The organism is Demequina sp. NBRC 110052, assembly GCF_002090075.1.
In the GTDB taxonomy this organism is placed as follows: domain Bacteria; phylum Actinomycetota; class Actinomycetes; order Actinomycetales; family Demequinaceae; genus Demequina.
The window spans coordinates 1017925-1130096 of sequence record NZ_BBRI01000002.1; the positions used below are offsets into that span (position 1 = coordinate 1017925).

The window sequence follows — 112172 nt, forward strand, 5'->3', positions numbered from 1 at the left end:
AGCACCTGCTGGGCGACGCGCGGCCGTCTCTCGCGCGAGTCGCAGCTCAAGGTCGACACCGCGCTCGCGATGTTCGAGGCGCACATCGACGCCGATGAGCTCACGCGCCTGCTCGACCTGGCGAAGACCGACGTCATCACCCCGCTCATGTTCGAGTACGGCCTGCTGGACCGCGCGCGACAGGACCTCAAGCACATCGTGCTTCCCGAGGGCTCGGACGACCGCATCCTGCGCGCCGCCTCGACCCTGCTGCGCCGCAACGTCGTGGAGATCACGATCCTCGGCGACGAGGCGGCGATCCGTGCGCGAGGCGCCGAGCTGGGCCTCGACCTCGACAAGGCGCGGATCGTCTCGCCCCACGACGAGGAGTACGTATCGCGCTTCGCGCAGACCTACTACGAGCTCCGCAAGCACAAGGGCGCCACCATGGACGTCGCGCGCGACCGCGTGCAGGACGTCAGCTACTTCGGCACGATGATGGTCCAGGAGGGGCTTGCCGACGGCATGGTCTCCGGCGCCGCGCACACGACCGCGCACACCATCACGCCGTCGTTCCAGATCATCAAGACCGTGCCCGGCACGTCCATCGTGTCCTCGGTCTTCCTCATGTGCCTCGCCGATCGCGTGCTCGTCTACGGCGACTGCGCCGTGAACCCCGACCCGACCGCAGAAGAGCTCGCGGACATCGCAATCTCATCCGCCGAGACGGCACTGCAGTTCGGCATCGACCCCAAGGTCGCGATGCTGTCCTACTCCACCGGAGAGTCCGGACGCGGGTCCGACGTGGACAAGGTGCGCGAGGCGACCCGCCTGGTGCGCGAGCGCCGCCCCGATCTCGCCGTCGACGGCCCGATGCAGTACGACGCCGCCGTCGAGCCGTCCGTCGCCGCCTCGAAGGCCCCGGACTCGCCCGTCGCGGGCCAGGCGACCGTGCTGGTCTTCCCCGACCTGAACACCGGGAACAATACGTACAAGGCGGTGCAGCGCTCCGCGGGCGCCGTCGCGATCGGCCCGGTGCTCCAGGGCCTTCGCAAGCCCGTCAACGACCTGTCCAGGGGCGCCCTGGTGCAGGACATCGTCAACACGGTGGCCATCACAGCCATCCAGGCACAGCAGATCGACTAGGAAAGGCTGCGTATTCAGCGTGTCCGTCAACTATGAGGGGATCGCCCTGGTCCTCAACTGCGGGTCCAGCTCGGTGAAGTACCAGGTGGTCGACACCACGAAGGACGAGCCCCTCGCGTCCGGCATCGTGGAGCGCGTCACCGACCACGCGCTGGCCATCGGCGAGGTCATCGAGACCCTTTCGCAGCCCGGCTCCGGCGTGGACCTCGCGGATTTGACCGTCGTGGGCCACCGTGTAGTGCAGGGAGGCGACGAGTTCTCCGCCCCCACGCTGATCGACGACGCGGTAGAGCGCGCGATCGCGAAGCTCTCGGTCCTCGCGCCTCTGCACAACCCCGGGCATGTCGCCGGCATCTCCGCCGCCCGCGCCGCCTTCCCGCAGCTGCCGCACGTCGCCGTCTTCGACACGGCGTTCCACCAGACTCTGCCCGAGGCCGCCTACACGTACGCGCTCGACCTCCAGGTGGCGCGTGAGCACGGCATCCGCAAGTACGGATTCCACGGCACCTCGCACGGCTACGTGTCGCGCGAAGTCGCCTCGCTCATGGGCCGCGACCCGAAGGACATCAACGTCATCACCCTGCACCTGGGCAACGGCGCGTCGGCCGACGCCGTGCAGGCCGGGCACGCGGTGGACACGTCGATGGGACTCACCCCGCTCGACGGCCTCGTCATGGGCTCGCGCACCGGCACCATCGACCCCGCGGTCGTATTCCACCTGCACCGCGCAGCAGGCATGTCGATCGATGAGATCGACACGCTGTTCAACAAGCAGTCCGGCATGCTCGGCCTCACCGGGTACTCGGACTTGCGCGACGTGCACAAGGCCATCGCGGACGGTAGCCACGAGGCCCGGCTCGCACTCGACATCTACACGCGCCGCATCAAGTCGTACGTGGGCCAGTACCTGGCGCTCATGGGCTCGGTCGACGTCATCGTCTTCACCGCGGGCGTGGGCGAGAACGACGACATCGTGCGCCTCGAGTCGATGCAGGGCCTCGAGGGCCTGGGCATCGTCATCGACCCCGCGCGCAACGAGGGCCGCAAGAAGCAGTCGACGCTCATCTCCACGGACGACTCGCCGGTGCAGATCTGGGTCGTGCCCACGAACGAGGAGCACGAGATCGCCGTGCAGTCGGTGGCCGCGGTCTCCGCGTAGCGACTCGCACTGCCTGACGGGGCCCGGTCCACATGGATCGGGCCCCGTTCTTCATTTCGCGGTACATCACCGTCCACCAGGACACATGCGACCGCTGAGAACGTCACTGACTGTCCACGAGCGGACCAGCTCGCATGCCAGTCCGCACCGATCCTCCCCGTGGACCGTCAGTGACGGTTTCGCCCCGTCGCTGCATCACAGTGGACATCCCTGTACCACCTGGGCTGTGCGATGCCGCCCCGGGACCTCACACCCACTCCCAAGGGAGATGCCGGACATAGGCTGACACCATGCTCGCCGCCTACGCCGCCCGTTTCAGCCCCGACGACCCTGCCTCCGCGCTCGAAGTGGGTGAGCGTCCCGCACCGCAAGCGCGCGAGAACTGGACCACGGTCAGCGTCCGCGCCGCCTCCATCAACCACCACGACGTGTGGAGCCTCAAGGGCGTCGGGCTCTCCGAGCGCCAGCTGCCGATGATCCTCGGGTGCGACGCCGCCGGGGTCACACCGGAGGGCGAGAACGTCGTGGTGCACGGAGTGATCGGCGCCGACGGCCACGGCGTAGGCCCGCGCGAGCCGCGCAGCATCCTGTCCGAGCGCTACGACGGCACCCTGGCCGAGCAGGTCGCCGTGCCCACCGCCAATCTCATCCCGATGCCTGCCGCGCTCACCTTCGAGGAGGCCGCGTGCCTCCCGACCGCGTGGCTCACGGCCTACCGGATGCTGTTCCACGGCGCGGCGCTCACTCCAGGGCAGTCGGTCCTGGTCCAGGGCGTCGGAGGCGGCGTGGCGAGCGCCGCTATCGCCCTCGGTGCGGCGGCGGGCCTGGAGGTCTACGCCACGTCGCGCAGCGAGTCCAAGCGCGAGGCCGCGCTGCGCATGGGGGCCGTCGGGGCCGTCGAACCCGGCGACCGCCTGCCGACTCGGGTGGACGCGGTCATCGAGACCGTCGGGCGAGCGACGTGGAAGCACTCGATCGCTTCGGTGAAGAATGGCGGCACGATCGCCATCGCGGGCCACACCACAGGCGACCCCGAGCCAGCGCTCCTGACACGAGTGTTCTTCCACGAGCTGCGCATCCAGGGCGTGACCATGGGCACGCGCGACGACCTCGCTGACCTGATGTCCTTCCTGGTGCGCACGGGGCTGAGGCCCACGATCGACTCGACGTTCCCGCTCGCCGAGGCACGCGCGGCCGTGGACAGGGTCGCATCGGGCGAGCACCTCGGCAAGGTGGTCGTGACGCCCTCCTGACGCGAAGCGACGCAACGCTGGGCTACAGCGCGCGCAACCAGTCGCGGATCATGCGGATCCCCGCCATCGTGGCGGCATCGCCGTGCTCGCGCGCCTGGCGTCGTAGGTCCGACGCGGGCACGCCCCACGCGCGCAGGTCTCCGGTGTGCCCGATCACCCACCGCTCGATCGCCTCGGGATCGGCCTCGGGATGGAACTGGACCGCCAGCCATCGCCCGAGCGAGAACGCCTGGTGCGCGTTCGCGGCGTTGCCCGCGAGTAGCGTCGCGCCAGACGGCAGCGTGAACGTGTCGGCATGCCAGTGGAGCACCGGGGTGCCAGCAAGGGGGCCCAGCGCCGAGTCGTGGCCCGCGTCGGTCAGGTCCACCGTGTCGAAGCCGACCTCACGAGTGCCCGGACCGACGATCGCTCCCGCCGCGAGCGCCATGAGCTGCGCGCCCAGGCACACGCCAAGCGTGGGCCGGTCGCGCCGCGCCTCGAGCATGGAGCGGACGTCCGCGAGCACGGGATAGTTCGTGGTGTCCGGCGCGTCGATGGGTGCGCCGAGGACGATCGTGACGTCGGCCCCGGCCGCCTGAACCACGTCGTCCACGCCGACGTCGAGGTATCGCACCTCGTAGCCGTGCGCGCGAATCTCGGCCTCCCACACGCCCAGATCCTCGAACGCCACGAAGCGGATCACATCGCACCTCACGGCTTGAGACCCTTGCGCGTGGCGATGTAGCCGGAGACGACGCGCCATCCGACGAGGAACGCGGCGAGGAAGAGCGCGGCGACGATCACGAACGAGACCTGCACGCCCTGAACGCTCGCGACGCGGAGCAGCATGCCGCCCACCAGGGTCGACGCCCAGACGACCGCTCCGGTGCGCCTCCAGTCGCACGGCCGCCTCCACCCGCGCGAGAGCGCCCAGCCGATGCCTGCTCCCGCGAGGAACGGCCATGCTGTGGTCGCGAGCCCGAGCCCCGCCTCGCCGAGCACGCCCTCCTCGTGGCTCGCGCGCCCGATCGCCGAGAACACGACGATCGCGCCTGCGTCGAGCGCCACCGCGCCGATCGCGGCCTGTCTCAGATTCACGCGGTTCCCTCTTCCTGACGCTCGTCCAGCCTCGACACCACCCGCGCGATGCGCCTCGCCCTGGTCTCCGGCGTCGCTGCGGTCATGATCGGGTGCAGCACGGAGAAGCGCTCGGCACGCGTCAGTGCGGAGAACCGTGCCGACGCAGAGGGCACATCCGCGAGGGCCGCAGCGAGGTCGTCAGGAACCTCCATGTCCGCGGAGCCGGCATACGCGCGATCCCACCGGCCGTCGGCCTTGGCCTCTGCGACCTGCGCACGCCCGGCCTCGCGCATCCGCCCCTCGGACTCGAGCCGCGCAATATGCTCGACGTTGCGCGCGGACCACATCGACCGTCGCCGACGCGGCGTGAAGCGCTGCAGGAACGTCGCCTCGTCGCGCGACCGCTTCTGACCGTCGATCCAGCCGCTGCACAGCGCCTCGTCGAGTGCCTCGGCGTAGGTCAACGACGTGGGGTCCACGGTGCCCTTCTTGGCTAGCACGAGCCACACGCCGTCCGACGACGTCTCGTGGGCGTCGAGCCATGCGCGCCATGCCGTCGCGTCTGCCACGACGAGCAGCTCGGAGGGGTCGGGGACGGCCATGGCGCCAGTGTAGGAGGGGAGCCTGACACGACTCCCCCCTAGCCGTTGGCCCATGTGCTCGGCTCGGACCTCATCCAGGCCGTCGGTGCGTCGGGATTGGACGAGGTCAAGGAACCGAGGCCTCAGCGAGCAGTGGCTGGACGACGCCATCCTTGATGAGCCACTCGTCACCGACACGGAGTGAGCCGGCGGCCGCACCGGCCAGCCCGCGCAGGTCCTTGACGATGTCCCAGTGGATCGCAGACTCATTGATCCCGCCGCACTCCGGATACGCGCGCCCGAGCGCGATGTGGGCGGTGCCCAGGATCTTCTCGTCGATCAGCAGGTCGCCCGTCAGGTCGACGATCGCCGCGTTGGTGCCGATGCCGAACTCGCCCACGCGGCGCGCCCCTTCGTCGGTGGCGAGCATGCCCTGCACGAAGGCGCGCCCTTCTGCCGCACGCTCCGCGACGACGAGTCCCTGGTCGAAGACCAATTCGAGGTCTCGCACCATCACGCCGCCGAACGCGAACCGCCCCGGGAATCGAACGACGCCCTCAAGGTCGGTCTCGACGGGAGCGGTCGCGATCTCTCCGTCCGGCCAGTTGGCGTTGCCGGAGAACGGGATCCAGCTACGGCCGGCAGTCCCAATCTCGAGCACGCCGTGATCGTCCGAGATCACTGCACGCGAGGACTCGGCGAGTAGATCGCACAGTCGCTGCATGCGGGCACGGCCCCCGGACCAGTCCGCATCGAAAGAGTCGGCCCACTGCGTGAGCATTGCCTCGGCATCGAGGCCCATGACGTCAGCCCACACGGGCGTAGGAACGCGCACAAGCGCCCACCGGGTGTGCTGCCACCTCAATGTCGAGACAATGCCGCGTCCACGCCGCAGCGACGCAATTCTCGCGGGTTCTGCGTCGAGAACGGGATCCACCATCGCACGGAACGACACGTGCACGTCCGACCATTCCATCGCCGCTGCCTCAAGTGGCGGAGCCGCCGACAGCGCCGACGGATCCGACCACTGCAGAGCGGCGCGGTCGAAGCGCTCGTCTGTCGCGAGCACCTGCGGCACTGCGCCGCGGCGGTAGCACTCCTCCACGAAGGACTCGACAGCGGGCATCGCCAGCGGGTCTGTCATGAACACCGATACCTTGTCGCCCTTCGACAGATCGACGCCATCCGCCACGAGCCCCGCGATGCGCGTCCAGTCGGTCTCAGACATCTGCTACCTCCAAGAAGCGGTGGGCTCTCCGTGCGGCCAGCGGGGCTAAGGCGCGATAGAGCGCGACGAAGTCCTGATGGTCGGAACGCAACTGCTCGAAAGAGCGAGGGTCTGGCGCCACGACGCGAGTTGCCTCGCCCCACCCCTTGGCATCCGCCCGGTGGGGGATCTCGCCGATGCCGTGAGCCGCCAGGAAGGCGTCGCCGTACGACGCACCGGGCGAGCCGACCACGTGCTGCGGACTGCCGGTGACAGTAGCAACGGTCGCCATGATGATGTCGTTGCGGGTCGCGCCGCCGACTGCGACCACACGACTGAGCTGCACATTCGCGCGCGCGAAGGTGAGCAGCGCCTCGGCGGCCGAATGGCCGATCCCTTCGAGCATCGCACGCGCGAGATCCGCTCTGGTGTGCTGGAGTCCGAGGCCTACGAAGGCCGCCCTGCTCTGTGGATCCTGGAACGGCGTCCGCTCGCCGGCGAGATGCGGCAGAGCCATCACGCCCCGTGCACCCGGCAGAGACTCGTGCGCGAGGTCAAGCAGGCGCGCGAACGTGACGTCGTCGTCGGGATCGGTGATCCCGAGCAAGTCCGATATCCAGCGCGTGCCGGTCCCGGTGGTGGACGTGCCGGCAGCCAGAACGTACGAGCGGTCGAACACGTAGGGCGCGGCCCAGAGTTCGCGGTGCGTGATCGGCTCGTCGCCGACTCGGATGAAGTAGCCGCTGGATCCATACATCGCCATGACATCGCCCTCGTCGACGACGCCGGAGCCAACCGCCTCCGCGGGAGAGTCCGTGGTGCCGATGATCACAGGAACTCCGACGGGGATGCCTGTCGCCTCAGCTGCCCGTCGCGTGACGGTGCCGGCGACCTCGCTCGCCCACCCGAGTCTCGGCAACTGGCCGACCTCGACGAAGTCCTCGCAACCCGTCACGTCCCATGCGCCCGCGTCGAAGTCGTAGAGGGGATGGAAGTAGCCGGCAGTGCCATGGTCGATCGTGACCTCGCCGGTCAGTCGCGCCACGAGCCAGGACTGACTGGTCATGAACCAGCGCGCTCTGCGCCAGACCTCCGGCTCCTCGTCCCTCAACCACGCGATCTTCGGCCCCGCGGACTGGCTGGTCAACGAGTTGCCGCTCCTGCGGAGGATCTCGGCCTCGCCAAGCGCAGCGTTGAGAGTCCTGATCTGAGCCGAAGCCCTCGTGTCGACGCCGTAGAGGATGGCTGCACGCAGTGGAGCCAGCTCCTCGTCGACCGCGACGATGCAAGGTCCGATCGCACTGACGCCGACCGCTCCGAGGCGGGAGCCCTGCGCCGCGTGCATCAGCTCTGCACTGATCTCGCACAGACCGGCCCACCAGTCCTGCTCGGGGTCATGCTCCACGCAGCCAGGGCGCGGCGTCGACAACCCATGTCGACGCCGCGCCCGTGCCACGATCTCGCCCTCGGCGTCGACGAGGACTCCCTTGGTCTCGAAGGTGCCTACATCGATGCCGAGGAACAGCATCAGCGCAGCTCCCGCACCACGTCCATCAGTTCAACCACCCTCGCGACCTCAACATCATTCTCGAAGATGCCATCCTTCTTGAACGAGGTGCCAACGATCGCCGCGTCTGCGAACTGCATGCTCTCCGTCACGGTGCCCGGGCGCACTCCGGTGTTGACGAACACGGGCACGTGACCGGCGTTCTCCTTCACGATCTTGAGCGTCGATGTGTCTGTCGCCGCTCCTGCCGTGAGACCCGAGACGCACAGTCCGTCCGGCGCTCCGTTGAAGACGGTCGACCTGGTCATCTGGGCCAGATCCCGGTCGGCGACATACTGGGCCGCCTCAGGAACGATGTTGTACAGCAGCTTCACGTCCGGTGCGGAGAGGCGGGCGCGGTGGCGCGCCGTCGCCCCGACATCCGTGTTCCACATCCCGAAGTCCGACGCGTACACCCCTGTGAAGACCTCGCGGACGAAGGCGGCGCCAGTGGCGACCGCGAGGTCGATCGAGGCAGTGCCGTCCCACAGCACGTTGACGCCGAAGGGGACCGTGAGCTCCTCCAGCAGTTCTCCGACCACCCTCGCCATCGCGACAGACGTGATCGGCTCGGTGTCCGTGAGGTAGGGAAGACTGAACTCGTTCGAGATCAGGATCCCGTCCACCCCTCCCTGCTGGAGCGCGGCGATCTCCCGCCTCCCGTGCTCGACGATCCGTGCCATTCCGGTGTCGGCGTCGTAGCCGGGGTCTCCCGGCAAGGGCGGCAGGTGACACATGCCGATCACAGGCTTGCGCACGTCAAAGATGTCATCGAGCCAAGTGCTCATGGGTGATGGTGCTCCGTTCTTCGTTGAAACTGAGGTTGCTGAGGCGGCGACTCCCGCCGCAGATCTAGCGCGCGGAGTCCGACTCGACCTTCTTCCACGCCTCCGCAAGACGCTGGAAGGCCGTCGCGCCAGGATCGGCGAGCCCGATGCTGCGCTCCTGGAGCCATGAGGCCCGGCCGCGTCGGGACTGCAGATCCTTCGTGTCGACAACCGCCTTGGCGGCCGCTGCGACCACCGCAGAGCTGGCCTCGGTGGTGCTCGAGGCGTCGCGCAGGGCATCAGCAGCGGCGGCGATGCCGTCGAGGATCGTCTTGTCGCCCACCTGGGTCTTGCCTCGCGTGGCGATGCTGTCAGCCGCGGCCGAGACGAAGGCCGCCGCCTCCGCCACGCCGATGTCCGACTTGCCGTCCCACGTTCGCGAGCCCGCGAGCAGCGCACCTGCGACAAGCGCCGCCATCGTGGATGGATTGGCGTTGGCGAATGCCTTCGCACAGGTTCGTGCGATGTCGGTGGGCGTCGCATCGTCGTCGAGTTCGAGCAGCGCGGTGATCACCGCGTGAGAGCCAGCGGTGATGGTGATGCCGAGGTCCCCATCGCCGAGCGCCTGATCGAGGTCGCGTAGCTCGTCCGCGGACTCGACGAGGACAGCCAGGCTCTCGCGGATGTGTGCGTTCAGTTGCTTGCTCTGCACGGTGATTCAGCCTTCCTGGAAGAATGGGGACTGCGCCGGCGCACGAAGCAGCTCCAGACGGTCGTCGTTGAGTTCGAGAACCGAGATCGAAGCACCCGCCATCTCCAGCGAGGTGGCGTACTCGCCGATGTACTTCTCGACGATCTCGATGCCTCGCTCCTCCAGGTAGCGATAGACCCGGCGATACAGCACGTAGAGTTCCTCGAGCGGGGTCGCGCCAAGGCCGTTCACGAGCACCGCTACGCGGGACCCCTCGGCGAGGCCGAGGTCGGCGACAAGCGCCGACGTCAGGTGCTCGGCGATCTCGTCAGCAGTCTCGAGCGATCCGCGGTGGATGCCAGGCTCGCCATGGATCCCGATGCCGATCTCCATCTCGCCGTCCGGCAGCTCGAAGCTCGGCTTCCCGGTCGTCGGCAGGATCGTCGGCGCGAGACCGATGCCCATGGTCGCGCAGCGCTCGACCGCGTCCTCTGCGACGGCCGCCACGTCGGAAAGGCTGTCACCCCGCTCAGCGGCAGCGCCCGCGAGCTTGTAGGCGAAGAAGATGCCCGCGACCCCACGTCGGTCGTGCTTGCGTTCGTTCGGCTGGCTCGCCACATCGTCGCGACCGAGCACGGTCTTGGTCTCGATGCCCTCGAGCTCGGCGAGATCGACCGCGAGATCGAAGTTGAACACGTCGCCGCCGTAGTTGCCGTACAGGTAGAGCACGCCCGCGCCGCCGTCGACGGCCTTCGTGGCCTGGAGAATCTGGTCCGAGCTCGGAGAGCTGAAGACGTTGCCGATCGCGACGCCTGAGCAGAGACCCTTCCCCACGTAGCCCTTGAACAGCGGTAGATGCCCGGAGCCGCCGCCCGTGACGATTCCCACCTTCCCCTGCTGAGGTGCGTCCGCACGCACCATCACGCGGATGTCGTCGCCGGGAGTCTTCACCAGGTCGGGGTGGGCGAGCAGGATGCCCTCGACGAACTCGTCGACGAACGCCGCGGGATCGTTGATGATCTTCTTCATGTTCTCGTTCCAATCAGAGAGAGTTCGACTGGACCACGGCGGTGTGGTCCTCTGTGGGATTCGGGGACTTGGTGCGCCGTCGACGCGTGAACTTGACCTGGTCGAGCACCATGACGCCGACGAGGATCACGCCTTGGGCGATCGCGTACTCGTATGCGGAGAGACGCATGGCGGTGAAGCCGCTCGAGAGCACCTGGAGCGTCAGCGTCGCGAGCACGACGCCCATGACGGTGGCGAACCCCCCGTTCGGGTTGGTGCCGCCCAACACGGCGATCACGATGACCAGCAGCACGTAGCTTGAACCGTAGTCAGCGCTCGCGGACGGGTTGCGGCTGAGGAAGAGGAGCCCTGCGATCGCCGCAAGCAGGCCGGACATCAGGTACGTCACCATCAGCGTGGCCCTCGCAGAGATACCGGAAAACCTGCTGGCGACCGGATTCGCGCCCTGCAGTTGGATCTTGCGGCCGATGGGCGTTCGGTTGATGACCAGCGCCACGACGGCGGCAGCGACGATCAGGATGATCATGAGTACAGGGATCCCCGCGATCGCGGTGTCACCCATCGCCGTCAGGGCAGAGGGTGCACCGGAGATCGTCACCCCGCCGGTCCACACGAGCGCGAGGCCGTTGAAGACCTGCATGGTCCCGAGCGTCGCCAGAATCGGCGTGATGCCCACGATGCTGATCAGCACGCCGTTGATCGCGCCGAGCGCCGCTCCGACGAGGATGCCCGCGAAGATGATCACCGGCGTCATAGCCTCCGCTTGGGCCTCGCCCTGAGCGGCAGCAATCGCGGTGTAGAGGCTCGAGACCGTGACTGCAGTGCCGTTGGCAATCGCAACCACGGACAGGTCGATGCCACCCGTGAGCATGGCGAGCATTACAGCGAGCGAGAGCAGACCGATCTCGGGCGCGGCGACTGCGATGTTCGTGAGGTTCACGGGGTTGAGGAAGACGCTGGGCTTAAGGATCGCGAAGAACGCGAAGGTGGCGATCAGCAGGAACGCCATTCGCCCCACGCCGCGCTGCACATGGATCCGTTCGAGCAGCGAGGTCCATGCCGCACCTACTCGCCCGTTCATCTCAGCGAGTCCATTGCGGTTCTCGTTGTTCATGCCGACACCTCCTTCGCGAGCGCGACAGGTCGCCGCCTTGCACGCATCGCACCCAACGCCTGGACCGTCACACCGAAGATCAGGAGCAGGCCGACGGCGGCGCGCTGCCACGTGCTCGGGATGCCCACGAGGACAAGGTTGTTGTTGATGAGTTGGACGAGCACCACTCCGAGTACCGTGCCCATCACCGAGCCGCGACCGCCGAAGATGGACGCGCCTCCCAGCACGACTGCGGCGATGATGTCGAGCTCGGTACCCACCAGGCTTTGGGGATTGGCGTTCTTGCCGAGCACCACGTAGATGATCCCGCCGAACGCTGCGAGGGCGCCCACGAGGACGTAGAGCCAGACCTGCGTGCGCACGACCTTGATGCCCACGCGCCGGGCCGCCTCGGTGTCGCCCCCTATCGCGAAGATCGAGCGCCCGAACACCGTGTACTTGAGCATCCACGCGATCAGGAGCGCCACCAGCAGGACCGGGATGATCATGAAGTGCAGGTATCCGCCGCCGGCGATGTCCACGAGATGCACATCGGCACCGGTGATGGAGGCCGGCAGGTCCGACGCCGAGATGTACACCGACCCCACGTACGTGAGCAGGATTCCCTTATAGATGGTCTGCGTTCCGAGCGTCACTATCAGCGTCGGGAGCCTGAACCTTGCTATCACCACGCCATTGAGGAGTCCGAGGAGTCCGCCGACGACCATCGCGACGACGAAGATCACCACGAGACCGGGATCGAAACTTGCGTCCATGGACCACTTCACGGTCGTGTACGCCGCGAAGATCGCGATCGCCGGAAAGGACACGTCGATCCCGCCGGAGATCATCACGAGGAGAACGCCGAGCGCGAAGATGAGCGGCACCATCGAGCTCCGTACCAGCGCGAAGAACGTGTTGGCCGTGAAGAAGGCCGGGCTGGCGAGCGACATCGCGACCACGACGATCAGGATCACGGCGACGAGCAGCCCCTCGTTGTTGGCGCCCCGTAGGCGCCACATCAGCTCTCTCATGCCGCCATCCTCAGCTGGATCTTCTCGGCATCGATCTCGTCTCCGATGAGCTCGGAGACGACGCGCCCTTCGTGAACGATCAGTATTCGGTGGCAGCTGGAGACCAGCTCCGGGATGTCATCGGAGATGACGATGACCCCGATCCCCTCGGCCGCCTGCTCCCTCAGGATCGCCAGGATCTCCTCCTTGGAGCCGATGTCGACGCCCACGGTGGGTCCGTTCAGGATGAGGATGTGGGGACGGCGGTCGAGCCACTTCGCGAGAACGACGCGCTGCGCGTTCCCACCTGAGAGGCTTCGCACCATGGCCGCCACGTTGGGTGCAGCGATGCGCAGCCGGGCGAAGAGCTCAGCGATCGAGGTGCGGATCCGACCGCGGTCTAGGAGCCCAGTGCGCGACCGGTACGAGTCGAGCGAAGCGGCCACCATGTTGTCCGCGATCGACTGGTCGAGAAAGAGACCTTGAGTGAGCCGGTCCTCGGGCACGTATCCGATTCCCGCCTTGACCGCGTCGCGAATCGATCCGATGCGGTGCACCTCGCCATCGACCGCGATGGTGCCGCTTTGAGCGGGGTTGATGCCGAAGATCGCCTCGGCGATCTCTGATCGGCCGGAGCCGAGGAGTCCCGTGATCCCGAGGATCTCTCCGGATCGGAGCTCGAACGAGACACGATCGAATCCTCCTTCGCGCGTCAGCTCTGAGACCTTGAGCAGCACGGGAGCGTCCTCGGGAACCGCGTCGACGAGGCGCGCGTCGTTCACCTCCCGACCGGTCATCGCCTTGGCGATCGACCTGCCCGTGTAGTCCGAAGCGACGCCTGACTCGATCACCTCGCCGTTGCGCAGGACCGTCAGGCGCTGCGATATCTGGAGCACCTCGTCGAGCTTGTGACTCACGAACATCACGGCGACTCCGCGCTCCTGGAGGCGGCGCACGATGATGAAGAGCCTGTCGACCTCGGTGTGGGTGAGCGCGGTGGTGGGCTCGTCCATGATCAGCACCTTCGCCTCGCCGACGAGCGCTCGGCAGATCGCGATGAGCTGTCGATCGGCGACGGAGAGCGTCGCGACGTCCGCGTCAAGGTCGATCGACAGGCCCAAGTCCTCGACGATGCGGCGCGCGACCTCGCGAATCCGCGTGCGCGACGAGAGCTTGCGACGTTCCGCCAGTTCGCTCAGCATCGCGATGTTCTCGGCTGCGGAGAGGTTGGGGAACAGCGAGAAGTCCTGGTAGATCACCTGGACTCCACTCACGATCGCCTCCGAAGGCGTGAGGTGGGTCCGCTCCTGGTCGGAGATCGATATCTTGCCGGAGTCGGGCTTCTCCACACCGCTGATGATCTTGATCAACGTTGATTTCCCACTGCCGTTCTCGCCTGCGAGGCAATGCACCTCGCCTGGCAGGAGTGACAGGGAGACCCCGTTGAGCGCGTGAACTCCCCCGTAGGTCTTGACGATGTCGCGGACCTCGAGGACCGGTTGTGCCACCTGAGCCATGTACCTGGACCTTCGTGCGGCCGCACTGGGCGGGCTGAGCGACGCGTTCGTCACCAGCCCGCCCAGCAGCGGGATTGGACCGTTGCTAGAAGTCGTAGTCGGCGACGTTCGACAGGTCGACGGCGACGCCTGCGTTACCTGCGTACACGTTGTCGTAGCCGTCGAGCTGCACGAGCGACTCGTAGCCGGGGACACCGAGGTCGGTGCCCTCAGAGATCGTTCCGCCGTCCGCAAGGATCCTCGCGATCGCGAGCTGGGCCTTGCCTGCGAGGGCCGGGTCCCAGAAGAAGATCTTGTCGATGGCCCCGGAGTCGAGGTAGGAGCCGGCAACCGAGGGGATGGAGGTTCCCATCACGCAGACCGAGTCGGCCTTGCCCGCTTCCTCAACCGCGCGCGCGATACCGACGACGTCGGTGCCTGCCGAGCCTTGGAAGCCCTTGATGTCCGGGTACTTGGCGAGGATCTCCTTGGCCTTGTTGTAGGCGACCTCCTCGTTCTCCTCCGACTCGATCGGATCCTCCACCCGAGTCATGCCCGGGTAGTCCGCCGTCTGAAGATCGTGCGCACCCGAGACCCACTCGGAGTGCGAGCCGTTGGTGAGACGGCCCACGAACTGGACGTACTCACCTTCCTCAGCCATGCACTGCGCGAGGTTCTCCATGATCTGGGCACCGTAAGCGGTGTTCTCGAACGCCTCGATGTCGATGTCGGCGTTCTCGATGCCAGCGGCCTCGTGGGTGACGACGATGATGCCGGCGTCACGCGCCTGCTGCAGCACGCTCTCGAGCCCGGCGAGGTCGTTCGGGACGACCGAGATGGCGACGGGGCTCTGCGCGATGAGGTCCTGAATGATGGAAACCTGTCCTTCGTTGGTCGCCTCCGCCGGTCCCTCCTGGCGTGCGTCGATGGACATCTCAGACGCCCACTCGTCGACGCCGACCTCCATGCGGTCGAACCAGCCGATTCCGGTGGCCTTCACGACGACAACGTAGGCGCCATCGTCACCGGCGGAGCCGCTGCCCGCATCCGAGGTGGCAGGGTCTCCTTCGCTGACCGACGAGCATCCGACGAGCGCCATGGTCAGGGCGCTGGCGACAAGTCCACCGGCGAGTCTCTTGTGCTTCATGTGTTCACTCCCTTGTGATCGAGCACCCTGTGCCTCGCTTCTCCGTCGAAGCAGCAGTGGTATTGGGACCATAGGCCCGGGTCCGCACATCTGTCAATCGTTATCGCGCAGCGGATGCGCGCACTTTGACAGATAGTGCGCACAAACGCGCGCTTCGTTTGCGCATGTCGGGCTACACTGATTCGCATAGGGGAGGTGATGCCGCAATGTCGCGACAGGCACAGATCGTCGAGCTGCTGCTCGACCGGGGTTTCCAGTCGGTATCTGACCTCGCGCGCCACTTCGGCGTGACGGAGTCGACCATCCGGCGCAACCTCATCGAACTCGAGGAGCGCGAGCTCGTCCAGCGCACGCACGGTGGCGCGCTGCCGATTGGCCAGGCAGATGCCCCTTTCGACCTCAAGCAGACGCTACACAGAGCCGAGAAGGAGGCGATCGGCAAGGCGATGGCGCACCGCATCCTGGATCACCAGACGGTGCTGCTCGACTCGGGCTCCACGACCCTCGAGGTCGCCAAGCACCTGACCGCCCGGCAGCTCACCGTGGTCACGAACGACCTCCTGATCGGCGCGACGATCGCCGAGCGACAGAACGCGCACCTCGTCTTCATCGGCGGAGAATTGTTACCGAACGTATACACGATGTGGGGACCGACCTCGGTTCAGCAGCTGCAGAACCTTCGGGTCAACGTTGCGGTGTTCGGCGCGGACAGCGTCTCCGAGAGCGGAATCTTCAACACCTCGAGCTACGAACTCGAGGTCAAGCGGGTGATGCGGAGCATCGCAGACGAAGCGTTCTTCGTTGCCGACAGTTCGAAGTTCGGCCGCGAGGCTCTGTTCAGGGTCTTCGACTGCGACGCCTTCAGCGCCGGCATCACCGACCTCTACCTCGATCCGATCCGGGCCGCCCAATTCCCAGTTCCGATCATCCGCACCAGCTGAGAACCGCCCATCGGCGCCGGCTGGCGCAGTCAGCGCAGAGTTTGAGCAGGCCTACTCCACCGCACCAGGGTTGAAGAGCACCGCGCGCGAACGCAGATCTCCTGCGGCGAGGCGTGCGAGCGCGGTAGTCGCATCCTGCATCGGGAACCTCTCGACCACGGTCCGGATGCGGCCCTCAGCCGCCATTGCAAGTACGGCGTTCATCTGCTCTCGATTGCCCAGAATCGACCCCTTGATCGTCTGCTGCTTGTTGAAGTGAAACTCCTCGACGTTGAGGGGCACCGCGCTCACCAGAGTTCCGCCCCACTTGAGGGTGCTCATCGCCTGCCTCGTCACCTCGTCCGATCCTGCAAAGGTGAGCACCACGTCCGCAGAGTCCTCGATCGCCGCGAGTTCCGCTGCATCGGTCGAGTCGACGACCTTCGCCGCCCCGAGCTCGAGCGCGACGTCCAGGTGAGCGCGCGTGCGTCCGACGGCGATCACCTCAGCGCCGGTCGCGACGGCCATCTGGAGCGCCATATGTCCCACGCCGCCGAGCCCGAAGATCGCGACGACCTGCCCTGGGCCCAGGTCGATCTTGTCGATGACTCCATACGACGTGATTCCAGGGCAGAACAGCGGAGCAGCATCCACGAGATCGAGGGCCACGGGGACATGGAACGTGTAGTCAGCCCACGAGAGCATGAACTCGCCGTAGCCTCCGTCCACGTGCTCGCCCGTAATGACGCGCTGGTGACACAACTGCTCGCGATCCGAAGCGCAGAACTCGCAGTCGCCGCACGCCCAGTACAGCGGCTGGACACCCACGGGGTCGCCGATGGCGAATCCCTGCACTCCGTCGCCCACCGCGGCGACCCGCCCGGTGACCTCATGTCCAGGGACGATAGGACTGATCGCGGGCACGCCGCCATCGACCCAGTCCCCCTCGATCATGTGAAGGTTCGAGCGACACACGCCGCAAGCGACCACCTCGATGAGGAGCTGCCCCGGCCCGGCCTCCGGCCGCTCCTTCTCGGTCCATGTGAGTGGGTCTGATCCGATCGGACCGGGGGTGAAGAGCTGGTTCGCATGCATCATTGCCATGCCTACGACGCTAGAGCGACCGCGAACGCCGCGCCAACAACAATGCGTTGACGCCACCACAAGGAAGTGTGGTGGACGATCCGTCAGTCCGCGACCTCGAGTGAGGCGAGTGAGTGCCGCTCGCGTCGCAGCAGCGCGTCAGGCAGCAGCATCGCCTGCAGGCCGCGCGCCGTGTTGTCGGCCTCAGGGGCGACCTCGACGTGGACCTCCCACGCAATGTCGGGATCGCTCAAGGCGATCTTGCTCAGCCCAGCAGCGGCGTCCTTGAACGCGAGTGAGCGCGGGAGCGCGGCCACACCGAATCCTCGCTCGACCATCTCGAGGAGCATGTGAACATCGTCCACGGAGACGGCGCTACGCCGTTGCAGCCCGCGTTCGCGGGTCGCGGCGTCCAGAATCCTGCGCACCGTCCACGCGGGCTGGAAGTCCACGAACTCGGCGCTCGCCACAGCCTCCGACCAGCTGACCTCGGCGAGTGCGGATAGCGCGTGATCCGCCGGTGCGACAAGCAGGAACGGCTCGCGTCTGAGCAGTGACGGCCTCTCGCCCTCGCTTGCCTCGCTCGCACCACGCCGCGCGATGATCGCAAGATCCAGCTCTGCTGCGCTCAGGTGAGCACGCAGCTCCTCGGAGCCCGCCTGCACGTACGACACGTCGACGCCTGGTCCCGACGCGCGGAACGCGGCAAGCAGATCTACGACGTCGACGAGGTCGCCGAGGCATTGCTCAGACCCCACACGCACTACACGCGGAAAGTTGCCCTCATCGTCCACGAGCTCCTGTCGCACGGCCCGTGCGTCCTCGAGGATGCGCCGCGCGCGCGGAAGGAAGATCTCCCCACTTCTCGTGAGCCGAGCACCATACGAGCCTCGATCGAAGAGCTGCACTCCTAGGTCGCGTTCCAATGCGCGAATCGATGCGGACAGCCCGGACTGGGTGACGTACACGGTCTCCGCGGCGCGCGTGAAGTTCTCCTCGCGGGCGACAGCAATGAAGAACTCGAGCTGCCTGATGTCCACGTCGCCGCACCTCCTCGTCGAGCCGCCTCTGCCCTGACAGTAGCGGACCCCGAGGCCACGCTCGCCGGAGTTCCGGTCGGCGTGAGCTGGCGCGGGCCGCGACTACCCTTGTCGGGTGGCTCACCTCCTTGGCGCAGAAGCGCTTCAACTCGACTTCGGCACCGGACCCGTCCTCGCGGGCGTGACGGTGGGGCTCGAGGACGGCGACCGCATCGGCATCGTGGGTGCGAATGGTGCCGGCAAGTCGACGCTGATGAAGGTGCTCGCGGGGCGTGTGGAGCCGAACGACGGTCGTGTGACGCGCGCGAGGGGCACAACGCTGGCCGTGCTCGACCAGTCGGATCACGTCGACGAGGATCAGACCGTGCTGCACGCGATCGTGGGCGATGCGGACGAACACGAGTGGGCATCTGACCCCCGCATCCGCGACGTGATGTCCGGACTGGTTCCTGACCTCGACGCCGACGCGCTCGTCGCGGATCTCTCGGGAGGCCAGCAGCGACGGGTCGCGCTCGCGCAGGTGCTGGTCGGTGAGCACGACGCGATCTTCCTCGACGAGCCGACGAACCATCTGGACGTGGACGGCGTGGTGTGGCTCGCGGAGCATCTGAAGCGACGCTGGGGTGGCAACCGCGGCGCGCTTCTCGTCGTCACGCACGACCGCTGGTTCCTCGACGAGGTCACCAACCGCACGTGGGAGGTCCACGATGGGATCGTGGACCCGTTCGAGGGCGGCTACGCGGCGTACGTGCTGCAGCGCGTCGAGCGCGACCGCATCGCCGCCGCGACGGAGCAGAAGCGTCAGAACCTCATGCGCAAGGAGCTCGCGTGGCTTCGCCGCGGAGCCCCCGCACGCACGTCCAAGCCGAAGTTCAGGATCGACGCCGCGAACGCCCTGATCGCGGACGTGCCACCGATCCGCGACTCGATTCAGCTGCATCGCATGGCCGCCTCGCGCCTGGGAAAGGACGTCGTCAACCTGGTCCGCGTGGGCGTCACGTATGGCGAGGGCGCGCAGGCCAAGGAGGTCCTGCGCGAGATCGACTGGAACATCGGGCCGGGAGAGCGCACGGGGATCCTGGGCGAGAACGGCGCAGGCAAGTCGACTCTGCTGAAGCTCATCACCGGTGAGCTCGACCCCACCTCGGGCCGAGTGAAGCGCGGCATGACGGTGCGCGTCGCCACGCTCAGCCAGCAGCTCGCCGAGCTCGAGAACCACGCCGAGGAGCGGGTCTCTGCGCTCGTCAAGCAGTACTCGTCGATCTCGCTCGCCGACGGCTCTGAGATGACGCCCACGCAGCTGCTCGAGCGGCTCGGCTTCACCTCGGCCCAGTTGAAGACCCAGGTCAAGCGGCTCTCGGGCGGTCAGCGTCGGCGTCTGCAGCTGCTCGTGGTGCTCCTGGCCGAGCCGAACGTGCTCGTGCTCGACGAGCCCACCAACGATCTCGACACGGACATGCTCGCCGCGCTCGAGGATCTGCTCGACTCGTGGCCGGGCACGCTCATTGTGGTGAGCCACGACCGGTACCTGATGGAGCGTGTCACGGACCAGCAGTACGCGGTGCTGGACGGCAGCCTGCGCCACCTTCCCGGAGGCGTCGACGAGTATGTCGCGCTCCAGCGCGCCCGACGCTCCGGCGCCGGCGGCATCGGCACGTTCGGGCCCGACGCAGGGGCAAGTTCCGCACCCAGCCCAGCGCAGGCGTCGGGCATGCCCGACGCGGCGGCGACCCCGGTGCCCGCGCTCGAGGGTGCGCAGCGGCGCGCGGTGGAGAAGGAACTGCAGAGCGTCGAGCGGCGGATGGCGAAGATCACCGAGCTCACCGAGGGCGTGCACCACGAGATGCTGCTGCACGATCAGACGGACTTCGCGGGCCTGGCGAAGCTCAACGAGCAGATCAAGGAGCTCGAGGCCGAGAACGCTGAGCTCGAGGAGCGCTGGCTGGAACTGTCCGAGCAGCTCGGCTGACCTGCGCCAGCGCGGATCGGCTCAGTGCTCGAGCAGGACTCCGGAGAGGCGGTCCGCCAGCACCTCCGGGTCCGCGCCGTCGACCGTGAGGGTGACGACGTCGCCCTTCTTCACGCCGAGCGCCATGATCATGAGCACGCTGGAGGCGTTGACAGCGGGGCGTTCGCCTGCGGCGACGGTCACCTTGGCGCCGCTCTCGGTCGCTGCCTTCGCGAACGCGGTCGCGGGGCGCGCGTGGAGGCCCTCGGGAGCCTCGATGGTGAGAGTGCGGGTGGCGACGGGCATAAGAACCTCCTGAGTCGGGTGCGGTGCAGACCACCGCGAAGAGGAAGGGGTCGGCCCACGACGTCGCCACGGGCCGACCCCGGAGGGGCAAGCAGGTGGAAGCTAGGCCTTCTCGGCCTTGGCTCGTTCTGCTGCCGCGGCTTTCTCTGCCTTGTCAGCAGCCTCCACCTCGGCGCGCCACGTGGCGTGCTCACGGGCAGGCAGCCAACCCTTGTCGATCGCCTTGACCTGGAACACCCACGCACCCACGAGCAGCGCGGCGCCGATGAGCAGGATCAGGAGGACCGAGAGCAGGTGGTTGCCCACGAGGATCGAGCCGCCGAGCAGGATCGACAGCCAGCCGAAGTCCGCATCGCCGAAGGTCGATCCCTTGATCGCGTCTATGCCGGAGACCTCGGACAGGCGGTCGATGATGGCGAGCGCGGCAGCGGGCAGGAACGTGATGAGGACGCCGTTGGTGAATCCGCCCCAGATGGCGCCCATGCGTCCACCGGTCGCGTTGCCGAACACTCCGGCACCACCACCCGTGAAGAAGTGGGGGACCATGCCTGGCAGGATCAGCGCTACGCCGAAGGCCGGGCCGAGCCACGCGCCGATGACGCCGAGGCTGACCAGACCGCCGATGAACGACGCGATGAAGCCGATGAGCACGGCGTTCTGGGCGTAGGGGAACACGATCGGGATGTCGAGCGCCGGCTTCGCGCCTGGCACGACCTTCTCCGCGATGCCCTGGAAGGCCGGGACGATCTCGCCCAGCATGATGCGCACACCGTAGAGGATGATCGCCACGCCGATGCCAAACTGGAGGCCCTGCGCGAAGCACGCCATGAGCGCGCTCGGGGTGGAAGCGGAGCCCATGATGCCGATGAACTCGTCGTGCGGCATCGCAATGGCGGCCCAGACGCCGAACACCATGTAGATGAGCACCATGAGGATCGTGGTCGAGACCATCGAGTCGCGGAGGAACCGCAGCCCCTGGGGGAAGTCGATGTCCTCGGTGGAGCGGGACTTCTTGCCTACCGCGGCTCCGACGGCGCCGGAGGCGATGTAGCCCGCCGTGCCGAAGTGACCGATGGTAACGGAGTCGTTACCCGTGATGCGGCTGACCCAGGGCGTCACGAACGCCGGGACGGCCACGAGCACGATGCCGAAGAGCAGCGATCCGAGGATGACAACGAGCCATCCGCTACCCTCGCCGAACCCGATCGAGAGCACGAAGACGATCATCACCGACATGAACACGAGGTGGTGGCCGGTGAGGAACACGTACTTGAGCGGGGTGAAGCGCGCCAGCAACAGCATGACGATGAACCCGAGCATGAGCACGTACGCGGCGTTGGCGCCGTACTGCTCGGCGGCGATGGCGGTGATGACCTCGTTGGTGGGGACCACGCCCTCCGAGCCTGTGACGCCGAGGATCAGTTCACCGAGCGGGGCTAGCGAGGCGACCACCACTGCGGCGCCCGCGCCGAGGATCAGGTAGCCCATCGCGGCCTTGATGGCTCCGCCGATGACCTGGCCGGAGTTCTTCTTGAGCGCAATCAGACCAATCGCGGCGAAGATTCCAATTAGATAGGCGGGAACGTTGAGTATCTCGGCCCCGATGAATTCGAGGACGCTGACGACGGCATCCATATGTCATGTCTCCTTTGACTGTGAGTGATGGGGGTACTGCCAGGGGTGGTGCTAGCCCTCGACGTGAGCCTTCAGCTTCGCGGTGATCTCCTCCATGTCGAAGAAGTTGTCGATCACGACGACCTCCGCATCGACCGGGCCGAGCTCCTCGGCGAGCTCCGCCGACGTGAGGACAAGGTTGGCGTCCGAGGCGGAGCCTCGGGCTGCGGAGATGTCCGCCGCCTCGACCTGGCCGTCGACGCCGAGCTGATCGAGCACCTTCTCGGTGTTCATCTTGAGCAGCACCGAGGTGCCGATGCCCATGCCGCACACTGCGACGATCTTCATGTCTCTTCCCTCTCTGATTGGACGGCCGGGACGGCGCGGGGCGCGCCGTGGCTGCCGTCAGGAACCCACCAGAATGGCTCGCGCGGCACTCGCCGTCGAGGCGCTCGTGAGGCTTTCCACGACGGCCCTCTCGGCCAGCAGACCTGCCAGCTGCGCCATCAGACCGACGTGCGAGTCGTGGTCGACCGCCGACAGCCCCAGGACCAGGCGGACCGGGTCGTTGGAGTCGTGGCCGAACTCGACAGGTGCAGCGAGGACGGCGAGGCTGAGCCCCGTCTTCAGCACTGCGGGACCAGGGCGAGCGTGGCCCAGGGCGATGCCAGGGGCCACGACGATGTACGGGCCGAGCGACTCGACCGCGGCGACCATCTGCTCGGTGTACTCGGATGTGACGCATCCCGAGCTCTCGAGCAGCTCACCCGCGGCGATGAGAGCCTCCCGCCAGGACGACGCGTCGACTCCGACGCGGACGGCCTCGATCGGCAGCGCTGTGGCCAGTGCAGACGTCAACGTTGACACCTCTCGTCATCTCGCACCGACACGCGGTCGTGCCGGCGAGAGTCAGCATAAGAGGGTCGAACGACTTTTGTCTAGCCCTACGCCAAAGTCGGGTCGGCGATCTCCTCGCGCATGGTCGCCACCTTCAGGCGTCGTGCGACGAGGCGGTCGGCGCGGTCGGGCTCGAACATCGCGTTGAGCCCCACGACGACGGCGCCCACGACGCCGGCACGGCGACCGAGGGTCGTGACGGCGAGCGTAGGAAGCCCTCCGACGAAGTCGGCCTCGCGCTCACGGAAGAGCTCCACGATCGGCTCCACCACCTCCGCCTCCGCCTCCACGAGCGTCCCCGCGAGCACGAGCACCGAAGGGCCGAACAGGATCGCGGCATCGATCAGCGACGGCGCGACCGCGAGCGCGGCCTCGCGCAGCCGCGCGATCGTCATCTCGTCTCCGCGGCGCGCGAGGGCCACGATGTCGGCCGTCGTGCGCACGCGCTCACCCCTCAGCACGAGATCGCGCTGGATGGGCCAGCCCGCGGCGACATCGCCGAGCCGGGGTGCGTCCGCGCGCCCTCCGAGCCGGAGCTGACCCAGCTGGCCCGCGCCGCCGTGCATCCCCGAGTAGATCTGGCCGCCGATGATGAATCCGCAGCCGAGGTTGCTCGTGATCTTCGCGAGCATGAGGTTCGAGGCGGTGGGCCACGACGCCCGCTGCTCGGCCATCGCCATGATGCTGACGTCGCGCTCGACGGCCACCACTGCCTCGGGATATGCGGGACGCACCATGTCGGAGACGACCGTGCCCTCCCAGTTGGGCATCATGACGGGGTTGACCACGGTGCCTGTATCAGGATCCGCGGAGTCGGGCACGCCGATGCCGATCGCGAGCACGTCGGCGCGGGTGCGCCCCAGCTGGTCGAGCATGAAGTCGAAGCACTGGATCGCCCAGTCGAACACCTCGTCCGGGCCCGCGCCGACGAGCACGTCGGCCTCATCCTCCGCGAGGATCTCACCACCCAGGTCGGCGATCGCGAGGCGGCTGTGCGAGACGCCGATGTCGATTCCGAGCACCACGCCCGCACTCCGGTCCAGCGCAATCGCGTCCGCCGGACGCCCGCCCGTTGAGTCCTGCTGGCCCACGCGGCAGATCAGCCCGGTGGCAGTGAGGTCCTCGAGTCGCTTGCCGAGGGTCGACCGCGACCAGCCGAGCTCGTCGAGGAGCTGGCCCCGGGTCCACGACCCGCCCGAGCGGATCGTGTCGAGCAGCACCCCGGGGCCCGTGGGCCAGGAAACCTTGCTCGCCATGATCTCTCCTCCGGTCCTCGACGCGGCCCTGCGTCGGGCCTGTCGCTCTCGCAGCACGCGGCGTGAAGCGCCCTAGTGTAGGACCGCCGTGCCCCCGCGAGCCAGCGTCACCGTCGGCACACGGGGTGGTTGTCTTTTGTCTACGAGCATTCTAAAGTGCACGCATGGCAGATTCAACGATGATTCACCACGATTCGACGACCGCTCGCTCTCACGACGACGACCGTGCCGTCGCGGCCGCTCGCGCGATCGCGCTCACGGTCGTCGAGGGCAAAGGCCACGGCCACGCCGGGACGGCGATGGGTGCCGCCCCTCTCGCCCACGTCCTCTTCCAGCACGTGCTCCGCCACGACCCGAGCGACCCTTCATGGCAGGGCCGGGACAGGTTCATCCTCTCTGCCGGCCACGCGAGCCTGCTGCTGTACATCCAGCTCCACCTCACCGGCTACGACCTGGGGCTCGACGAGATCGGCAGCGCCCGCCAGTTCGGGAGCCGCACGCCCGGGCACCCCGAGATCGACGTCACGCCAGGCGTCGAGATGAGCACCGGGCCTCTCGGGCAGGGCGTCGCCTCCGCCGTGGGCGTCGCGGCGGCGTCGCGCCACGCAAGCGAGGCGCTCGACGGGGACGCTGAGCCGATGTTCGACCCCACGATCTGGGTTCTCGCGGGCGACGGCTGCCTGCAGGAGGGCGTCTCGGCAGAGGCCTCGAGCCTCGCCGGAGCCCTCGGACTAGATAACCTGGTCCTGATCTGGGACGACAACGGGATTACGATCGACGGACCCACGTCGGTGGCCTTCAGCGAGGACGTCCGTGCGCGCTACCGGGCCTACGGCTGGCGCGTCCTCGAGATCGACGACGTCGAGGATCTCGATGCCGTTCACGACGTCCTCACCGAGGCGGCGGCTCGCACCGGACGCCCGACGCTCGTGGCAGCGCGGAGCGACATCGGATTCCCCGCGCCCCATCGGCGCGGCACCTCCGCCGCGCACGCCGGAGCATTCGGCGCGCAGGAGTTCAGCGACACCATGGCCGCGCTCGGCTACCCCGCCGACGCGACGCTCGCGTCGCTCGTGACAGACGACGTGCGTGAGCACACGCTGCGGGCCGCCGCACGAGGCAGGGCCCTCCGCGGCGAGTGGGACGCAGCGCTCGCCGCGAGGGACGCCGAGCGACCCGATCTCCTCTCGCGGCGGCGCGCCATGCACGACTCGACTGCGCAGGTCACCGCCGCGCTCGCAGCGATCGACGCCCTGCCGCCGGTCGCTGACGTCGCGACCCGCACCGCCTCGGGCGAGGTGCTGACGGCCGTGCACGCGGCCGTCCCGCTGTGGGGCGGCTCCGCCGATCTCGCAGGCTCCACCTCCGTCGCCGTGCCGGGAGAGACCTTCGGGCCCACCTGCTACGGGGGCTCCTCCGTCGCCTTCGGCATCCGCGAGCATGCGATGGCCGCCTTCGCCTCCGGCGTGGCGCTGCACGGCCTGTGGCGGCCCTACGCGTCCACCTACCTCGCGTTCTCCGACTACATGCGTCCCGCCTTGAGGCTCGCGGCGCTCATGGAGCTCCCGACGATCATGGTGTTCACCCATGACTCCGTGGCTGTGGGCGAGGACGGTCCCACCCACCAGCCGATCGAGCAGGTGGCGTCGCTGCGCACCGTGCCAGGCATGAGCGTCGTGCGGCCAGCCGACGCCGCGGAGACGCGTGCGGTCTGGCGCCGGGTCATCGCCGAGCCCGACGGGCCGGTGTCGCTCATCCTCAGCCGTCAGACGCTCCCCTGCCTGCCCGAGGCTGGCGACGCCGCGCGCGGCGGCCGAGTGGTCCTCACGCATGGCGATGGCATGGGTGTCGCGCTCATCGCAACCGGATCCGAGGTGCACGTCGCCGTGGAGGCCGCACGCGCGCTGGCCGCCGAGGGGCACTCGGTGCGAGTGGTCTCCATGCCGTGCGTCGAGTGGTTTGAGGCGCAGGACTCCGACTACCGCGAGAGCGTGCTGCCGCGCGCGGTGCGCGCGCGCGTGGCCGTGGAGGCAGGCGTCGGCGCCGCGTGGTGGCGCTATGCGGGCGATGCCGGCCGCGTGGTGAGCGTCGAGAGCTTCGGGGTATCGGGCCCAGGAGCACGGGTCATGGAGCACCTGGGCATCACCGTGGAGGCGGTGATCTCTGCCGCGCACGAGTCGATCGAGGAGGTCGGACGTTGAGCACCGTCACCGTCATCAAGGGGATCGGAGTGGGCCGAGGAGTCGCCGCGGCCCGCGTCCGTCTGATGGCCCCGCCACTGTCAGAGCCGACGCAGGAGCGGTTCGCCGGCGACGCCGAGGCCGAGCTGGCCCGCGTGGTCGCAGCGCAGAGACGGCTCAGCGCCGACCTGCTGGCTCGGGCCGAACGGGCGGGAGCCGAGGCGCACGAGGTGCTCACGGCGCTGTCCAGCATGGCAGTCGATCCGGCGATCACCGCGGCCGTCGAGGCGAGGATCGGGGCCGGCCGCACGGGGGAGCGGGCCGCCTACGAGGCCTTCCACGAGTTCGCGGAGACGCTCGCTGCGCTGGGCGGCTACTTCGGCGAGCGCGCGGGGGACCTGAAGGATCTCGCGCAGCGGATCGTCGCGGATTTGCGCGGTGTGCCGGCGCCTGGAATCCCCGACTCGCACGAGCCGTTCGTGCTCGTCTCAGACGACCTCGCGCCCGCTGACACCGCCACGCTCGACCTCGCGCTCGTCAAGGCGCTTGTGACCCGCGAAGGCGGACCCACGAGCCATACGGCGATCCTTGCGCGCTCGGTGGGCCTGCCTGCGATCGTCGCGATTGGCGACGCAGAGCGACTCGACGAGGGCGTGAGGGTGCTCGTGGACGCCGCTTCCGGGACGGTCACGGTGGAGCCCCGAGACGAAGCGATCAAGTCCGCGATGGAGAGGGAGCGCACTCGCCTCGAGGCGACACGCTCGCTCGCCCCGGGAGCGTTGGCGGACGGCACTCCCGTGCAGCTGCTCGCCAACATCGGCGCCGCGTCGCAGTCAGCGCCAGCGGCCGCCCTGGGCGCCGAGGGCGTAGGGCTGTTCCGGACGGAGTTCCTGTTCCTCGACTCGACCATGATGCCGTCCGTGGACGAGCAGGTGCGTGCGTACAGTGAGGCGCTCGCGCCCTTCGCCGGTCGCAAGGTGGTGGTGCGTGCGCTCGATGCAGGCTCGGACAAGCCGCTGCCCTACCTCACCGACCAGGGGGAGGAGAATCCCGCGCTCGGGCGACGTGGCCTGCGGGCCCTGCTCGCTCACCCCGAGGTGCTGGACGCACAGCTCGAGGCGCTCGCACGCGCCCAGGCCGCCTCCGACGCTGACCTCTGGGTCATGGCGCCCATGGTCGCGGACGCCGCAGAGACGGAGCAGTTCACCGACCGCGCCCACGCACGCGGGCTGCGCACCGCAGGCGTCATGGCCGAGGTGCCGTCGATCGCCCTCATGGCGGAGCAGGTGGTGGCGGCAGCCGACTTCGTCAGCATCGGCACGAACGACCTCACGCAGTACACGATGGCGGCCGATAGGCTCCTGGGGTCCGTGGCGTCCTACCAGGATCCCTGGCATCCGGCAGTGCTGCGCCTCATCGAGCGGCTCGGGGAGGCGAGCGCGGCGGCGGGCAAGCCTCTCGGCGTGTGCGGCGAGGCAGCCGCCGACCCGGATCTCGCGGTGGTGCTCGTGGGGCTCGGCGTGACGTCGCTGTCGATGTCCGCCGCAGGGTTGGCAGACGTGCGCGCCGAGCTCGCGCTCAACACGCTGGAGCAGGCGCGCTCCAAGGCTGCCGCGGCACTGACGGCGCGCACGGCGATGGCCGCCCGGAACGCGGTGCGCACCGCCTACTAGCCCGCACGAGGCCCACTCACGCCCACCTTCTCCCGGGCGCGGGCGGGCCCTTTGCTACCCTGATCGGCGTGAAGCACTGAGCCATGCACGTCCCGCGTCCGAGGCGAACGCCCGGCGGGAACCGTCCCGATCCTCGAGGACGCCCATGGCACCCCTGCACACCCCTTCCCTGGACTCGTCCGCGACGCAGCTGCGCGTCGACGGCGTCTCCTACGCGTACCCCGACCGCCGCGTGCTCACGAACGTGTCGCTGCTCGCCGCCGCTGGCGACCGCCTGGGACTGATCGGTGAGAACGGCGCCGGCAAGTCGACGCTGCTGCGCCTCATGGCGGGCGAGCTCGAGCCGGACGCAGGCTTGGTGCGAGCCGCGACCGGCGGAGGTGCCGTCGCCCGCGTCGGCCTGCTGCGCCAGGAGCCCCCGTTCGCGCCCGACGCGACAGTCGCCGCAGCCCTCGAGGTCGCCGTGGCGCCCGCGCGCCAGGCGGTGGAGGCGATCGACGCCGCCGCCTTGCGGCTGGCCGAGCAGCCTGCAGATGACGGAGCCGCGAGCGCGTATGCAGCGGCGCTCGAGACGGCCGAGAGGCTGGGCGCATGGGAGGTGGACGCGCGCATCGGCGCGATGCTGGCTGGCCTGGGCCTCGCCAGCATCCCGCGCGACCGCGCCACCGGGAGCCTGTCCGGGGGCCAACGCTCGCGGCTCAGCCTCGCGTGGCTGCTGCTATCCCAGCCGGATGCGCTCCTGCTCGACGAACCCACGAACCATCTCGACGATGCCGCCGCCGCGCATCTCGCACAGGTCCTGCGCGCGTGGAACGGCCCCGTGGTGCTCGCATGTCACGATCGCGCCTTCCTCGACGAGGTCGCGACGGCGATCGTCGACCTCGACCCGTCGCCGCTGCCCCACGCCGTCGTCTCGCGCGTGCCCGACGCGGGGGCCGGCACGGGCGTGGGCCTCACCCGGTTCGGCGGCTCGTTCTCGGAGTATCTCGGGGCGCGCGCGCTCATGCGCGAACGCTGGGAGCGGCAGTACCGCGACGAGCAGGCCGAGTTGGCGCGCCTGCGCGCGGGGGTCAGGGACAACCATCAGGTGGGACACGTCGACTGGAAGCCTCGCACCGAGGGCAGGGCCGCGCAGAAGTTCTATGCAGACCGCAACGCCGCCGTGGTGTCACGGCGAGTCAACGACGCGCGGTCACGGCTTGAGGAACTCGAGGAGGCCCAGGTGCGGCGCCCTCCCTCCGAGCTCCGCTTCGCTGGCCTGGCGGCGGCGCGACGCACCGCCCCACGCCGCGCGTCGGGGACGGCGCTCGTCGCGTCGGCGGTCGCCTTCGCTGGAAGGCTCGCGCCGACCTCGCTCGCGGTCGCACACGGCGAGCACCTGCTCGTCACAGGCGCGAACGGCTCGGGCAAGTCGACGCTGCTGTCGGTGCTCGCGGGAGCCCTCGCCCCGACGTCGGGGACCGTGTCCTCCGCCCCCGGCCACCGCGTCGGGCTTCTCGCACAGGACCCACGTATAGGCGACCCCGCCAGACGTGGACCCGCGCTGACCGCGCGCCAGGCGTACGAGGACCACGCGGGCGCCTCGGCCGTGCCGCTGTCAGCACTCGGGCTGCTCGCGGGGCGCGACGAGAACCGACCCGTGGCGACCCTGAGCGTGGGCCAGCAGCGTCGGCTGGCACTGGCGATCGTGCTCGCGGATCCGCCCGACGTCCTCCTGCTCGACGAGCCGACCAACCACCTGTCGCTCGCGCTCATCACGGCGCTCGAGGACTCGGTGCGCGACTACCCGGGCACGGTGGTGATCGCGTCGCACGACCGTTGGCTGCGCGAGCGGTGGCCGGGCGCGCGACTCGAGCTCGCCCCGTCGACACCCCCCTGACGCTCCGCACGGAATCTGAACCGACACCCCGCGTCGGGCCGGCCCCAGGCCTCGGGAGGCCGGCGTGTCGACCCTGGATCCGTGCGGAGTGTCGGAAGAGAGCGTGAAGCGACGGTGAACCTGGGACCTTCGCCGCGCGATGTGAACGTTAACCGTGCAATGCTGGCTGGACGCCGACTAGGAGGTCCGAATGACGCAGCACGCATGGTCCCACCGCACCGCCGACGCCGCGACAGATCAGGAGATCGACGGCATCGATCGGTGGTGGCGCGCGACCAACTACCTGTCCGTCGGGCAGATCTACCTGCTCGACAACCCGCTTCTGCGCCAGCCGCTCACGCGCGATCACGTGAAGCCGCGCCTCGTGGGTCACTGGGGCACCACGCCGGGTCTGAACTTCATCTACGCGCACCTCAACCGCATGATCAAGGCGCGTCAGCAGCCCACGATGTACATCATCGGGCCCGGCCACGGCGGCCCCGGCCTGGTCGCATCGAGCTTCCTCGACGGCACCTACACGGAGACCTACCCGGACATCTCGAACGACGAGGCGGGCTTGCAGCGCCTGTTCAAGCAGTTCTCGTTCCCCGGCGGCATCCCGTCGCACGTCGCCCCGGAGACGCCCGGCTCGATCCACGAGGGCGGCGAGCTCGGCTACGCGCTGAGCCACGCCTACGGCGCGGCCTTCGACAACCCCGACCTGCTGGTCGCGGCCGTCGTGGGCGACGGCGAGGCCGAGACGGGCCCGCTCGCGACGTCGTGGCACTCCAACAAGTTCATCAACCCCGCCACCGATGGCGTGGTCCTGCCGATCCTGCACCTCAACGGCTACAAGATCGCGAACCCGACCGTGCTTGCCCGCATCTCCGACGAGGAGCTCGACAACCTCATGAAGGGCTACGGACACAAGCCCCACGTGTTCGTCGCCGGCTTCGATGACGAGTCGCACGAGTCGATCCACCGCCGGATGGCAGCGATGCTCGACGAGGTGATGGACGAGATCGCCGCAATCAAGGCCGAGGCCAAGGCGAACCCGAACATGGAGCGCCCCATGTGGCCCATGATCGTGATGCGTACCCCCAAGGGCTGGACGTGCCCGCCCAAGATCGACGGCAAGATCACCGAGGGCTCGTGGCGCGCGCACCAGGTGCCGCTCAGTTCCGCACGCGACACCGACGAGCACCTGCACACGCTCGAGGACTGGCTCCAGTCCTACGGGCCGGACGAGCTGTTCGACGAGTCCGGCGCTCCCCTGCCCGCGACCACCGCGATGGCACCCGAGGGTGAGCTGCGCATGTCGGCCCGTCCGGAGGCCAACGGCGGCCTGCTCATGAAGGACCTCAAGCTGCCGAACTTCCGCGACTACGCGGTCGACGTGCCCGTCCCGGGAGCCGGCCCGCACGAGGCGACCAAGGTGCTCGGCGGGTACCTCAAGGGCGTCATGACGCACAACAGGGACAACTTCCGCATCTTCGCCCCGGACGAGCTCGCGTCGAACCGCATCCAGGCGGTGCTGGACGTCACGAACAAGGTGTGGAACGCGCGCTCCGAGTTCGACGACGAGCACATGGCCCACGAGGGTCGCGTCGTCGAGATGCTCTCGGAGCACCAGTGCCAGGGCTGGCTCGAGGGCTACCTGCTGACGGGCCGCCACGGCCTGCTGACCTCATACGAGGCCTTCATCCACATCATCGACTCGATGTTCAACCAGCACGCCAAGTGGCTCAAGGTCTCGCAGGAGCTGCCGTGGCGCCGGCCCATCCCGTCGCTCAACTACCTGCTGTCCAGCCACGTGTGGCGCCAGGACCACAACGGCTTCTCACACCAGGACCCCGGCTTCATCGACCACGTGGTCAACAAGAAGGCCGAGGTGGTGCGCGTGTACCTGCCCGCCGACGCGAACACGCTGCTCAGCACGTACGACCACTGCCTGCGCAGCCGCGACTACGTGAACGTGGTCATCGCGGGCAAGCAGCCGCAGGCGTCGTGGCTGACGATGGACCAGGCCGTGGATCACTGCACGCGTGGCGCGGGCATCTGGGAGTTCGCCTCGAACGTGCCCGACGGCGAGGAGCCCGACGTCGTGATCGCCGGCATCGGCGACGTGCCGACCATGGAGGCACTCGCTGCGGTGGACATCATCCGCGAAGAGCTGCCTGACCTCAAGGTGCGCTTCGTCAACGTCGTGGACCTCATGCGGCTGCAGCCGGAGAAGGAGCACCCGCACGGCATGTCGGACCGCGAGTTCGACCAGTTGTTCACCACGGACAAGCCGATCATCATGGCGTACCACGGCTACCCGTGGCTCATCCACCGCCTCACGTACCGCCGCACGGGCCACAACAACCTGCATGTGCGCGGCTACAAGGAGGAGGGCACCACGACCACGCCGTTCGACATGGCGATGCTCAACGACATCGACCGGTTCCACCTGGTCATGGATGTCATCGATCACGTGCCGAGTCTCGGCACCAGGGCGGCCGCGCTGCGCCAGCGGTTGTTCGACCAGCGTCTCGCCGCCCGTCGCTACGCCAGGGAGTTCGGAGAGGACCTCCCTGAGGTGCGCGACTGGGTGTGGCCCGACGCCCGCGGAGTGGTGGACACCTCCGTGGACGCCGTGGCCGCGACCGGCGGCGACAACGAGTAGGCGGCTCCTTCCGCCCGCTCGCACGAGGGCCCGCATCTCTCAGGAGGTGCGGGCCCTCGCCACGTCCGCCGACGCGGACGCGATCAGGAGGCGGGGGTGTCCTCGACGTGAGTGTGCAGGCGTTCACCCTCGGCGCTGAAGATGCTGAGGATGCGCGCCTCGCGGGAACCTGTCGCCGACATGGAGTGGGGCACCAGCGTGTCGAACTCGGCCGCCTCGCCTGGCATGAGGCACATCTCTCGGTCGCCGAGGATGAGCCGCAGTTCGCCGTCCAGGACATAGAGCCACTCGCGACCCTCGTGGGTGCGCGACGCGGGCGGCTGTGCCGCAGGAGCATAGGCGATCTCGTACGCGCGCAACCGTGAGGACGCCGGTGCGAGCGAGACCAAGGTGACTCCGTCGCGCCGGATCTCGCGGCGGTGCACTCGCGGGTCGGGGTCCTGTGAGGGGACCAGGTCGTCGATGCGGATGCCGAGTTCCCTGGTGAGGGGCAGCAGCAGCTCGAGCGTCGCCTGTCTCTTGCCGGACTCGAGTCGGGAGAGGGTGCTGGTAGAGATGTGCGCGCGGGACGCGAGATCCTCGAGGGTCCATCCTCGGGTCTGTCGCGCGGCACGGAGCCTCGCACTTATCTGAGCCAGCTCGTCCATTCACACAGTTTTGCACATTCAGCAAAGCAGATTGCCACCCTCGGCTCCGTACCGCATGCTCGTGGGCATGACAGACACCTCGTGGGACTGCGTGATCATCGGCGGCGGCGTCGCTGGCCTCAGCGCAGCGCTGATGCTCGGCCGGGCACGGCGACGCACCCTCGTGCTCGACTCCGGGCAGCCCCGCAACCGTTTCGCCGATCACATGCACGGCGTGCTCGGCCACGATGGGCGCGCGCCTCACGAACTGCTCGCGCTCGGGCGCTCCGAGGTCACGGGGTACGGCGTTGTCGTGGAAGCTGGTAGCGCGCGTGCGGTCGCCGAGAGATCAGGGGGGCTCACCGTCACGACCGAGGATCGCGAGATCCAGACCCGCACTGTGCTCCTCTCGACGGGGCTCGCGGACAGGCTTCCGGAGATCCCCGGTCTCGCCGAGAGGTGGGGTCGCACAGTGCTGCACTGCCCCTACTGCCACGGCTGGGAGGTCCGCGACCGCCGGCTCGGCGTGCTCGTCGCAGATCCGCGCCACCTACACCTGGCGACGATCCTTCGCCAATGGAGTGACGCGATCACGGTGTTCGCGAGCGAGCCCGACATCATCGGGACGCAGCATCGCGCCCGACTCGAGGCGCGCGGCACGCGCATCGTGACCTCACCGATCGCCCGCCTCGACGGTGCCGCACCTCACATCGGCGCGGTCGTGACCGCAGACGGCGCGAGCCACACCATCGACGCGCTGTTCGCGGCGGGAGCGCCCGAGCCTCAACACGAGTGCGTGACCGGGCTCGGCCTCGCGATGGTCGACACCGCGACGGGGCGAGCGATCGAAGTCCAGCCCGATGGGGCGACGAGCAACCCACGGGTCTGGGCGGCAGGCAACGTCGCCGACCCGATGGCCGCGGTGCCGGTCGCCGCCGGCTCAGGCTCGGTCGCGGGTGCACGGATCAACGCCTTCCTCGCAGAGGAGGACACCGACCACGCGGTCGCATCCGGGCACGGCTGGAAGGATGTCGCGCCCGTCGACTTCTGGGAGCAGCGATACGCCGAGAGCGAGCGCGCCTGGTCAGGGAACGTCAACGCCACGGTCGCAGAGATCGCTGGTGGCCTGGAACCCGGCACGGCGCTCGATCTTGGCTGCGGCGAAGGCGCCGACGTCATCTGGCTCGCCGAGCATGGCTGGACAGCGCACGGCATCGACATCTCACCGACGGCCGTCGCGCGCGGCACCGCGGTCGCAGCGCAACGCCGCCTCGCTGCCTCGTTCGAGGCTGCCGACCTCGCGACCGCGGAGCACACCGAGCGCTACGACCTCGTCCTCTCATCCTTCCTGCACTCGCCGGTGGCGCTGCCACGCGCCGAGATCCTGCGTCGCGCTGCGGGCGCCGTGGCGGAGGGTGGTCATCTGCTGCTCGTCACGCATGCGGCGCCACCCCCGTGGGCCTCGCCCGAGCATGTCAGGGAGCGCACGTTCCTGACCGCGCGCGAGGAGGCCGACGCCCTCGGTCTCGGCGCGCCGCAGTGGGAAGAGATCCGCGTCGGCGACCTCGCCCGGACCGTGAGGCGTCCCGACGGAGAGATCCACGAGGCAATCGACGGTGTCGTGCTGCTGCGACGGCGGGACGCCTAGTCCCCGCTCTCGAGGGCGTGGGCGGGCGAGGCGACGCGACATCCGGCATTCTGCTGAGATGCGCGCGTTCCACCGCTCAGATGAAGAGTCGCCATTGCGCGTGGTCGTCGCGCTCGATTCCTTCAAAGGCTCGCTCACCAGCAGCCAGGCGAACGACGCTGCGCGGGAGGGCGTGCTGGAGGCCGTGCCCGACGCGAGGGTCACCGTGGTGCCCGTGGCGGACGGCGGCGAGGGCACGGTTGCGGCGCTCGCTGGAGTCGGGCGGCGCGGCGTGACCACGGCGAGCGACCTACTGGGCAGGCCGGTGGATGCACCCCACGTGAAAATGGCCGACGCGGCTGTCATCGAGTCGGCCTCGACGGTGGGGCTGCCGCTGCTGGGCACGCCCAGCACGGCCCTGGCCCGCCGCGCGCACAGCCACGGCCTTGGCCTGCACGCCCGCGCCGTCGCGGCCGCCACGGGCGCGCGACAGCTCTTGATCGGCTTGGGAGGCACGGGCACGACCGACGGCGGCGTCGGCATGCTCCGGGCGCTCGGCGCCCGCATCTGGCTCGCCGACGGCAGCGAGTTGTGGCCGGACGGCGAGCCGACGCCGCGCAATCCCTTGCTGGATCGCCCCGTGCGCGTCGAGCTTCCCGAGGTGGGCGTCTCGCTCACGGGACTCGCCGACGTCTCGTCGCCACTGCTCGGGTCCACGGGCGCCGCGCGCATGTTCGGACCTCAGAAGGGTGCGGACGCGTCGCTGGTCGAGGAGCTGGAGATCGCGATGACCGGCTGGGCGGTCGCCCTCGCCGAGGCCGGGGCTGACGTCGCGGCGACACCCGGCGCGGGAGCCGCGGGCGGACTGGGAGCCGCGGTGCTCGCGCTCGGCGGCAGCCTCGAACCCGGCTGCGAGCGCCTCATCGCCGAGGCGCAGATGACCGGGGTTTTCGCGGTCGCGGATCTTGTCATCACCGGCGAGGGCGCGCTCGACGCCCAGTCCGCCCACGGGAAGGTACCTGCGGCGATCGCCAGGCTCGCGCGTCGCGCGGGCGCGAAGCGCGTGGTGGCCCTCGCGGGGAGGCTGGACGCTGACCTTGCGAGCGTGGCGGCGATGGGTCTCGACGACGCCGCCGGCATCCATGACACGGAGATGCCGCTCGCCCGAGCGATGGACCCGACAGTCGCGAGCTCAGCGATCCGACGCGCCGCAGCCGCGCTCACGCGCGCCGTGACCTCTCCCGGGTGAGCCGCGCCGACGCGCGACCCACCCGGGGTCACGCGCCTCAGATGCCCGCAGGCAACCTGTCGGCGACGACCTTGAGCGAGGCCGTCGTCGCATCGTCGATGTGTGGCACGACGACCGCCCGGCCCAGGAGCGTGCCGTTCTCAAGGTGCTCGTACGCCTCGAGCGCATCACCAAGCGAGAAGCGGGTGACGTCCACCTCTAGGTGGCCTGCACGGTAGAGGGCCGCCAGCTCGTGCAGTTCCTCGATCGTGCCCCAGTACGTGTTCGTCAGCTCCGCCTCGTAGGGGTTCGAGTAGAAGTCCCACGAGACGGGGCCGCCTGCGATGCCCACGACGGTGATGCGGCCCTGCTTGGCGACGACCTTCTGCCCGAGCTGGATCGTCGGCGTGAGCCCCACGAAGTCGAAGACAGCGTCGACGCCCTTGCCCTCGGTGAGCTCACGGATGCGCTCGACCTGGCCCTCGCCGCCTTCGACGGTGACGGCGCCGCGCTTGGCGGCCATCTCCATCGCATCGGCCTTCATGTCCGTCGCGATGACGGTCGCAGCCGTGGTGGCCTTGAGGATCTGCACCGCGAGCTGTCCGAGTCCGCCCAGCCCGATGACCAGTGCCGTCTTGCCGCCGCCCTGGAGCTTGGGGAGCGCGAGCTTGATCGCGTGATACGGCGTCAGGCCGGCGTCGGCCAGAGGTGCGGCGGCGACCGGGTCGGCGTCGCCGAGCGGCACGAGATTGCGAGCGGGGACGGTCATGTACTCGGCCATGCCGCCGTCCCTGCCAAGGCCCGAGGCGAGGAAGGGCGTCTGTGCGGCGTTCTCGCAGTAGGTGTCCTGCCCGCGGGAGCACGCGGCGCAGTGGCCGCAGCCGATGGGGCCGTAGACGAGGTAGGCGTCGCCCTGGGTGAGTCCGAGCACGCCCTCGCCGACCTCCTCGATCCACCCGGCCGTCTCATGGCCGAGCGTGTAGGCGGGCGCGAGTTGAGGACCGACGGTGGTCTCATCGAACTGCTCGTAGACCGCGACGTCCGAGTGACATGCACCTGCGCCGGCGACCTTGAGCAGCACCTCGCCCGGCGCCGGCTTGGGCTTGGGCACCTCCTGAAGCGAGGGCTTGGTCTTCCAGTCGGTGAATCGCAGTGCCTGCATGGGGGGCTCCTTCGTGGCGCCCTGGGGATGACGGACACGAGTGCGGCGCCATTGCTTGTCACGTGTCACATACATCATGACACATCAACCCCCCGGGGGTATTCCCGAGTACCGATGATCGTCAACACCCACGAAACATCCGCGGCGTAACGTCGAGCCATGGATGTCGCAGTGCTCGGAGCCACCGGGGATGTGGGCCGCGCCATCTGCGGTGCGCTGATCGAGCGCGGAGAGCTGGGCCCGAGCTCCCGGCTGCAGCTCGTGGGCCGCGCGCACGGCGCCTCAGGTGCTGCTGTCCACGGCCTGCGGGTGGACCTCATCGACGCCTATGACGAGAAGGCGCCCCAGATAGACGTCGCGACGACGCCCGACGACGTGGTCGCCGACGTCGTGGTCGTCGCCGCAGGCGGCACCATCCCCACGAGCACCACCGACCCGATCGACCGCGACGCCCTCGCGCTCGGCAACAGCGCCGTATTCGAGGAATACGCCGACGCGCTCGCGAGACACGGCAGCGGTCACGAGGTGGTCATCGTCGTCTCCAATCCGGTCGAGCTCGCGGTCGAGGTGTTCAGCCGTAGGCTCGGACGCCACCGCGTGATCGGCATGGGCGCATGGCTCGACACCCTCCGCTTCCGCCGGGAGATCGCCGCGACGCTCGGCATCCGCCGGCAGCGGGTCAGCGGATTCGTCGCAGGGCAGCATGGCGACCGGATGGTTCCACTGTGGTCCACGGTGCGGCTCCGCGGCCTCGACGCCGACGAACGGCTCGAGATCGTCGCACGACTGCGCGGCGATAGGACGCTCGCGTCGTTCGCGTCGGAGGTCGCGGCGGCGAAGACGCGCGTCACGTCCGAGCGGGACATGACTGTCGCCTTCTCGCACGTGGACGCATACCCGCCCGACGTCCAGGCGGTGGTCCGCCCGTATCTGACCCACACGAGCGGTGCGAAGACCGCGCACGGCACAGCGAGCGCAACAGTCGACCTCATCCGCACCGTGCTCGACGGGCGGGACATCGTCGTGGCAGGTCAGGTGCTGCTCGACGGCGAGGTCTCGCTGGGCGGGATGCCGTGGCGCGGCGTGCTCGGCGTGCCCGTCGCCGTCGGCCCTGAGGGCTGGACGCGCGTCATGCTCGACGACCTCGCCTCCGACGAGTCGCGAGCACTGTGGGAGGTCGGACAGGCGATCAACGAGGCGATCGTCGGCTGGGGAGGAGCTCCATGACCGGCCTCACCCGACGCTGGTTCGCCTTCGTCACCGTCGAGGACCGCTCAGGCGCCTCTGCGGCCCTCGCGGGCGTGTTTTCCGAGCGCGGCGTGAGCTTCGGCTCGATCTCCACCCTTGACGTCCACGACGGCCTGGGCACCCTCTCGGTGGAGTTCACCGCGTCGGAGCGCCTCGCCCACGTGCTCATCCGCACGCTCGGACGGCTCGCGGTGGCACGAGGCGCCTCCCTCGTGGCTGCCGACGATCCACGCGTGCGTGCCGTCGCGATGCTCACCGGTGAGTCGAGCGGAGCGACGCTGCCACCGGACACGGACGTTCACCGGCACGGCGCCGGACCCGAGGCGACGACGATCATCGCCGGCCCCCTCGCTGCCGTCGAGACCGCCGTCGCCAGGCTGCGCCATGCCGGCTGCGGCGTCGAGGCGCTCACGGTCCTGCCGCCGCGCGGCAGCGCGCAGTCACCTGCGCACCGCCACCGGCAGGCGTAACGGTCAGCCCCGGCGTACCGCGTCGCGGATCTTCATGCGTCCGCCCGTGTTGAGCACAGCGCCGGCGTAGACCCTGCCCGCGAGCCACGTCAGCACGGGGATGGACACGAGGGCGATCACGACGGCGAGAGCAATCTCCCACGGCGCGATCGCGCCGAACGCCACGCGCATCGGCACCAGGAAGGGCGCGAAGAACGGCACCTGCGTGAGCGCCGCGGTGATCGGACCGTCGGGGTTGTTGGGTACCAGGTAGATCGCGAGGTACAGCGGCACCATCATCGTGAGCATCATCGGCGTCGTCACGGCGCCCAGGTCCTCCTGGCGCGACACCAGCGACGCCAGCCCGCCGAACAGCACGATGAAGATCGCGAAGCCGAGCACGAACCACACGGCGAAGTTCAGCAGCAGCGAGCCCACGTCGATGCCGAACTCGGCGACGAGATCCAGATACCAGATCGCGAAGAGAGCGGGGACGAGCATGCCGGCGGCCTGCGTCAGCGCGTAGAGGCCCACACCCAGCACCTTGCCGCCGAGCAGGGTCGCAGGCTTCACCGTCGCCAGCAGGATCTCCACGACGCGCGAGGACTTCTCCTCGACCACGCCCATCATGATCACCGACGCGCTCTGGATGAGCACGACGAACAGCACGAAGATGACCGCGAAGCCGGCGAACAGGGCGCCGGGATCGATGTCCTGCTGATCGCCCAGCACCGTCACCGTCGGGGTGGCCGACGCGAGCGCCTCGGACACCTGCGCGGGATCGCCGCCCAGCCCCGACACCTCTGCATCGAGCACATAGGCCTGTACCGCGGAGGCGGTCACCACCGGGACCGGCCCCTCCGCTGAGTCCACGAAGAGTTGAGGCTGGGCGGGATCGCCCGTCAGCACACCCGCGACGCCCTCCGCGAGCTCAGGGCTCGCGCCAGCATCGACTTCCTCGACCATCAGAGCGATGCCCTGCTGGGAGGCAGCCACCTCGAGATACGGGATCAGCGGCGCGGTCGCGGCGTCGACCTCGACGAGCACGCCGTCGCCCGCTCCATCCTCCGTCATGAACGGCCGGATGATCAGGGCGGCGGCGACGATGAGCACGATCATCACGGCAGACGAGATGAGGCTCGCCTTGGACAGCGCGCGGGTGCGGTACTCGCGACGTGCGATGAGCCAGATCATGCGGCCGCCTCCTCGTGCTCGCTCACGACGTCCTCGAACAGCTCCGTCAAGGTCGACCGCAGCGGTGTGAACGCGCGCACCTGACCGACGTTCACCGCCGCAGCGAGGATCTCGGGAGCCCTCTGGGGGGACTCAGCCTCGATCGTGACCCGGTCCGCCTCGTGAGCGACGGTGACGCCGGCCAGCCCGGGGTCCCAGCCCCGTGGGAGGTCTCCTTCGATCAGCCAGCGCGGACGCTCGGTGGCCGTCAGGTCGGCGACGGCGCCCGACGCGACGAGCCGCCCGGCACGCACGATGCCGACGCGGTCGCACAGTCGTTCGACGAGCTCGAGCTGGTGGGACGAGAAGATCACCGGCACACCCCGTGCCGCCTCGGTGCGCAGCACCTCGCTCATCACTCCCACGGCGACGGGGTCGAGGCCTGAGAACGGCTCGTCGAGCACCAGGATCTCGGGACCGTGCACGAGGGCCGACGCGAGCTGCACGCGCTGCTGATTGCCCAGCGAGAGCTTCTCGACCGCGTCCGCGCGCCTCTCGGCGACGCCCAGCACCTCCGTCCAGCGTTCCATCGCCGCGTGCGCGTCCGCCCGGCTCAGACCGTGCAGACGCGCGAGGTAGACGAGTTGCTCGCCGACCTTCATCCGCGGGTACAGGCCCCGCTCCTCGGGCATATAGCCGATGCGGCTGCGCGTCGCAGCGTCGATCGGGCTGCCGTCCCACGTGACGGTTCCTGCGTCCGCGCGGAGCACACCAAGGATGATGCGCATCGTCGTGGTCTTGCCCGCACCGTTGGCGCCGACGAAGCCGAACAGCTCCCCGGCGGCCACGTCGAACGAGACATCGTCCAGCGCGCGCACGTCTCCATAGGTCTTGACAAGGCCCGAGATCTCGAGCGAGGCCATAGGCGGCCCTCCTGCGGGGACACGTCGGTGTGGAGGCTCACGGTCGGCCCCCGACGACCGCGAACCCCGGCGCGCGTCAGTGCGCCTGATAAGGACTCACGACGATGTCGACCCGCTGGAACTCCTTGAGGTCCGAGTAGCCCGTCGTCGCCATGGAGCGCCGCAGCGCTCCCATGATGTTGGTGGTGCCGTCGGCGCGCGAGCCGGGCCCGAAGAGGACCTCCTCGAGCGTCCCCGTGGTGCCGACGCGGACGCGCTCGCCACGCGGCAGCGCCTGGTGGTACGACTCCGGGCCCCAGTGGTAGCCGCCGCCCGGCGCCTCCTCGGCGCGCGCCAGGGCGGCACCGAGCATGATCGCGTCAGCGCCGCACGCCACGGCCTTGACCATGTCTCCGCTGCGACCCAGCCCGCCGTCGGCGATCACGTGCACGTAACGGCCGCCGGACTCGTCGAGGTAGTCGCGGCGCGCTGCGGCCACGTCAGCCACCGCGGTCGCCATTGGCGCGTGGATGCCGAGCGTGGTGCGGGTGGTCTGCGCGGCGCCGCCGCCGAATCCGACGAGCACGCCCGCAGCGCCGGTGCGCATGAGGTGCAGCGCCGCCTGGTAGGTCGACGCTCCGCCCACGATGACGGGCACGTCGAGGTCGTAGATGAACTTCTTGAGATTCAGCGGCTCGGCCTCGCCCGAGACATGCTCGGCGGACACCGTGGTGCCGCGAATGACGAAGAGGTCGACTCCCGCGCCCAGCACCGTCTCGTAGTGCTCCTGTGTGCGCTGGGGGCTGAGCGCGCCTGCGACCGTGACGCCCGCGGCGCGGATCTCCTGCAGGCGAGCGACGATCAGCTCGTCCTTGATGGGCTCCGCGTAGATCTCCTGCATGCGCGCCGTCGAAGCGTCCATGCCCAGGTCGGCGATCTCCTCGAGCAATGGCGCGGGGTCCTCGTACCGCGTCCACAGACCCTCGAGGTCGAGCACGCCGAGGCCGCCGTGCTTGCCGAGCGCGATCGCCGTCGCGGGCGACATGACCGAGTCCATCGGCGCGCCGATCACGGGGATCTCGAACTGGAATGCGTCGATCTGCCACCCCAGGCTCACCTGCTGCGGAGCCCGCGTGCGACGCGACGGCACCACCGCCACGTCGTCGAAGCTGTATGCGCGGCGCCCGCGCTTTCCGCGGCCGATCTCGATCTCGTTGCTCACCGTCCCAGCCTAGCGGTCGCGTGGGACGCGGGACCTGCGAGGGTCGCGACTGTCGTACCCGCGTGACAGGCTGGGGCCATGAGTTGGATCGACGGGACCATGGTGGGCTTCGACACGGAGACGACAGGAGTGTCCACCGACACCGACCGCATCGTCACGGCGGCGGTGATCACGCGCCGACCGGGCGAGGAGCCGACCACGCGCACGTGGCTGATCGACCCGGGTGTCGAGATACCGGCGCGCGCGACCGAGGTCCACGGCATCACTACCGCGCAGGCGCGCGCCGAGGGCTCGCGCCCCGAGGACGCGCTCGAGGAGATCGCCAGCGCGCTCGCCGAGGCCATGGTCGCTGGCATCCCGGTGGTCGGCTTCAACGTGCAGTACGACCTGTCCATCCTCGAGGCCGAGCTCGCGCGCCACGGCCTGCGGGGCCTCGCCGAGCGGACGCCGCGTGGCCTGCGCCCCGTGCTCGACCCTCTGGTGCTCGATCGTCACCTCGACCCGTACCGCAAGGGCGCACGCAAGCTCATCGACATGTGCCGCATCTACGCGGTGCCCGTGGTCGCGGACGATCTCCACGCCGCGGATGCGGACGTGCTCGCCACGCTCGACCTCGTGCCCGCGCTGGCGGCGGCGTACCCCGCGATGCGTCACGTCGCGTTGGACGACCTGCACGACCAGCAGGCGGAGGCACACCGAACCTGGGCCGTGCGGTTCGGGGCATGGCTGAAGTCGAAGGGCCGCACCGACGACCTGCCCCGGCCTGACTGGCCCGCCGCGCCGGTGCCGACGGCGCTGGTCGCCTCGCGCGAGAGCGACCCGGTCGAGTCCCCGGCGGACACGGCCGACGCGACGCTCTTCTGACGCCGCACCTGCGGCCTCCACGGGTCTGGTCGGCGTAGTGTCGGAATCCCCAGACCTGGAGGCTGCAATGGCGCATCCCGAGGCGGCGGCGACCCCGCCCGCATCGACCGATCCCCTGTCCGACGCACTCGCTCAGCTCGCGGAGGCCGCAAGCGCGCTGGACCTGTCCGACGGCCTTCACCGGCTGCTCGCCACACCCCGGCGCGAGCTGCAGGTCAGCGTCCCCCTGCGCCGCGACGATGGCTCGACCGCGGTGCTCTCCGGCTACCGCGTGCAGCACAACTTCACGCGCGGGCCGGCCAAGGGCGGGCTGCGCTACAGCCCCTCCGTGGACCTCGACGAGGTGCGCGCGCTCGCGATGTGGATGACATGGAAGTGCGCACTGGTCGACGTGCCGTACGGCGGCGCGAAGGGCGGCGTCGCCGTCGATCCGCGAGATCACTCCACCTCCGAGCTCGAACGCATCACGCGCCGCTACACGTCGGAGATTCTCCCCATCATCGGCCCGGACGTGGACATCCCGGCCCCGGACATCGGCACCGACGAGACGACCATGGCCTGGATCATGGACACCTTCTCCGTCGCCAAGGGCTACACGGTTCCCGGCGTCGTCACGGGCAAGCCGATCAGCCTGGGCGGTTCGCTCGGACGCGCGCTCGCGACCTCGCGCGGAGTCGCGCACATCGCGCTCATGGCGATGGCGAGCCGCGGCATCGACCCCGCGCACGCGACCGCTGCGGTCCAAGGCTTCGGCAAGGTGGGCCGCGGCACCGCCCGGTTCCTCGCCGACGCGGGCGTGCGCGTGAGGGCCGTGAGCGACATCGACGGGGCGATCTACTCGCACGACGGGCTCGACATCGCACGCCTGTCCGAGCATGTGGACCGCACCGGCAGCGTCGTGGGCTTCGACGCCTCCGAGCAGATCGACCCCGCCTACCTGCTCGCGCTCGAGGTCGACGTGCTCGTGCCGGCAGCTGTCGAGGGCGTGCTGACGGAGGACAACGCCCACGCGGTGCAGGCCACGATCGTCGTCGAGGGCGCCAACGGACCGACGACCAAAGCGGCCGACGCGATCCTCCAGCAGCGCGATGTACTCGTGGTGCCGGACATCCTGGCGAACGCGGGCGGCGTGGTCGTCTCGTACTTCGAGTGGGTGCAGGCGAACCAGGCGTATCAGTGGAACGAGCGCGAAGTGAATGACAGGCTCGAGGAGAAGATGGCTCGTGCCTGGCACGACGTCGTCGCCCACGCAGGTGCCCACGGCCGCACGTTCCGCCAGGCCGCGACCATGATCGCGGTCGAGCGCGTCGTCGAGGCGCACCGCCTGCGCGGCCTGTACCCGTGACCGGGGGCCGCTGACGCAGGACTGCCCGACGCGTCGGGCGCGTGCCCCGCGTCAGCCCAGCAGGAAGCGAACGAGCATGCCCAGGGACACCGTCACGATGAGCACACGCAGCACCATCGGATTGACGCGCAGCAGCAGGTGGCTGCCGAGATAGGCACCTGCGAGCTGGCCCAGCGCCATCGCGCCGCCCACGAGCCACACGACCTTGCCTGCGACGACGAAGACGACGAGCGATGCCACGTTCGTCGCGAAGTTGAGCGTCTTCGCGAGCGCCGTGGAGCGCCGCAGGTCGAGCCCGCGAAGTGCCACGCCGCCGAGGGCGAACAGCGAGCCTGTGCCAGGGCCGAAGGCACCGTCGTACGCGCCGATCGCTGGCACGACCGAAGCGACGTAGGTGCGCCGCGACAGGCGTGCCCGCGGCGGCGGCATGTGTGCGCCGCGCACGAACAGGAAGTAGCCCGCGATCAGTACGAGCACGATCGGGATGACCACCTCGAGCGCATCGGGGTCGACGAACAGGATCGCGACCGAGCCCAGCGCGGACCCGACGAAGGCCACCGCCATGGGCCCCCTCACGTCACGCCACGCGACACCGTGCCTGCGGATCACCTGCACCGTGGCGGTGAGCGTGCCGAACGAGCCCTGGAGCTTGTTCGTGCCGAGCGCCTGCACGGGCGGCAGTCCGGCGAGCAGCAGTGCGGGCACGGTGAGGAGCCCACCGCCCCCCGCGAGGGTATCGAGCACGCCCGCCGCGAAGGCGACGGCGACGAGCACCCCGAGCACCGTCCACGGCACGCCGGAGCCCAGTGCCCCGTCGACGGCGAGCGGTGGCGTGATCAGCCCTTGCCCGAGTAGTTGGGCGCCTCGACCGTGATCTGCACGTCGTGCGGGTGGCTCTCCTTGAGGCCCGCAGGAGTGATGCGCACGAACTTGCCCTTGGACTGCAGCTCGGGGATGGTGCGCGCGCCCACATAGAACATCGACTGGCCGAGGCCGCCGACGAGCTGGCGGACCACCGACGAGAGCGGGCCCTTGTAGGGCACCCGCCCCTCGATGCCCTCGGGGATCAGGTCATCGTCGCTCGCGGCGTCGGCCTGGAAGTAGCGGTCCTTCGAGTAGGAGGTGCGCCCACGCGAGGCCATCGCGCCCATCGAGCCCATGCCCCGGTAGCTCTTGTACTGCTTGCCGTTGATGAGCACGAGGTCGCCCGGCGTCTCCGCGACGCCCGCGAACAGCGATCCGAGCATCACGGACGAGGCGCCGGCGACGAGCGCCTTGGCGATGTCGCCCGAGTACTGGAGTCCGCCGTCGGCGATGACAGGCACGCCCGCGTCCTTGGCGGCCTGCGCCGCCTCCCACACTGCGGTGACCTGCGGCACGCCCACACCGGCGACGACGCGCGTGGTGCAGATCGAGCCGGGACCGACACCGACCTTGACGGCGTCCACGCCAGCGTCGACGAGCGCCTTCGCGCCTGCGCGCGTCGCGACGTTGCCGCCGATGACCTGCACGTGGCGCGTGGCGGGGTCGGACTTGAGGCGCTTGATCATGTCGATCATCGCCTGCGCGTGGCCGTGCGCCGTGTCCACGACGAGCGCGTCGACGTCCGCCTCGACGAGCGCGGTGGCACGCTCCCACGCGTCGCCGTAGAAGCCCACGCCGGCGGCGACGCGCAGGCGGCCCTCGCCGTCCTTGGTGGCCTGCGGGTACTTCTCGGTCTTCACGAAGTCCTTGACGGTAATGAGTCCGGTGAGGCGTCCGTCGCGGTCGACCAGGGGAAGCTTCTCGACGCGGTGCTCGCCGAGCAGGCGTGCGGCGTCGGCGTTGCTCACGCCTTCGGGCGCCGTGATCAGCGGCATAGGCGTCATCTGGTCCTTGACCAGGCGCGACGCATACTCGGAGGGGTTCACGAAGCGCATGTCGCGGTTCGTGATGATGCCGAGCAGGCGGTTGTCGGCATCGACCACCGGGAGCCCGGACACCCGGTAGCGCGCGCACAGCGCGTCGAGCTCGGCGAGCGTCGCCTCGGGGCCCACGGTCACGGGGTCGGTGATCATGCCCGACTCGGAGCGCTTCACGGTCACGACCTGCTGCGCCTGGTCCTCGATCGAGAGGTTGCGGTGCAGCACGCCGATGCCACCCAGACGCGCGAGCGCGATCGCGAGGCGCGCTTCGGTGACGGTGTCCATCGCGGCGCTGAGCAGCGGCACGTGGATGGAGATCTCGCGGGTCAGTCGCGTGGTGGTGTCCACCTCGGACGGGATGACGTCGCTCTCGCCAGGCAGGAGCAGCACGTCGTCGTAGGTCAGGCCGGTGTAGCCGAAGGGGTCGTCGGTCGCCATTGCTCGATTCTACGGGCGGCGGAGGGGCCGCGGAGCACGCCCGAGAATGCCTCTTGCCAAGCGAGGCGACGAAGCGGTAGACAGGCGGTAGGGGTTCAACGACGAGCCCTTGACCTGGACATTTTGCCCACCTAGTGTGAATGTCACGGAACGGTAACGGTCCCGCGAGGGTGCCGGGCCCGTCCTTTCCAGGGACCGAACGCCAAGGAGTGCCATGGAGTCGATAGCGAAACTTCCGGCGCCGACGCAGGACCAGTGGGAGTGGCAGTACGAGGGGGCCTGCAGAGAGGCAGACCCCGATCTCTTCTTCCACCCCGAGGGCGAACGAGGGGCCGCCCGTCGACGTCGCGCCGAAGCGGCCAAGCAGTACTGTGCACGATGCCCCGTCCTGGAGACGTGTCGCGAACGCTCGCTCATGGCGCGCGAGCCGTTCGGCGTCTGGGGCGGCATGAGCGAGGACGAGCGCCACGCGATGCTGGCGGGGAGGTTCAAGAAGGCGAGCTGATGCGGCGCGCACAGCGCGACCCGCTCGGACATGACAGCAGCCCCGGACCGCTCAGGTCCGGGGCTGCTGTGCGTGGAGCTGTCAGCCGATGACAGCGAGGAGGTCGCGCGCGGAGAGGATCAGGTAGTCCTCACCCGCGTACTTGACCTCGGTGCCGCCGTACTTGCTGTAGATCACCTTGTCGCCGACGGCGACGTCCACGGGGACGCGGTTGCCGTTGTCGTCGATGCGACCGGGTCCGACCGCCACGACCTCGCCCTCCTGGGGCTTCTCCTTGGCGGTGTCAGGGATCACGAGGCCGGAGGCCGTGGTCGTCTCGGCGGCAGCCGCCTTGACCACGACCTTGTCCTCCAGAGGCTTGATAGAGACCGACACAGCGGACCTCACCTTCCGTCTCGAAGTTCATGTCGCGACGCGAGCCGGGCGACCTGCCGTCGCGGGGGTCAGGCGAACCGGCGCCTCGTCGCACTCCAGTGCGGAGCGCGTCCAGATTAGCACTCACAGACGGCGAGTGCTAACGATCTGGGCATCGCGTCCGAGCCTCGCACTGCGCGTGCAGGCGTGGAAGGATCGCACGCATGGACGCCGCCACCGCCCGCCTCCTGCTGACCCCGGAGGCGACCGCCCTGCTGGAGAGGCTGCCGGCGTACGACACGATCGAGCCGCTCTCGTTCGGCAGCCGCCTGCGACGGGAGGGAGCCGACGGTGAGCTCGTCGCTGCAGTGCTGTCGCAGGCCGAGCTCCGGCTGGCCGCGCGCCGCAAACTCGGCGACTTCGCGCAGGGCATGCTCTTCACACGGGAGGGTCTCGAACAGGCGACGCGGCTGACGGTCGCCGCGAGGCACGCCCGACGCTTCCGGGACGCGGGCACCACGAGGGTCGCCGACCTCACGGCGGGCCTCGGTGCCGACGCCATGGCCTTGGCCGCGCTCGGCCTCGCCGTGGTCGCATTCGAGCGCGACGAGGCGACCGCGCTGCTCGCGGACCACAATCTGCGCCACTGGGACGACGCCCTCGTGGTGCTGGCCGACTCGATGGAGACCGTGCGTGGGGTGGACGGAGTGGACGCCGTGTTCGCGGATCCGGCGCGCCGCACGGGGCGCGGCCGTCGCCACGATCCGCGCGACTACTCCCCCGCGCTCGACGACGTGCTCGCGCTGCGGGATCAGTTTCCCGCGCTCGGCGTCAAGGTGGGCCCGGGCATCCCTCATGACGCGCTGCCAACGTCGACGCCCGACGCGCCCGTCGAGGCGCAGTGGGTCTCCGTCGATGGCGATGTGGTCGAGGCGGGCCTGTGGTGCGGGCCGCTTGCCGCGCATGGTGGGCGCGGCGCCCTGGTGATCTCCGGGGACGAGGCGCACGAGCTGACCGGCGAGCCGACGCCGGGCGAGGCCGGAACGCTCGGCGAGTTCGTGGTGGAGCCGGACGGCGCGGTCATCCGTGCGGGCCTCGTGGGCCCCCTCGCCGAGTCCGTCGGCGCGCATCTGGTCGACCCCCGCATCGCGTACCTCACGAGCGCCTCCGAGGTCCACACACCGTTCGCGCGGACGTATCGCGTCCTCGAGTCCCTCCCCTACTCGACCTCACGGCTCGCCTCCGCGCTGCACGCACGCGGCGTGGGACGGGTCGAGATCAAGAAGCGCGGCGTCGACGTGACGCCCGAGCGTCTGAGACCTCAGCTCAAGCTGCGCGGCTCAGCGTCGGCGACGGTGATCCTCACGCGCATCGCGGACCGGCACACGGCGCTGATCGTGGAGCCGGTCGGGGGTTGAGGCGCCTGCCCGACGCGGGAGCCAGCGCAGAGGTCGCGTCGCCTCACGCGGTGCAGGCGGCGGGCACGTCCGCGAGCGCGACGGGCCACCGCCCCTGCGGCGGGACCGCGCCTGCGAGCACGTCCGCGAGCCCTGCGAGAGCCGACTCTCCGCGTCCGTAGACCGCGGCGTACACACGTGCGCTCGACCCGCTCAGACCCCAGGGCCCGTCCATGGCGACCACGACGTCGGCGCTTCCCGCGCGGTCGTCCGTCCCGGAGATCCAGATGCTCGTGCCGCCTTCGCCGATGGCGATCCCGTGCGCGGCGAGGCCTGCGGCGAGCGCCTCACGGTCTGCGCTCCAGCCGCCCGAGATGCTCACCGGCGAGGTGACGAAAGGGGCCGCGCAGTCGGCGGCCGCAACCGTCGCGCCACTCGAAGCGAGGGCGCGCGCATAGTCGCCCGTCACGGTCGGCGCCGCCGGCACCAGCCCGGCCTGCCATCGCGCGAGCAGGATGACACGTGCTGCCGCCTCGTCGAGCCGCTCCCGCGACAGCGTGCCCTGTTCGACTGCGGCGACGATCGCCTCGAGCGCGGCGTCAGTCGATGTGGGCATGAGGAGCAGGTCGGCGCCGGCCACGAGCGCCTCGACGGACGCCTGCCCCGGACCTCGCGACTGAGTGATGGCACCCATGTTGAGGGCGTCGGTCACGGCGACGCCCGTGAAGCCGAGCTCGTCGCGCAGATACGCGTACGCGTCCGGGTCGAGGCTCGCGGGCTCGCCGCCCCACGCCTGCACCGCGATGTGGCTCATCATCACCATGGGGGCGCCGACGGCCACCGCCCTGCGGAACGGGACGAGGTCGCGCTGCTCGAGGGCATCGAGCGTGGCCGACTGCACGGGCAGCGCGTCGTGCGAGTCGGTGGTCACCGAGCCGTGTCCGGGGAAGTGCTTGATGGCGGGGACGACGGCGGCGTCGACGTATCCGAGCATCGCCGCGACCGTGGTGCCTGCGACGGCATCCGGCTGGTCGCCGGCGGAGCGGGACCTGATGATCGGGTCCGCCAGACCGATCGTGACGTCGGCGACCGGCGCGAAGTCCACGGTGATGCCCAGCGCCGCGAGGTCGCGTCCCTGTGCGGCGTACACGCCGCGCACGAGCGACTTGTCCTGCGCCGCGCCTGCGGCCATGAACGCGGGGAGCTCGACGATGCCGTCCTGCAGGCGCGCGACCCGGCCGCCCTCCTGGTCGATCGAGATCAGCGCGGGCCACCCGCGCTCGCCCGCTCCCGCCTGTGCCGCGGCGGCCAGGCCCGCGACTGTGTCGGCGCGCTCGGTCGCGGAGGCGAACAGGATGACGCCCGCGAGCGAGTGGTCGGCGATGAGCGCCCGCAACTGTGGGCCGTCGGCGTACGTGTAGGCCGGCATGAGGACGGCGCCCGCGGCCTCGCGCGCGCTCAGCGCCGATGCGGTCGCCTGCGCGTCCTCCCACGCGTCGAGGGTCGGGCCCCACGCAAGTGTCTCCGGAGTGGACGACGCGGGCGAAGCCGATGGCGTGGACTCCGCGACGGCTGACGTGGACGGCGTGGGGCTCGGCGAGGACGACACCGCCGGACTGGTGCCGCATGCCGCAAGGCTGCCGAGCGCGAGCGCACCGGCGAGCGCGGCGCGCGCCGTCCGCGCGAGGCGACGCATCAGACGGTGATCGTGGACAGCGGCATGGACGAGTCGACACCGATGCCGAGCCCGCTGGGCGCCACACCCCGGCGAGCTGCAGCGGAGCCGAGCGCCGCGATCATGGCGCCGTTGTCGGTGCAGTACTTGATAGGAGGGATCCGCACGTCGATGCCGGCCTGGGCGCAGCGCTCCGTGGCGAGCTCGCGCAGCTGCGAGTTGGCGGAGAAGCCGCCTCCGATGACGAGGGTGTCCACGTCGTGCGCGCGGCACGCGGCGATGGTCTTGGCGACCAGCACGTCGGCGACGGCGGCCGCGAAGGAGGCCGCGACGTCGGCGACGGGGATCTCCTCGCCCGCCTCCTCGCGCGCCTCGAGCCATCGCGCGACCGCGGTCTTGAGGCCCGAGAACGAGAAGTCGTACGCGTGGCTCTGCATCGCCTTGGCGCTCGTGAGCGCGCGTGGGAACGGGATGGCCCCCGGGTCGCCCTCGCGCGCGAGCCGGTCCACGTGCGGACCGCCGGGGTACGGCAGGCCCAGCAGCCGTCCCACCTTGTCGAACGCCTCGCCTGCCGCGTCGTCGAGCGTGTGACCCAGCTCGACCACGTCGGTCGCGATGTCGTTCACGAGCAACAGCGACGTGTGCCCGCCCGAGACCACCAGTGCCATCGTGCGCGCCGGCATCTCCCCGTGCACGAGCTCGTCGACGGCTGCGTGTCCGATGACGTGGTTGACGCCGTACAGAGGCTTGCCGAGCGCGAGCGAGAGGGCTTTCGCGGCCGAGACTCCGACGGTGAGGGAACCCACGAGACCCGGCCCCGACGCCACGGCGATGCCGTCCACGTCAGCGAGCGTCGCGTCGGCGCGGCGCAGCGCCTCCTCGATGGTCGGCACGACCGCCTCGAGGTGCGCGCGCGACGCCACCTCGGGCACGATCCCGCCGAACCGGGCGTGCTCGTCCATGGACGACGCGACGACGTCGGCGAGCAGCTCGGTGCCGCGCACCAGCGCCACGCCCGTCTCGTCGCAGGTGCTCTCGAGGCCGAGGATGAGGGGTTCCACGGTCCCCAGGGTAGTCGCGGGAATACTCCGCCCCCCACTGTTCGTCATATGTAGACGTGACAGCAGTGCCCCGTTTCACCGATGCGACCTTCCGCGTCGAGGCCGACGCCCTCGATGCGCTCTTCCGCGACGCCCGCTCCGCGACGCGCTGGTCCGAGCGCGAGGTGCCGGTGGACGTCATCCGCGAGGTGCACGAGCTCGTGCGCTTGGCCCCGTCCGCGAACAACTCATCCCCCCTGCGCCTCGTGGTCGCGACCTCGGAGCACGCGCGCGAGATCATCATGGAGCATGCATCGCGCGGCAACCGCGTCAAGCTCGACCGCGCCCCGCTGATCCTCGTCGCCGCCTCGGACCCGCGCTACCACGAGCACCTCGACGTCACCGCCCCCGGCCTGCCGGGGCTGTACGAGGTGCTGGAGAGCCGGCCCGATGCGCGGGCCATCACGGCGCACGACAGCGCCTGGCTGCAGATCGGCTTCCTCATCCTCGCGCTGCGAGCGGCCGGCCTCGACGTGAGGCCGATGGCGGGCTTCGACAAGGCGGGACTGTCCCAGGCTCTGCTGGCCGACCGTCCCTGGCACCCCGAGCTGCTGCTCGCGGTCGGGTACCCGGCGGAGGACGGCGACCACGGCGCAGGCGACCGCCGGGGGCGTCCGGACTGGGACGCCGCCGCGGTCGAGATCTAGTCCGCCGCGGACTCACCCTCCGGACGGAGCGCGAGCCGCATCACGAGCGCGTCCGTGCCCTCGGGCTGGTAGTACTTGCGGCGCACGCGCACATCCTCGAAGCCGTACGCACGGTAGAGCGCGAGCGCGGCCTCGTTGTCGACGGCGACCTCGAGCCACGCGTCGGCCGCGCCCAGCTCGTTCGCCTGTTCCAAGAAGTCGTCCATGAGCAGCCGCGCGAGGCCGTGGCGCCGATGCTCGGGCAGCACCGCGAGGTTCATGAGATGGAATGCCTCGCCCTCGAACCCGTACACCGCGTACGCGACGAGCTCGCCAACGAGCCGCACCGCGCGGTAGCGCGAGCCTCCGTAGCGCCAGTCGTCGCGGATCAGCGTCCCCGACCAGGCCGACCTGCCGAACAGCGTGAGCTCGGACGCCGCCATCCAGTCGAGGTCGTCCTCCTCGAGGTCGACCAGGCGCGGTGCGCTCACGCGCCCGGCACTCCGTGGACGTCAGGGCGGCGCAGGTACAGCGGCTCGGTGGGCAGGTCGGACTCGCCGGCGGCGAGCCTCGCCGCCACGACGCGCGCGAGCCACGCGGGGTCCACGTCCGCGACGCGTCCGCCGGGCAGCGCCTCGGGGTACAGCGCTGCGCCCGGACCCACGACGAGACCGGCCACGGGCACGTCCCCGGGGTAGGCGACCGCGGGGCCGTCCACCCGCACGCCCGACGCGTAGGTCGCCCAGTAGAGCTCCTTGCGTCGCGCATCGGATACGGCGGTGACGTTCGGCTCGTCCGCGAAGGCCGCGCCGATCGCATCGAGCGAGCACGTGCCGTGCACGGGAACGCCCCACGCGAAGCCGAGCGTTCGGGCCGTGACGAGCCCCACGCGCAGGCCCGTGAAGGGCGCCGGGCCGGTGCCCACGACGATGCGCTCCACATCACCGCGCGCGCATCCCGCCTCCGCCATCGCGGACTCGATGAGCCCCGTGAGGAGTTCGGCGTGGCCGCGCGGCTGGTGCTCCGAGCGCGAGGCCCGGACGGTGTCGCCGTCGAGCACGGCGACGGACACGGCAGCGGAGGTGTCGAGCGCGAGGATCATGGGATCAGCCTAGATCGCGCGCTCACGCCTCGGCATCGGCCGCGAGCGCGACGCCCGTCCACCTCGGCCCATGACCGACGAGCGCGACCGTCCTCATGCCTGCGTCGGGCGCCTCCATGTCGATCTCGCCGCCGCGGCGCCGCCGGATGGTGACGTGAAGGCGATCCTCGGAGAGCTGCTCCGCGGCGCCCTCGCCCCACTCGACGACCGTCACCGAGTCCTCGAGCGCGGCGTCGAGGTCGAGATCGTCGAGCTCCGCGAGAGAGCCCAGGCGATACGCATCGACGTGCACGAGCGCGGGGCCGCCCACCTCGGACGGATGCGTGCGGGCGATGATGAAGGTGGGGCTTGCGACGGGGCCACGCACGCCGAGCGCCTCGCCCAGCCCCTGCGTGAACGTCGTCTTGCCCGCGCCGAGGTCGCCAGTGAGGATCACCAGGTCGCCGGCGCGCAGCTCGGGCCCGACCACGTCGCGCGCGAGCGAGCGCATGGCGTCGGCATCGGGTACGTCGTAATCGCTCACGGCCTCGTCACCGCTCACAGCGCCTCCTTCTCGCGCAGGCCGCCGAAGCGGCACACGATCTCGTAGTCGATGGTGCCGATCGCCTCGGCCCAGTCGGTCGCGCTCGGACCGTCGGCGCCGATCAGCGTCACCTCATCACCCGCCTGCGCGGTCGCGTCGGGTCCCAGATCCACGACGAACTGGTCCATGCACACACGACCCGCGATGGGGAACTCGCGGCCGCCGATCGCGACCCGCCCGCGGCCGCCACCGGCCGCACGGAACACGCCGTCGGCGTAGCCGAGGGGCACGAGGCCCAGCACGGTGTCGCGCTCGGTGACGTACTCGTGCCCGTAGCTCACGCCGTGGCCCGCGGGCACGGGCTTCACGAGCGCGAGCCTCGTCGCGACGCGCATTGCAGGCCGCAGCCCGAAGCGCCTGCCGTCCGGGTCCTGCACGGGCGGAAGCCCGTACATCGCGATGCCGGGCCGCACCAGGTCGAAGTGCAGGTCGGGCCGTGTCAGCGTGCACGCCGAGTTCGCGAGGTGCCGCACCTCGAGGTCGATCCCCTTCGTATCCGCGAGCGCGAGCGCCTCACGGAACGCAGCCGCCTGCAGGTCGATGGTCGGATGCCCCGGCTGGTCTGCCCACGCGAGGTGCGACCACATGCCGACCACGCGCACCAATCCCTCGTCACGTGCGGCGATGAGCCGATCGAGCAGATCGGGCAGCAGCGCGGGAGGGCACCCCTCGCGGCCCAGACCCGTGTCCACGAACACGTGCAAGCGCGGCGCGTGCTCGCCACGCGCGCGCGCGCCGGCCCGCCCAACGGCGCCCAGGATCGCCTCGAGCACCGGGAGGGACCCCACCGACAGATCGATGCCCGCAGCGACCAGCGCGTCGAAGGGACCGTCGGGACCGTACAGCCACGTGAGAACGCGGCCCGTGTCTCCGTGCGCGCGCAGCGAGAGCGCCTCAGACGGCTGAGCGGTGCCGAGCCAGGCCGCGCCGCCAGCGCGCGCTGCTCGCGCCGCCTCCACGAGCCCGTGGCCGTACGCATCGGCCTTCACGACGGCCATCACTTCAGCCGTCGGTGCGTGCGCGCACAGCACCCTCATGTTGTCCTCGATGGCGCCGTAGTCGACGCTCACGTGAGCGGTCATGCGCCTAGTCTCGCGCACCCGGCCCGGCCAGTGCACCCAGGCGTGGACTGCGTCGGGCCGATTCCTCAGCTCTCCGCAACCACCACGGCCGACGCGAGCCCCGCGTCGTGCGTGAGCGACAGGTGCACCGACGCGATGCCGAGCGCGGCGGCGCGCTCTCCCACCGTGCCCCACATCTCGAACACGGGCCTGCCGTTGAGCTCGCGCACCACCTGGCAGTCCTGCCACGACATGCCCGAAGGAGCGCCGAGCGCCTTCGCGAGCGCCTCCTTCGCCGCCCACCGCGCGGCGAGGGACGCGTGCCCGAGCTCGCGCTCAGCCGGCGTGAACACGCGCTCGAGGAACCCCGGCGAGCGCTCGAGAGCGAGCTCGAAACGCTCGATCTCCACCACGTCGATGCCGACGCCGACGACGGCCACGGCTACTCGACCGTGACCGACTTGGCGAGATTGCGAGGCTGGTCCACGTCGTAGCCCTTCGCGGAGGCGAGCTCGAGCGCGAAGATCTGCAGCGGCACCGCCGTCAGCAGCGGGCTCATCAGCACGGGCGACTGCGGCACGTAGACCACGTGCTCGGCGTAGTCGGCCGCCTCCACGTCGCCCTCCTCCGCGATGACGAACGTGCGGGCGCCGCGCGCGCGGACCTCCTGCACATTCGAGATGACCTTGGAGTGCAACGACTCGCGCCCGCGCGGGCTCGGCAGCACGATGAACACCGGCTGGCCCTCCTCGATCAGCGCGATCGGGCCATGCTTGAGCTCACCCGCGGCGAAGCCCTCCGCGTGGATGTAGGCGAGCTCCTTGAGCTTGAGCGCACCCTCGAGCGCGACCGGATAGCCGACATGGCGACCCAGGAACAGCACCGTACGCTCGTCCGCCATCGTGTGCGCGATCTCTCGCAGCGTGTCCGAGGTGTCGAGAACCCGCTGGATCTTCTCCGGCATCGAGTCGAGCTCGCTCAGCAGCGCGGCGATCTCGTCGGGGAACTTGTTGCCGCGCAGCTCCGCCAGGTAGATCCCCACGAGGTACGAGGCGGTGATCTGCGCGAGGAACGCCTTGGTCGACGCCACCGCGATCTCCGGGCCCGCGCGCGTGTAGAGCACCGCGTCGGCCTCACGCGCGATCGTCGAGCCCTGCACGTTGACGACCGCGATCACGGGGGCACCCTGCTGCTGCGCATGACGCAGGGCCATGATCGTGTCCATCGTCTCGCCCGACTGGCTGAGCGCCATCACGAGCGTGCGGACGTTGACCACCGGGTCGCGGTAGCGGAACTCGTGCGCGAGCTCCACCTCGACGGGGATACGGGTCCAGTGCTCGATCGCGTACTTCGCGACCATGCCTGCGTAGGCGGCCGTGCCGCATGCGATCACCACGATCTTGTCGATCGAGCGCAGCACTGACTCGTCGATGAGGCCCTCGTCGAGCTTGAGGCGCCCGTGCTCGTCGATGCGTCCGCGCAGCGTGTCCGCGACGGCGGCCGGCTCGTCGTGGATCTCCTTGTCCATGAACGTGGCGAAGCCGCCCTTCTGGGCCGCCTCCGCATCCCACTCGATCGTGAATGGCTCACGCGCCACCGGGTTGCCGGCATAGTCCGTGACCGACACTCCCTCCGGCGTGATCACCACGACCTCGTCCTGCCCCAGCTCGAGCGCCGTACGCGTGTGCTCGATGAAGGCCACGACGTCGGAGCCGAGGAAGTTCTCGCCCTCGCCCAGCCCCACGACCAGGGGCGAGTTGCGGCGCGCGCCGACCACGACGTCGGGCTCCTGCGAGTCGACCGCCAGCAGCGTGAACGCCCCCTCGAGGCGCGCCGCGACGGCGCGCATCGCGTCCGCGAGAGTCGCACCGTTCAGCACCTCGCGTGCGAGCAGATGGCCCGCGACCTCGGTATCCGTCTCCGACAGGAAGTGCACGCCCTCGGCGCGCAGCTCGGCCCTGAGGGACGAGAAGTTCTCGATGATGCCGTTGTGGATGATCGCGATGCGGCCATCCGCGGCGAGGTGCGGATGCGCGTTCGCGTCCGTCGGCGCGCCGTGGGTCGCCCAGCGCGTGTGGCCGATCGCAGCAGTCGCCTCGCCCAGCGGATGCTCCGCAAGTTCCTTGCCCAGATTGACGAGCTTGCCGGCCTTCTTGGCCATGTCCACGTGGGCGCGGTCCTGCGTCACGACCGCGATCCCCGCCGAGTCGTAGCCGCGGTACTCGAGCCGCGCGAGGCCGCCCATCACGACGCCTTCGGGGCGCGCACTGGGCGCACCGGAACCCACATATCCGACGATTCCGCACATGCGGTCAGTGTAGGCGGCGCCACGGATGCGCCCGTCAGGGGCGCGCAGAATCGTGGGGCAGCGCGCCCGACGCTGGGGCGAGGCTGCCTCCGAGGTCACCACAGCGTCGGGCAGTTCCCGCCATGCGCCAGAATGGACGCGTGGCCCCGATCGACGCGTCCGCGCGCTCCCCCTACGTGACCCTCACACGCGCCGAATGGGCAGAGCTGGCTGATTCCACGCCCCTGCCGCTGACAGAGCAGGACATCCAGCGCGTGCGCGGCGTCGCAGACCCGATCTCGCTCGAGGAGGTCGACCAGGTCTACCGACCGCTGTCACGACTGCTCGACCTGCACTCGGAGTCCACCGGCTACCTTCACCGTGAGACGAGCGAGTTCCTCGGCGAGCGCGCGAGCCGCACGCCGTTCGTCATCGGCATCGCCGGCTCCGTGGCCGTCGGCAAGTCCACCACCGCCCGCGTGCTGCGCGAGCTCATGGCCCGCTGGCCGGGCTCGCCGCGCGTCGAGCTCGTCACCACCGACGGCTTCCTGCTGCCCAACGCCGAGCTCGAGGCGCGCGGGCTCATGACCCGCAAGGGCTTCCCCGAGTCCTACGACCGGCGCGCGCTGCGGCGCTTCGTCGCGGACGTGAAATCGGGGCTCCCCGAGGTGACCGCGCCGGTGTACTCGCACATCACGTACGACATCGTCCCCGACGAGCACGTCGTCGTGCGGCGACCCGACATCCTCATCGTCGAGGGCCTCAACGTCCTCGCCCCTCCCGTGCTGCGCGAGCCCGGCACGCCCGCCTTCGCGCTGTCCGACTACTTCGACGTCTCGATCTATGTGGACGCCCAGCCCGAGGACGTGCGCCGCTGGTACATCGACCGGTTCCTCACGCTCCGCACCACCGCGTTCTCGCGGCCCGACTCGTACTTCCGCCACTACGCCGAGCTGACGGATGAGCAGGCCGTCGCGCGCGCGTCACAGATCTGGGACACGATCAACGCGCCGAACCTCGCGCGCAACATCGCACCCACGCGCTCGCGCGCCACGATCATCCTCACCAAGGGCGCCGACCACGCGATCGAGTCAGTTCGCCTGCGCAAGCTGTAGGCGACGCGCGCCACGTCGCCGCAGCGTGCGCATCCGCTACGCGGGCTTGCGCGCCACGAGCGTGAACGTGCACGGCACGCGGTCGGCCTCGTCGCCGGGCCACTCGTACTCGCCGTCGGCCCGCTGGATCATGCGAGGCGCGAACTGCCATGGAAGGGTCCGCCCCTCGTGCATCGCCTCGAGCGTGAGGCCCGCCTCGAGCAGCACCGTCACCACCTCGGACAGCGAATGCGGATAGTCGTAGGTCCGGGTGGCCTGGACAGTCCCCTCACCCACATAAGTGCTGGCGTCGTCCCACTGCATCGGACGTCCATCGCCGAAGTACCGGAACGCCACAGTGAGGTCGTCACGCCGCTCGTCCAACGTGAACAGCATGGGGTGGCTGTCCCGGATGTAGAACACGCCTCCCGGCTTGAGGAGCGCCGCGATCTGACGGGCCCACGTGCCGAGGTCTCTCAGCCACGTGATCGTCCCGATGCTCGTGTACACCACGTCGAAGCACGACTCGGGCCCCAGCTCCGCATCGACGGCAGCGCGGGAGTCGAGCACGTCGGTCTCGATCCAGCGCGCGTCGATCCCCAGGGTCTCCGCCAGGCTCGCGGCGGCGCGCAGCGCAGCCGGCGAGAAGTCCACGCCCGTCACCCGCGCACCCGCTCGCGCCAGCGACACCGTGTCAGTGCCGATGTGGCACTGCAGGTGACACAGCTCGAGACCGGCGAGCGACGCGTCGGGAAGGTGAGGCAGGAGGTACGGCAGATCGTCCCGCACCACGGTCGAGACGTGCGCAGGGTCCTCGGCGAACGCCTCGATGCCGTACCCCTCGACGTGTAGCGGCACGCGCTCCTCCCAGTTCGCGAGGTTGGCCGCGCGGGCCTCCTCCCAGCCCACGTCCACGCCGTCGACGCCACTCGCCTCGCTCATCGCTCGCCCTCGTCCTCGTCCTCGCGGCGCGCTTCCCTGCGCTCGTCGCGCCGCTCGCGCAGCGTCGGGCGGATCTCGATCTGCCCCGTCTCGATGCGTTCCTCGATGTCGCCCGCGAGGTCGGGGAGCTCGGGAGATCCGAACCCGAGCAGGCTCAGGATCTTGTCGACGAAGAAGCCGAGCACCGTGCCCGCGACGACGCCGACCACGATAGACACCAGCAGGTTGTCCTCGGGGAAGATCGAGCCCGCGATCGTGCCCAACGCGATGCCCCATCCGGCCCAGATCGACACCGCGACGGCATCCACGCCCATGAAGCGCCTATGCGGATAACGCAGCGCGCCCGCGGTGAGGTTCACCGCGACGCGTCCCATCGGAATGAATCGTGCCGCGATGATGAACGTCGTGCCGCGACGCTCGAGCTGGTGCTCCGCCCAGTCGAGCGCGGCACGCGCCTTGGGACGGGTGAACAGCCCCCAGTTGCGCACGTCGAAGCGAGAGCCGATCAGATACGCGATCTGGTCCCCGCACCACGCTCCCGTCGCACCTGCGAGGAAGATCAGGATGAGGATCGGACTGCCGGTCTGCACCGACGCCGTCGACGTCGCGATGATGATCGACTCCGACGGCACCACGGGGAAGATCGCATCGATCAGCGACATCAGGAACGTCAGGGGATAGATCCACAGCGATTCCGAGAACGCGAGGATCGCGTCGTTGAGGCGCGAGCCGAGATGCAGGATCCAGTCGAGAACGTCGTTCACGCGGTCAGTCTCTCAGGCCAGGCGTGGGCGCGCGATGGGGACATCCCCTGATATTGCCGCCAGTCGAGTCCCTACGTCAGGGCGAGACGGTCGGCCACGACCGCTGCGAGCGCATCCGCGTGCCGCTGGGCGTCCGCCGACGTGGAAGCCTCGACCATGACCCGTACGAGCGGCTCGGTGCCCGAGGGACGCAGCAGCACGCGCCCCGCATCGCCCAGCTCGCGCCGCGCGTGCGCGACCGCCTCCGCGAGCGCGGCGTCGGTGTGCACGCGGCTGCGATCCACGCCCGCGACGTTCACCAGCACCTGCGGGAGCGTCTCGATCGTGGCGCACTGGTCGTGGAGCGGACCCCCGCTCGCCACCAGCGCGCCGAGCATGAGCGCCGTGAGCACACCGTCACCGGTAGTGGCGTGCTCCGACAGGATGATGTGGCCCGACTGCTCACCGCCGAGCACGTAGCCGTTCTCCCGCATCGCTTCAAGGACGTAGCGGTCACCGACCGCGGTCTCGACGATCTCGATGCCGGCGGCGCGCATCGCATGGTGCAGTCCGAGGTTGCTCATCACGGTCGCGACGAGCGTGTCGCGGTACAGCGTGCCCGCGCGCTTCATCGCGATCGCGACGAGGCCCATGATGCGGTCGCCGTCCACGATCGCGCCGGTGTGATCCACCGCGAGGCAGCGGTCCGCGTCGCCGTCGAACGCGACGCCCATGTGGGCGCCGTGTGCCACCACTGCTTCGCGCAGGGGCGTCAGGTGGGTCGACCCGACCCCGTCGTTGATGTTGATGCCGTCAGGCTCCGCGTGGATCACGACCACCTCGGCGCCAGCGCGGCGCAGCGCCTCGGGTCCGACCGCGCTCGCCGCGCCGTGGGCACAGTCGACGACCAGTCGCACGCCCGCGAGCGGCGACTCGGAGCCGGCGAAGCCGCGCACCGCGTCCACCACGTGGTCCACGTACTGCGAGGCCAGGCCCTCGGCTCCGACGATCCGCCCGACCTCGGCACCCGTCGGCCGCTGCCACTCCTCGCCCAGCCGCGCCTCGATCGCCTCCTCGACCGCGTCGTCGAGCTTGTGGCCCCCGCGCGCGAAGAACTTGATGCCGTTGTCAGGCATGGCGTTGTGGGAGGCGGACACGACGACGCCCAGGTCCGCCTCGGTGGAGGCGGTGAGGTACGCGACCGCGGGGGTGGGCAGCACGCCCACGGACAGCACGTCGATGCCCGCAGATGCAAGACCGGCCGCGACCGCCGCGCTCAGGAACTCTCCTGAGACGCGGGGGTCGCGGCCGATGACGGCACGCGGACGGTGACCGGCGAGCTCGCCCCGCTCGGCCAGGACGTGGGCAGCGGCGACCGAGAGGTCGACCGCCAGCTCCGCCGTGAGGTCGCGGTTGGCAAGGCCCCGGACACCGTCCGTGCCGAAGAGTCGCGCCATGCGCGGCTGCGTGCTTAGCGCTTCGAGTACTGCGGCGCGCGGCGGGCCTTCTTGAGACCGGCCTTCTTGCGCTCCACGACGCGGGCGTCGCGGGTCAGGAAGCCAGCCTTCTTGAGGGCGCCACGGTTGGTCTCCGCGTCGATCTCGTTGAGGGCGCGAGCCACGCCCAGGCGCAGCGCACCGGCCTGGCCCGAGGGGCCACCGCCGTGGATGCGGGCGTGCACATCGAACTTGCCCTCGATGTCCAGCAGCGCGAACGGGGAGTTCACGAGCTGCTGGTGCACCTTGTTGGGGAAGTAGGTCTCGAGGTCGCGGCCGTTGAGGACCCACTTGCCGGTGCCGGGCACCAGGCGCACGCGGGCGACGGCCTCCTTGCGGCGGCCGAGGCCGGCGCCGGGGGCGATCTCCGAGGTGCCCTTGCCGCGCTCGGGCGCGGACTCGGACGTGTACTCAGTGGGGGTCTCGTTGTCGACGTCGGTCGTCACATCTGCCATGTCTGTTCGTTCCTTCAGGACTACTGCGCGACCTGCGCGATGGTGAACGGCTTGGGCTGCTGCGCGGCGTGCGGGTGCTCGGCGCCCGCGTACACCTTCAGCTTGGTGAGCTGGGCGCGGCCCAGCTTGTTGTGGGGCAGCATGCCCTTGACGGCGTTCTCGATCACGCGCTCGGGCTGCGACTCGAGGAGCTCGCCGATCGGCTTGGTCTTGAGGCCGCCCGGGAAGCCCGAGTGGCGGTAGACCATCTTGTCGGTGAGCTTGGTGCCGGTGAGGGCGATCTTGTCCGCGTTGATCACGATGACGAAGTCGCCGGAGTCGACGTGGGGGGCGAAGGTCGCCTTGTGCTTGCCGCGGAGCAGCTGGGCAGCCTGGGAGGCAAGACGACCGAGAACCACGTCCGTCGCGTCGATGACGTACCAGTCCTTGGTGACGTCACCCGCCTTGGGAGAATACGTACGCACTGTGAAGCCTTAACTTTCTGAGTTCTGGGCGCGGACCAGGGGTCCGCAAGGGTTCGGTCGGCGAACCTGCGAAAGGCGAGTGGGAGGCACCGTCCACTGGGAGCGCACAACGACGTCCGAGTTTACCGGCGTGTCGGTGCCCTGGTCAAACCGTGAGGCGTGGCAGGGGCCTCACGCAAGGTCCTCCGCGCTGCGCCTGTCACGGGTGAGGCGCGCGCGCGCCGCGAGCTCCGCGTCGGGCGGGTACACCACCTGCTCGAGCGTGAGGCCATGCGCGGGCGCCACGGCGATCGCCTGGGACCGCTCGGGATGCGCGGCGACCTCGCCGAGCCAGCCCAGATCCCGACGCCCTTCGCCCACCGCAAGGACGGCACCTACCAGGCCCCTCACCATCGAGTGGCAGAACGCGTCGGCGCGCACCGTCGCGACCGCGAGACCCGCGTCGGGCCCCTCCACTGGACGCGCCCACGAGAACTCGACGAGCTCCCTGATCGTGGTAGCCCCCTCGCGCGCCTTGCAGAACGCTGCGAAGTCGCGCAGCCCCGTGAGCGTCGCCGCCGCCGCGTCCAACGCCTCGACATCCAGCGACGCGCGGTGGTCCACGACATGGTGCCGACGCAGCGGGTCCCTCAGCGCGGGGTCGTCGCACAGCCGGTACGCGTAGCGGCGCTCGAGCGCAGAGAATCGCGCGTCGAAGCCCTCGGCAGCGACCTCGACCGAGCGCACCGCGACATCGGCGGGGAGCACGCCGGTGAGCCGCACGCGCAGCGCCTCGGACGCCGTCCTCTCGGAGCGCCCCGGCAGTCTGTCCCACGCGGAACGGGGCACGTCGACGTGCGCGACCTGACCCCTCGCGTGCACCCCTGCGTCCGTGCGTCCGGCGACGGTGACGCGCAGACCCGGGGCGGGCGTGCCGTCGGGCATGCGCACTACCCGCGCGAGCGCACTCTCGAGCTCCTCCTGCACCGTGCGCAGTCCCGGCTGGGAGGCCCAGCCGTGGAAGGCCGTGCCGTCGTACGCGAAAGCGAGACGGGCCCGCACGACGTCACTGCTAAGCAGCTCGGTCATGCGGGCCCGTCCCGGTGTCGTGCGAGCCGTGGCTCGCCGCTGACTTACTTGTCGTCGCCCTCGGCGGGAGCGTCGGCCTCGGTCGCCTCAGCGGCCTCGGTCTCGACGGTCTCCTCGGCGGGAGCCTCCTCGACCTTCTCCGCCTTCGGAGCAGCCTTCTTGGTGGCCTTCTCGGCCTCCTTGGAGACGGCCTTCTTGGCCGGCGTGCCGAACTCGACGAGCTCGATCACGGCCATCGGAGCGTTGTCGCCCTTGCGGGTGCCGACCTTGGTGATGCGGGTGTAGCCGCCCTCGCGCTCCGCGAAGCCCGGGCCGATCTCGGTGAACAGGGTGTGCACGACGCCCTTGTCCGAGATGATGCCGAGCACGCGACGGCGCGACGCGAGGTCGCCACGCTTCGCGAACGTGATGAGACGCTCGGCGTAGGGACGCAGGCGCTTGGCCTTCGTGACGGTAGTGGTGATGCGGCCGTGCTCGAACAGGCTCTGCGCGAGGTTCGCCAGCATCTGACGCTCGTGGGCAGGGCCGCCGCCGAGACGGGCTCCCTTGGTGGGGGTAGGCATGAGTGTGTTCTCCTCTTAGTCTTCGCTGCCCGAGAAGTACACGCCGGCGGCAGCGCCACCGTCGTACTCGATGCCCGAGTCCTTCAGGGAGAAGCCCAGCTCGGCGAGCTTCTCCTTGACCTCGGTGATCGACTTCTGGCCAAAGTTGCGGATGTCCATCAGGTCCGTCTCGCTGCGCGCGGTCAGCTCACCCACGGTGTGGATGCCCTCGCGCTTGAGGCAGTTGTAGGAGCGCTGAGTGAGGTTCAGCTCCTCGATGGGCTGGTTGTAGTCCTCCTCGAGCGACTCGTCGGAGTCCGACGGGCCGATCTCGATGCCCTCGGCGTCCTCGTTCAGCGCCTTCGCCAGCGAGAACAGCTCGACCAGGGTCGAGCCGGCCGAGGCGAGCGCGTCGCGCGGGGAGATGGACGACTTGGTCTCGACGTCGATGATGAGCTCGTCGAAGTCGGTGCGCTGGGCCACACGGGTGGCCTCCACCTTGTAGGTGACCTTGAGCACCGGCGAGTAAATCGAGTCCACGGGGATCTGGCCGATCTCCGCGTCGTAGACCTTGTTGAGGGCGGCGGGCACGTAGCCACGGCCGCGCTCGACGGTCAGCTCGACCTCGAACTTCGCCTTCGAGTTGAGGGTCGCGATGTGGAGGTCCGGGTTGTGGATCTCGACGCCGGCCGGCGGCGCGATGTCGGCGCCGGTCACGGCGCCCGCGCCCGACTTGCGCAGGTACATCACGACGGGCTCGTCGTGCTCCGAGGAGACGACCAGGTTCTTGAGGTTGAGGAGGATCTCGGTGACGTCCTCCTTCACCCCCTCGATGGTCGTGAACTCGTGGAGCACGCCCTCGAAGCGCACCGACGTGATGGCCGCGCCCGGGATGGACGAGAGCAGCGTGCGGCGCAGCGAGTTGCCCAGCGTGTAGCCGAAGCCAGGCTCCAGCGGCTTGAGCGAGAACTGCGAACGGTTCTCCGAGATGACCTTCTCGGTGAGGGTGGGACGCTGTGCGATGAGCACGGTGGTTTCCTTTCCGAGCACCCGCTATTTGATGCTCGCAAACCTGGGGCCCGTCTGAGGCGCCAGGGTCAGCGTGTGAAAGTGTGTTCCGACGCGGTCGCGGGCCGGGGCACGGAGCCCCGGCCGCGACGCGCGATCAGCCGCGGCGGCGCTTCGGCGGGCGGCAGCCGTTGTGCGCCTGCGGGGTGACGTCCTTGATGGAGGTCACCTCGAGGCCGGCGGCCGTGAGCGAGCGAACGGCGGTGTCGCGACCCGAACCCGGGCCCTTGACGAACACGTCCACCTTGCTCATGCCGGCGTCCTGCGCGCGGCGCGCGGCGGCCTCGGCGGCCATCTGCGCGGCGTACGGGGTCGACTTGCGCGAACCCTTGAAGCCCACCTGGCCCGACGACGACCACGACACGACGGCGCCCGAGGGGTCCGTGATCGAGATGATCGTGTTGTTGAAGGTCGACTTGATGTGGGCCTGACCGTGCGCGACGGTCTTCTTGATCTTCTTGCGCGGCTTACGCGTGGGAGCTGCCATGGCTTACTTCTTCTTTCCGGCGACGGTCTTCTTGCGGCCCTTGCGGGTACGCGCGTTGGTCTTGGTGCGCTGTCCGCGGACAGGCATGCCGCGACGGTGACGCAGACCCTGGTAGTTACCGATCTCCACCTTGCGGCGGATGTCGGCCTGCACCTCGCGGCGAAGGTCGCCCTCGACGGTGAAGTTGGCCTCGATGTACTCGCGGATCGCGACGAGGGTGGCCTCATCGGCGTCCTTGACGCGAACGTCGCCGCTCACACCGGTGGCGGCGAGGATCTCGAGGGCGCGCGTGCGCCCGATTCCATAGATGTAGGTGAGTGCGATCTCCATGCGCTTCTCGCGCGGGAGGTCGACTCCGACAATGCGTGCCATGTAGCTGCTACTCCATCAGTAGTCGGAGGTCTGACGCTCAGACTTCCCGCTGTGGTCTTGTGCGGGCCTCGGCCTCCGAGCCGAGGGTTCCGGTCTCCCGGTGCCTGAACGCGGTCTTCTTGTGTTGTCTAGCCCTGACGCTGCTTGTGGCGCAGGTTCTCGCAGATGACCATCACGCGGCCACCCCGTCGAATCACCTTGCACTTGTCGCAGATCGGCTTGACGCTGGGCTTAACCTTCATGGTTCTTTCCTTCGCTTCCCCGTCTCAGACGGAGACGGTTGGCGACGTTCACTTGTAGCGGTAGACGATGCGGCCGCGGGACAGGTCGTACGGGCTCAGCTCCACCACCACACGGTCCTCCGGGAGGATCCTGATGTAGTGCTGGCGCATCTTGCCTGAGATGTGGGCGAGAACAAGGTGGCCGTTGGTGAGCTCAACGCGGAATGACGCGTTGGGCAGTGCCTCGACCACGGTGCCTTCGACCTCGATGACGCCGTCTTTCTTAGCCATGAACTCCGCTAACGTTGGTGGACAGGATTTTTCGGGCGCACGAAAATGGCCCGACGCACAAGTATAGGGGATGGCACGGCGTGTCTCAACCGCACGCGCGCGGCGCCATGAGATAGGCCTCAGCGGTACTGATTGCGCAACCGCTGCACAGCGAGGTCGGCGACCTTCATGTTGCGGTGATCCGCGAGGTTGCGGACGGTCGAGGCCGGCGTCCTGGGGTTCGAGAGCAACGCGATCAGCACCTCCGGTGCCTGGTCGTGGCTGAGCGAGACCAGCGCCGTCGTCGGGCAATCCGCGCGTCCGGCCACCGCGGCACGCACGACGGCGCGGGGGTGCGTGGCGAGCGTCATGAGCGCCGGACCGCTGACACGCAGGTCGACGGCACGCTCGAGGTCGTCTCGATCGTCGTCGCTCGGGGCGGCACCCGCAGGGATCTGCGTGCTCGTCGGACGCGTCGCGAGCGTCGGCGCGGGCTTGACGATCTGACCCTCGACCACCGAGTTCGCGCCGGAGGGCGTGGTGACGGGAACCTCGGTCGAGGCATCGTCGCGCGGGCTGGGAACGTCACCCGTGACCGGGGCCGCTTCGCGCTGAGGCTGTTCACCTGTGAGCGGCGCTTCCGCCACGATCGGGATCGCCGCCGACGTCGGTCCCGCGCTCGGCGTCTGGCCGGATCCAGGGGCAGGTGCGACCACAGGGGATCCGCCCGACGCCGGGGCCGAGTTCGCACCGACCTCACCGGAGCGCGGCGCGGGCCCGTCAGCAGTCGGCGTGAGAGGTGTCTCCGCAGTCGCAGGCGCCGCGGGCTCCGACACCGTCGGAATCTCGAGCGAGACCGACGGAAGAGTGAGGGTGGCTGTCGACGCCGTCGGCGTCGCACCGGACTGGGGGGCAGCGCCATCAGCACGTACGGCGCCAGCAGTGTGGGCCACGCGAGCGGCGCGCACCGCAGCCAGGTCGAGACCGGCGCTATCGGGGCCCTGGGTCGCGCGCGGACGCGAGAAGCCCGTGAACGGGGTTCGCTGCGTCATGAGGGCCGTCCCTTCCGCGCGTGCCTGAGCGTGCCGACCGACATATCGTACGTACCGCCCCGGCCGCCTGGCGACCCGCTGTGACCAATTCGGCAGACGCGAGGTGCTTCACGCCTGCACGGGAAGGAAGCGCTCGCGCGGGTCTCCGTCGCGCGGATCACGCCGTGGCTGGGCTCCCCTGGTGACGACCGACGGGCGCGGCGCCAGCACACGGGGCGCGCTGCGCAACTCCTCGCGGCCCCCCACCGTGGGTGTGCTCTCGTACCGGTCTCGCAGCTCGGACGGCAGAGAAGGCCCCGTCGCGCCCGCGCGCAGGTCTCGACCCGAGGCTCGGTTCGCGCGCTCCTCGGCGCGAGCGGCGAGCATGCGGTCGGCCGTGGCACTGACCTCTTCCCGGCGGTGCCGCGCGAGCCCCTGAAGCACTTCGTCCGCGACGACCGGGTTCCGCGCGAGCGCGCGCAGCACCGACGGGTCCCGATCGGTGGACAGGTGAGCGGCGATCGCGGTCGCCACCCTCGCGCTCGCCGCGACGGCGCGTCGCACCTGTGGCCTGCGATCGTAGGCCAGCGTGGCGAGCACCCCCATCGGGCAGTCGCCCCGCAGCGCGATCACCTCGCGCACCTCGGCTTCGCGATGGGAGGCGAGCTGCATCAGCCGCTCTCGCGTCAGCGCCGCCGAGCCCGCCTCATGCCACTCGGCGCTGCGCTGCTGCGACGCCTCGCCATGGTCGAGCGCGATGCCGGAACTGGCCATCAGCGCGCGGGACCACGAACTGTCGTCGGACCCTGACATGCGCGACTCCCCTCAGACGACGCGGCTCGCTGCTATCAGCGTGTCGACGCTATCGAGGGGAGTTGGCGGTCAGGTGATCGTCCAATGACGATCCGGTGAAGTGTGACTCAGTCCACTCAGGCCGAGATGCCGAGGCGGCGACGCGCCGCGCTCTTGACCGAGCCGCGGCGCGAGTCGGCGAGCAGCTGCAGCACGTGATCGCTCACGGACTGGTTCGTAACGAGCGCCTCGAGCACACCGCCGTCCTTGTCCTGAGCGAGCACCGCCATGGTGGCCATCGGGCAATCGGGACGCGCCGCGACGGCCGCGCGCACGGCGTCGTCCTTGTGGAGCGCGAGCGATACGAGGTCAGCCGGAACGGTGGCGGGATCCTGCGCGCGCGCGAGGTCCTCGGCCTTGGAACGGGAGAACGAGAAAGCCATGGGTCTTCTTTCTAGAGGGAGCGTGGCGCCGGGTCGGCACACCGCATGCCTGATATTACCGGTATTGCGGCCTCACGGGCGTGGCGAAGGTCCCGCCATCGGCGCGCCTGTGGAGAACTCCACGCGGTCGCGCCCGACCGACGGTGCAGCTGAGGGCGTGGAATCGCCCGCCCTGCTCGATCAGCCCTGGAACAGATCCGTCGCGCGTGCCGCGAACGTCTGCCCTGGAACGACGCCCTGAGTCGGCGACGCCGAGGAGCCGACAGGGCTCGGGGCCGAGGCGTCCTGCTCCACGCGTGCCTTCGCGCGGATCCGGATCTCCGCCTTCTTGTGACCGGTGAGGTGCTCGAGAGCGCCGAGTGGCGTGTGCGGGTTGTCGATCACTGCGGACACCACGGCGACCTGCCTGTCCCCCGCCAGCTCCTCCAGCACCCCAGCCGCGACGTGAGTGTTAGCGGCGATCGCCGCCCTCACGTTCACATCCGAGTCACTGGTCAGCGCGACAACGATGCTGAGCGGCAGGTCGGGCCGCTCCGCGATCGTGGACCGCACGACGCTGTTGCGCGATCGCGACAGCAACAGGACATCGGCGCCGGACAGGTCCGGCTGCGCCGCTCGAGCGACATCGTCGCTCGCGCCGGGCGCGTAGTTGAATCCGCGTGCCATTCCACTTCCCTCCCTGTGGAAAAGGCACCGTGACGCCTGGACCCCTGGACGGGCCCGAGCGACGGTGCCTACGCGTCAGGCTACGACTGGGAGGGTCACGCGTAAAGAGGTGCGGACCGAACAGGTCCCCTTTGCGGTGATTCACACCCCCACGCGGCGCCTCGAAGTGACGGACACCACTCAGACGAAGGCCCGAAGCGCCCCGTCCGGCGTGCTATCGCTAGGGCGCGACGGGCACGACGCCGTAAGCGCCGAGGTCCGCGGCGCCACCATCCGAAGCGGTGAGCACCCAGATCCCGTCCTCGTGGACCGCGACGCTGTGCTCCCAGTGCGCCGCGCGCGAGCCGTCCGCCGACACGACGGTCCAGTCGTCCTCCAGCACGCGCGAGTCACCCGTGCCGAGGACGAACATCGGCTCGAGTGCGAGGCACATGCCCGGCTTGACCCGCGGGTGACGGCCACGGGTGCGGTAGTTCATCACGTCGGGTGCCTGATGCATGGCGGTGCCGATGCCGTGACCCACGTAGCCCTCGAGCGGGTGAACGCCCGCAGCGTCGGCCACATCCTCGATCGCGGCTGAGACCTCGTCGAGCCGCCTTGCGTGGGCGAGGGCGGCGATGCCGGCCCACAGCGCCGCGCGCGTCGCCGCCACGAGCGCCGACTCCTGCGCGGTGATCTCTCCGATGCCGAACGAGATCGCGGAGTCACCGTGCCAGCCTTCGACGATCGCGCCGCAGTCGACAGAGACGACATCGCCGTCCTTGAGGACGCGGTCGCCAGGGATGCCATGCACGATCTCGTCGTTCACCGAGATGCAGGTGGTCGCAGGGAAGCCGTGGTATCCGAAGAAGTTCGACGTCGCGCCCGCGTCGGCGATCACGGCGGCTGCCGCCGCGTCCACGTCGCGCGTGGTCGCTCCTGGCACTGCGGTCGCGCGTGCCGCCGCGAGCGCACGCTCGACGACGACTCCGGCTCGCGCCATGACCCGCATCTGCTCGCGGGTCTTGTACTCGATGCGGTCGGTCACGTCACCGGTTCTCGACGGCCGCGACCAGTCGGTCCGTGACCTCGTCCACGGCGCCCAGCCCATCGACCTGCACCAGCACGCCCCGACCCTCATAGAAGGCCGTCAGCGGCGCGGTCGACGTCGCATAGACCTCGAGTCGCTTGCGGATCACCGGCTCGGTGTCGTCGGCGCGGCCCTCGATCTCGGCGCGCTTGAGCAGCCGCGCGGTGACCTCGTCCATGTCGGCCGTGATCTCGATGGCAGCGTCCAGCTCGATCCCCATGTCCGCGAGCATCGAGTCGAGCTCGATCGCCTGGTCGGGGTTGCGCGGGTACCCGTCGAGGAGGAAGCCCTCGCCCGTGTCGTCCTGCGCGAGGCGGTCACGCACCATGGCGTTCGTGATCTCGTCCGGCACCAGAGCACCGGCGTTCATGAACTCCTGCGCGCGACGTCCCAGTTCGGTCGCTCCCTTGACGTTGGCGCGGAAGATGTCGCCGGTCGAGATGGCGGGGATCGACCATCGCTCCGACAGCCGCACCGCCTGCGTGCCCTTGCCCGCACCGGGAGGTCCGAGGAGAACTGCGCGCATCACTTCAGGAACCCTTCGTAGTTGTGCTGCTCCAGCTGCGACTGGATGCGCTTCACCGTATCGAGACCCACGCCGACGAGGATCAGCACGGACGCTCCGCCGAACGGGATGTTCGTGGTGAGACCCAGGAACACGAACGCGAGCGTCGGGAGCAGCGCCACGATCGCGAGGTACAGCGACCCCGCCGCGGTGATGCGCGACAGCACGTAGTCGAGGAAGTCTGAGGTCGGCTTGCCCGGGCGGATGCCGGGGATGAAGCCGCCGTACTTCTTCATGTTGTCGGCAACCTCCTCCGGGTTGAACGTGATCGCCGTGTAGAAGTACGCGAAGAACACGATCAGGAGGATGTAGAGGCCGATGTGCCACGGCGACGAGTAGTCGGCGAGGTTGTTCTGCAGCCACACGATCCACTCCGCCGGGTTGTCGCCCGCGAACTGGTAGATCACGGTGGGCAGCGCGAGCAGCGACGATGCGAAGATCACGGGGATGATGCCCGCCATGTTGATCTTCAGCGGGATGTAGGTTGACGTGCCGCCGAGCGTACGACGGCCTACGACGCGCTTCGCGTACTGCACGGGGATGCGACGCTGCGACTGCTCGACGTAGACGACGCCTGCGATCACGGCGAGCACGACGATCGACACGATCACCGAGGTGCCCACGCCTGCCGCGCCGACCACACGCGCCGCGCCCGGGAAGCCCGCAGCGATCGACGTGAAGATGAGGAGCGACATGCCGTTGCCGACGCCGCGCTCGGTGATGCGCTCGCCGAGCCACATGATGAGCACGGTACCCGCTGTCATCGTCAGCACCATCATGGCGATCCGGTACCACGAGTCGTCGGGCACGATCGGGAGATCGCAACCAGGGAAGAAGGCGCCGGTGCGCGCGAGCGTCACGTACGAGGCGGACTGCAGCGCGGCGAAGCCGACGGTGATGTAGCGCGTGTACTGCGTCAGCTTGGCCTGGCCCTCGGGGCCCTCGCGGTACAGCGTCTCGAACCGGGGCACGAGCACACGCAGCAGCTGCACGATGATCGACGCGGTGATGTACGGCATGATGCCCAGCGCGAAGATCGACAGCTGCTGGAGCGCGCCGCCGGTGAAGAGGTTGAGGATCGCGAACGCGCCATCCGCACCGCCGCTGATGGCGATGCACTGCTGGACGTTGCCGTAGTCGACCCCCGGCGTCGGGATGGCGACGCCGAAGCGGTAGATGGCGATGATGCCGAGCGTGAGCAGCAGCTTCCTGCGCAAGTCAGGAGTGCGGAAGGCGCTCAGGAAACCGGACAGCATGGATCCTCCGTTGGTGCTGGCGGAAAAGTTCTCGGGGGCACGGCGCGGGCCCGCTCGCTCACGAGCGGGCCCGGCACCATGCTAACCCTGGGCGACAGAGCCGCCGGCGGCCTCGATCTTGGCCTTCGCGGACTCGGAGACCTTGTCCGCGTCGACGACCGTGACCTTGACGGCGATGTCGCCGTCACCCAGCACCTTGACGGGCTGGTTCTTGCGCACGGCGCCCTTCGCGACGAGCTCAGCCTTGGTGACCTCGCCGCCCTTCGGGAACAGCTCCGCGATCTGAGCCACGTTCACGACCTGGTAGGTCACCTTGAACGGGTTCTTGAAGCCACGCAGCTTCGGGATGCGCATGTGGATCGGCGTCTGGCCACCCTCGAAGCGCTCCGGAACCTGGTAACGCGCGCCGGTGCCCTTGGTACCGCGACCGGCAGTCTTGCCCTTGGACGCCTCACCACGACCCACGCGGGTCTTCTTGGTGTGAGCGCCCTCGGCGGGACGCAGGTGATGCATCTTGAGCGTCGACACCTTCTCCGCGGGCTCCTCGGCCTTGGCGGCCTTGGCCTTGGACGCAGCCGGCTTCGCGGCGGCCTTGGGGGCCTCCTCCGACTTCGCGGCGGCGGCCTTGGCCGGAGCCTTCTTCGCAGGCGCCTTCTTGGCCGGGGCCTTGTCGGCGGCAGCCTTCGCAGGCGCCTTGTCAGCGGCGGCCTTGGCCGGCGCCTTCTTGGCAGCGGGCTTGTCCGCAGCGGCCTTGGCCGGAGCCTTCTTCGCGGCGGTGGTCTTCGACGCGGTCGACTTCGCAGCCGTCGTCTTCGCGGCCGAAGACGACGCCTTCTTGGCGGGAGCCTTCTTCGCAGGCTCCTTCGTCTCGTCAGCCATTACTCAACCTCCTCCACGGCGACCAGGTGGTCGACCGCCTTGACCATCCCGCGAATCTCGGGACGGTCCTCCTTCACGACGATGTCGCCGATGCGCTTGAGACCGAGCGAACGCAGCGTCTCGCGGTGCTGCGGCTTGGTGCCGATCGCCGACTTCTTCTGAACGACCTTCAGGCGTGCCATCAGTGCGACACCCCCGCAGCCTGCGCGCGCAGCATGGCGGCCGGGGCGACGTCCTCGACGGACTTGCCGCGACGCGCCGCGACGGCCTCGGGGCGCTCGAGGCGCTTGAGGGCGTCGACCGTGGCGTGCACGATGTTGATCGCGTTCGACGAACCGAGCGACTTGCTCAGCACGTCGTGGATGCCAGCGCACTCCAGCACCGCGCGCACCGGACCACCGGCGATCACACCGGTACCCGGGGAGGCGGGACGCAGGAACACGACACCAGCGGCGGCCTCACCCTGCACGACGTGCGGGATGGTGCCCTGGATACGGGGGACGCGGAAGAAGTTGCGCTTGGCCTCCTCGACACCCTTCGAGATCGCGGCCGGCACCTCCTTCGCCTTTCCGTATCCGACGCCCACGTTGCCCTCGCCGTCGCCGACGACGACGAGCGCCGTGAAGCTGAAGCGGCGGCCGCCCTTGACGACCTTGGACACGCGGTTGATGGTGACGACGCGCTCGAGGAACTTGTTGTCCGGCTCACTGTCGCGGCGGTTGCTGCGACGGCCGTTGTTGTTCTCAGCCATATCTCTTTCCTTCACCTCGCCGGGCCTAGAGGGCCAGGCCACCCTCTCGGGCGCCGTCGGCCACCGCGGCGACGCGGCCGTGGTACTTGTTGCCGCCTCGGTCGAACACGACAGCCTCGATGCCCTCGGCCTTGGCGCGCTCGGCCACGAGCTCGCCGACCTTGGTCGCCTTGGCAGTCTTGTCGCCGTCGAGCGCGCGGACATCGGCCTCGAGGGTCGACGCCGACACGAGGGTCTTGCCCACGGTGTCGTCCACGATCTGCGCCACCATGTGGCGGGCGGAGCGGGTCACCACGAGGCGCGGACGCGCCGTGGTGCCCGAGATCTTCTTGCGCAGGCGGAAGTGACGGCGCTTGCGCGCAATCGCCTTGCCCTTGCCCTGAACAGTGATACCCATGGCTTACTTACCCGTCTTTCCGGCCTTGCGACGGACCTGCTCGCCCGCGTACCGCACGCCCTTGCCCTTGTACGGCTCGGGCTTGCGGATCTTGCGGATGTTGGCGGCGACCTCGCCGACCTGCTGCTTGCTGATGCCGGCCACCGTGAACTTGGTGGGGCTCTCCACGGTGAACGTGATGCCCGCAGGCGGGTTCACGACGACCGGGTGCGAGAAGCCGAGCGCGAACTCGAGGTCCGAGCCCTTGAGCGCGACACGGTAACCCGTGCCGACGATCTCGAGCTTCTTCTCGTAGCCCTCGGTGACACCGGTCACCATGTTGGCGATCAGCGTGCGGGTGAGGCCGTGGAGCGACTTGGACAGACGCTCGTCATCGGGGCGCTTGACCTCGATGCCGTCCGTGCCCTGCTCCACGGTGATGGGCTCGGCGACCGTGTGGGCCAGGGTGCCCTTGGGGCCCTTGACCGTGACGACGGCGCCGTCGATGTTGACGTCCACTCCGGCGGGAACCGGAACGGGGTACTTGCCGATGCGCGACATAGTTCTACGTTCTCCTTTCCCGTTACCAGACGTAGGCGACGACCTCGCCGCCGACGCCCTTCTTCTCGGCCTCACGGTCAGTCAGCAGACCGGAGGAGGTGGACAGGATGGCCACGCCAAGGCCACCGAGGACCTTGGGCAGGTTGGTCGACTTCGCGTACACGCGCAGACCGGGCTTCGAGATGCGGCGCACACCCGCGAGCGCACGCTCGCGGCTGCTGCCGTACTTGAGGGTCAGCGTGAGGGTCTTGCCGACCTCGGCGTCCTCGACGCTCGAGCCGGCGATGTATCCCTCCGCCTCGAGGATCTTGGCGATGTTCGCCTTGAGCTTCGAGTGCGGCATGGACACGGTCTCGTGGTACGCCGAGTTGGCGTTGCGCAGACGCGTGAGCATGTCTGCGATGGGGTCTGTCATCGTCATGAGTGAGTCACTCTTCCTCGCCGTGGTTTCCGCGTCAGCGGACCTGCGACGTAGTAGTTACCAGCTGCTCTTGGTGATACCGGGCAGCTCGCCTGCGTGCGCCATCTCGCGGAAGCACACACGGCACAGGCCGAACTTGCGGTACACCGAGTGCGGACGGCCGCACTTCTGGCACCGGGTGTAGGCGCGGACGGCGAACTTCTGCTTGCCGGCCGCCTTGTTCTTCAGCGCGGTCTTCGCCATGCTTACTTCTCCTTGAACGGGAACCCGAGCTGCTTGAGCAGCGAGCGTCCCTCGGCGTCGGTGGTCGCGGTGGTCACCACGGTGATGTCCATGCCACGCACGCGGTCGATCTTGTCCTGATCGATCTCGTGGAACATCGACTGCTCGGTGAGACCGAAGGTGTAGTTGCCGTTGCCGTCGAACTGCTTGGGCGACAGTCCGCGGAAGTCGCGGATGCGCGGCAGCGCGATCGAGAGCAGACGGTCCAGGAACTCCCACATGCGGTCGCCGCGCAGCGTGACGTGCGCGCCGATCGGCTGTCCCTCGCGCAGCTTGAACTGCGCGATCGACTTGCGGGCCTTGGTGACCTGCGGCTTCTGACCGGTGATCGCAGTGAGGTCGGCGATGGCACCCTCGATGAGCTTCGAGTCCTTGGCGGCGTCACCGACTCCCATGTTGACCACGATCTTGGTCAGGGTGGGAACCTGGTTGATGTTGGCGTAGCCGAACTCCTCGCGGAGCGCGGCGATGATGTCGCCGCGGTACTTCTCCTTGAGGCGCGGCAGCGTGACGGTCTCGGTGGCCATCAGACGTCCTTCCCCGAGCGCTTGGCGACGCGCACGCGCTGCGTGCGCTCACGGCCGTCGCGCTCGACCTGCTCCGTGCGGTAGCCCACACGGGTGCCCTTCTTGGTCTCCGGGTCCACCAGCATCACGTTCGAGATGTGGATGGGAGCCTCGACGGTGACGAGGCCGCCCTGCTGGTTGTCGCGGCGCGTGCCCGGCTTGATGTGCTTGGTGACGCGCTGAACGCCCTCGACGAGCACGCGGTCCGTCTCGGTCAGCACCTCGAGCACGCGGCCCTGCTGGCCGCGGTCACGGCCGGCGATGACGACCACGAGGTCGCCCTTCTTGATCTTCGCCATCAGATGACCTCCGGTGCGAGCGAGATGATCTTCATGAACTTCTTGTCGCGCAGCTCACGGCCCACCGGGCCGAAGATGCGGGTACCGCGCGGATCGGTGCTGTCGCTGCCCTTGAGGATCACCGCAGCGTTCTCGTCGAACTTGATGTACGAACCGTCGGGACGGCGGCGCTCCTTGGTGGTGCGCACGACGACGGCCTTGACGACGTCGCCCTTCTTGACGTTGCCACCGGGGATCGCGTCCTTGACGGTGGCGACGATCACGTCACCGATGCCGGCGTAGCGACGCTGCGAGCCACCGAGCACGCGGATGCAGAGGACTTCCTTCGCACCCGTGTTGTCGGCGACGCGCAGTCGCGACTCCTGCTGAATCATGTCTTATCTCCTGTCGTCTGGTTCTCGCCCTGGGGCGAGCCTGGTCGAACGTTGGTTACTTGGCCTTCTCGACGATCTCGACCAGGCGCCACCGCTTGGAAGCGGAAAGCGGGCGGGTCTCCATCACGACGACGAGGTCGCCGATGCCGGCGGTGTTGGCCTCGTCGTGGGCCTTGATCTTGCTGCTGCGGCGGATGACCTTGCCGTAGAGGGGGTGCTTGACGCGGTCCTCGACCTCGACGGTGATGGTCTTGTCCATCTTGTCCGACACCACGTAGCCACGACGCGTCTTGCGATACGCGCGGTGGTCGGCGGTAGCCGTCGCGTGCTTCTTGCTCGACATTTCTTCTTACCTCTTACTTCGCCGTGGGGGCGGTGCGGATGCCGAGCTCGCGCTCGCGCAGGATGGTGTAGATGCGGGCGATGTCGCGCTTGACCGCCTTGAGGCGGCCGTGGTTCTCGAGCTGACCGGTGGCCGACTGGAAGCGCAGGTTGAACAGCTCCTCCTTGGCCTTCTTCAGCTCCTCCACGAGGCGCTCGTCCTCCATGGCGTCCAGCTCGGTGGGCATGAGTCCCTTGGTACCGATAGCCATCAGATGTCACCACCCTCACGAGTCACGAAACGGGTCTTCATGGGCAGCTTGTGCTGCGCACGACGCATGGCCTCACGGGCCAGCTCCTCCGGCACGCCGGCGAGCTCGAAGAGCACGCGGCCCGGCTTGACGTTGGACACCCACCACTCGGGCGAGCCCTTACCGGAGCCCATACGGACCTCAGCGGGCTTCTTGGTCAGCGGACGGTCCGGGTAGATGTTGATCCAGACCTTTCCGCCACGCTTGATGTGGCGGGTCATCGCGATACGGGCCGCCTCGATCTGGCGGTTGGTGACGTAGGCGGGCTCGAGAGCCTGAATGCCGAAGTCGCCGAACGACACCTCGGTGCCGCCCGTCGCAGCGCCCGAACGCTTCGGGTGGTGCTGCTTGCGGTACTTCACTCGACGGGGGATCAGCATGTCCCTAGCCTTCCTTCCCTGCCTCGGCCGCGGGGGCCTCGGCGGCGGCCTCGGCGCGAGGCGCCTCGGCACGCGGAGCGGAGTCGCGACGCGGGCCGCGACGGTCGCCACCGCGACCGCGCTGCGGACGCGGAGCCTTGGCCTGCTCGGCCGCCCACTCCTTCTCGGTCATGTCGCCCTTGTAGATCCACACCTTCACGCCGATCTGGCCGAACGTGGTGCGGGCCTCGAAGAAGCCGTAGTCGATGTTCGCGCGGAGCGTGTGCAGCGGCACACGGCCCTCGCGGTAGAACTCCGAGCGGGACATCTCGGCGCCGCCGAGACGACCCGAGCACTGCACACGGATGCCCTTGGCACCGGCGCGCAGCGCGGACTGGATGCCCTTGCGCATGGCACGGCGGAACGACACGCGCGACGCGAGCTGCTCCGCGATGCCCTGGGCGACGAGCTGAGCGTCGACCTCGGCGTTCTTGACCTCGAGGATGTTCAGCTGCACCTGCTTGCCGGTGAGCTTCTCGAGGTTCGAGCGGAGCTTGTCCGCCTCGGCGCCGCGGCGACCGATGACGATGCCCGGACGCGCGGTGTGGAGGTCCACGCGGACGCGGCCGCCCGTGCGCTCGATCTCCACCTTGGAGACGCCTGCGCGCTCGAGGCCGCGCGACATGAGCTTGCGGATCTTGACGTCCTCGTTCACGTAGTCGCGGTAGCGCTCGCCGGCCTTGGTCGAGTCGGCGAACCAGCGCGACCGGTGGTCGGTGGTGATGCCCAGGCGGTAGCCGTGGGGGTTGACCTTCTGGCCCATCGGGTTACACCCCTTCCTTGACGGCGACCGGGGTCGCGACGGTGACGGTGATGTGGCACGAACGCTTCAGGATGCGGTTGGCACGACCCTGGGCGCGCGGCTGGATGCGCTTCATGGTCGGTCCCTCGTCCACGAAGATCTCCTTGACGATGAGCTCGCTCTCGTCGAAGCGCTCGCCGGCCTGCTCGGCCTTGACACGAGCGTTCGCGACAGCGGACTCGATGAGCTTGCGCACGTCGGTGGCGACCGCCTGCGGCTGGAACTTCAGCGAGGCCGCAGCCTCGACGGCGTTCTGACCACGGACGAGGTTCACGACGCGGCGAGCCTTCTGGGCGGTCACGCGGAGGTACCGCGTCTGCGCCTTGGCTTCCATCTCTAACTCCTCTTACCTACGCTCAGGCGCCTTAGCGGCGGCCCTTGCGGTCGTCCTTGACGTGGCCCTTGAACGTGCGCGTCGGGGCGAACTCGCCCAGCTTGTGGCCGACCATCGACTCGGTGACGAACACCGGGACATGCTTGCGGCCGTCGTGCACGGCAAAGGTGTGACCCAGGAAGTCCGGCGTAATGACGCTGCGGCGCGACCAGGTCTTGATGACGTTCTTGGTGCCCGCCTCGTTCTGCGAATCCACCTTCTTCTGAAGGTGGTCGTCGACGAAGGGGCCCTTCTTCAAACTGCGAGGCATGTCTCAGGTGCTCCTTAACGCTTGTTCTTGCCAGTCTTGCGGCGACGAACAATGAGCTTGTCGCTTTCCTTGTTTGCCTTGCGGGTGCGGCCCTCGGGCTTGCCCCACGGCGAGACCGGGTGACGACCACCGGAGGTCTTGCCCTCACCACCACCGTGCGGGTGGTCCACCGGGTTCATGACGACACCACGGACGGTCGGGCGCTTGCCCTTCCAGCGCATGCGGCCGGCCTTGCCCCAGTTGATGTTCGACTGCTCGGCGTTGCCGACCTCGCCGATCGTGGCGCGGCAGCGCGCATCCACGTTGCGGATCTCGCCCGACGGCATGCGGAGCTGCGCGTAGGGACCGTCCTTGGCGACGAGCTGCACCGACGCACCGGCCGAGCGTGCGATCTTCGCGCCGCCACCCGGCTTGAGCTCGATGGCGTGGATGACCGTACCGGTCGGGATGTTGCGCAGCGGCAGGTTGTTGCCGGGCTTGATGTCAGCACCGGCACCGGCCTCGACGACCGCGCCCTGCGCCAGCTTCTCCGGCGCGATGATGTAGCGCTTCTCGCCGTCCGCGTAGTGCAGCAGCGCGATACGCGCCGTGCGGTTGGGGTCGTACTCGATGTGCGCGACGGTCGCGGGCACGCCGTCCTTGTCGTGACGACGGAAGTCGATCACGCGGTAGGCGCGCTTGTGACCGCCACCCTGGTGACGGGTGGTGATGCGACCGGTGTTGTTGCGGCCGCCCTTCTTGTGCAGCGGGCGGACGAGCGACTTCTCGGGCTCCGAACGGGTCACCTCGACGAAGTCGGCGACGGACGAGCCGCGGCGGCCCGGAGTCGTCGGCTTGTACTTGCGAATAGCCATGGGTCCTGTTCCTTGCCTTACTAGCCGACCCGGCCGCTGAAGATGTCGAGCGCCTCGCCGTCACCGACGGTGACGATCGCGCGCTTGACGTCCTTGCGCTTGCCGAGCCCGAAGCGCGTGCGACGCGCCTTGCCCTTGCGGTTGATGGTGTTCACGGACGCGACCTTGACACCGAAGATCTGCTCGACGGCGATCTTGATCTCGGTCTTGTTGGCGCGGGGGTCCACCTCGAAGGTGTACTTGCCCTCGTCCATCAGCCCGTAGCTCTTCTCCGACACGATGGGGCGGATGAGGATGTCGCGGGGGTCCTTGTTGAGCGCGGTCATGGTCAGTTCTCCTCCGCCTCGGACTCGGTCGCGACGGCCTTCGCGGACTTGCCCGTGGCAGGTCCGGCGAGGAACGCCTCGAGAGCACCCGAGGTGAACACCGTGTCGTCGTTCACGAGCACGTCGTACGTGTTGAGCTGGTCGACCGCGATCACGTGGACGTCGGCGACGTTGCGCAGCGACTTCCAGGCCGTGACATCCGTGCGCTCGAGCACCACGAGGGCGGAGCGACCGGCGGTCACGCCAGCGACGGCGGCCAGGGCGGCCTTGGTCGACGGAACGTCGCCCGCGACCAGCGAGGCGAGGACGTGCACGCGGCCCGCGCGAGCGCGGTCCGAGAGCGCGCCACGCAGCGCGGCGGCCTTCATCTTCTTGGGCGTGCGCTGAGCGTAGTCACGCGGCTGCGGGCCGTGGACCGTGCCACCGCCGGCGAACTGCGGCGCGCGGGTCGAGCCCTGGCGGGCGCGACCGGTGCCCTTCTGCTTGTAAGGCTTGCGGCCACCGCCGCGGACCTCGCCGCGGGTCTTGGTGGCGTGCGTGCCCTGACGGGCCGCGGCGCGCTGGGCGACGACGACCTGGTGGATCAGCGGGACGTTCGTGACGACGTCGAAGACCTCGGCGGGAAGGTCGGCAGTGCCGGCCTTCTTGCCCTTCGCGTCGACGACGTCGACAGTCAGCGTGTCAGCCATGGTTTCACGCACCCTTCACAGCGTTGCGCACGAGCACGACGCCGCCCTTGTTGCCGGGAACCGCGCCCTTGACGAGCAGCAGGCCCTTCTCGGCGTCGACCGAGTGGATGGTCAGGTTCTGCACCGTCTTGCGCTCGTTGCCCATACGGCCGGCCATCTTGAGGCCGCGGAACACGCGCGAGGGCGTCGAGGCGCCGCCGATGGAACCTGGCTTGCGGTGGTTGCGGTGCGCACCGTGCGACGCGCCCACACCCTTGAAGCCGTGGCGCTTCATGACACCGGCGGTGCCCTTGCCCTTCGTGGTGCCCGTGACGTCGACCTTCTGGCCGGCCTCGAACACCTCGACGGTGAGCTCCTGGCCGAGCGAAAACTCGGCGGCGTTTCCGGTGCGCACCTCGGCGACGTGACGGCGCGGGGTCACGCCAGCCTTCTCGAAGTGGCCCTTGAGGGGGTTGGTGACGCGGCGCGGGTCGACGGAGCCGAACGCGAGCTGGACAGCCTCATAGCCGTCCGCGTCAGCGGTCCGCACCTGGGTCACGACGTTGGTGTCGATCTGGACGACGGTGACGGGCACGACACGGCCCTCGTCGTCCCACACCTGCGTCATGCCCAGCTTCGTACCAAGCAGCGCAGTGACATTGCGCTGGGCATTGGAAGTCGTAGTCATGATGGTGAAGGGTCCTTAATGAAGCTCTAGAGCTTGATCTCGATGTTGACGACCGCGGGGAGGTCGAGACGCATGAGCGAGTCGACAGCCTTCGGGGTCGGGTCCACGATGTCGATGAGGCGCTTGTGGGTGCGCATCTCGAAGTGCTCGCGGGAGTCCTTGTACTTGTGGGGCGAACGGATCACACAGAACACGTTCTTCTCGGTCGGGAGCGGCACGGGGCCGACCACCGACGCGCCGGCACGCGTGACCGTCTCGACGATCTTGCGGGCGGAGGAGTCGATGACCTCGTGGTCATAGCTCTTCAGCCGGATGCGGATCTTCTGTCCCGCCATGGCGTGGTTCTGCCTTTTCTCTCGTACAGCTATGGTCTCCACCCCCGACCCCCGCGCTCGGGCGTGTCGCGCATCCTGGACGCGCGTCCGCCCGTGTTCTCGGCGACTCGTGGGTGGTGTTGGCTGCCCGCAATAGGCAACCTGAATATTGTGCCAGATCTGCGGCCTCCGTGCAAACACGGATCCGCATGTCGAGCGCACTCCAGGATACAGGACGTGGTATTGGCCCGTCGCCCCGCCTCGAGCTGCTCCGCACAGCGAAGCGGGGGCCCGGCCTGAGCCGGACCCCCGCTTGGCTGAAAGACGCTGAAGTTACTTCAGGATCTTGGTGACGGTGCCCGAACCAACGGTGCGGCCACCCTCGCGGATCGCGAAGCCCTGGCCCTCCTCGAGGGCGATGGGCTGGATCAGCTCGACGGTCATGTCGGTGGTGTCACCGGGCATCACCATCTCGGTGCCCTCGGGCAGCGAGATGACGCCGGTCACGTCCGTCGTACGGATGTAGAACTGCGGGCGGTAGTTCGTGTAGAACGGGTTGTGGCGGCCACCCTCGTCCTTGTTCAGGATGTAGCAGCGACCCTCGAACGAGGTGTGCGGCGTGGTGGTGCCGGGCTGGACCACGACCTGGCCACGCTCGACGTCCTCACGCTTGGTGCCGCGGAGCAGCAGACCGCAGTTCTCGCCGGCCCACGCCTCATCCATCGACTTGTGGAACATCTCGATGCCGGTGACGGTGGTCTTCTGCGGCTCACGGATACCGAGGATCTCGACGTCCGAGTTGATCTTGAGCTTGCCGCGCTCCACCTTGCCGGTGACGACGGTGCCACGACCGGTGATCGTGAAGACGTCCTCGATCGGCATGAGGAAGGGCTTGTCCATGTCACGCACGGGCTCGGGGACGTTCTCGTCCACGGCCGTCATGAGCTCCTCGACGGTCTTGACCCACTCCGCGTCGCCCTCGAGCGCCTTGAGCGCCGAGACCTTGATGACGGGGGCGTTGTCGCCGTCGAAGCCCTGCGACGACAGCAGCTCGCGGACCTCCATCTCGACGAGGTCGAGGATCTCCTCGTCGTCAACCATGTCGGCCTTGTTCAGCGCGACGAGCAGGTAGGGCACGCCGACCTGCTTGGCGAGCAGCACGTGCTCGCGCGTCTGGGCCATGGGGCCGTCGGTCGCCGCGACCACGAGGATCGCGCCGTCCATCTGGGCGGCACCGGTGATCATGTTCTTGATGTAGTCGGCGTGACCCGGAGCGTCAACGTGCGCGTAGTGGCGCTTCTCGGTCTCGTACTCGATGTGCGCGATGTTGATCGTGATACCGCGCTCGCGCTCCTCAGGAGCCTTGTCGATGTCCTCGAACGGGGTGAACGGGTTCAGGTCCGGGTACTTGTCGTGCAGGACCTTCGAGATCGCAGCGGTCAGCGTGGTCTTGCCGTGGTCGACGTGACCGATGGTGCCGATGTTGACGTGCGGCTTGGACCGCTCGAACTTGGCCTTAGCCATGAGGTGTTCCTCCTGAATTGATGAGACTCGGGTAAGAATGCTAGTCCGATCGATGGCTCGTCGCCATCGGGGGCTTCATCCCTACTGGTCGCTATTCTTACTTGTTTTTCCGACCGGTGGGACTACTCGCCCCGGGTCTTGGCGATGATCTCCTCGGCGACTGCCTTGGGGACCTCTGCGTAGCTGTCGAACGACATCGAGTACACCGCACGACCCGACGTCTTGGAACGCAGGTCTCCGACGTAACCGAACATCTCCGACAGCGGCACCAGCGCGTCGATGACCTTGACGCCCTGGGCGTCGGACATCTGGCGAATCTGGCCGCGGCGAGAGTTGATGTCGCCGATGACGTCGCCCATGTACTCCTCGGGCGTACGCACCTCGACGGCCATCATCGGCTCGAGCAGCACGGGCTTCGCGAGGCGCGCGGCCTCCTTGAAGGCCATCGAGCCGGCGATCTTGAACGCCATCTCCGAGGAGTCGACGTCGTGGTACTGACCGTCCAGCAGCGTGGCCTTGATTCCCACGACCGGGTAGCCCGCCTGGATGCCGAGCTCCATGGAGCTCTGGATTCCGGCGTCGACCGAGGGGATGTACTCACGCGGGACGCGACCACCGGTCACGGCGTTCACGAACTCGTACTGGACCTCGGAGTCGGCCTCGAGGGGCTCGAGCGAGATCTGGACCTTCGCGAACTGGCCGGAGCCACCGGTCTGCTTCTTGTGCGTGTAGTCGTACTTCTCGACCGTCTTGCGGATGGTCTCGCGGTACGCGACCTGCGGCTTGCCGACGTTCGCGTCGACCTTGAACTCGCGACGCATGCGGTCGACGATGATGTCGAGGTGGAGCTCGCCCATGCCGCCGATGACGGTCTGGCCGGTCTCCTCGTCCAGACGCACGCGGAAGGTGGGGTCCTCCTCGGCGAGCTTCTGGATGGCGGTCGACAGCTTCTCCTGGTCACCCTTGGTCTTGGGCTCGATCGCCACGTCGATGACGGGCTCCGGGAAGGTCATGGACTCGAGGACGACCTGGTGGTCCGGGTTGCACAGCGTGTCACCCGTGGTGGTGTCCTTGAGGCCGATCACCGCGTAGATGTGACCCGCCTGGATCGTCTCGACCGGGTTCTCCTTGTTGGCGTGCATCTGGAAGAGCTTTCCGATGCGCTCCTTCTTGCCCTTGGTCGAGTTGACGACCTGGGCGCCGGTCTCGAGGTGGCCCGAGTACACGCGGACGTAGGTGAGGCGACCGAAGAACGGGTGCGCGACCACCTTGAACGCGAGAGCCGCGAAGGGCTCGGTCGCGTCGGCGTGGCGCTCGATCTCGACCTCGGGGTCCTTGGCGTCGTGACCCTTGATGGCGGGCACGTCCATGGGGGCCGGGAGGTAGTCGATGACCGCGTCGAGCATCGGCTGCACGCCGCGGTTCTTGAACGCCGAGCCGCACAGCACCGGGTAGATCTCCGAGGCGATGGTCATCTTGCGGATGCCGGCCTTGATCTCGGCGAGCGTGAGCTCCTCGCCGCCCAGGTACTTCTCGAGCAGCTCGTCGTCGGCCTCGGCAACCGTCTCGAGCAGGGCCGCGCGGTACTCCTCGGCCTTGTCCTTGAGGTCGGCCGGGATCTCGGTGGTCTCGTACGAGGCGCCCATGGTCACGTCACCCTTGGCGTCGCCGGGCCAGACCTTGGCGTTCATCTCGACGAGGTCGACGATGCCGACGAAGTCGTTCTCGGCACCGATTGGCAGCTGGATGACCAGCGGACGCGCGCCGAGGCGGTTGACGATCGTGTCGACGGTGAAGTAGAAGTCCGCGCCGAGCTTGTCCATCTTGTTGACGAAGCAGATGCGGGGGACGTCGTACTTGTCGGCCTGGCGCCACACGGTCTCGGACTGGGGCTCCACGCCCTCCTTGCCGTCGAAGACCGCGACGGCGCCGTCGAGCACTCGCAGCGAACGCTCCACCTCGACCGTGAAGTCGACGTGACCCGGGGTGTCGATGATGTTGATCTGGTTGTTGTCCCAGAAGCAGGTCACCGCGGCGGAGGTGATGGTGATGCCGCGCTCCTGCTCCTGCTCCATCCAGTCGGTCGTCGACGCACCGTCGTGGGTCTCACCGATCTTGTAGTTCACACCCGTGTAGAACAGGATGCGCTCGGTGGTGGTGGTCTTGCCGGCATCGATGTGGGCCATGATGCCGATGTTGCGGACCTTGTTCAGGTCCGTGAGCACGTCCTGTGCCACGAGTGGTTCTCCTTGGGTTTCCGTCGAGCGGGCAGCGACTACCAGCGGTAGTGCGCGAACGCCTTGTTCGACTCGGCCATCTTGTGCATGTCCTCGCGACGCTTCACCGCGGCGCCGAGGCCGTTGGACGCGTCGAGGATCTCGTTCATGAGGCGCTCAGTCATGGTGTGCTCACGGCGCTGGCGCGAGAAGTCCACGAGCCAGCGGAGCGCGAGGGTGGTCGCACGCACGGGGCGCACGTCGACCGGCACCTGGTAGGTGGCACCACCGACGCGGCGGGAGCGGACCTCGAGCGCGGGGCGGATGTTGTCGAGCGCGCGCTTGAGCACGACGACGGGGTCCTGACCCGACTTCTCGCGAACGCCCTCGAGTGCGTCGTAGACGATGGCCTCGGCGACGGACTTCTTGCCGTCCAGCAGGATCTTGTTGATCAGCTGGGTGACGACGGTCGCGCCGTAGACGGGGTCATTGATGATGGGGCGCTTGGGCGCCGGTCCCTTGCGAGGCACTACTTCTTCTCCTTCTTCGCGCCGTAGCGGCTGCGGGCCTGCTGGCGGTTCTTGACGCCCTGCGTGTCGAGCGAGCCGCGCACGATGCGGTAGCGGACACCGGGGAGGTCCTTCACACGACCGCCGCGCACGAGCACGATCGAGTGCTCCTGGAGGTTGTGGCCCTCGCCGGGGATGTACGCGGTGACCTCGATGCCGGTCGACAGGCGCACACGCGCGACCTTGCGCAGGGCCGAGTTCGGCTTCTTGGGGGTGGTGGTGTACACGCGAGTGCACACGCCACGACGCTGCGGGCTCGACTTCAGAGCCGGGGTCTTGGTCTTGGTCGCCTTGGGGTGGCGGCCCTTCCTGACCAACTGCTGGATCGTAGGCACTACTTATCTCCGTCTGTTTGTCTCACTGGTGGTCGGTGGTCCGACCCCCGCGCCCGGGCGTGTCGTCCCATTCTTGGTGTTCACGCCCGCGGGCGCGCGCGGAACCCCACGCGCGGCTGGCACGAATGTCTACTGTACCCGTGCGGACGCGCGTCGTCAAAGCCGCGGGGCCACCGGCGCCTCGTCGCGCCCGCCCTGCCGTACAGGTTCGAGCCGCACCTTAGCGCGTTCGTGCCCCTGCGTGCACGCCCGACGCGCGTGTCGGGGCATCCTCCGGCCTCCGTCCAGCTCAGGCGGAGAAGCCTCTCAGACGCTCGGCGAGCTCGGGCGACACCCGTACCGGCGTTCCCGAGGCGCCGTCGACGAGCGCCATGGTGGTGCTCGCGGCGGCACAGACCACGCCGTCCACGATCAGCGCATACTCGATCACGAAGCTGGCGCCCGCGATGCGAGACACCGACACCTGCGCCTCGATCGGCCCGGTCCGGTGGTCGATCGGGCGCCTGTACTTCACGTGCACGTCCGCCACGAGCACCCAGACGGAGGCGGAGGCCGTCAGTGGGGGAAGGATCGGGTCCTCGTCGCTCCAGAACGCAAGCACGCGCGCCTGCTCGAGAAGCCCGACGATCGCCACGTTGTTGACGTGGCCGTACGCGTCGAGGTCGGACCAGCGCAGCTGGAGCGGAACGGTGAGAGCGGCCATCCCCGCAGTCTAGGAGTGCGGATCGGCTCGAGTATCGGGTACTTGGCGGAGCGCCGTGACACGATGCACAGGTGCGGGTCGACGAGGACTCGCGCGGGAGGAGAGCCATGTCCGACTCGGTGCGACTGACGGTCGAGGGCGGCGTGGCCCGCCTCGTGCTGGACCGGCCCGCACGACTCAACGCCATCGACTTCGAGGCCGGCGAGGCGTTCCGCGACGCCGCGCTCGACGCGACCCGGTCGTCGTCAGTCCGCGCGATCGTGCTCGAGGGCGAGGGGCCTGCGTTCTGCGCGGGCGGCGACGTCCTTGCGATGGCTGGCGCGAGGGCGTCCGGGGCCGAGGTGACGCGGATGGCCGAGACGATCCATGACGGCATCGGGGCACTGGTCGGCTCGGCGCTCCCCATCGTCTCGGCGGCGCACGGCGCGGTCGCAGGAGGTGGCATCGGGGTCATGCTCGCCGCAGACTATGTGGTCGCGGGACGGGACCTCAAGGTGATGGCGAAGTACGCCAACGTGGGGCTGACTCCGGACCTCGGCGTCTCGACCCTCCTGACCGACGCGGTCGGGCGCAGGCGCGCGCTTCAGCTTCTTCTCTCGGACACCGTGCTCGATGCCGATCGAGCGTTCGACTGGGGCATGGTCGCGGAGATCGCGGACGATCCGCGCGCCCGCGCTTACGACGTCGCCGCCGCGTGGGCGGCGGGCCCGTGGAGGGCGCTCGGCCAGGCGAAGCGGCTGGTGCACGCCGGGGCCACGCGGCCACGGTCGGCGAGCTTCGACGACGAGGCCGCGACGATCGGCGCGGCATTCGCGAGCCACGAGGCGCAGGACCGGATCGCCGCGTTCGCCGAGGCCTCCCGGGCGCGCACCGCGGGGCGTGAGCGATGAGCGCGCGCCAGTCTCCCTCGCTGCGGGACGCCACCGTGCTGATGTCTGGCGGCAGCCGCGGCATCGGGCTGGCGATCGCTGTCGCCGCCGCGCGGCAGGGCGCGAACATCGTCATGCTCGCCAAGACCGACGCCCCGCACCCCCGGCTGGAAGGCACCGTCCACACGGCGGCCGATGCGGTGCGTGCGGCTGGCGGCGAGGCGCGCCCCGTCGTCGGCGACGTCCGGCGTGACGAGGACGTCGCGCGCGCGGTCGCGACCGCCATCGACGCGTTCGGTCGGCTCGACGTGGTGATCAACAACGCGAGCGCGATCGACCTCAGGGGCACGCTCGACCTCGACCCTGGGCGCTACGACCTCATGCAGGACATCAATGTGCGCGGCACGTTCATGCTGTCCCGCGCGGCAGTGCCGCACCTGCGCGAGTCACCCCACGCGAGGATCCTGTCCCTGTCTCCCCCGCTGAACCTCAGCCCACGCTGGCTCGGCGCTCACACGGCCTACACGATGGCCAAGTACGGGATGACGATGGCGACCCTCGGCATCGCCGCCGAGTTCGCCGGCGCGGGCCTGGCGGCGACGACGCTGTGGCCGCGCACCACGATCGCGACCGCCGCCGTGCAGAACATCCTCGGCGGCGACCGGATCATGGCCGTCAGCCGGACCCCAGAGATCTATGCCGACGCGGCGATCGAGGTGCTCACGCGACCCGCCGCCGAGGTCAGCGGACGCTCACTCATCGTCGAGGACGTGCTCGCCGAGTCCGGCGTCACGGACCTGTCCGCCTACGCGGCGGTGCCCGGCACCCCAGACGAAGCGCTGTTCCCGGACGTCTTCCTCGACTGAGCCCGAGTCCCACGCTCGCCGTGCTCCTGACCCCTCTCGCGCGTCGGGCGGGCGCCCGTGACACGCGCGAGGGCCCGGCCACCCTTGCGGGTGACCGGGCCCTCGACGCGGCGCGCGACTAGTCGCGCGGGATGTCGAACTCCTCGAGACGCACGGCCTCGCCGGTGCCCTCGGAGAAGTACTGACCGTCCCACTCCTCGTACCCGAAGGTCGGGAACAGGTTGGCCTTGGCCTCCTCGGTGGGCTCCACCGTGGCGGTCCGGTACTGCTGCAGACCGGTGCCCGCGGGGATGAGCTTTCCGAGGATGACGTTCTCCTTGAGGCCGATCAGCGGGTCCGACTTGCCGGACATCGCCGCCTCCGTGAGGACGCGCGTGGTCTCCTGGAACGAGGCCGCGGACAGCCACGAGTCGGTCGCGAGCGACGCCTTCGTGATGCCCATGAGCTCCGGACGGGCCGAGGCGGGCTTGCCACCCGCGACGACGGTCGCACGGTTCGCCTGCTCGAAGCGGGCGCGCTCGACGAGCTCACCCGGCAGCAGCTGGGCGTCGCCCGAGTCGAGCACGGTCACTCGACGCAGCATCTGGCGCACGATGACCTCGATGTGCTTGTCGTGGATCTCCACACCCTGCGAGCGGTACACGTTCTGCACCTCGTCGACCAGGTGCTTCTGAGCCGCACGCGGGCCGAGGATGCGCAGCACGTTCTTCGGGTCCACCGCACCAGCGACCAGCTGCTGGCCGACCGAGACGGACTCGCCGTCCTGGACCAGCAGGCGGGCACGCTTGGTGACCGGGTACTCGATGGGCTCATCGCCGTTGTCGGGCGTGATGACCAGGCGGCGCGTGGCCTCCGAGTCGTCGACCTTGAGCACGCCCGCGACCTCGGAGATCGGGGCCTCACCCTTGGGGGTGCGGGCCTCGAAGAGCTCCTGGACACGCGGCAGACCCTGCGTGATGTCGTCAGCGGACGCCACACCACCGGTGTGGAACGTACGCATCGTCAGCTGCGTGCCGGGCTCACCGATCGACTGGGCGGCGATGATGCCGACCGCCTCGCCGATGTCCACCAGCTCACGCGTCGCGAGCGAACGGCCGTAGCACTTGGCGCACGTGCCCACGGCGGACTCACAGGTCAGGACCGAGCGGACCTTGACCTCGTCCACGCCCGCTGCGATCAGCGCATCGAGGATCACATCGCCGATGTCGGTGGCCGCGTTCGCCACGACGTTGCCGTCCTTGTCGAGCACGTCGGTCGCCAGGGTGCGGGCGAAGACCGAGGTCTCCACGCGGTCGTGCTTGACGCGCTCGCCCGAGGCGAGGGTCTCGACGATCGGCATGGTGAGGCCACGCTCGGTGCCGCAGTCCTCCTCGCGCACGATGACATCCTGCGACACGTCGACCAGACGACGGGTCAGGTAGCCCGAGTCGGCGGTACGGAGAGCCGTGTCCGCCAGACCCTTACGGGCACCGTGCGTCGCGATGAAGTACTCGAGGACCGAGAGGCCCTCGCGGTAGTTCGACTTGATCGGACGCGGGATGATCTCACCCTTCGGATTCGCCACCAGGCCGCGCATACCGGCGATCTGACGGACCTGCATCCAGTTACCACGGGCACCAGAGCCGACCATCGTGTGGACGGTGTTGTACTCGGGGAAGGACGCGCGCATCTCGCGGTCGACCTCGTTGGTCGCCTGGGTCCAGATCTCGATGAGCTCCTGACGGCGCTCGTCGTCGGTGATCAGACCCGTGTCGTACTGGTCCTGGACCTTCGCGGCCTGGTCCTCGTAACGCTCGAGGATGCTCTGCTTCGCGGCAGGCGTCGCGACGTCGCTGATCGCGATCGTCACGCCCGAGCGGGTCGCCCAGTGGAAGCCGGCGGCCTTGAGCGCGTCCAGCGACGCCGCGACCTCGACCTTGGGGTAACGCTCGGCGAGCGTGTTGACGATGTCGCCCAGCACCTTCTTGTCGACGTTGCGGTTCACGTACGGGTACGAGACCGGCAGCAGGCCGTTGAACAGCGAGCGACCCAGCGTCGTCGTGAGCAGGAACGGCTCGCCCTCGACGTGGCCCTCGGGCGCGACCCAGCCGTTCGGCGGGACGGTGTCGCCGTCCACGCGCAGCTGGATCTCGGTGTTGAGGGTGATGTCACCCGTGTCGAGCGCCATGATCGCCTCGGACTCCGAGCCGAACACGCGACCCTCACCCTTCGAGCCCGGCTTGAGCAGCGACAGGTGGTAGAGGCCGATGATCATGTCCTGCGACGGCATGGTCACCGGGCGACCGTCCGAGGGCTTCAGGATGTTGTTGCTCGAGAGCATGAGGATGCGGGCCTCGGCCTGCGCCTCCGCGCTCAGGGGCAGGTGCACAGCCATCTGGTCACCGTCGAAGTCGGCGTTGAACGCGCCGCAGACGAGCGGGTGCAGGTGGATGGCCTTGCCCTCGACGAGCTGAGGCTCGAACGCCTGGATGCCCAGACGGTGCAGGGTCGGTGCGCGGTTCAGCAGCACCGGGTGCTCGCGGATGACCTCCTCGAGCACGTCCCACACCTCGGAGCGCGAGCGCTCGACCATGCGCTTGGCCGACTTGATGTTCTGCGCGTGGTTGAGCTCCACGAGGCGCTTCATCACGAACGGCTTGAACAGCTCGAGCGCCATCTGCTTGGGCAGACCGCACTGGTGCAGCTGCAGGCGCGGGCCGACCACGATGACCGAACGGCCCGAGTAGTCGACGCGCTTGCCGAGCAGGTTCTGACGGAAGCGACCCTGCTTGCCCTTGAGCATGTCGGAGATCGACTTGAGCGGACGGTTGCCGGGGCCCGTGACCGGGCGGCCGCGACGGCCGTTGTCGAACAGCGCGTCCACAGCCTCCTGCAGCATGCGCTTCTCGTTGTTCACGATGATCTCGGGGGCACCGAGGTCGAGCAGGCGCTTGAGGCGGTTGTTGCGGTTGATGACGCGGCGGTACAGGTCGTTGAGGTCGGAGGTCGCGAAGCGGCCACCGTCCAGCTGCACCATGGGACGCAGGTCCGGCGGGATGACCGGCACCGCGTCGAGCACCATGCCCGTGGGCGAGTTGGTGGTCGTGAGGAACGCGTTGACGACCTTGAGGCGCTTCAGGGCACGCGTCTTGCGCTGGCCCTTGCCGTTGGCGATGATCTCGCGCAGGTTCACGGCCTCGGTCTCGAGGTCGAAGTCCTGCAGACGACGCTGGATCGCCTCGGCGCCCATCGAGCCCTTGAAGTACGAGCCGTAGCGGCGCGAGAGCTCGCGGTAGAGGAGCTCGTCGCCCTCGAGGTCCTGGACCTTGAGGTTCGCGAAGCGGTCGAACACGGTGTCGAGGCGCTCGATCTCGGCGTCGGCCCGCTTGCGCAGGTTCGCCATCTCGCGCTCGGCGCCGTCCTTGACCTTGCGCTTCACGTCGGCCTTGGCGCCCTCGGCCTCGAGCTCGGCGAGGTCCTTCTCCAGCTTCTCGGCGCGGTTGTTGATGTCCACGTCGCGCTGGTTCGCGATGGCCTTCTTCTCCTTCTCGAGCTCGTTGCGGAGCTGGGGAAGGTCCTCGTGACGGCCGTCCTCGTCCACCTCGGTGACCATGTAGGCCGCGAAGTAGATGACCTTCTCGAGGTCCTTCGGAGCCAGGTCCAGGAGGTAGCCGAGGCGCGACGGCACGCCCTTGAAGTACCAGATGTGGGTCACGGGAGCGGCGAGCTCGATGTGGCCCATGCGCTCACGGCGCACCTTGGAGCGCGTGACCTCCACGCCGCACCGCTCGCAGACGATGCCGCGGTAGCGGACGCGCTTGTACTTTCCGCAGCCGCACTCCCAGTCGCGGGTGGGGCCGAAGATCTTCTCGCAGAAGAGTCCGTCCTTCTCAGGCTTGAGGGTGCGGTAGTTGATGGTCTCGGGCTTCTTCACCTCGCCATGCGACCAGGTGCGGATGTCCTCCGCGGTCGCCAGGCCGATGCGCAGGTCGCCGAACTCGTTCACGTCGAGCACTGTGTCGATTCCTTACCTTCGAAGATTCAGATCTCGTCGACGCTCGAGGCGTCGGGGCGGCTGGACAGGGAGATGCCGAGCGACTCGGCGGCCTGGTACGCGTCCTCGTCGGTCTCGCGCATCTCGACCACCTGGCCGTCCACGCCGAGGACCTCGACGTTCAGGCACAGCGACTGCATCTCCTTCATCAGCACGCGGAAGGACTCCGGCAGGCCCGGCTCGGGGATGTTCTGCCCCTTGACGATGGCCTCGTAGACCTTGACACGACCGGTGACGTCGTCGGACTTGATCGTGAGCAGCTCCTGCAGGGCGTAGGCGGCGCCATAGGCCTCGAGGGCCCACACCTCCATCTCGCCGAAGCGCTGGCCACCGAACTGGGCCTTACCGCCCAGCGGCTGCTGCGTGATCATCGAGTACGGACCCGTGCTGCGCGCGTGGATCTTGTCGTCCACGAGGTGGTGCAGCTTAAGGATGTACTTGTAGCCGACGGTGACCGGCTCCGGGAACAGCTCGCCCGAGCGGCCGTCGAACAGACGCGCCTTGCCGTTGGGACCGACCAGGCGGTCGCCGTCACGGTTCGGGTTGACGTGCTCGCGGAGGCCGTCGAGGACGTCCTCGTGCAGACCGTCGAAGACCGGGGTCGCGATCGGATTGCCGGGCTCGGCCTTGCGCGCCGCGTCGGGCAGGCGGTCGGTCCACTCACCCTTCGCATCGGTCGCGTCCCAGCCGTTCTTGGCCACCCAGCCCGCGTGGGTCTCGAGCACCTGGCCGACGTTCATGCGGCCTGGCACGCCCAGCGGGTTGAGGATGACGTCGACCGGGGTGCCGTCCTCGAGGAACGGCATGTCCTCGACCGGCAGGATCGTCGAGATGACGCCCTTGTTGCCGTGGCGGCCGGCGAGCTTGTCGCCCTCCTGGATCTTGCGACGCTGCGCGATGTAGACACGCACGAGCTGGTTGACGCCTGCGGGCAGGTCGTCGCCGTCCTCCTCGGTGAACACGCGGACGCCGATGACGGTGCCCTGCTCGCCGTGGGGGACCTTGAGCGACGTGTCGCGCACCTCGCGAGCCTTCTCGCCGAAGATCGCGCGCAGCAGGCGCTCCTCCGGGGTCAGCTCGGTCTCACCCTTCGGGGTGACCTTGCCGACGAGGATGTCGCCCGCGCGGACCTCGGCGCCGATGCGGACGATGCCGCGCTCGTCGAGGTCGGCGAGCACCTCCTCCGAGGCGTTCGGGATGTCGCGGGTGATCTCCTCCGGGCCCAGCTTGGTGTCGCGGGCGTCGACCTCGTGCTCCTCGATGTGGATCGAGCTGAGGACGTCGTCCTGCACGAGGCGCTGCGACAGGATGATCGCGTCCTCGTAGTTGTGGCCCTCCCAGCACATGAACGCCACGAGGAGGTTGCGGCCGAGCGCGAGGTCGCCCTCGTCGGTCGCCGGGCCGTCCGCGATCACGGAGCCCACCTCGACGCGAGCACCCTCGTCGACGACGACGCGCTGGTTGTAGCTGGTGCCCTGGTTGGAGCGCTGGAACTTCGCGACCTTGTACGAGCCGGTCGTGCCGTCGTCGTTGGCGACGGTCACGAGGTCGGACGAGACCTCGGTCACGACGCCCGCCTTCGACGCGACGATCACGTCGCCGGCGTCGATCGCGGCGCGGCGCTCCATGCCGGTGCCGACGAGCGGCGCCTCGGAGCGGACCAGCGGCACCGCCTGGCGCTGCATGTTCGCACCCATGAGCGCGCGGTTGGCGTCATCGTGCTCGAGGAACGGGATCAGGGCCGTCGCGACCGACACCATCTGGCGCGGCGAGACGTCCATGTAGTCCACGGCGTCCGCGGGGACGAACTCGACCTCGCCACCCTTGGCGCGCACGAGAACGCGGTCCTCGGAGAAGAAGCCCTTCGCGTCGAGGCCGGCATTCGCCTGCGCGATCACGAAGCGGTCCTCGTCGTCCGCCGTCAGGTAGTCGACGGCGTCAGTGACCTGACCCTTGACGACCTTGCGGTACGGGGTCTCGACGAAGCCGAGCGGGTTGATCCGACCGAACGACGCGAGCGAGCCGATGAGGCCGATGTTCGGGCCCTCAGGGGTCTCGATCGGGCACATGCGGCCGTAGTGCGACGGGTGGACGTCACGGACCTCCATGCCGGCGCGGTCACGCGACAGACCACCGGGGCCGAGCGCCGAGAGGCGGCGCTTGTGGGTCAGACCCGCGAGCGGGTTGTTCTGGTCCATGAACTGCGACAGCTGCGAGGTGCCGAAGAACTCGCGGATGGCGGCGACGACCGGACGCGTGTTGATGAGCGTCTGGGGCGTGATCGCCTCGACGTCCTGCGTGGTCATGCGCTCGCGCACCACGCGCTCCATGCGCGACAGGCCCGTGCGGATCTGGTTCTGGATCAGCTCGCCCACCGCGCGGATGCGACGGTTGCCGAAGTGGTCGATGTCGTCCGTCTCGACGTGGACGTCCACGTCGCCGACCTTCATCGAGCTCTGGCCCGCGTGCGCCGCGGCGATGTACTTGACCGTGGCGACGATGTCGTCGATCGACAGCGTCGAGTCGTTCAGCTCCTTGCCGACGCCGAGCTTCTTGTTGAGCTTGAAGCGGCCGACCTTCGCGAGGTCGTAGCGCTTGGCGTTGAAGTAGAAGTTGTCGAGCAGGTTCTGGCCCGCCTCGACCGTCGGGGGCTCGCCCGGACGCAGCTTGCGGTAGAGGTCCACGAGGGCCTCCTCCTGCGAGTGCACGGTGTCCTTCGCGAGCGTCTCGAGCACGGCCGGGTAGTCCGCGAACTCCTCGGCGATCTGCTCGTCGGTGAGGCCGAGTGCCTTGAGGAACAGCGTCACCGACTGCTTGCGCTTGCGGTCGACGCGCACGCCCACGGCGTCACGCTTGTCGATCTCGAACTCGAGCCACGCGCCGCGCGACGGGATCACCTTGGCGGTGAAGATGTCCTTGTCGGACGTCTTGTCGGGGGTGCGCTCGAAGTACACGCCGGGCGAGCGCACGAGCTGCGACACGACGACGCGCTCGGTGCCGTTGACGATGAACGTGCCGCGCTCGGTCATGAGCGGGAAGTCGCCCATGAAGACCGTCTGCGACTTGATCTCGCCGGTGGTGTTGTTCATGAACTCCGCGGTGACGAACAGCTGCGCGGAGTAGGTGAAGTCCTTCTCCTTGCACTCGTCGGGAGTGTGGCGCGGCTCCTCGAAGTAGGGGTCCGAGAAGCTCAGCGACATCGTCTGGCCGAAGTCCTCGATGGGCGAGATCTCCTCGAAGATCTCCTCGAGTCCGGCAACCTCCGGGACGTCGTTGCGGCCGGCCTTCTTGGCGGCTGCGACGCGCTCCTGCCACACGCTGTTGCCCAGGAGCCAGTCAAAGGACTCGGTCTGGAGGCCAATGAGGTTCGGGACCTCGATGGGCTCAGCCAGCTGTGCGAAGGAGATGCGGCGGGATGCGGAACGGTTGGCGATGGCGGTGGCCGAAGGGGTGCGCGAGGCAGCCAAGGGCGGGTCCTTCCCTGTGATGATCGTGCGTGTACACGTCGTCCAGCCGCGGCTCCACCGGACCCCGGGGCGATCCCGTCATGAGACGGACGCACGCCGGGTAGGCATCTGAGGGCAGGGCAAAAGACAGCGCAAGTCGCTAGACTAATCGGAAATCGCGGGATTGTCCACTTGCGCGCGAGGTGCGTCAAGAGCGGCACGCGTGTCGGTGGAGAAATGTGATCTGCCGCGCTCGCGGTTCGCGACGCGTGGCAAGGCGAACGGGGCCGGGTCCTCACGGACCCGACCCCGTCGCGTGTGCTCGGTCGAGCCGAGCGCAGGCTGTGCCTGCCGAGCGCTACTTGAGCTCGACGGTGGCGCCGGCGGCCTCGAGCTGAGCCTTGGCCTTCTCGGCGTCCTCCTTCTTGGCGCCCTCGAGGACGGGCTTCGGGGCCTCGTCGACCAGAGCCTTGGCCTCGCCGAGGCCGAGCGACGTGAGCGCGCGCACCTCCTTGATGACCTGGATCTTCTTGTCGCCGACGGCGGCGAGGATGACGTCGAACTCGTCCTTCTCCTCGACCTCGGCGGCGGCCTCGCCCGCGGGGGCGGCGGCGACGACGGCGGCGGCCGGGGCAGCGGCGGTGACCTCGAAGGTCTCCTCGAACGCCTTCACGAACTCCGACAGCTCGATGAGCGAGAGCTCCTTGAACTGCTCGATGAGCTCCTCGGTGGTGAGCTTAGCCATGGTGGTATTCCTTACTGTTTGCCTGCTGGAAGCAGAGGTGATCTAACGGGGGTGCGGCCGTCAGGCCGCGTCTTCCTGCTTCGCACGCAGGGCGTCGACGGCGCGCGCTGCCTGAGCGAGCGGCGCCTGGAACAGGTATGCAGCACCAAAGAGCGACGCCTTCATGGCGCCGGCAGCCTTGGCGAGCAGAACCTCGCGGGACTCGAGGTCGGCCAGCTTCATGATCTCGGACTCCGAGATCACGTTGCCGTCGAGAACGCCGCCCTTGATGACGAGCTTGTCGTTCTCCTTGGCAAAAGCCTTCAGACCCTTCGCAGCCGCCACCGGGTCACCGGTGACGAACGCGATGGCCGTGGGGCCGACGAGGAGGTCATCGAGACCCTCCACTCCGGCGTCCTTGGCCGCGAGCGCCGTCAGAGTGTTCTTGGCGACCACGTAGGTCGCCTCGCCGCGAAGCTTGCCGCGCAGCTCAGCGAGCTGCGGAACCGACAGGCCGCGGTACTCGGTGAGCAGCACGGCGGAGGAGTCGCGGAACTGGTCCGAGAGCTCCTTGACCGCGGTCACCTTGTCTGGCGTCGCCATGTTTGTCCTTCCTGGAAAGTCGACCACCGGCACCCGCTCCGGAAACGCGAAAGGCCCCGCGCGGGCGGGGCCTCATGCGCTCACGCGGGCGAACGCACGAAGGGCGGCCACACAGGGCCGCCCAAGGGTTCGCGCACATGGCGCTTCAGTCTCACCTGCGCTGGTCCCCGCATCGCGGAGCTTCGGTCGTTCCCGGCGAACCGGGCCCGACGACCGGCGGTCTTGGGCAGGTCAACTTTACCCGAGCGTCGGGCGTGTGGCAAATGCCCGACGCGAGGGCGCAGGATGCACGAAGGCCCGGCCCCTCACTGGGGCCGGGCCGACGCGAGAGAGCCTTACGCCTCCGACTTCGCCTGCGCGTCGATCGGGATGCCGGGACCCTGGGTCGCGGAGATCGAGGCCTTGACGATGTAGCGGCCCTTCGAAGCCGAGGGCTTCACACGGAGGACCTCGTCGAGGATCGCCTGGAAGTTCTCGAGGAGCTTCTCGTCGCCGAACGACGCCTTGCCCACGAGGGTGTGGAGGTTCGCGTGCTTGTCGACGCGGAACTCGATCTTTCCACCCTTGATCTCGGACACGGCCTTCGCGACGTCCATGGTCACGGTGCCGGTCTTGGGGTTCGGCATGAGGCCGCGCGGGCCGAGCACGCGGCCCAGGCGACCCACCTTGCCCATGAGGTCGGGCGTCGCCACGACGGCGTCGAAGTCCTGGCGGCCACCGGCCACCTCTTCGATGAGCTCGTCGCCGCCGACGATGTCGGCGCCTGCCTCGCGTGCCGCATCCGCCTTGTCACCGTTGGCGAAGACCAGGACCCGAGCGGTCTTGCCGGTGCCGTGGGGCAGGATGACGGTGGAGCGGACGGCCTGGTCGGCGTGACGCGGGTCGACGCCGAGCTTGAAGACGACGTCGATGGTCGAGTCGGTCTTCTTGGAGCCCGTCTTCTGGGCGAGGCGCAGAGCCTCGAGGGGGGTGTACAGCTGGCTGCGGTCGACGAGCTGGGCTGCGTCGCGGTAAGCCTTGGAGCGCTTGGTCATCTGCTTCTTCCTTTGCAGTCGTGGTGGCGGGCCAGCGCGGCCCCTCCCACTGAGATGTCTGGTGCGGTCTACTCGACCGTGATGCCCATGGAGCGGGCGGTGCCAGCGATGATCTTCGCCGCGGCGTCGATGTCGTTGGCGTTGAGGTCTGCCATCTTCATCTCGGCGATCTCGCGCACCTGGGCGTCGGTCAGCGAGCCGACCTTCTGGGTGTGCGGGACGCCCGAGCCCTTGGCGACGCCGGCAGCCTTCTTGATGAGCTGCGACGCGGGCGGGGTCTTCGTGATGAAGGTGAAGGAGCGGTCCTCGTAGACCGTGATCTCCACCGGGATGATGTTGCCTCGCTGCGACTCGGTGGCCGCGTTGTAGGCCTTGCAGAACTCCATGATGTTCACGCCGTGCTGGCCCAGTGCGGGGCCGACGGGCGGAGCGGGGTTCGCGGCTCCGGCCTGGATCTGAAGCTTGATCAGGCCGGCAACCTTCTTCTTAGGGGCTGCCATGTTTTTCGGGTCCTTTACTTGCTTGGTGGCGGCTGGCGGGCCGCCGGGGTCATCGTTCGACTAGAGCTTCTGCACCTGGTTGAACGACAGCTCGACCGGGGTCTCCCGGCCGAAGATGGAGACGAGGACGTGGAGCTTCTGGCTCTCCACGCTGATCTCGGAGATGGTGCCGGGCAGAGTCGCGAAGGGACCGTCGATGACGGTGATCGACTCACCGATCTCGAAGTCGACCTCGACCTGCTGCTTGGGCGCGGCACTGGTGCCGGCCTCTGCCGGGGCCGCGGCCTCGGGCGTGACGAGCATGCCGTAGACCTCGTCCAGCGTGAGCGGCACGGGCTGGTGCGCGTGGCCGACGAAGCCGGTCACGCCAGGGGTGTTGCGCACGGTGCCCCACGACTCGTCCGTGAGGTACATGCGCACGAGCACATATCCGGGCATCCGGACGCGCACGACCTTCTTGCGCTGGCCGTTCTTGATCTCGGCGACCTCTTCCATCGGCACCTCGACCTGGAAGATGTAGTCCTCCATGTTGAGGCTCTCGCGACGGTGCTCGATCGCCTGCTTGACGCGCTTCTCGTGGCCCGAGTAGCTGTGCACGACGTACCAGTCGCCCTCCTGCATGCGCAGGGAGGCCATCAAGTCCTCGTGCGCATCCGCAGCGGGCTCCTCGACCTCGGCCACGGCCGCCTCCTCGGCGGCGGGCTCGACCTCGCCGGGGACGGTGTCGTCGTCGGACTCGACGACGGCGTCGACCGGGGCGTCCTCGAGGGTCGCCTCGTCCACGGCGGGCGCGACGGTCTCGTCCACGGCCTCGTCGATGTTCTCGTTGCTCAAGGTTCCTGCTCCTTAACCGGGGCCTAGCCGCCGAAGACCTGAGCCGCGCCCCAGTTGAACACCAGGTCCAGCAGGAAGGCGAGGATCATCATCACGATCACGAACCCCAGCACGACGCCGATCAGACGGATCCACTCAGGGACGGTGGGGGTCACCACCAGGCGCAGCTGCGAGATCACCTGGCGCACGAACAGCGCGATGCGCGCGAAGACGTTCAGGCCCGAGCGCGACTCATGGCGCGGGTCCTTCTCGCCGGCGTCGGTCACGGCAGATTCGCTCACCGGAATGATCCTTTGCTTGTGATGGGAGGGTGTCGCGGCGCTCGAGGCGTCCGCAGAACGCAGGGCAGGAGGGACTCGAACCCCCAACCGTCGGTTTTGGAGACCGATGCGCTACCAATTGCGCCACTGCCCTTCGGGGAGTTGGGACCCCGAGGCGATCGGAACCGATGACCTGCACGAGGGCGCAGTCCATCATCGCGGTTGTCAATCGCCGAAGTGACATCGTACGCGGTTTCGCCCCACAATGCGAACCCGCCCCAGCGCCGACGCCGGCAAGCGTCCGATGCCGCCCCCGGCCGAGCGTCGGGCAGGCCCAGACCTCGCGCGCGAGATGGCACCATGGTCGCATGACCGCTCCCGCACGCCGCGTCTCCTCGCGACTCGCCGCCATCGCCCCGTCAGCCACCCTCGCCGTCGACTCCAAGGCGAAGGCACTCAAGGCAGCCGGACGACCCGTCATCGGGTTCGGCGCCGGAGAGCCCGACTTCCCCACGCCCGACTACATCGTCGAGGCCGCGGTCGCCGCCGCGCGCGAGCCGCGCAACCACCGCTACACGCCCGCGGGCGGCCTGCCCGAGCTGAAGGAGGCGATCGCCGCGAAGACGCTGCGCGACTCCGGCTACGAGATCGACCCCGCAAGCGTGCTCGTCACCAACGGTGGCAAGCAGGCCGTGTTCCAGGCCTTCGCCGCGATCGTCGACCCCGGCGACGAGGTGCTGCTCCCCGCGCCGTACTGGACCACCTATCCCGAGGCCATCGCCCTCGCAGGCGGCACTCCCGTCGAGGTCTTCGCCGGCGCGGACCAGGACTACCTGGTGACCGTCGAGCAGCTCGAGGCCGCGCGCACCGAGAACACCAAGGCGCTGCTGTTCTGCAGCCCTTCCAACCCCACGGGCGCCGTCTACTCGCCCGAGCAGACCAAGGCAATCGGCGAGTGGGCCCTCGAGCACGGCATCTGGGTCATCACCGACGAGATCTACGAGCACCTGCTGTACGACGGCGCGGAGTTCTCGCCGATCGTGCGCCTCGTGCCCGAGCTCGCCGACCAGACGATCGTGCTCAACGGCGTCGCGAAGACCTTCGCCATGACCGGCTGGCGCGTGGGCTGGATGATCTCCCCCGCCGACGTGACCAAGGCCGCGTCCAACTTCCAGTCGCACCTCACGTCGAACGTCGCGAACGTGTCGCAGCGCGCCGCGATCGCTGCCCTCACCGGTCCGCTCGACGCGGTCTACGAGATGCGGGAGGCCTTCGATCGTCGCCGCAGGACCATGGTGTCCATGCTGCGCGAGATCGACGGCGTCGTGTGCCCCACCCCGCGCGGCGCCTTCTACGCGTACCCGTCAGTCGAGGGGCTGATCGGCCACACGATCCGTGGCCGCGAGATCAGCTCGAGCGCTGACCTCGCGTCAGTCATCCTCGACGAGGCGGAAGTCGCGGTGGTTCCCGGAGAGGCCTTCGGCCCCTCGGGCTTCATGCGCCTCAGCTACGCGCTGGGCGACGACGACCTCGCCGAGGGCGTGGGACGCATCCAGTCGCTGCTGGCCGAGTAGGTCCCGCCCGCCCGACGCTGCGCCACCCGGTTGCCCACCCGCAGCCGGCGCCCAGGACCCTGGGCGCCGCTAGGCTCGGCGACATGACCGACGCAGCGATCAGCATCGCCGGACTGCACAAGCACTACGGCGACCTCCACGCCGTCGACGGGCTCGACCTCGAGATCCATCGCGGCGAGGTCTTCGGGCTGCTCGGCCCCAACGGCGCCGGCAAGTCCACCACCGTCGAGATCCTCGAGGGCTTCCGGCGCCGCACCGCAGGCGATGTCACGGTGCTGGGCGTCGACCCCCAGGACGCAGGCAACGCCTGGCGCGAGCGCGTGGGCGTCATGCTCCAGTCCACGAGCGACCACGGGGCCCTCACCGCGCGTGAAGCCCTCGCGTACACCGCCAGCCTCTACCCCGCTCCCCGCGACGTCGACGAGACGCTCGCCGCGGTCGGGCTCACCGAGAAAGCGAACGCGAAGCCTCAGACGCTCTCGGGCGGCCAGCGGCGTCGGCTCGACGTGGGCCTCGCGATCATCGGTCGCCCCGAGGTGCTGTTCCTCGACGAGCCCACCACCGGCTTCGACCCTGAGGCGCGACGCAAGTTCTGGGACCTCATCGCGTCCCTGCGAGGGGACGGGACGACGATCCTGCTGACTACGCACTACCTGGACGAGGCCGAGCACCTGGCGGACCGCATCGGGATCATCGCCGCAGGGCGACTCGTGGCGCTGGACACCGCCGCCGGGCTCAGGGCGCGCGCCGTGGACGCACGCGTCACGTGGACCGAAGACGGCCAGTCCCGCACGCATGAGACGTCGACCCCGAGCGCATTCCTGCGCGAACTGCTCGGGCGGACTCAGGGCGAGGTCGCAGACCTCGAGGTTGTCCACCCGTCTCTCGAGGACGTCTATCTGCGCCTGATCGGCGAGGCCGCGCTCGCGGCGACTGAGGCGGAGGAACCCGCATGAGCACCACCACTGCGACGCGTCCCAGCTGGGCGGCGATGACGAGCAGCCGTTTCGTCGTCGAGGTCAAGGAGTTCATGCGCTCACGCGAGCAGATGGTCTTCATCTTCGCGTTCCCGGTCATGCTGCTCGTGCTGTTCGGAGCGGTGTTCGGTGGCGCGGTGCTCGAGCCGACGAACGTGACGTTCGCGCAGTACTTCCTGCCGGGCATGATCGCCTCGGGCATCCTCAACACCGGCTTCCAGTCACTCGCCATGTCGATGGCGATCGACCGCGACGAGGACGTCCTCAAGCGCATCCACGGCACCCCCCTGCCCGCGACGGCGTTCTTCGCCGCGAAGATTGCACAGGTCATCGTCGTCTCGGTGGTGCAGATCGCAATCCTCATCGCCGTCGGTGTCGCGATGTACGACGTGACGCTCCCCACCGAGGCGAGCCGCTGGTGGACCTTCACCTGGGTCTTCCTGCTCGGCACCGGCGCCTCGACCACGCTGGGCATCGCCACGTCATCGCTGCTGCGCAACGCGAAGGCCGGGTCCGCGATCCTCACCCCCGTGGTGCTGGTGCTGCAGTTCACCTCCGGAGTGTTCCTCGTGTACACGCAGATCCCGACGCTCCTGCAGCGCTTCGCGGAGATCTTCCCTCTGAAGTGGCTCGCTCAAGGGATGCGGTCGGTGTTCCTGCCCGAGTCCTTCGAGGCCGTCGAGGCGCGCGGATCTTGGGAGCACACCGCGACGGCCGCCATGCTCGCGGCCTGGCTCATCGTCGGGCTCGTGATCGCGGTGCGCACCTTCCGGTGGACCCGGCACGACGATCGTTGACGGCTGGCGTCCGCGCGCGACTCACGCCTCGCGGGTCACCACGAAGTCGGGAATCGCACGGACGAGGCGCTCCACGAGCTCGAGCCTCGCACCAAGATCGACGTCTTCGTCGCTCGAGTCGTCCCAGACGAGCGCGCGGGTCATCCGTGAGCAATCGCCAGCGACGGTTGAAGTCGTCCGACTCGACATCGATGTCGCGACCTCCGAGAGCGACCGCGAGCCTGCCTGCGCCGTCCTGATGGCCCGGGGCCCGTCCGGCACTGCGATCGAGGGGCGGCCGTGCCGCCTCGTCAGCCAACAGCGTCTCCCCTGAGCGAGAAGGAGTCGAACACCACCGCGCCTGCGCGGGCAAGCTGACCCGCTGCACTGAGACTGCGCGACGCACCCTCGAGCGTGACGCCGATGCCGTCGCAGTGCCCCGCGAACAGGACCCTGACCCGCACCTCGCCTCTCGCTGGGCGTTCGAGCCTCATGATCCGTGCCGCTTCCTCGAACGCCGCGTGGTCCCGGGGCTCGCGCGCGACGCGCGCACCCTCTCCCAGGCCCTCGGTCGCCTCGTCGACGCGCGCGAACCACTGCGCATCGGCCGGCGCGGAGGCGATACGCGCCACAGTCGGCTCGGCCTCGCCCAGCGGGAACAGGATGCACTGCTCGCCCTCATCGGCTCCGTCGAGCACGGCGACGCAGCGCCGCTCAATCTCGGGCAGATCCGCCTGGTTCGCGGCTGCGTTGCGGGCGGCCCGGGTGACGGCGGCATCGAGCCAGCGAACGCGGCGGTCGTCGGTGAGCGTCGATCGCCGGGGAAGCGGCAGCCACAGCACCGGGTCGATGTCGAATGCGACGGCGTTCCTCACGATCCCTCCACCCAGCGCGCCGCGCCGACGAAGGCATCGAACAGCTCGAGGAACAGCTCGGCGGCGGCGCTCTCGTGGGCGGGGATCATGGCGGTGAGCACCACGCCATGCCAGTGGCTCGACACCCTGGGCGGCACCGCGTAGTGCGCGCGCAGCGCCATGAGCCGCTCGGGAGCCGCGTCCGTGATCTGCGCACGGTCCTCGGCCCCCAGGGGGGCGGACTCGATCTCCGCCGTGAACGCCCCGCTCAGGTCCCGCAGCGAGTGGGTCCGAAGGCCGAGCGCGCCTGCAGCGGGCACCGGTCGCGCCGTCGAGTCTCGCGACGCGAGCGCTGCGAGCGCGCGCATGGCATCGTCGTCCTGTGGCATGACGCCCGGCTCATATCGGAGCACCGTGGCCGACACCGGCAGCACCTCGCCGGCCACGGCCCTGGTCGGATACATCGCGGCGACGACAGTTGCGCCGACCTCGTCGGGAGTGCTCGTCGCGGCGCGCAGCCGCTGCCTCATCCAGTGCTTCTCGGTGGCGCTCGAGTCCCGGTCACGCCCGGAGAACGCCTCGGCGACGGCGGCGTCGATCGCGGCCTCGGGGTCGCGTGTGAGGTCGAGGGCGCGCCAGCCCGCGGGCGCGGTGAAGGCGAAGCTGATGAGGCTCATCGTGCCGCCATCACCTCGGACACCGAGGGCCGAGCCTCCGCGAGTGGCAGGTCCGGGATCAGTTCACCCGCGGTGTGGAGGGGACCCGCGCCGAAGACCTCTCTGCTGAGGTCGTTGGCCGCCCACACGCTGTCCCACACGAGCCCGTCGAGAGGCAGGTCAGCGCTGCGGTACCAGTCGGTGAGGGAGAGCCCCGCGTCGAGTCTCTCCGCCGTGCCGAGGCTTGGGAACACGTCGAGCGCGAGGTCGAGGCTGTCCTCGATCGAGTCGAGCTTCGCGAAGCGCTCCAGCCGCACGGCATCCGAGAACGTGCCGTCCACCCATGCGTCGAAGCCCTCCGCTCTGATCTGGGCGGGGTGCCGGATGGCCGTCCCGCGAGCGGGAAGATGCGCGAGCACCGCGTCGGTGAGCCCGCCAGTCCTGGGGCCCACCGTGGCGATGCCGGAGTCGACGAGCTTGCCGCCGATCCTGTCGACCGCCATGTCCACCGCGATGTCGGCGAGCGCCGTGACTGGCTTCTTCCCCGCAACGACGAGGGTCGTAGTGAGGACCACCTTGACGACCTTGAGGACCTTCGACAGGAACTGGGCTGCGCGCGCGATCGCGAAGAGTGCGGGCGCGAGTGCGGCCCCGACCCCCGTGAGCACTGCCAGGAAGGCGGCGATCGTCAGCACCACCGCCACCACGTCGAGCATGGTCTCGATGATGGGCAGGTACTCGTCGAGCACCGTGTCCGACCAGTCGAGGAACTTGTCCCACGCGCTGTCGTTCAGGGGCGAGCCGTCGAGCACGTCCCGGATCGCAGCGGCGCATGCGAGCGCGACGTCGGTCCGCTCCTGCACGAGGGCGTCGATCTGCCCTGTGTACGCGAGAGCGACGGACTCCGCCTGAGACTGCGCGGCCCTCAGCGCGGAAAGCTCATGCGCCTCCTGCACGTACGACGGATCCTTGGGATCCATCGCGTTCAGCTGATGCTCCTTGTACCAGGCCTGATGTGCGAGGCTGTCCGCATCGGACTGCGCTCCGTCGCGCTGTGAGACCACGGACTGAGCCTCGTCTCGCAGTCTTCTGAGTTCCGTCGCGTACCGCCCGAGCTGCTCGCCCACGACGTCATAGCGGTCGTCGACCTCCGCGAGGCTGTCGGCGACCTCCTTCGCTGCGTCGGCGAAGGCGGTCACGGCGTCGCTCACGGTGTCAGCGGTGCTCACAGCCGTGTTCAGGTTCGCGATCGTCTCGCGAACCGACTGGGCGATGCCGCGGTAGTAGACCGAGTAGGTGTCGACGGTGTCGGGGTCGCCGTCGATCGGGTTGTGCGGGTCGCTCATCACGCCGCCCGCCCGTGCTGCGGCGCCGCGGTCCCCGACGAGGACCCGTCGAGCGACGCGGCGAGGTCGGCGTCGGCACCCGAGAGATTGTCCGCAACCGCCGTGGCCACGTCCGCCAGGTAGACGAGGTTGCCCTGCATCCCTTCGCGACGGATGCGCCAGTTGCCGACGAAGTCCTCGACTGCGGCACGGAGCTCGTGCGTGTCGTGCGTGGATCCGATCGCCGCGGTGAGCCTCCCTACTGCGAGGTCCGCCGTGTCGAACTCCGCCGCGATCCGCGCCAGTTGCGAGCCGGTCGACGCCATGGCGCCGAGATCGATCGTGAGCCTGCTGGACATGCCCGTCTCCTCCGAGATGCGAGAGGCGGACGCGGCAACCGCCGCGTCCGCCCTCCTTGATCACTGTCCGCGGATCGCGCTCGCGAGCGACTCGTCGGTCTGCTGCAGCGTGTCCGCGGCCGAGCGGAGGAACTGGCTGAGCCCCTCGAGCGCCGAGACTGCGGTCTTCGCGGAGTCCGTGAACTGCGTGTACTGCTCCTGGAAGGCCGGCGAGGACGACGACGTGACGTAGCCCTCGGAGACGAGGTTGTCGATGTACGCCCTGAGCTCCATGAGCCGGCTGTCGAGATCGCCCTGGCCGGAGGTGAGCTGGTCCGCCGCCAAGCGCAGGTCGTCGTAGGTGACGTTGAGGTTCGCCATGGTCTGCCCCTTTTCGTGCCACCCCCCTGGTGGCTCGCTTGCAACCTACCGAGGCCCGCGACGTGGCATCAGGACCGCCGGTCGACCTGGGGATAACTACCGTCGTCGAGGGGCATCTGGACGACGGACACGCGTCCCGATTCGATCCACACACCGCGCCCGGGCGGCATGTCTGCACGAGTGAGACGAGGCGCCTGAGCGGCGAACAGCATCTGGGCGTCAGCTCCTTCGGGCGCGAGCAGCAGACCCCGCCGCGCGCCCTTGATCTCTGCGACGAGCTGACCGGTCGCCCACCCCTGCGTGTCCGCCTCTCCGATGAGAAGGTGACCTGCGCGCCGGGCACCTTTGAGCGCCTGGACCAGCGGGCCGTCGCTCATGGACGCCCCGAAGTCCTGCACGTTCTCGATCGCGAGCACGATCTGCGTCCTGGGATCGGCCGCCTTCTCCAACTCCGACCCCCACGACGCGAGCAGGTCCTCGCCTGCCTGCGGACCCACGTACGAGTCGTTCCACCACGGAAGATCCACCAGACTCGAGCGCCGTTGCGTGAGGTGCACGAGGCGCACGTCAGGATGCGAGGCTCGGATCGCCTGCACCATCCACGCGACGGCGGTCGTGCGACCGGTCCCCGCCTGACCCGCGACCATGATCGGCCGCTCGAGGGTGAACCCGCGCGGCGCAAGCGACGCCGACTCGACGCCCAGCACGGGCTCACCGTCAATCGACGACGGCATCTCGGACGCATGCACGATCACCGGCATGCGCGGGATGGGCGCGGCGCGCCACTCGGGGCGATCCGGCACGCGCGCTGCGAGCTCCTCGATCGCACGCGCCTGACGGTCGATCCTGCCCGACGCTCCGAGCACAGCGATCTGCAGCTCACGGCGCGTGGACACGTCGATGCCGCGCCCCGCGGGAGAGTCGGGCCCCAGACCGACCCGCCGCAGCCCGAGCATGCCGTACTGGTTCTCGTCGTTCATGCGCAGCACGATCGTCCGCGACACCATGGCCTGAATGCTCGTGTGCAGAGCGCCCACGCGATCGGCGCTCAGCACCGCGTGCACGCCCACCGCGCGCCCGTCGGCGAGGACCTCCTGAAGGTCGGACCACACCTGGCTGCGCCCGACCTCGTGCATGTAGTCGGCCTGGAAGCGCCCGTAGCCGTCGATCAGCAGCAGGAGCCGCGGCAGCGCGCGGTCGTCGGTGAGCGTCCGATAGTCCGCGACGGACGATGCGCGCGCGGCAGTGAACGATGCCTGACGTTCGCGCACGACCTGCACGAGTCGGCTCAGCATGCGTCCGACGCGCTCGAGGTCGTCCGCGTCGACGACATCGGCGACGTGCGGCAGCGACCGGAGCATCTCGAGGCCGCCGCTCGCGGCATCGAGCCCGTAGATGTGCACGGGACTCAACTCCCGGGAGAACGTCGCGCCCAGTGCCAGCGAACGCAGCGCGGTCGACTTGCCCGCACCCGAGCCGCCGAGCACGAGCACGGTGCCGTCCTGGTCAGGGTCGTACTCCGCCGGATGCTGCGCCTGATGTGCCGGGTCGTCGACGAGGGCGAAGACCGCCGACCCGTCATGGCCGTTCGAGAGCGACCGCAAGTCGACCGTGGCGGGAAGCTCGTCGAGCCATGGGCGCCGCGGAGCAGGGAGGGACATGCGTACGGACGCGCAGACGAGCGCCTCCACCACACGCGCCGCGTCCGGATCGCCCTCGGGCGCGGCCGGTCGCGAGCCCTCCGGAAGCTCCCAGCGGTCACCGGCGCCGAGGGCGAGCTCCCGGATCGCAACCGGAGCGGGGCCCGCGCCGGGCGCGGAATGCGCGCCCACGTAGGCGGACTGGAACGTCATGAGACGCCCCGGCCCCGTCCTGGCCATCGCGCGGCCCGGCAGGCTTGGGTCCACGTGCGCCGCGGCAGTGACGCCGAGGATGTCAGACGAGTCGGCCTCGTCGGCCATACGCAACGCGATGCGCAGGTTCGTGTTGGCCCGCAGGTTGTCCTTGATGACGCCGGCGGGCCGCTGGGTCGCCATGATGAGGTGCAGTCCGAGCGACCGGCCGCGTTGAGCGATGTCAACCACGCCGTCGACGAACGCGGGCACCTCCTGCACGAGCGTGGCGAACTCGTCAATCACGATGACGAGGCTCGGCGGCGTCTCGGGGTCGCCCGCGCGGTCGAGGGTCTCGAGGTCCTTGGCGCCCTTGGCGGCCAGCAGCCGCTCACGGTGGTGCAGCTCCGCGCGCAGGGACGCGAGGGCACGGTCGACCAAGTGCGGGGTCAGGTCCGTCACCAGCCCGACGCTGTGGGGAAGCCGGACGCAGTCGGCGAAGGCCGATCCACCCTTGTAGTCGACGAAGAGGAACGTGACGCGCTCAGGGCTGTAGGCCGCGGCCATCCCGAGGATCCACGATTGGAGGAACTCGGACTTGCCCGCGCCGGTGGTGCCGCCCACGAGCGCATGCGGCCCCTGCTCCTTGAGGTCCAGGTAGCAGGGCTCCGAGCCCGCGTGGCCGACGAGCGCACGCAGCGTGAACGGGCGTCGCTTCCCCGGCTGCGGCGCGTCGGCGCGCCAGCGCTGCTCGTGATGCGCGGGCTCGAGAGCCTCGAAGCCGTGCAGGTCGAGGTACGAGACGGACGGTGGCACGTCGCCGGCGTCATCGACGACGACCCCCGCGTCCTCGACGCACGCGAGCCGGCGCGCGAGCTCGGTCGCCTCGTCAAGGGACATCGACTCGAGGACCACGGGCTCGTCGGTGGAGCCGCGACGGACGTGCCCCACGGTGCCGACACCGTCGGCCGGCGCCTCGACGAAGCTGCGGCACGCTGCGGGCAGCGAGCGCGCGTCGGGCGTGACCCACAGGACGTGCACGTTGACGTCCGCGCCCTTCTCGGCGAGCCGGACGAGACGGCGCCTATCGGTGCGCGACCCCTCCTCGACGAGCACGATGACCGCCGGGGTCGTCGGCTGGTCGGCCTCGTCGTCCCGCGGCCGCTCCGCTCCACGCGGCGTCGGGATGTAGGCGCCGATGTCCGTGCCGGCGCGCGACGCGACGAGCTGCTCGAGCGACGTCAGCAGCACGTGCGCTCCCGCGGCAGTCTCGACGACGTGGTCGCCGCCGAGGGGCGAGACGGGCGACGCGGTGTGCGGCAGCCATTCGAGCCATCGCCACCTGCCCGTGCCAGGCGCCACGAAGCCTGCGATCACGCAGTCCATGGGGGAATGGAGACCCGCCAGCTGCACGAGCGCGCCGCGCGCGGCTGCGGAAGCGGCGTGCTCGGGGCCGATGATCCCCAGGCCCCCGGCAGCGCGCAGACTCGCGACGACAGGCGCGCCCGTGAGTCTCACATGCGCGTTCCGCAGGGCCTCCGCGCGCTCCCAGGTGTCCTCGATCGCGTCGCGCAGCGAGGGCATCTGGATATCGACGACGCTCGGCACTGCGCCAAGACCCATCCGCACCGTGAGGAAGCCGTCGTGCTCGGTTCTGCGGGTCCACAGCAGCGGTCCCAGTTCGCGGACGGCGTCCGCCACCTCGGCGACGGACGGCGACTGCGCGAGGCGCACCGCCCGTTCACGATCCTGCGCGGCGCCGATCTGCCGCTCGGCGGACTCGAGGGCGCCGTCGAACTCGACGAGCGATGCCTCGCGCTGCTTGCGCTGGTTGAAGCGGTTGTCCCAGAAGCCTCCGATGATCATGAGCGGGCTCATGGCCACGAAGATGAGCGAGATGAGGCGCCCCGTGATCATGTACATCGACAGGCCGAGCACGACCGGCGCGACGAGCGCGATCCTGGGGAACGGACGCGTCTGCGGCGCGACGGGCGGATCGGGGATCGCGATCTCCTCCTCGGGCAGCGCTGGCACCACCCGTGGCGACCGCGTGAAGGAGACAGTGGAGTCCGTCGTCGTCTGCTGGGGCGCCCGCGCGGCGCGAGCGATCTCGAGATGCGTGTCCCCGATGACGATGCGGTCCCCGCTCACGAGCGGCGCTCGCGTCACGAACGTGCCATCGACGAGGACGCCGTTGGTCGAGCCCATGTCGACGATCTCGAGCGCGTCCCCCACGACGAGCCGCGCGTGGCGCTTCGAGGCGAGCGGGTCGTCGAGCCTGACGGAGACGTCCGCGTCGCGACCGATGACGTTCGATCCAGCACGCAGGGCGTAGGTCCGGCCCTTGCCAGGACCTTCGACGATCGTCGCCGTCGCGGCGGGAGGCTCGCCTTCGTCGCGACTGGCATGCGCGGCGGGCACGATCTCGACATGGTCGCCCGAACGCAGCCCAGACGACGCCAGGTCGAGATCGCGGGCGAGCGGGCGCGAGACCGCCTCGGGGCCCAGCGAGCGTGCCGTCACCACCAGCGTCGCATCGGCCGGCGAAGCGGCGCC

The 112172-nt window shown here is 69.1% G+C and carries 119 protein-coding genes and 1 tRNA gene (2 of these 120 only partly in view); 24 read left to right on the plus strand and 96 right to left on the minus strand.

Going from position 1 to position 112172, the window contains the following annotated elements; all coding sequences use genetic code 11:
* The 3 genes from pta to B7K21_RS04895 all read left to right on the plus strand — a co-directional run.
* On the plus strand, positions 1-1125 hold the 3' portion of the coding sequence (pta, locus tag B7K21_RS04885; RefSeq protein WP_084074076.1) for a phosphate acetyltransferase. The gene continues 936 nt to the left of window position 1, outside the view; the window shows 1125 of its 2061 coding nt (coding positions 937-2061); the start codon falls outside the window, past its left edge; it ends in the stop codon at positions 1123-1125.
* Between the two features lie 19 nt (positions 1126-1144).
* Positions 1145-2284 (plus strand): acetate kinase, encoded by a 1140-nt coding sequence (locus tag B7K21_RS04890; protein WP_234989185.1) that lies wholly within the window; start codon positions 1145-1147, stop codon positions 2282-2284.
* Positions 2285-2574: 290 nt separating this feature from the next.
* Positions 2575-3537: a zinc-binding dehydrogenase gene (locus tag B7K21_RS04895; protein ID WP_084074077.1), complete on the plus strand. Its 963-nt coding sequence runs from the start codon at positions 2575-2577 to the stop codon at positions 3535-3537.
* Between the two features lie 22 nt (positions 3538-3559).
* On the opposite strand, the gene B7K21_RS04900 is transcribed toward B7K21_RS04895, so the two are convergent.
* The 12 genes from B7K21_RS04900 to B7K21_RS04955 all read right to left on the minus strand — a co-directional run bounded on the left by B7K21_RS04900 (position 3560) and on the right by B7K21_RS04955 (position 15166).
* The gene (locus tag B7K21_RS04900) at positions 3560-4231 is read right to left on the minus strand and encodes a glutamine amidotransferase (protein ID WP_200806241.1); all 672 of its coding nucleotides are present in this window, start codon (positions 4229-4231) and stop codon (positions 3560-3562) included.
* Positions 4228-4614 (minus strand): DUF3054 domain-containing protein, encoded by a 387-nt coding sequence (locus B7K21_RS04905; protein WP_084074079.1) that lies wholly within the window; start codon positions 4612-4614, stop codon positions 4228-4230. Before B7K21_RS04905 ends, B7K21_RS04900 begins: the two co-directional genes overlap by 4 nt.
* On the minus strand, positions 4611-5198 hold the full coding sequence (locus tag B7K21_RS04910) for a YdeI family protein (RefSeq protein ID WP_084074080.1): 588 nt from the start codon (positions 5196-5198) through the stop codon (positions 4611-4613). The genes B7K21_RS04905 and B7K21_RS04910 overlap by 4 nt, the downstream gene beginning before the upstream one ends.
* Before the next feature lie 106 nt (positions 5199-5304).
* Positions 5305-6405, minus strand: a complete 1101-nt coding sequence (locus B7K21_RS04915; RefSeq protein WP_084074081.1) for an aminopeptidase — start codon at positions 6403-6405, stop codon at positions 5305-5307.
* Positions 6398-7912, minus strand: a complete 1515-nt coding sequence (locus B7K21_RS04920) for an FGGY-family carbohydrate kinase (protein WP_084074082.1) — start codon at positions 7910-7912, stop codon at positions 6398-6400. Before B7K21_RS04920 ends, B7K21_RS04915 begins: the two co-directional genes overlap by 8 nt.
* Positions 7912-8718, minus strand: a complete 807-nt coding sequence (locus B7K21_RS04925; protein WP_084074083.1) for a BtpA/SgcQ family protein — start codon at positions 8716-8718, stop codon at positions 7912-7914. Before B7K21_RS04925 ends, B7K21_RS04920 begins: the two co-directional genes overlap by 1 nt.
* Positions 8719-8782: 64 nt before the next feature.
* The gene (locus tag B7K21_RS04930; protein WP_200806242.1) at positions 8783-9409 is read right to left on the minus strand and encodes a DAK2 domain-containing protein; all 627 of its coding nucleotides are present in this window, start codon (positions 9407-9409) and stop codon (positions 8783-8785) included.
* Between the two features lie 6 nt (positions 9410-9415).
* Complete coding sequence (locus B7K21_RS04935) at positions 9416-10417, minus strand: dihydroxyacetone kinase subunit DhaK (RefSeq protein WP_084074085.1); 1002 nt, start codon at positions 10415-10417, stop codon at positions 9416-9418.
* Between the two features lie 13 nt (positions 10418-10430).
* Positions 10431-11531 carry an ABC transporter permease gene (locus B7K21_RS04940; protein WP_084074086.1) on the minus strand — a complete coding sequence of 367 codons (1101 nt, stop codon included), beginning with the start codon at positions 11529-11531 and terminating at the stop codon, positions 10431-10433.
* Positions 11528-12544: an ABC transporter permease gene (locus B7K21_RS04945; protein ID WP_084074087.1), complete on the minus strand. Its 1017-nt coding sequence runs from the start codon at positions 12542-12544 to the stop codon at positions 11528-11530. The genes B7K21_RS04940 and B7K21_RS04945 overlap by 4 nt, the downstream gene beginning before the upstream one ends.
* The gene (locus B7K21_RS04950) at positions 12541-14031 is read right to left on the minus strand and encodes a sugar ABC transporter ATP-binding protein (protein ID WP_373994278.1); all 1491 of its coding nucleotides are present in this window, start codon (positions 14029-14031) and stop codon (positions 12541-12543) included. Before B7K21_RS04950 ends, B7K21_RS04945 begins: the two co-directional genes overlap by 4 nt.
* Before the next feature lie 94 nt (positions 14032-14125).
* Positions 14126-15166: a substrate-binding domain-containing protein gene (locus B7K21_RS04955; RefSeq protein WP_084074089.1), complete on the minus strand. Its 1041-nt coding sequence runs from the start codon at positions 15164-15166 to the stop codon at positions 14126-14128.
* 206 nt (positions 15167-15372) lie between these two features.
* Here B7K21_RS04955 and B7K21_RS04960 point away from each other — a divergent pair, with 206 nt between their 5' ends.
* A complete protein-coding gene (locus tag B7K21_RS04960; protein ID WP_084074090.1) occupies positions 15373-16107 on the plus strand; it encodes a DeoR/GlpR family DNA-binding transcription regulator in 735 nt (244 codons plus the stop codon).
* Between the two features lie 51 nt (positions 16108-16158).
* Here the strand turns inward: B7K21_RS04960 and B7K21_RS04965 are convergent, their stop codons facing one another.
* Both B7K21_RS04965 and B7K21_RS04970 read right to left on the minus strand, forming a co-directional pair.
* The gene (locus B7K21_RS04965; protein WP_084074091.1) at positions 16159-17190 is read right to left on the minus strand and encodes an alcohol dehydrogenase catalytic domain-containing protein; all 1032 of its coding nucleotides are present in this window, start codon (positions 17188-17190) and stop codon (positions 16159-16161) included.
* A gap of 83 nt (positions 17191-17273) precedes the next feature.
* Positions 17274-18209, minus strand: a complete 936-nt coding sequence (locus B7K21_RS04970; RefSeq protein ID WP_084074092.1) for a LysR family transcriptional regulator — start codon at positions 18207-18209, stop codon at positions 17274-17276.
* A gap of 115 nt (positions 18210-18324) precedes the next feature.
* Here B7K21_RS04970 and B7K21_RS04975 point away from each other — a divergent pair, with 115 nt between their 5' ends.
* Positions 18325-20178 carry an ABC-F family ATP-binding cassette domain-containing protein gene (locus B7K21_RS04975; protein WP_084074093.1) on the plus strand — a complete coding sequence of 618 codons (1854 nt, stop codon included), beginning with the start codon at positions 18325-18327 and terminating at the stop codon, positions 20176-20178.
* A 21-nt stretch (positions 20179-20199) separates the two neighbouring features.
* On the opposite strand, the gene B7K21_RS04980 is transcribed toward B7K21_RS04975, so the two are convergent.
* From B7K21_RS04980 to B7K21_RS05000, 5 genes are all read right to left on the minus strand, one after another.
* Positions 20200-20463 carry an HPr family phosphocarrier protein gene (locus tag B7K21_RS04980; protein WP_084074094.1) on the minus strand — a complete coding sequence of 88 codons (264 nt, stop codon included), beginning with the start codon at positions 20461-20463 and terminating at the stop codon, positions 20200-20202.
* 102 nt (positions 20464-20565) lie between these two features.
* Positions 20566-22098, minus strand: a complete 1533-nt coding sequence (locus B7K21_RS04985; RefSeq protein ID WP_084074095.1) for a PTS ascorbate transporter subunit IIC — start codon at positions 22096-22098, stop codon at positions 20566-20568.
* A gap of 51 nt (positions 22099-22149) precedes the next feature.
* Positions 22150-22425 (minus strand): PTS sugar transporter subunit IIB, encoded by a 276-nt coding sequence (locus B7K21_RS04990; RefSeq protein ID WP_084074096.1) that lies wholly within the window; start codon positions 22423-22425, stop codon positions 22150-22152.
* Positions 22426-22482: 57 nt separating this feature from the next.
* A complete protein-coding gene (locus tag B7K21_RS04995) occupies positions 22483-22935 on the minus strand; it encodes a PTS sugar transporter subunit IIA (RefSeq protein ID WP_084074097.1) in 453 nt (150 codons plus the stop codon).
* Between the two features lie 86 nt (positions 22936-23021).
* Positions 23022-24230: an ROK family transcriptional regulator gene (locus tag B7K21_RS05000; RefSeq protein ID WP_084074098.1), complete on the minus strand. Its 1209-nt coding sequence runs from the start codon at positions 24228-24230 to the stop codon at positions 23022-23024.
* A gap of 164 nt (positions 24231-24394) precedes the next feature.
* On the opposite strand from B7K21_RS05000, the gene B7K21_RS05005 reads away from it, so the two are divergent.
* The 4 genes from B7K21_RS05005 to B7K21_RS05020 all read left to right on the plus strand — a co-directional run bounded on the left by B7K21_RS05005 (position 24395) and on the right by B7K21_RS05020 (position 32609).
* On the plus strand, positions 24395-26431 hold the full coding sequence (locus tag B7K21_RS05005) for a transketolase (protein ID WP_234989186.1): 2037 nt from the start codon (positions 24395-24397) through the stop codon (positions 26429-26431).
* Positions 26428-28083 carry a phosphoenolpyruvate--protein phosphotransferase gene (gene ptsP, locus B7K21_RS05010; protein ID WP_084074100.1) on the plus strand — a complete coding sequence of 552 codons (1656 nt, stop codon included), beginning with the start codon at positions 26428-26430 and terminating at the stop codon, positions 28081-28083. Before B7K21_RS05005 ends, ptsP begins: the two co-directional genes overlap by 4 nt.
* Positions 28084-28228: 145 nt before the next feature.
* The gene (locus B7K21_RS05015; RefSeq protein WP_084074101.1) at positions 28229-29962 is read left to right on the plus strand and encodes an ABC-F family ATP-binding cassette domain-containing protein; all 1734 of its coding nucleotides are present in this window, start codon (positions 28229-28231) and stop codon (positions 29960-29962) included.
* A 190-nt stretch (positions 29963-30152) separates the two neighbouring features.
* Positions 30153-32609 (plus strand): phosphoketolase, encoded by a 2457-nt coding sequence (locus B7K21_RS05020; protein ID WP_084074102.1) that lies wholly within the window; start codon positions 30153-30155, stop codon positions 32607-32609.
* 83 nt (positions 32610-32692) lie between these two features.
* On the opposite strand, the gene B7K21_RS05025 is transcribed toward B7K21_RS05020, so the two are convergent.
* Complete coding sequence (locus tag B7K21_RS05025) at positions 32693-33256, minus strand: helix-turn-helix domain-containing protein (RefSeq protein ID WP_084074103.1); 564 nt, start codon at positions 33254-33256, stop codon at positions 32693-32695.
* A gap of 67 nt (positions 33257-33323) precedes the next feature.
* Here B7K21_RS05025 and B7K21_RS12810 point away from each other — a divergent pair, with 67 nt between their 5' ends.
* Together B7K21_RS12810 and B7K21_RS05035 are read left to right on the plus strand one after the other, a co-directional pair.
* On the plus strand, positions 33324-34883 hold the full coding sequence (locus B7K21_RS12810; RefSeq protein ID WP_084074817.1) for an FAD-dependent oxidoreductase: 1560 nt from the start codon (positions 33324-33326) through the stop codon (positions 34881-34883).
* 58 nt (positions 34884-34941) lie between these two features.
* Entirely contained in the window at positions 34942-36111 is a 1170-nt protein-coding gene (locus B7K21_RS05035) for a glycerate kinase (protein ID WP_084074104.1), read from the plus strand.
* A 37-nt stretch (positions 36112-36148) separates the two neighbouring features.
* Here the strand turns inward: B7K21_RS05035 and B7K21_RS05040 are convergent, their stop codons facing one another.
* A complete protein-coding gene (locus B7K21_RS05040) occupies positions 36149-37252 on the minus strand; it encodes an NAD(P)-dependent alcohol dehydrogenase (RefSeq protein ID WP_084074105.1) in 1104 nt (367 codons plus the stop codon).
* A 159-nt stretch (positions 37253-37411) separates the two neighbouring features.
* Between B7K21_RS05040 and B7K21_RS05045 the strand changes: the two genes are divergently transcribed.
* Together B7K21_RS05045 and B7K21_RS05050 are read left to right on the plus strand one after the other, a co-directional pair.
* On the plus strand, positions 37412-38479 hold the full coding sequence (locus B7K21_RS05045; RefSeq protein WP_084074106.1) for a lactate dehydrogenase: 1068 nt from the start codon (positions 37412-37414) through the stop codon (positions 38477-38479).
* Positions 38476-38970 (plus strand): hypothetical protein, encoded by a 495-nt coding sequence (locus B7K21_RS05050; protein WP_084074107.1) that lies wholly within the window; start codon positions 38476-38478, stop codon positions 38968-38970. The genes B7K21_RS05045 and B7K21_RS05050 overlap by 4 nt, the downstream gene beginning before the upstream one ends.
* Before the next feature lie 3 nt (positions 38971-38973).
* On the opposite strand, the gene B7K21_RS05055 is transcribed toward B7K21_RS05050, so the two are convergent.
* The 3 genes from B7K21_RS05055 to B7K21_RS05065 all read right to left on the minus strand — a co-directional run bounded on the left by B7K21_RS05055 (position 38974) and on the right by B7K21_RS05065 (position 42246).
* Positions 38974-40143 carry an ABC transporter permease gene (locus tag B7K21_RS05055; protein WP_084074108.1) on the minus strand — a complete coding sequence of 390 codons (1170 nt, stop codon included), beginning with the start codon at positions 40141-40143 and terminating at the stop codon, positions 38974-38976.
* Positions 40140-41045 (minus strand): ABC transporter ATP-binding protein, encoded by a 906-nt coding sequence (locus tag B7K21_RS05060; protein WP_084074109.1) that lies wholly within the window; start codon positions 41043-41045, stop codon positions 40140-40142. The genes B7K21_RS05055 and B7K21_RS05060 overlap by 4 nt, the downstream gene beginning before the upstream one ends.
* A 76-nt stretch (positions 41046-41121) precedes the next feature.
* Entirely contained in the window at positions 41122-42246 is a 1125-nt protein-coding gene (locus B7K21_RS05065) for a GuaB3 family IMP dehydrogenase-related protein (protein WP_084074110.1), read from the minus strand.
* A 78-nt stretch (positions 42247-42324) separates the two neighbouring features.
* Between B7K21_RS05065 and B7K21_RS05070 the strand changes: the two genes are divergently transcribed.
* Positions 42325-43110 carry an exonuclease domain-containing protein gene (locus B7K21_RS05070; RefSeq protein WP_084074111.1) on the plus strand — a complete coding sequence of 262 codons (786 nt, stop codon included), beginning with the start codon at positions 42325-42327 and terminating at the stop codon, positions 43108-43110.
* Between the two features lie 67 nt (positions 43111-43177).
* A complete protein-coding gene (locus B7K21_RS05075) occupies positions 43178-44455 on the plus strand; it encodes a Glu/Leu/Phe/Val dehydrogenase (protein ID WP_084074112.1) in 1278 nt (425 codons plus the stop codon).
* A 51-nt stretch (positions 44456-44506) separates the two neighbouring features.
* Here B7K21_RS05075 and B7K21_RS05080 read toward each other — a convergent pair whose 3' ends face one another.
* Complete coding sequence (locus tag B7K21_RS05080) at positions 44507-45250, minus strand: TSUP family transporter (protein WP_084074113.1); 744 nt, start codon at positions 45248-45250, stop codon at positions 44507-44509.
* A gap of 41 nt (positions 45251-45291) precedes the next feature.
* On the minus strand, positions 45292-46797 hold the full coding sequence (gene guaB, locus B7K21_RS05085; protein ID WP_084074114.1) for an IMP dehydrogenase: 1506 nt from the start codon (positions 46795-46797) through the stop codon (positions 45292-45294).
* A gap of 214 nt (positions 46798-47011) precedes the next feature.
* Here guaB and B7K21_RS05090 point away from each other — a divergent pair, with 214 nt between their 5' ends.
* Positions 47012-47302, plus strand: coding sequence for a WhiB family transcriptional regulator (locus B7K21_RS05090; RefSeq protein ID WP_084074115.1), 291 nt, complete (start codon positions 47012-47014; stop codon positions 47300-47302).
* An 81-nt stretch (positions 47303-47383) separates the two neighbouring features.
* Here B7K21_RS05090 and groES read toward each other — a convergent pair whose 3' ends face one another.
* Complete coding sequence (gene groES, locus B7K21_RS05095) at positions 47384-47677, minus strand: co-chaperone GroES (protein WP_084074116.1); 294 nt, start codon at positions 47675-47677, stop codon at positions 47384-47386.
* Between the two features lie 203 nt (positions 47678-47880).
* Here groES and B7K21_RS05100 point away from each other — a divergent pair, with 203 nt between their 5' ends.
* The gene (locus B7K21_RS05100; RefSeq protein WP_084074117.1) at positions 47881-49074 is read left to right on the plus strand and encodes a class I SAM-dependent methyltransferase; all 1194 of its coding nucleotides are present in this window, start codon (positions 47881-47883) and stop codon (positions 49072-49074) included.
* A 43-nt stretch (positions 49075-49117) separates the two neighbouring features.
* Here the strand turns inward: B7K21_RS05100 and B7K21_RS05105 are convergent, their stop codons facing one another.
* Both B7K21_RS05105 and tsaD read right to left on the minus strand, forming a co-directional pair.
* Entirely contained in the window at positions 49118-50749 is a 1632-nt protein-coding gene (locus tag B7K21_RS05105) for a glycoside hydrolase family 3 N-terminal domain-containing protein (protein ID WP_084074118.1), read from the minus strand.
* Positions 50749-51837, minus strand: coding sequence for a tRNA (adenosine(37)-N6)-threonylcarbamoyltransferase complex transferase subunit TsaD (tsaD, locus tag B7K21_RS05110; RefSeq protein ID WP_084074119.1), 1089 nt, complete (start codon positions 51835-51837; stop codon positions 50749-50751). Before tsaD ends, B7K21_RS05105 begins: the two co-directional genes overlap by 1 nt.
* Before the next feature lie 8 nt (positions 51838-51845).
* Between tsaD and B7K21_RS05115 the strand changes: the two genes are divergently transcribed.
* Positions 51846-52475 (plus strand): malonic semialdehyde reductase, encoded by a 630-nt coding sequence (locus tag B7K21_RS05115; protein ID WP_084074120.1) that lies wholly within the window; start codon positions 51846-51848, stop codon positions 52473-52475.
* On the opposite strand, the gene rimI is transcribed toward B7K21_RS05115, so the two are convergent.
* From rimI to glmS, 6 genes are all read right to left on the minus strand, one after another.
* Entirely contained in the window at positions 52472-52945 is a 474-nt protein-coding gene (rimI, locus tag B7K21_RS05120) for a ribosomal protein S18-alanine N-acetyltransferase (RefSeq protein WP_084074121.1), read from the minus strand. The two genes, B7K21_RS05115 and rimI, sit on opposite strands and share 4 nt — an antisense overlap.
* Positions 52942-53556: a tRNA (adenosine(37)-N6)-threonylcarbamoyltransferase complex dimerization subunit type 1 TsaB gene (tsaB, locus tag B7K21_RS05125; RefSeq protein WP_084074122.1), complete on the minus strand. Its 615-nt coding sequence runs from the start codon at positions 53554-53556 to the stop codon at positions 52942-52944. The genes rimI and tsaB overlap by 4 nt, the downstream gene beginning before the upstream one ends.
* Before the next feature lie 22 nt (positions 53557-53578).
* Positions 53579-54097, minus strand: coding sequence for a tRNA (adenosine(37)-N6)-threonylcarbamoyltransferase complex ATPase subunit type 1 TsaE (tsaE, locus tag B7K21_RS05130; protein ID WP_084074123.1), 519 nt, complete (start codon positions 54095-54097; stop codon positions 53579-53581).
* Positions 54094-55221: an alanine racemase gene (gene alr, locus B7K21_RS05135; protein ID WP_084074124.1), complete on the minus strand. Its 1128-nt coding sequence runs from the start codon at positions 55219-55221 to the stop codon at positions 54094-54096. The genes tsaE and alr overlap by 4 nt, the downstream gene beginning before the upstream one ends.
* 65 nt (positions 55222-55286) lie before the next feature.
* Positions 55287-55640: a holo-ACP synthase gene (locus B7K21_RS05140; RefSeq protein ID WP_084074125.1), complete on the minus strand. Its 354-nt coding sequence runs from the start codon at positions 55638-55640 to the stop codon at positions 55287-55289.
* Between the two features lie 2 nt (positions 55641-55642).
* On the minus strand, positions 55643-57508 hold the full coding sequence (glmS, locus tag B7K21_RS05145; protein WP_084074126.1) for a glutamine--fructose-6-phosphate transaminase (isomerizing): 1866 nt from the start codon (positions 57506-57508) through the stop codon (positions 55643-55645).
* A gap of 122 nt (positions 57509-57630) precedes the next feature.
* Here glmS and coaA point away from each other — a divergent pair, with 122 nt between their 5' ends.
* Positions 57631-58602: a type I pantothenate kinase gene (gene coaA / locus B7K21_RS05150; protein WP_084074127.1), complete on the plus strand. Its 972-nt coding sequence runs from the start codon at positions 57631-57633 to the stop codon at positions 58600-58602.
* Between the two features lie 36 nt (positions 58603-58638).
* Here the strand turns inward: coaA and B7K21_RS05155 are convergent, their stop codons facing one another.
* The 45 genes from B7K21_RS05155 to B7K21_RS05375 form a co-directional block, all read right to left on the minus strand.
* Positions 58639-59523, minus strand: a complete 885-nt coding sequence (locus B7K21_RS05155) for a bifunctional 2-polyprenyl-6-hydroxyphenol methylase/3-demethylubiquinol 3-O-methyltransferase UbiG (RefSeq protein ID WP_084074128.1) — start codon at positions 59521-59523, stop codon at positions 58639-58641.
* Positions 59520-60287, minus strand: a complete 768-nt coding sequence (locus B7K21_RS05160) for a DedA family protein (protein WP_084074129.1) — start codon at positions 60285-60287, stop codon at positions 59520-59522. Before B7K21_RS05160 ends, B7K21_RS05155 begins: the two co-directional genes overlap by 4 nt.
* Before the next feature lie 71 nt (positions 60288-60358).
* Positions 60359-61723, minus strand: a complete 1365-nt coding sequence (glmM, locus tag B7K21_RS05165; protein ID WP_084074130.1) for a phosphoglucosamine mutase — start codon at positions 61721-61723, stop codon at positions 60359-60361.
* Between the two features lie 14 nt (positions 61724-61737).
* Positions 61738-62217 (minus strand): 30S ribosomal protein S9, encoded by a 480-nt coding sequence (gene rpsI, locus B7K21_RS05170; protein WP_084074131.1) that lies wholly within the window; start codon positions 62215-62217, stop codon positions 61738-61740.
* Between the two features lie 20 nt (positions 62218-62237).
* Entirely contained in the window at positions 62238-62681 is a 444-nt protein-coding gene (gene rplM / locus B7K21_RS05175; RefSeq protein ID WP_084074132.1) for a 50S ribosomal protein L13, read from the minus strand.
* Positions 62682-62852: 171 nt separating this feature from the next.
* On the minus strand, positions 62853-63749 hold the full coding sequence (truA, locus tag B7K21_RS05180) for a tRNA pseudouridine(38-40) synthase TruA (RefSeq protein ID WP_084074133.1): 897 nt from the start codon (positions 63747-63749) through the stop codon (positions 62853-62855).
* 44 nt (positions 63750-63793) lie between these two features.
* Positions 63794-64312, minus strand: a complete 519-nt coding sequence (gene rplQ, locus B7K21_RS05185; RefSeq protein WP_084074134.1) for a 50S ribosomal protein L17 — start codon at positions 64310-64312, stop codon at positions 63794-63796.
* A 15-nt stretch (positions 64313-64327) separates the two neighbouring features.
* On the minus strand, positions 64328-65320 hold the full coding sequence (locus B7K21_RS05190) for a DNA-directed RNA polymerase subunit alpha (protein ID WP_084074135.1): 993 nt from the start codon (positions 65318-65320) through the stop codon (positions 64328-64330).
* A gap of 136 nt (positions 65321-65456) precedes the next feature.
* On the minus strand, positions 65457-65846 hold the full coding sequence (gene rpsK, locus B7K21_RS05195; RefSeq protein WP_084074136.1) for a 30S ribosomal protein S11: 390 nt from the start codon (positions 65844-65846) through the stop codon (positions 65457-65459).
* Between the two features lie 3 nt (positions 65847-65849).
* Positions 65850-66218, minus strand: a complete 369-nt coding sequence (gene rpsM, locus B7K21_RS05200; RefSeq protein WP_062200776.1) for a 30S ribosomal protein S13 — start codon at positions 66216-66218, stop codon at positions 65850-65852.
* A gap of 128 nt (positions 66219-66346) precedes the next feature.
* Positions 66347-66460, minus strand: a complete 114-nt coding sequence (rpmJ, locus tag B7K21_RS05205; RefSeq protein WP_062200775.1) for a 50S ribosomal protein L36 — start codon at positions 66458-66460, stop codon at positions 66347-66349.
* A 48-nt stretch (positions 66461-66508) separates the two neighbouring features.
* Positions 66509-66730, minus strand: coding sequence for a translation initiation factor IF-1 (gene infA / locus B7K21_RS05210; RefSeq protein ID WP_061960952.1), 222 nt, complete (start codon positions 66728-66730; stop codon positions 66509-66511).
* Positions 66731-66849: 119 nt separating this feature from the next.
* Positions 66850-67761, minus strand: coding sequence for a hypothetical protein (locus B7K21_RS05215; protein WP_084074137.1), 912 nt, complete (start codon positions 67759-67761; stop codon positions 66850-66852).
* A gap of 108 nt (positions 67762-67869) precedes the next feature.
* A complete protein-coding gene (locus tag B7K21_RS05220; protein ID WP_084074138.1) occupies positions 67870-68553 on the minus strand; it encodes a hypothetical protein in 684 nt (227 codons plus the stop codon).
* Between the two features lie 116 nt (positions 68554-68669).
* On the minus strand, positions 68670-68975 hold the full coding sequence (locus tag B7K21_RS05225) for a hypothetical protein (protein WP_084074139.1): 306 nt from the start codon (positions 68973-68975) through the stop codon (positions 68670-68672).
* 180 nt (positions 68976-69155) lie between these two features.
* On the minus strand, positions 69156-69641 hold the full coding sequence (locus B7K21_RS05230; RefSeq protein WP_084074140.1) for a hypothetical protein: 486 nt from the start codon (positions 69639-69641) through the stop codon (positions 69156-69158).
* A gap of 220 nt (positions 69642-69861) precedes the next feature.
* Positions 69862-70668 carry a type I methionyl aminopeptidase gene (map, locus tag B7K21_RS05235; RefSeq protein WP_255373727.1) on the minus strand — a complete coding sequence of 269 codons (807 nt, stop codon included), beginning with the start codon at positions 70666-70668 and terminating at the stop codon, positions 69862-69864.
* Between the two features lies 1 nt (position 70669).
* Entirely contained in the window at positions 70670-71236 is a 567-nt protein-coding gene (locus B7K21_RS05240) for an adenylate kinase (RefSeq protein WP_084074818.1), read from the minus strand.
* Positions 71236-72531, minus strand: coding sequence for a preprotein translocase subunit SecY (gene secY / locus B7K21_RS05245; RefSeq protein WP_084074142.1), 1296 nt, complete (start codon positions 72529-72531; stop codon positions 71236-71238). Before secY ends, B7K21_RS05240 begins: the two co-directional genes overlap by 1 nt.
* A gap of 81 nt (positions 72532-72612) precedes the next feature.
* On the minus strand, positions 72613-73410 hold the full coding sequence (gene rplO / locus B7K21_RS05250; RefSeq protein WP_084074143.1) for a 50S ribosomal protein L15: 798 nt from the start codon (positions 73408-73410) through the stop codon (positions 72613-72615).
* Complete coding sequence (gene rpmD / locus B7K21_RS05255; protein WP_084074144.1) at positions 73410-73592, minus strand: 50S ribosomal protein L30; 183 nt, start codon at positions 73590-73592, stop codon at positions 73410-73412. Before rpmD ends, rplO begins: the two co-directional genes overlap by 1 nt.
* A complete protein-coding gene (rpsE, locus tag B7K21_RS05260) occupies positions 73592-74161 on the minus strand; it encodes a 30S ribosomal protein S5 (RefSeq protein WP_084074145.1) in 570 nt (189 codons plus the stop codon). Before rpsE ends, rpmD begins: the two co-directional genes overlap by 1 nt.
* 25 nt (positions 74162-74186) lie before the next feature.
* Positions 74187-74558 carry a 50S ribosomal protein L18 gene (gene rplR, locus B7K21_RS05265; protein WP_084074146.1) on the minus strand — a complete coding sequence of 124 codons (372 nt, stop codon included), beginning with the start codon at positions 74556-74558 and terminating at the stop codon, positions 74187-74189.
* Positions 74559-74561: 3 nt separating this feature from the next.
* Positions 74562-75098 (minus strand): 50S ribosomal protein L6, encoded by a 537-nt coding sequence (gene rplF, locus B7K21_RS05270; RefSeq protein ID WP_084074147.1) that lies wholly within the window; start codon positions 75096-75098, stop codon positions 74562-74564.
* 22 nt (positions 75099-75120) lie between these two features.
* Positions 75121-75519, minus strand: coding sequence for a 30S ribosomal protein S8 (gene rpsH, locus B7K21_RS05275; RefSeq protein WP_084074148.1), 399 nt, complete (start codon positions 75517-75519; stop codon positions 75121-75123).
* 57 nt (positions 75520-75576) lie between these two features.
* Complete coding sequence (locus tag B7K21_RS05280) at positions 75577-75762, minus strand: type Z 30S ribosomal protein S14 (RefSeq protein ID WP_062069937.1); 186 nt, start codon at positions 75760-75762, stop codon at positions 75577-75579.
* 2 nt (positions 75763-75764) lie between these two features.
* Positions 75765-76328 carry a 50S ribosomal protein L5 gene (rplE, locus tag B7K21_RS05285; RefSeq protein ID WP_084074149.1) on the minus strand — a complete coding sequence of 188 codons (564 nt, stop codon included), beginning with the start codon at positions 76326-76328 and terminating at the stop codon, positions 75765-75767.
* Positions 76328-76666 (minus strand): 50S ribosomal protein L24, encoded by a 339-nt coding sequence (rplX, locus tag B7K21_RS05290; protein ID WP_084074150.1) that lies wholly within the window; start codon positions 76664-76666, stop codon positions 76328-76330. Before rplX ends, rplE begins: the two co-directional genes overlap by 1 nt.
* Complete coding sequence (rplN, locus tag B7K21_RS05295) at positions 76666-77040, minus strand: 50S ribosomal protein L14 (protein WP_084074151.1); 375 nt, start codon at positions 77038-77040, stop codon at positions 76666-76668. The genes rplX and rplN overlap by 1 nt, the downstream gene beginning before the upstream one ends.
* A gap of 55 nt (positions 77041-77095) precedes the next feature.
* Positions 77096-77383, minus strand: coding sequence for a 30S ribosomal protein S17 (rpsQ, locus tag B7K21_RS05300; protein ID WP_084074152.1), 288 nt, complete (start codon positions 77381-77383; stop codon positions 77096-77098).
* A gap of 13 nt (positions 77384-77396) precedes the next feature.
* Positions 77397-77633, minus strand: a complete 237-nt coding sequence (gene rpmC / locus B7K21_RS05305) for a 50S ribosomal protein L29 (protein ID WP_084074153.1) — start codon at positions 77631-77633, stop codon at positions 77397-77399.
* A complete protein-coding gene (gene rplP / locus B7K21_RS05310; RefSeq protein WP_084074154.1) occupies positions 77633-78052 on the minus strand; it encodes a 50S ribosomal protein L16 in 420 nt (139 codons plus the stop codon). Before rplP ends, rpmC begins: the two co-directional genes overlap by 1 nt.
* 4 nt (positions 78053-78056) lie before the next feature.
* Positions 78057-78854 (minus strand): 30S ribosomal protein S3, encoded by a 798-nt coding sequence (rpsC, locus tag B7K21_RS05315; protein WP_084074155.1) that lies wholly within the window; start codon positions 78852-78854, stop codon positions 78057-78059.
* Between the two features lie 4 nt (positions 78855-78858).
* Positions 78859-79227 (minus strand): 50S ribosomal protein L22, encoded by a 369-nt coding sequence (gene rplV, locus B7K21_RS05320; protein ID WP_084074156.1) that lies wholly within the window; start codon positions 79225-79227, stop codon positions 78859-78861.
* Between the two features lie 31 nt (positions 79228-79258).
* Positions 79259-79537: a 30S ribosomal protein S19 gene (gene rpsS / locus B7K21_RS05325; RefSeq protein WP_084074157.1), complete on the minus strand. Its 279-nt coding sequence runs from the start codon at positions 79535-79537 to the stop codon at positions 79259-79261.
* A gap of 14 nt (positions 79538-79551) precedes the next feature.
* A complete protein-coding gene (gene rplB / locus B7K21_RS05330) occupies positions 79552-80391 on the minus strand; it encodes a 50S ribosomal protein L2 (RefSeq protein ID WP_084074158.1) in 840 nt (279 codons plus the stop codon).
* A 20-nt stretch (positions 80392-80411) separates the two neighbouring features.
* Positions 80412-80717, minus strand: a complete 306-nt coding sequence (rplW, locus tag B7K21_RS05335; protein WP_084074159.1) for a 50S ribosomal protein L23 — start codon at positions 80715-80717, stop codon at positions 80412-80414.
* Positions 80718-80719: 2 nt separating this feature from the next.
* The gene (gene rplD / locus B7K21_RS05340) at positions 80720-81406 is read right to left on the minus strand and encodes a 50S ribosomal protein L4 (protein ID WP_084074160.1); all 687 of its coding nucleotides are present in this window, start codon (positions 81404-81406) and stop codon (positions 80720-80722) included.
* Between the two features lie 4 nt (positions 81407-81410).
* A complete protein-coding gene (gene rplC / locus B7K21_RS05345) occupies positions 81411-82073 on the minus strand; it encodes a 50S ribosomal protein L3 (RefSeq protein ID WP_084074161.1) in 663 nt (220 codons plus the stop codon).
* Between the two features lie 26 nt (positions 82074-82099).
* Entirely contained in the window at positions 82100-82408 is a 309-nt protein-coding gene (gene rpsJ, locus B7K21_RS05350; RefSeq protein WP_062200749.1) for a 30S ribosomal protein S10, read from the minus strand.
* Positions 82409-82720: 312 nt separating this feature from the next.
* Positions 82721-83911, minus strand: coding sequence for an elongation factor Tu (gene tuf, locus B7K21_RS05355; protein WP_084074162.1), 1191 nt, complete (start codon positions 83909-83911; stop codon positions 82721-82723).
* 122 nt (positions 83912-84033) lie between these two features.
* Positions 84034-86148, minus strand: coding sequence for an elongation factor G (gene fusA / locus B7K21_RS05360; RefSeq protein ID WP_084074163.1), 2115 nt, complete (start codon positions 86146-86148; stop codon positions 84034-84036).
* Positions 86149-86186: 38 nt separating this feature from the next.
* Positions 86187-86657, minus strand: coding sequence for a 30S ribosomal protein S7 (gene rpsG, locus B7K21_RS05365; RefSeq protein WP_084074164.1), 471 nt, complete (start codon positions 86655-86657; stop codon positions 86187-86189).
* Positions 86657-87031 carry a 30S ribosomal protein S12 gene (rpsL, locus tag B7K21_RS05370; protein ID WP_084074165.1) on the minus strand — a complete coding sequence of 125 codons (375 nt, stop codon included), beginning with the start codon at positions 87029-87031 and terminating at the stop codon, positions 86657-86659. Before rpsL ends, rpsG begins: the two co-directional genes overlap by 1 nt.
* Before the next feature lie 289 nt (positions 87032-87320).
* On the minus strand, positions 87321-87734 hold the full coding sequence (locus tag B7K21_RS05375; RefSeq protein WP_084074166.1) for a thioesterase family protein: 414 nt from the start codon (positions 87732-87734) through the stop codon (positions 87321-87323).
* A 107-nt stretch (positions 87735-87841) separates the two neighbouring features.
* Here B7K21_RS05375 and B7K21_RS05380 point away from each other — a divergent pair, with 107 nt between their 5' ends.
* Together B7K21_RS05380 and B7K21_RS05385 are read left to right on the plus strand one after the other, a co-directional pair.
* A complete protein-coding gene (locus B7K21_RS05380) occupies positions 87842-88624 on the plus strand; it encodes an enoyl-CoA hydratase/isomerase family protein (protein WP_084074167.1) in 783 nt (260 codons plus the stop codon).
* Positions 88621-89469 carry an NAD(P)-dependent oxidoreductase gene (locus B7K21_RS05385; RefSeq protein WP_084074168.1) on the plus strand — a complete coding sequence of 283 codons (849 nt, stop codon included), beginning with the start codon at positions 88621-88623 and terminating at the stop codon, positions 89467-89469. Before B7K21_RS05380 ends, B7K21_RS05385 begins: the two co-directional genes overlap by 4 nt.
* Before the next feature lie 118 nt (positions 89470-89587).
* On the opposite strand, the gene B7K21_RS05390 is transcribed toward B7K21_RS05385, so the two are convergent.
* The 9 genes from B7K21_RS05390 to B7K21_RS05430 form a co-directional block, all read right to left on the minus strand.
* Positions 89588-93463 (minus strand): DNA-directed RNA polymerase subunit beta', encoded by a 3876-nt coding sequence (locus tag B7K21_RS05390; RefSeq protein WP_084074169.1) that lies wholly within the window; start codon positions 93461-93463, stop codon positions 89588-89590.
* Positions 93464-93489: 26 nt separating this feature from the next.
* The gene (gene rpoB, locus B7K21_RS05395) at positions 93490-96969 is read right to left on the minus strand and encodes a DNA-directed RNA polymerase subunit beta (protein WP_084074170.1); all 3480 of its coding nucleotides are present in this window, start codon (positions 96967-96969) and stop codon (positions 93490-93492) included.
* A 337-nt stretch (positions 96970-97306) separates the two neighbouring features.
* On the minus strand, positions 97307-97693 hold the full coding sequence (rplL, locus tag B7K21_RS05400; RefSeq protein ID WP_084074171.1) for a 50S ribosomal protein L7/L12: 387 nt from the start codon (positions 97691-97693) through the stop codon (positions 97307-97309).
* A gap of 60 nt (positions 97694-97753) precedes the next feature.
* Entirely contained in the window at positions 97754-98275 is a 522-nt protein-coding gene (gene rplJ, locus B7K21_RS05405) for a 50S ribosomal protein L10 (RefSeq protein ID WP_084074172.1), read from the minus strand.
* A 335-nt stretch (positions 98276-98610) separates the two neighbouring features.
* Entirely contained in the window at positions 98611-99309 is a 699-nt protein-coding gene (gene rplA / locus B7K21_RS05410; RefSeq protein WP_084074173.1) for a 50S ribosomal protein L1, read from the minus strand.
* A 68-nt stretch (positions 99310-99377) separates the two neighbouring features.
* On the minus strand, positions 99378-99809 hold the full coding sequence (rplK, locus tag B7K21_RS05415) for a 50S ribosomal protein L11 (RefSeq protein WP_084074174.1): 432 nt from the start codon (positions 99807-99809) through the stop codon (positions 99378-99380).
* A 60-nt stretch (positions 99810-99869) separates the two neighbouring features.
* On the minus strand, positions 99870-100643 hold the full coding sequence (gene nusG, locus B7K21_RS05420; protein ID WP_084074175.1) for a transcription termination/antitermination protein NusG: 774 nt from the start codon (positions 100641-100643) through the stop codon (positions 99870-99872).
* Between the two features lie 23 nt (positions 100644-100666).
* A complete protein-coding gene (gene secE / locus B7K21_RS05425; RefSeq protein ID WP_084074176.1) occupies positions 100667-100924 on the minus strand; it encodes a preprotein translocase subunit SecE in 258 nt (85 codons plus the stop codon).
* Positions 100925-100984: 60 nt separating this feature from the next.
* A tRNA-Trp gene (locus B7K21_RS05430) sits at positions 100985-101057 on the minus strand.
* Positions 101058-101271: 214 nt separating this feature from the next.
* On the opposite strand from B7K21_RS05430, the gene B7K21_RS05435 reads away from it, so the two are divergent.
* From B7K21_RS05435 to B7K21_RS05445, 3 genes are all read left to right on the plus strand, one after another.
* Positions 101272-102477, plus strand: a complete 1206-nt coding sequence (locus B7K21_RS05435) for a pyridoxal phosphate-dependent aminotransferase (protein WP_084074177.1) — start codon at positions 101272-101274, stop codon at positions 102475-102477.
* Between the two features lie 83 nt (positions 102478-102560).
* Positions 102561-103433 (plus strand): ABC transporter ATP-binding protein, encoded by an 873-nt coding sequence (locus B7K21_RS05440; RefSeq protein WP_084074178.1) that lies wholly within the window; start codon positions 102561-102563, stop codon positions 103431-103433.
* Complete coding sequence (locus tag B7K21_RS05445; RefSeq protein ID WP_084074179.1) at positions 103430-104251, plus strand: ABC transporter permease; 822 nt, start codon at positions 103430-103432, stop codon at positions 104249-104251. The genes B7K21_RS05440 and B7K21_RS05445 overlap by 4 nt, the downstream gene beginning before the upstream one ends.
* Positions 104252-104272: 21 nt before the next feature.
* Here B7K21_RS05445 and B7K21_RS12855 read toward each other — a convergent pair whose 3' ends face one another.
* From B7K21_RS12855 to B7K21_RS05475, 7 genes are all read right to left on the minus strand, one after another.
* Positions 104273-104395 carry a hypothetical protein gene (locus tag B7K21_RS12855; RefSeq protein WP_255373729.1) on the minus strand — a complete coding sequence of 41 codons (123 nt, stop codon included), beginning with the start codon at positions 104393-104395 and terminating at the stop codon, positions 104273-104275.
* A 146-nt stretch (positions 104396-104541) separates the two neighbouring features.
* On the minus strand, positions 104542-105105 hold the full coding sequence (locus tag B7K21_RS05450; RefSeq protein ID WP_084074180.1) for a hypothetical protein: 564 nt from the start codon (positions 105103-105105) through the stop codon (positions 104542-104544).
* Positions 105102-105761: a hypothetical protein gene (locus B7K21_RS05455; protein WP_084074181.1), complete on the minus strand. Its 660-nt coding sequence runs from the start codon at positions 105759-105761 to the stop codon at positions 105102-105104. The genes B7K21_RS05450 and B7K21_RS05455 overlap by 4 nt, the downstream gene beginning before the upstream one ends.
* Positions 105758-107086: a hypothetical protein gene (locus B7K21_RS05460; RefSeq protein WP_084074182.1), complete on the minus strand. Its 1329-nt coding sequence runs from the start codon at positions 107084-107086 to the stop codon at positions 105758-105760. The genes B7K21_RS05455 and B7K21_RS05460 overlap by 4 nt, the downstream gene beginning before the upstream one ends.
* The gene (locus tag B7K21_RS05465) at positions 107086-107424 is read right to left on the minus strand and encodes a hypothetical protein (RefSeq protein ID WP_084074183.1); all 339 of its coding nucleotides are present in this window, start codon (positions 107422-107424) and stop codon (positions 107086-107088) included. Before B7K21_RS05465 ends, B7K21_RS05460 begins: the two co-directional genes overlap by 1 nt.
* Before the next feature lie 60 nt (positions 107425-107484).
* Positions 107485-107784, minus strand: coding sequence for a WXG100 family type VII secretion target (locus tag B7K21_RS05470; RefSeq protein ID WP_084074184.1), 300 nt, complete (start codon positions 107782-107784; stop codon positions 107485-107487).
* A 68-nt stretch (positions 107785-107852) separates the two neighbouring features.
* A protein-coding gene (locus B7K21_RS05475) for an FtsK/SpoIIIE domain-containing protein (protein ID WP_144016072.1) crosses the window boundary here: on the minus strand, positions 107853-112172 show its 3' portion. It continues 126 nt past the right edge of the window; the window shows 4320 of its 4446 coding nt (coding positions 127-4446); its start codon lies off the right edge, out of view; its stop codon occupies positions 107853-107855.

Bases quoted from the DNA above. Each gene is read 5' to 3' on its own strand.
- B7K21_RS04895 (WP_084074077.1), top strand. From the start codon at position 2,575: ATGCTCGCCGCCTACGCCGCCCGTTTCAGCCCCGACGACCCTGCCTCC.
- B7K21_RS04910 (WP_084074080.1), bottom strand. From the start codon at position 5,198: ATGGCCGTCCCCGACCCCTCCGAGCTGCTCGTCGTGGCAGACGCGACG.
- B7K21_RS04915 (WP_084074081.1), bottom strand. From the start codon at position 6,405: ATGTCTGAGACCGACTGGACGCGCATCGCGGGGCTCGTGGCGGATGGC.
- B7K21_RS04920 (WP_084074082.1), bottom strand. From the start codon at position 7,912: ATGCTGTTCCTCGGCATCGATGTAGGCACCTTCGAGACCAAGGGAGTC.
- B7K21_RS04925 (WP_084074083.1), bottom strand. From the start codon at position 8,718: ATGAGCACTTGGCTCGATGACATCTTTGACGTGCGCAAGCCTGTGATC.
- B7K21_RS04935 (WP_084074085.1), bottom strand. From the start codon at position 10,417: ATGAAGAAGATCATCAACGATCCCGCGGCGTTCGTCGACGAGTTCGTC.
- B7K21_RS04940 (WP_084074086.1), bottom strand. From the start codon at position 11,531: ATGAACAACGAGAACCGCAATGGACTCGCTGAGATGAACGGGCGAGTA.
- B7K21_RS04945 (WP_084074087.1), bottom strand. From the start codon at position 12,544: ATGAGAGAGCTGATGTGGCGCCTACGGGGCGCCAACAACGAGGGGCTG.
- B7K21_RS04955 (WP_084074089.1), bottom strand. From the start codon at position 15,166: ATGAAGCACAAGAGACTCGCCGGTGGACTTGTCGCCAGCGCCCTGACC.
- B7K21_RS04960 (WP_084074090.1), top strand. From the start codon at position 15,373: ATGTCGCGACAGGCACAGATCGTCGAGCTGCTGCTCGACCGGGGTTTC.
- B7K21_RS04965 (WP_084074091.1), bottom strand. From the start codon at position 17,190: ATGGCAATGATGCATGCGAACCAGCTCTTCACCCCCGGTCCGATCGGA.
- B7K21_RS04980 (WP_084074094.1), bottom strand. From the start codon at position 20,463: ATGCCCGTCGCCACCCGCACTCTCACCATCGAGGCTCCCGAGGGCCTC.
- B7K21_RS04985 (WP_084074095.1), bottom strand. From the start codon at position 22,098: ATGGATGCCGTCGTCAGCGTCCTCGAATTCATCGGGGCCGAGATACTC.
- B7K21_RS04990 (WP_084074096.1), bottom strand. From the start codon at position 22,425: ATGAAGATCGTCGCAGTGTGCGGCATGGGCATCGGCACCTCGGTGCTG.
- B7K21_RS05000 (WP_084074098.1), bottom strand. From the start codon at position 24,230: ATGGCGAGCAAGGTTTCCTGGCCCACGGGCCCCGGGGTGCTGCTCGAC.
- B7K21_RS05005 (WP_234989186.1), top strand. From the start codon at position 24,395: ATGGCAGATTCAACGATGATTCACCACGATTCGACGACCGCTCGCTCT.
- B7K21_RS05015 (WP_084074101.1), top strand. From the start codon at position 28,229: ATGGCACCCCTGCACACCCCTTCCCTGGACTCGTCCGCGACGCAGCTG.
- B7K21_RS05020 (WP_084074102.1), top strand. From the start codon at position 30,153: ATGACGCAGCACGCATGGTCCCACCGCACCGCCGACGCCGCGACAGAT.
- B7K21_RS05025 (WP_084074103.1), bottom strand. From the start codon at position 33,256: ATGGACGAGCTGGCTCAGATAAGTGCGAGGCTCCGTGCCGCGCGACAG.
- B7K21_RS12810 (WP_084074817.1), top strand. From the start codon at position 33,324: ATGACAGACACCTCGTGGGACTGCGTGATCATCGGCGGCGGCGTCGCT.
- B7K21_RS05035 (WP_084074104.1), top strand. From the start codon at position 34,942: ATGCGCGCGTTCCACCGCTCAGATGAAGAGTCGCCATTGCGCGTGGTC.
- B7K21_RS05040 (WP_084074105.1), bottom strand. From the start codon at position 37,252: ATGCAGGCACTGCGATTCACCGACTGGAAGACCAAGCCCTCGCTTCAG.
- B7K21_RS05045 (WP_084074106.1), top strand. From the start codon at position 37,412: ATGGATGTCGCAGTGCTCGGAGCCACCGGGGATGTGGGCCGCGCCATC.
- B7K21_RS05050 (WP_084074107.1), top strand. From the start codon at position 38,476: ATGACCGGCCTCACCCGACGCTGGTTCGCCTTCGTCACCGTCGAGGAC.
- B7K21_RS05055 (WP_084074108.1), bottom strand. From the start codon at position 40,143: ATGATCTGGCTCATCGCACGTCGCGAGTACCGCACCCGCGCGCTGTCC.
- B7K21_RS05060 (WP_084074109.1), bottom strand. From the start codon at position 41,045: ATGGCCTCGCTCGAGATCTCGGGCCTTGTCAAGACCTATGGAGACGTG.
- B7K21_RS05070 (WP_084074111.1), top strand. From the start codon at position 42,325: ATGAGTTGGATCGACGGGACCATGGTGGGCTTCGACACGGAGACGACA.
- B7K21_RS05075 (WP_084074112.1), top strand. From the start codon at position 43,178: ATGGCGCATCCCGAGGCGGCGGCGACCCCGCCCGCATCGACCGATCCC.
- guaB (WP_084074114.1), bottom strand. From the start codon at position 46,797: ATGGCGACCGACGACCCCTTCGGCTACACCGGCCTGACCTACGACGAC.
- B7K21_RS05090 (WP_084074115.1), top strand. From the start codon at position 47,012: ATGGAGTCGATAGCGAAACTTCCGGCGCCGACGCAGGACCAGTGGGAG.
- B7K21_RS05100 (WP_084074117.1), top strand. From the start codon at position 47,881: ATGGACGCCGCCACCGCCCGCCTCCTGCTGACCCCGGAGGCGACCGCC.
- B7K21_RS05105 (WP_084074118.1), bottom strand. From the start codon at position 50,749: ATGCGTCGCCTCGCGCGGACGGCGCGCGCCGCGCTCGCCGGTGCGCTC.
- tsaD (WP_084074119.1), bottom strand. From the start codon at position 51,837: ATGACGAACAGTGGGGGGCGGAGTATTCCCGCGACTACCCTGGGGACC.
- tsaB (WP_084074122.1), bottom strand. From the start codon at position 53,556: ATGATCCTCGCGCTCGACACCTCCGCTGCCGTGTCCGTCGCCGTGCTC.
- alr (WP_084074124.1), bottom strand. From the start codon at position 55,221: ATGACCGCTCACGTGAGCGTCGACTACGGCGCCATCGAGGACAACATG.
- glmS (WP_084074126.1), bottom strand. From the start codon at position 57,508: ATGTGCGGAATCGTCGGATATGTGGGTTCCGGTGCGCCCAGTGCGCGC.
- coaA (WP_084074127.1), top strand. From the start codon at position 57,631: ATGCGCCAGAATGGACGCGTGGCCCCGATCGACGCGTCCGCGCGCTCC.
- B7K21_RS05155 (WP_084074128.1), bottom strand. From the start codon at position 59,523: ATGAGCGAGGCGAGTGGCGTCGACGGCGTGGACGTGGGCTGGGAGGAG.
- glmM (WP_084074130.1), bottom strand. From the start codon at position 61,723: ATGGCGCGACTCTTCGGCACGGACGGTGTCCGGGGCCTTGCCAACCGC.
- rpsI (WP_084074131.1), bottom strand. From the start codon at position 62,217: ATGGCAGATGTGACGACCGACGTCGACAACGAGACCCCCACTGAGTAC.
- truA (WP_084074133.1), bottom strand. From the start codon at position 63,749: ATGACCGAGCTGCTTAGCAGTGACGTCGTGCGGGCCCGTCTCGCTTTC.
- rplQ (WP_084074134.1), bottom strand. From the start codon at position 64,312: ATGCCTACCCCCACCAAGGGAGCCCGTCTCGGCGGCGGCCCTGCCCAC.
- rpsK (WP_084074136.1), bottom strand. From the start codon at position 65,846: ATGGCAGCTCCCACGCGTAAGCCGCGCAAGAAGATCAAGAAGACCGTC.
- rpsM (WP_062200776.1), bottom strand. From the start codon at position 66,218: ATGGCACGCATTGTCGGAGTCGACCTCCCGCGCGAGAAGCGCATGGAG.
- rpmJ (WP_062200775.1), bottom strand. From the start codon at position 66,460: ATGAAGGTTAAGCCCAGCGTCAAGCCGATCTGCGACAAGTGCAAGGTG.
- infA (WP_061960952.1), bottom strand. From the start codon at position 66,730: ATGGCTAAGAAAGACGGCGTCATCGAGGTCGAAGGCACCGTGGTCGAG.
- B7K21_RS05215 (WP_084074137.1), bottom strand. From the start codon at position 67,761: ATGACGCAGCGAACCCCGTTCACGGGCTTCTCGCGTCCGCGCGCGACC.
- B7K21_RS05220 (WP_084074138.1), bottom strand. From the start codon at position 68,553: ATGTCAGGGTCCGACGACAGTTCGTGGTCCCGCGCGCTGATGGCCAGT.
- B7K21_RS05225 (WP_084074139.1), bottom strand. From the start codon at position 68,975: ATGGCTTTCTCGTTCTCCCGTTCCAAGGCCGAGGACCTCGCGCGCGCG.
- B7K21_RS05230 (WP_084074140.1), bottom strand. From the start codon at position 69,641: ATGGCACGCGGATTCAACTACGCGCCCGGCGCGAGCGACGATGTCGCT.
- B7K21_RS05240 (WP_084074818.1), bottom strand. From the start codon at position 71,236: ATGCGCGCAGTTCTCCTCGGACCTCCCGGTGCGGGCAAGGGCACGCAG.
- secY (WP_084074142.1), bottom strand. From the start codon at position 72,531: ATGCTGTCCGGTTTCCTGAGCGCCTTCCGCACTCCTGACTTGCGCAGG.
- rplO (WP_084074143.1), bottom strand. From the start codon at position 73,410: ATGGCTGACGAGACGAAGGAGCCTGCGAAGAAGGCTCCCGCCAAGAAG.
- rpmD (WP_084074144.1), bottom strand. From the start codon at position 73,592: ATGGCACGCCTGAAGGTCGTTCAGAAGAAGTCGGCGATCGGCACCAAG.
- rpsE (WP_084074145.1), bottom strand. From the start codon at position 74,161: ATGGCTGAGAACAACAACGGCCGTCGCAGCAACCGCCGCGACAGTGAG.
- rplR (WP_084074146.1), bottom strand. From the start codon at position 74,558: ATGGGTATCACTGTTCAGGGCAAGGGCAAGGCGATTGCGCGCAAGCGC.
- rplF (WP_084074147.1), bottom strand. From the start codon at position 75,098: ATGTCGCGCATCGGCAAGTACCCCGTTCCGGTTCCCGCCGGAGTGGAC.
- rpsH (WP_084074148.1), bottom strand. From the start codon at position 75,519: ATGACGATGACAGACCCCATCGCAGACATGCTCACGCGTCTGCGCAAC.
- B7K21_RS05280 (WP_062069937.1), bottom strand. From the start codon at position 75,762: ATGGCGAAGACCGCGCTGAAGAACAAGGCGGCCGGCAAGCAGAAGTTC.
- rplE (WP_084074149.1), bottom strand. From the start codon at position 76,328: ATGGCCACCGAGACCGTCACGCTGCCGCGCCTCAAGGAGAAGTACCGC.
- rplX (WP_084074150.1), bottom strand. From the start codon at position 76,666: ATGGCGAAGATCAAGAAGGGCGACCTCGTGGTCGTCATCGCCGGCCGT.
- rplN (WP_084074151.1), bottom strand. From the start codon at position 77,040: ATGATTCAGCAGGAGTCGCGACTGCGCGTCGCCGACAACACGGGTGCG.
- rpsQ (WP_084074152.1), bottom strand. From the start codon at position 77,383: ATGTCGAGCAAGAAGCACGCGACGGCTACCGCCGACCACCGCGCGTAT.
- rpmC (WP_084074153.1), bottom strand. From the start codon at position 77,633: ATGGCTATCGGTACCAAGGGACTCATGCCCACCGAGCTGGACGCCATG.
- rplP (WP_084074154.1), bottom strand. From the start codon at position 78,052: ATGCTGATCCCCCGTCGAGTGAAGTACCGCAAGCAGCACCACCCGAAG.
- rpsC (WP_084074155.1), bottom strand. From the start codon at position 78,854: ATGGGCCAGAAGGTCAACCCCCACGGCTACCGCCTGGGCATCACCACC.
- rplV (WP_084074156.1), bottom strand. From the start codon at position 79,227: ATGGAAGCCAAGGCGCAGACGCGGTACCTCCGCGTGACCGCCCAGAAG.
- rpsS (WP_084074157.1), bottom strand. From the start codon at position 79,537: ATGCCTCGCAGTTTGAAGAAGGGCCCCTTCGTCGACGACCACCTTCAG.
- rplB (WP_084074158.1), bottom strand. From the start codon at position 80,391: ATGGCTATTCGCAAGTACAAGCCGACGACTCCGGGCCGCCGCGGCTCG.
- rplW (WP_084074159.1), bottom strand. From the start codon at position 80,717: ATGACCGCGCTCAACAAGGACCCCCGCGACATCCTCATCCGCCCCATC.
- rplD (WP_084074160.1), bottom strand. From the start codon at position 81,406: ATGGCTGACACGCTGACTGTCGACGTCGTCGACGCGAAGGGCAAGAAG.
- rplC (WP_084074161.1), bottom strand. From the start codon at position 82,073: ATGACTACGACTTCCAATGCCCAGCGCAATGTCACTGCGCTGCTTGGT.
- rpsJ (WP_062200749.1), bottom strand. From the start codon at position 82,408: ATGGCGGGACAGAAGATCCGCATCCGGCTGAAGAGCTATGACCACGAG.
- tuf (WP_084074162.1), bottom strand. From the start codon at position 83,911: ATGGCTAAGGCCAAGTTCGAGCGGTCCAAGCCGCACGTCAACATCGGC.
- B7K21_RS05375 (WP_084074166.1), bottom strand. From the start codon at position 87,734: ATGGCCGCTCTCACCGTTCCGCTCCAGCTGCGCTGGTCCGACCTCGAC.
- B7K21_RS05380 (WP_084074167.1), top strand. From the start codon at position 87,842: ATGTCCGACTCGGTGCGACTGACGGTCGAGGGCGGCGTGGCCCGCCTC.
- B7K21_RS05385 (WP_084074168.1), top strand. From the start codon at position 88,621: ATGAGCGCGCGCCAGTCTCCCTCGCTGCGGGACGCCACCGTGCTGATG.
- rplL (WP_084074171.1), bottom strand. From the start codon at position 97,693: ATGGCTAAGCTCACCACCGAGGAGCTCATCGAGCAGTTCAAGGAGCTC.
- rplJ (WP_084074172.1), bottom strand. From the start codon at position 98,275: ATGGCGACGCCAGACAAGGTGACCGCGGTCAAGGAGCTCTCGGACCAG.
- rplA (WP_084074173.1), bottom strand. From the start codon at position 99,309: ATGACCAAGCGCTCCAAGGCTTACCGCGACGCAGCCCAGCTCGTCGAC.
- rplK (WP_084074174.1), bottom strand. From the start codon at position 99,809: ATGGCAGCCCCTAAGAAGAAGGTTGCCGGCCTGATCAAGCTTCAGATC.
- B7K21_RS05435 (WP_084074177.1), top strand. From the start codon at position 101,272: ATGACCGCTCCCGCACGCCGCGTCTCCTCGCGACTCGCCGCCATCGCC.
- B7K21_RS05440 (WP_084074178.1), top strand. From the start codon at position 102,561: ATGACCGACGCAGCGATCAGCATCGCCGGACTGCACAAGCACTACGGC.
- B7K21_RS05445 (WP_084074179.1), top strand. From the start codon at position 103,430: ATGAGCACCACCACTGCGACGCGTCCCAGCTGGGCGGCGATGACGAGC.
- B7K21_RS12855 (WP_255373729.1), bottom strand. From the start codon at position 104,395: ATGACCCGCGCGCTCGTCTGGGACGACTCGAGCGACGAAGACGTCGAT.
- B7K21_RS05455 (WP_084074181.1), bottom strand. From the start codon at position 105,761: ATGAGCCTCATCAGCTTCGCCTTCACCGCGCCCGCGGGCTGGCGCGCC.
- B7K21_RS05460 (WP_084074182.1), bottom strand. From the start codon at position 107,086: ATGAGCGACCCGCACAACCCGATCGACGGCGACCCCGACACCGTCGAC.
- B7K21_RS05465 (WP_084074183.1), bottom strand. From the start codon at position 107,424: ATGTCCAGCAGGCTCACGATCGATCTCGGCGCCATGGCGTCGACCGGC.
- B7K21_RS05470 (WP_084074184.1), bottom strand. From the start codon at position 107,784: ATGGCGAACCTCAACGTCACCTACGACGACCTGCGCTTGGCGGCGGAC.